Here is a 115,343-nt window from a genome sequence, read left to right as displayed (position 1 = left end):
TCACCACTCGGGCAACTGGGGCGGCCTGATTGCCAATCCGGCCGTTATTCTCGCAAATGCCATCGCGAGCCTGATCTCCGAGACCGGGCGCATCGGGGTGCGAAAGATCCTTCCCCGTGCCGTCCCGCCGAGTGTCAGCGCGGCTCTCACCAAGATCGTGATCGAGACGGGCGCCGAGGGGCCCGAGCTTGATCCTTGGTGGGGCGAGCCCGGTCTTACGCCATCCGAGCGCGTCTTCGGCTGGACTGCGCTCGAGGTCCTGGCGATGACGGCGGGGACACCGCAACTTCCGATCAACGCGATCCCGCCGCGAGCATCCGCCCGGCTCCAAATCCGTTACACGGTCGATACCGATCCCAACACCTTCATGCCCGCGATCCGTGAATATCTTGACGAGAACGGATTTGCGAATGTCCAGGTTGTGCCAAAGGCTGTTGAATCGGATTGGGGGGCAACGCGCCTCGATCCCGATCACCCGTTGATGCAATGGGCCGCGGCATCGGTGACGAACACGACGGGAGTGACGCCGACAATCCTGCCGAATGCCGGCGGTTCGCTGCCCAACGACTGCTTTGCCGATCTCCTCGGGATCCCAACGATCTGGGTCCCCCATTCTTACTCGGGATGCTCACAGCACGCGCCGAACGAGCATCTGTTGCGGCCGCTCGTTTCTGAGGGCCTCGCGATCATGACAGGATTGTTCTGGGACCTTGGGACAGAGGCTCGGCCGGAAACCAGACTCGCTTGAACGCAAATTCAAAAAACGCGAATTCAAAAAACGTGGAGGGAACAATGAAAATCATCGGAATGGGTCGCTTGCTGGCGACGATATCGGTCGGTCTTATTCTCGGCGGTTCGGCCGTTGCTCAAGAGAAGCTACCCGAATTGCGCATCGGTACCGATGGCGGGTATCTCCCGTGGACGGGTACGACGCCGACCGGAGACCTGATCGGTTTCGAGATCGACCTCGCCAAACTGGTCTGCGAGCGCATGCAGCGGACCTGCCGCTTCACGTCCCAGCCCTGGGAAGGTCTGATCCCAGCTCTTGAGCAGGGCAAGTATGATATTTTGGTGAACGGCATCTCGATCACGCCCGAACGCGAAAAGCGCCTCGCCTTCACCCAAAGCTACGCGAACCTTCCGATCAATTTCGCAGCCAAAAGAACCGCCGGCCTGAATGGTAAGACAAGCTGGCCCGAGCTGAAGGAAGCGCTGAGTGGAAAGATCCTCGGGGTTCAGTCCGGCACGCAGAGCCAGAAGTTCATGGACAACGAGCTGAAGGGCAAGGTTACGCTGCGCCTCTATGACAACCAGGACAGCTTGAACCTCGATCTTCTGTCCGGCCGCATTGATGCAGCATTGGCCGGTCGGTCTCCTTGGATTGCGTTGACCCGTTCTAGCCAGGGACAACCGATCGAGATCCTTTCTCCAAACCTCGATTTCCAGCAGTTCAACTATCTCGGTGTCGGCGCGGGTGGATTGATGCGGAAGGACCAGGGCGATTTGAAAGCCAAGTGGGACCGCCAGCTGTGCGCGCTCAAGGCTGAGGGCGAAGTCAAACGCATCTCCGAAAAGTGGTTTGGCTTCGATGTATCCACTCCCGCTGATCCGAAGATTTGCGGGGCCTGAACCCGATGCCGGCGACAACCCTTGCGGATTTGTTTACCTGGGGTAGCGAAGGCTGGTCGAAGGCTCTGCTTCTGGGGCTGGCAGTAACGCTGGCCTGCGCGTCGATCGGGTATGCCCTTGGCATTGTCTTCGGCTTCTGTGTCGCCCTGGCAAAACTCGGACGGAGCGCCATCCTCCGGGCGCTCGCCAGCGTGTACACCACTCTGCTTCGCGGGGTGCCGCCGTTGCTCGTCATTTTTCTCTTGTTCTTCGGGACCAACGGCGCGCTCATGTGGATTGCGCGCGGCTTTGGATACACCGGCTACATAGAGGTGGATGCGTTCACCGTCGGCGTTCTCGCCGTCTGCCTGGTGACGGCCGCATACAGTTCCGAGGTGTTCCGCAGTGCCTACGAGGCGGTGCCGAAAGGCCAGTTTGAAGCATTTGCTGCACTCGGGCTGCGACCGGTTCCGGGATTGTGGACGGTGGTTCTGCCGCAGATGCTCCGACTGGCTTTCCCTGGTCTCGGCAATGTCTGGATCATGGCCATCAAGGAAACGACTCTTCTGTCCGTGATTTCGCTGGCGGAACTGATGCGTGTCGTCGGGCTCGCCGGACGCACGACCGGGCAGCCTTTCGTCTTCTATGGGGTGGCTGCGCTTCTCTATTTTCTTCTTGTGGGTGCTTCGTCGCGGTTGCTGCGCACGCTGGAAGCGCGGATGCGTTGGGCTTGAAACCATGGATCTTGAATCGGCACTCCACGTCTTCACCGAACTCGCGAGTGCCCTATGGATGACATTGGCGTTGGCGGCGGCGACTTTGCCGCTCGGGTTCGTGATGGCCGGCTTGGCAACGTGGGCCCGTCGATCGCGCCATGCCTTGGTGCGAAGACCGGCAGATTTCTACGTCTTGGCGTTCCGATCGACGCCGTTATTGGTGCAAATCTTTATCTTGTACTACGGCCTGAGCCAGTTTTCCTGGTTGCGCGACAGCTATGCCTGGTTCGTTTTGCGAGATCCGTTTGCTTGCGCGGTGATCGCCATGAGCCTTTGCACGGGAGCCTATACCGCTGAGGTGATGCGCGGCGGTTTGGCAGCCGTACCGTCGGGCGTCGTCGAAGCCGCGCGCGCCTTGGGGTTTTCTCCAATGAAGACCTTCTTCCTCGTCACGGCGCCCATCGCGGTGCGCCGTGCGCTCCCCACTTACGGCAACGAGGCCGTCGTAACGCTGAAGGCAACTTCGCTTGCATGTACCATCACGGTGATGGAGCTGACCGGTGTCGCCAAGGATTTGATGGGTCAATCATTCGCGGTCATTGAAATTTTCTGCATGGTCGCTTCGATTTATCTCGCAATCAACATGATCCTGATGATCGGTTTCAAGAGGTTCGAGCTATTTTTGACGCCGCAGTATGAGCGCACGGAGCGCAAGATGTCCCTATGACCCCGATCGGGAGGCCTCGGTATCGAGGCCGACCAATTCCGACGCAAATTGAGCCCAACTCCGTGGAAAAGCGAAATCATGTCGACGCAAAGTGCCGTTGTGTTCCCGAATCCTGGATCCGTTCCGCTCCCAACCGCGAACGCGGTAGAGATAGAGGAGATGAACAAATGGTACGGTGAGTTCCATGTGCTGCGGGACATCAACCTCAATGTCCGGCGCGGCGAGCGCATCGTGATCTGTGGACCTTCGGGTTCCGGCAAATCGACCATGATCCGCTGCATCAACCGTCTGGAAGAACACCAGAAGGGCCGCATCATCGTGGACGGCACCGAACTGACCAACGACCTCAAGCGCATCGACGAGGTGCGCCGCGATGTCGGCATGGTGTTCCAGCACTTCAACCTGTTCCCGCATCTCACCATTCTCGAGAACTGCACGCTCGCGCCGATCTGGGTGAAGAAGATGCCCAAGAAGGAAGCGGAAGAGGTGGCGATGAAATACCTGACCCGGGTCAAGATCCCGGAGCAGGCGAACAAGTATCCGGGCCAGCTTTCCGGCGGCCAGCAGCAGCGCGTGGCGATTGCGCGCTCCCTGTGCATGAACCCCAAGATCATGCTGTTCGATGAGCCGACCTCGGCGCTCGATCCGGAAATGGTCAAAGAGGTGCTCGACACGATGGTCGGCCTCGCGGAAGAAGGCATGACCATGCTGTGCGTGACGCACGAGATGGGCTTCGCCCGTAAGGTCGCGGACCGGGTGATCTTCATGGATTATGGGCAGATCGTGGAAATGAACACGCCCGACGAGTTCTTCAAGAACCCGCAGCACGAGCGCACCCGGCTCTTCCTCAGTCAGATCCTGCACTAGGCTTACCAATTCTCGCGTGACCGGGAGGTGGCCGCAGGGAGCCATCGGTGAGAGATGAAACCGGCCCGGCATCTTCACCGTCCCGTATCGTTGCTTCCCTCACATTCTCCTGTTCCCAAAGGCGACGCTCTCATGCCAAGCTGAAGCAAAAAGGGGAGGGAAGTCACAACATGCCGAAGCTCGATGTTTCGCGTGAGTCCGATGGCGCGGGAGTTTCCGGATCCTGGCCGAAGGCGGATCTGGTCCTGTGCAATGGTTCAATTTGGTGCGGGCGTGACAAGGGTGTCGTCGAAGCGATCGCTGTCTGGCAAGGCCGCATTCTCGCAACGGGCCGCAGCGATGACATCGCCTCCCTAATCGGGCCCGGTACGCGTGTCATTGATCTCGAGGGTCGGTTCGCCACGCCCGGGTTAAACGATTCGCACCTTCACCTCATCTCTCTCGGCTTCACGATGGATTGGGTCGATGCGACACCGGGGGCGGCGCCGAGTCTCGATGCTCTGCTGGCCGCCATCGGATCGCGTGCGGCGAAATTGCCGACTGGCGCGTGGGTTCTCGCGCGCGGGTACGACCAAACAAAACTCGATGTGAAACGCCATCCACTGCGCGAGGAGCTTGATCGCGTGTCACCGGACAACCCGGTCATGCTCATTCGCACCTGCGGCCACATTTCGGTTTCCAACTCGCTGGCGCTCAAGCTCGCTGGTATCGATGAGACGTCGCCCACGCCCCCTGGAGGCTTGATAGAACAGCGGGATGGCCGCTTGACAGGTCTCCTGGCCGAGAATGCGCGTGCACCTCTTTGGGCTGTCATCCCTTCACCGAACGAAGACGATCTCGTCGCTGCCATCGAACGTGGCGGCAAGTATCTTCTTTCGTACGGCATTACGAGCTGCATGGATGCGGCGGTCGGCCAGCGCGGCGGGTTCGGCGAGATAGCCGCATATCATCGCGCCAAGCGTGAGAGGCGGCTTCCAGTTCGCACGTGGCTTGCGCTGCTCGGTGACCCTGAGCGTAGCATCGTTTCAAAATGCTATGAGGCGGGCCTCGTCTCCGGCACAGGCGATGACATGCTGATGATTGGTGGCGTCAAGTATTTCCTCGACGGATCGGCTGGAGGCCGCACCGCCTGGATGACCCAGCCTTATCTCGGCGATGACGAGACCACCGGCGTGCAGATGCTGCCGGACGATGAACTCAATGACCTCGTGATGGACGCGCATGCGAAGGGCTATCAACTGATCTGCCACGCGATCGGCGATGCGGCCATCGAGCAGCTGATCACAGCCTATGAGCGCGCCCTTGCGGCCATCCCCGATCCCGATCGGCGGCATCGCATCGAGCATTGCGGCTTCTCTACCGCGGCGCAGCATGAACGCATGATCAAGGCTGGCATCTATCCGTGTCCGCAGCAGGTCTTCATCTACGATTTCGGGGATGCCTACGTCTCGGTGCTCGGCGAGGAAAGAGGTTTGAGCAGCTATCCCTTCAAGACCTGGATGGATCTTGGATTCAAGCCCGCCACGGGAAGCGACTCGCCCGTGTGCTCGCCGAACCCGTTCCCGAACCTCTATTCGATGCTCACGCGCAAGACGTGGAAGGGCACGGTGATGGATGCGCGTCAGCGCGTGTCGATCGAGGAGGCATTGCAGGCCTATACCGAATTTGGCGCATTCTCCCAAAAGATGGAGAAGGTGAAGGGCAAGCTCATTCCAGGTCAGCTCGCGGACATTGCTGTCTTTTCGCGTAACCTACTCAACGCGACGCCGGAAGAAATTCTTGACAGCACTCAGTGTGATCTTACGATCCTCGGAGGTGATATCGTCTACGATCGTCTTGGCGTGATCTAAAACATCAAGAGGGAGCACGCTTCGACGCACCAGGCCTCACGCAATCCCTCGTGGGGTCGCAAGAACGCGAGCCTGCCGCTCTGGGCATGTCCGCAAAGAGGGAAAATCGAGGAGGACTCTAAGTGCTGAAGAAACTCGCTCTCGCCTCAGCTATTTCAGCTCTGGCGCTTTCAATCAGCGGCGGCGCCGAAGCTCAGACCCCACGGGTGGGCGGCACGATACGCTTTACTGCGCCTTATGGTTCGAGCTTTGCGAATCTCGATATTCACACGTCAAACCGCGCGCAGGACGAGATCTACGCCAAGGCGATCCATCGCTCGCTCTACAACTGGGATTCGGAAGGAAACAAGCCGGTTCTCGACCTCGCGAAGTCCGTCGATATCTCGGCGGACGGACTGGTCTATACTTACAAGTTGCGCGATGACGCGTTCTTCCATCACGGACGCAAACTCAACGCGGATGACATCATCTGGACTTTCACGCGTCTCATGGACGGCGCGAAGGCGTATCCAGGCGCGCGCTCGGTTCGCCTGATCAAGGGCGCCGTCGAAGTCGAAAAGGGTCAAGCGAAAACGATTTCGGGTCTGAAGAAGATCGACGATTCCACCCTGGCGATCACCTTCACAGAGAAGGCCGAGCCGGGATACTTCTTCATGAACGCGATTACATCGATCTATCCGGCGGATGAGGCGGTGAAGGAGTCCTTCCTCACCAAGCCGATTGGTCTCGGCCCGTTCAAGTTCGTCGAATACGTGCCCGGTTCACGCATCGTGGCAGAGCGTTTTGATAAGTTTTACAAGCCCGGCAAGCCCTATGCCGACAAGGTCGTCGTCCTGATCATGGGCGAAGCTTCGGCCCGCGACGTTGCCTTCCGCAACAAGGAAATCGACGTTTCGATCCTCGGTCCCGCGCAATATATGGCCTACAAGGCCGACCCGGAACTGTCGAAGGGCATTCTTGAAGTAGCCGAGGTTTACACCCGCCTCGGGGGCTTCAACCTCAACTTCAAACCCTTCACCGACAAGCGGGTTCGCCAGGCGATCAACCACGCCATCGATTCCGATCTGATCATCAAGCGGCTGTCCAAGGACAAAGCATACCGCGCCACTGGCTACCTGCCGCTGACATCGCCAGCCTACGACAAGTCGATGAAGGCCTTTGCCTATGATCCCGAGAAGGCGAAGAAGCTTCTCGCCGAGGCGGGTTATCCGGACGGGTTCGAATTCGAATGGACCGCCACCGCGAATGAAAGCTGGGGCATTCAGATCGTCGAGGCGGTGATCCCGATGCTGGAAAAGGTCGGTATCAAGGCCAAGATCAAGCCGGTAGAAGGTACCGTGCTTGGCGAGGTTGTGCGTAAGGGCGATTTCCAAGCCTTCGCGTGGTCTCTGTCCTCGGGGCCGGATCCGCAGCAGGCACTCAAGTGCTTCCATTCATCGACGCCGGTCTCTGCCTGCAACTACTATGGCTTCAAGAATGCGGAAGTGGACAAGCTTCTCGATGAGGCCGGCAAAGCGGACGATCCGGCAAAGAAGATAGACTCCCTGAAGAAGGTCAACGCCATCGTCTATGACGAAGCGCCGATGTGGTTCTTCAACTACAACAAGGCGGTCATGGCCTATCAGCCCTGGATCAAGGGGCTTCAGGCAAACGCGACCGAGCTCGCGATCCAGAACTACGAGGACATGTGGGTCGAAGCGTCGTCGCCGGCTGCGAAGTAGCCCGATAGACGAGCTCCAGTTCGATACCGGTGACATCCCGACGTTCGTGCCATTTGCGCGGGCGTCGGGATTGGGGGATCTGAATGCTCTCTTATCTTGTGCGGCGTATCCTGCAGACGGTGCCGATCATCCTGGCCGTCGCTTTTCTCGTCTTCGTCATGTTCAGCGTCATCCCGGGCACCTTCGCTGCGAGCCTGAGCGATGATGGTCGCGCTATTGTCGACGTCACCGTGGTCGAACGGATGAACAAGGAATTCGGGCTCAACGATCCGTTGTATGTCCGTTTCGGCAAATATGTTGGCCAGCTGGCTCAATTCGATCTCGGCATGTCCTTCCGAACCCGTCAGCCGGTCACCAAGGTGCTGGCGGATCGCATGTGGCCGACTCTGCAATTGTCGTTTGCCGCCATGCTGTTCGCGATCGCCATCGGCGTGCCGCTGGGCTTCATCGCCGCAATGCGGTCGGGTAGTTTCGTCGACACGATCTCCATGGTGGTCGCAGTGTCGGGATTGTCTTTGCCGAAATTCTGGCTTGGGCTTCTCCTGATGTATCTCTTCGCGCTGGTGCTCGGCTGGCTTCCGAGTTTTGGCTATGGCGACGGCAGCCTGCGCTATCTCATCCTGCCCTCGATCGCACTCGGCGTAGCGCCGATGGCGCTTCTCGCACGTACGACCCGCGCCGCTGTGCTCGATATCATGAATGCGGATTTCGTGCGCACTGCGCGGGCGAAGGGCATGAGCGAGAGCCGCGTCGTACGCTGGCACCTGACCCGAAACGCGCTGGTCCTCATCCTAACGACCGTCGGCCTACAGTTCGGGACGGTGATCGGTCAGGCCGTGGTGGTGGAAAAGCTCTTTTCGTGGCCGGGCATCGGCTCTCTTCTCGTGGACAGTGTCACCCTGCGCGACATCCCGGTCGTCCAGGGCGCAATCCTGGCCATCGTTCTCTTCTTTCTCTTCGTCAATACGCTCGTCGACGTCCTCTGCGCGGTCATCGATCCGCGGATCAAATACACCTGAGGCGATCCCATGAAATTCGGAACCAATCTCATGCTTGGAGGCGCGCTGTTCGCCATGGTGATCATCGCGGGCATCTTCGCCCCGTGGCTGGCGCATACCGACCCCGTCATGGCTGCGGACCTTATGTATGCCGAGGAGCCGCCGGGCAGCGCATTCTGGTTTGGCACAGATGCGCAGGGTCGCGACATCTATAGTCGCGTGCTTTACGGCGCCCGCATCTCGCTCACCGTCGGCATCGTCTCGCAGCTCATCAACACCGTGATCGGCGTCTGCCTCGGGCTCTCGGCCGGCTATTGGGGCGGTTGGTGGGATGATTTCGTCAACGGCCTGACCAATCTCATGCTGGCCGTCCCTTCGCTCATCTTCGCTCTGGCGATCATGGCGATCCTCAACCCTGGCCTGACGAGCCTGCTCATCGCCCTCGGGCTCACCAATTGGTCCTTCACGTGCCGTATCGCGCGCGCTTCCGCCTTGTCCCTCAAGAGCCAGGGCTATGTGCAGGCGGCGAAGGTGCTGGGCTACGGCGATCTGCGTATCATGCTGACCCAACTTCTGCCCAACATGCTGGGGCCGATCATCGTCATCGGCACCCTTGGCATGGGTGGCGCGGTGCTCGCTGAGGCTACCCTGTCCTTCCTGGGGCTCGGCATCCGGCCGCCTTTCCCGAGCTGGGGGAGCATGCTCTCCGACGCCCGCGAACAAATCACCACCGCGCCGTGGATCTCTATCTTCCCAGGGCTCGCGATCTTCGTCACCGTGCTCGGATTGAACCTCCTCGGCGACGGCTTGCGGGATATTCTGGACCCACACTCCCGGTCCCGACGCGCATGACGACGAAGCCCCTTCTGGAAGTCGAGCACCTGAGGATCGACCTGGCGATCGGCGATGCCCGCTTCGCCGCCGTGCAGGATGTTTCCTTCACCATCATGCGCGGCGAGACATTGGGTCTGGTCGGGGAGTCGGGTTGCGGCAAAAGCATCACCGCCCTTTCCTTGATTGGCCTGTTGCGTCCACCGTTGAACCTTAGCGGCGGCGCCGTTCGATTTGACGGTCAGGAGATCCAGAACCTGCCTGCCGATGAGATGCGCAAATTGCGCGGTAACCGCATCGCCATGATTTTCCAGGAACCGATGACGGCTCTCAATCCGCTCTCGACGGTCGGCCGGCAGATCGCCGAGATGTTCGTTCTGCACAAGGGAAAGAGTTGGGCAGAGGCGGAGCGCTTGGCCATTGAGGCGCTCGTCAGCGTGAGAGTGCCCGCGCCGGAGCGCAGGGTGAAGGACTACCCGCACCAGCTCTCGGGCGGCATGCGCCAGCGCGTAATGATCGCCATTGCTCTGGCTTGCGACCCGGATCTGCTCCTCGCGGACGAGCCGACCACAGCGCTCGACGTGACTGTGCAGGCGGAAATCCTCGATCTCATCAAGGATCTCTGCGCCGCGCGTGGAACGGCTGTTCTCATGATCAGCCACGACCTCGGTCTCATCGCCAACATGTGCCAGAGGGTCGGTGTGATGTATGCCGGGCGCATTGTCGAGGAACGCGCCGCCGAGGAGATCTTTCAAGCGCCACGTCATCCCTACACGAACGGCCTCATCGCTTCGCTGCCGTTGCTCGGCGCGCGCGCAAGGCATGGCCGCCAGCGGCTGAAGGAGATCGCCGGCGTGGTGCCGCCCGTGGCAGCCTTTCCGCAAGGTTGTCGCTTTCATCCCCGCTGTTACGCGGCAAGCGAGACTTGTCGCGCGGTCGATCCGGTTGAAACGCACCTGCCTCAAGGCGGATTTGTAAGGTGCCATCACCATGTCTGAAGCTCCGAACGCGCTCCTGAAGCTTGAAGATCTCGCGGTGCACTTCCCCGTCGGCGGCGGCCTGTTGGGTGGGCCGCGCGGCGTTGTGCACGCGGTGGATGGGATCGATCTCGAGCTGAAGCACGGCGAGTGCCTTGGACTCGTGGGCGAATCCGGTTGCGGTAAATCTACGCTCGCCCTCTCGATTCTGGGTTTGCAGGCTCCGACACGTGGCCGAGTGCTCCTCGACGGCAAAGCCGTCGACGGGGCCGCCGGAGACCGCATGGCGCGCGCCCGTACCGTCCAGATGGTGTTTCAGGATCCCTTTTCCTCTCTCAATCCGCGCCAGACGGTGCGCCGGACCCTTGAGACCCCATTGCGCCTGCATGGCGTGAAAGCCAAGAGCGAGGTCGAGGACCGAATCGCCGAGATTTTGGGTCATGTGGGTCTGCGGCCCGAGCATGCCGAACGTTATCCGCACGAATTCTCCGGCGGCCAGCGCCAACGCATAGGCATTGCTCGCGCGCTGATCCTCAAGCCGAAGATCATCCTCCTGGACGAGCCGGTCTCCGCTCTCGACGTCTCCATCCGAGCGCAGATCATCAACCTCCTGCTGGAACTGAAGGAAACGCTCGGTCTGTCCTATCTCATGATCAGCCACGATCTCGGCGTGGTGGAACACATGAGTGACCGCGTTGCCGTGATGTATCTCGGCCGCATCGTCGAAACGGGTGACTGGAAGAGCATCTTCACCAATCCGCGGCATCCCTATACGAAGGCCCTGATTGCGGCCATTCCCGATCCGTTCGGACGCGCCCAGGGGGCGAAGATCTTCGGCGAAATTCCAAACCCGCTCGATCCCCCGACAGGGTGCGGCTTTCATCCCCGTTGTCCCGAAGCGCGCGACATCTGCCGCAGACCGCCCATCCCCGACCTTGAGGATCTGGGGCAGGGGCATAGCGTCCGTTGCCGCCGTGTCCGTGAACTCGCAGCCTGACCGAGGCTCCCGACCCGGTCAGAGGCTTCTCATCCTCAGTCCAAAGGAAAGATCGTATGACCCGCGTACCGACAATCCGTGTCCGCGTCCCGCCCGAAGGCGACGCTCCGCATCGTGGTACATTGAGCATCGGCGAGTGGAGTATTCCTTGCACGATTGGAGCCGGAGGGCTGGTTCAGGCCTCGTTAAAGCGTGAGGGTGACAAGCGGTCGCCAATCGGCGTCTTCCCTTTGCGTTATGGCTTTTTCGATTCCACGGCGTTTCCGGATATGCCGCGCGACCTGCGCTTCCCGTTCGTGCCGCTTTCGTCGGACATGATCTGGGAAGAGGAGGGCGGGCACTACAATCGGCTTGTCTTCGCCGAGGGCACCGAGCGTGCGGATGAAAGACTGCAGCGCACGCGCCGGGAGCGCCTGTTCGACGTCATCATTCCGATTGGCTTCAACGATTCCGTCGTCGAGAGCGGCAGAGGCAGTGCTCTGTTCATTCACGCCGCCAGTTCGGATGGAAGTGGCACTGCCGGATGTGTCGGCATTCCCCGCGAACACCTCGTCGAGTTCTTGCGACGGCTCGAGCCCGGGATGCTGATCGATATCGGCTCTGCCCAGCCGGATGAGCCGGTGCGAGTCAATGAGGAAGACGGTCCGCTTGAGAGCGTCCGCTTTTCCGGCCTCCGCTCGGGGCCGAAATTGATCGTCATCGGGGCCGTGCACGGCAACGAACCTTGCGGCCCGAACGCCATTCTGCGCGCGATTTCCGACTGCCGAGCGGGAAGCCTGTCCATACGCCGTGGAGAAGTGACTTTCGTGCCCGTGGCGAACCTCAAGGCCTATCGTCAGCGCACGCGTGAAGGCGACAGGAACCTGAACCGCGACTTACGCGAGCGGACGCTTGCCGAGGTCTATGAGGACAGGATCGGCAACAGGATCTGCTCCTTGTTGCGCGAGCATGACGTGCTGCTCGACCTGCACTCGTTCAAATCGCGCGGTGAACCGTTCGTGTTCGCGGGACCGTCTGACAATAGCGGCGACGTGGAGCCCTTCAGACACGCGCAGGCAGAGGCGGCCTTCGCGGCTCGGCTTGGCGTCCCGGTCGTCATGCATGGCTGGCTCAACGTCTATGATCGCTTCGTCAAGGAGAAGGCCAGGCTGGGCTTCAAGAGCGTCATCTCCGAGGGGGTAGGCACCACCGAGTTCATGCGCTTCTCAGGTGGTTACGGCGTCACCCTGGAATGCGGTGAGCATGACGATCCCCACGCGGCCGAGGTGGGATACAACGCCATCGTGAACGCGCTCGCGCATCTCGGCCTGATCGAGGCCCCCGCACCGCAAGCGAGTGTGAAGCGGGCCATCCAGATCGTCGACTATTTCCTCTGCGAGAACGACGGCGATCGCCTGGAAGGCCCTTGGAACACAGGAGCCGCGATCTCCGCCGGAGAGATCATCGTCCGTCGTGCCAATGGAAAGACGGTGGTAGCTCCCGAGGCCGGCTTCATCGTGTTCCCGAATACGAACGCCAAACCCGGCGACGGACTTTGCTACTTTGGCGTCGAGAGCCCCAGAGCCTTCGGAGCGGAATGACCCGCTGTGAGGTGTCGCGAGCCGCTGCAGGGGTAAGAGCAGCGGCTCGACAGTTGGTTGCTAGATATCGTCCAGCGGCCAGATAGGCCGGCGGACGTTGCGGTAGGGGCGGTTCTTGAAGTCCTTGGTCGACAAGGCGCCGGTATCGACCTCCACGACTTCGCGGGATATCGGCTCGAAAGCGGCGCGGAAGTGCTGCATCGATTTGACGACGATTGTGGATTTGCGCGTCGGGTCGACGCCGAGCGATGTGAACTGAGCCAGGTCTGTCGCCTGTCCGTTGTTGGTGATGAGGATGATTTCGACACCGCCGACCCGGAGCAGCGCGCTCAGGCCATAGTTCCGCCGCGCGCCGCCACCCATCGGGCCATAGGCGATGAACCGGCCGTCAGTGATTGCTGCGACATCGGCGGTGATCTCAAGCGGGGCCCCGCCCATGCTCGGATCAACCTTTCCACCGAGCCTCAGGGTCACTTTGTTTCCGACACCGGCGGCCTGCGCTTCGAGAACGGCCTCCGGATCGCGGATCGCGTAGAAGCCGACATTCTCCAGTTTTGCATCGAGAATGGCTTTCAAAAGCGCGGTCGCGTCGCCGTAGGCGCCGGAGCCCGGATTATCTGAATAATCGGCGATGATCAGCGGCTTGGAAGCCCCCTGACCCGCATGTGCCTTTTCGATTGCCTCGGGAACTGGCGTGAAATGGATCGAGGAGTAAAAGCGTTGCTCCCAGGCATAATCCATCAGTTCTTCGGCGATGCGTTGCGCCTCCGCACGATCATCGGCCGCGACAACGATAGACGGTCCGATATCCTGTACGTCCGCGGAGGAGAAACCGGCCTGGATGCTGACCACATGCGCTCTGCCCGCGGCCTCGATCTCATCCGCGCGGCGGAGAAGTTCGACCATCGGCGGCGATGTCGTGCGCCCACCGTCGAGCGCATAGAGGATGGGCCGGCGAGCGAGTGCTACCTTTGGCGCGACCTCACGGCGCAGAGCCCGGTCAAGCAATTGCGCCGCCTGCCACGTCCGCTCATATTGATCGACATGTGGGTAGGTGCGGTAGGAAATCAGAGCGTTGGCGTGATCAGCCATCTCCTGTGTCACCGTCGCATGAAGATCGAGAACGACGATGATCGGAACATCGGACCCGATCCGAGACCGGATTCGTGCCAGGAGTTCACCTTCACCATCGTCGTGGCTTGTCGTCGACATGGAGCCATGGAGATGGAGCAGGATTCCATCAACGCCGTCGCTCGCCTCCACGATCATCTGTGCGAGTTTATCGAAACAGGCATCGACCACGCGACCAGAGGGATTGGCGCCGGCTACCAATGGATGGACCAACTGCCAGTCATACTTCTCAGCGGCCTCGAACGCCGCTCCGAGAGAGGTGCGGGTGCCCTTGAACGCGACTGGCACCGTGTTTCCGAGATAGTACGAGCAATTGATGAAGGCTTCTTCATCCGTCTTCTGCACACTGAACGTGTTCGTTTCGTGCATGAATTCGGCAACAAGGACGCGTCTTTTCATCTCTCTCCCCGGCACACGCCTCCTCATGACGAGAGAGGCTTTCTGTTCTTGTGCGTGATGACTTCAGCGAAGCCGGAGGCATGGTGACAAACCCTAGGGAACTTTTCCAACTGTTTGTTCGAACTGGCCGAGTTCGACGATTGAGGCGCCCTGGCGGATCATGCCCGGGAGACCTTCACCGAGCCGGAGCTAGGACGCCCGTCACGAACCGCGCGGCGGTCGATCTCGGAGGGATCGAGCTTCGGAAATATCTGCTCGTAGCGGGCGTCAATGTTTGACATGGGGCCCCAATTCTGAGCGATAGAAAGCGGAACAGCGGTCAGCCATCGGCTACCGACTGCGGCTCCAAAGCCAAGCCCGGAGCCAATTAGTTCCTTATCAAGGCGTCAGAACGAGCGCTGTCGGCGCTGCGCTCACCCGCAAGGGATCGTACACATCTCAATTCAGGCGCTTGCCGTCGTCCGCGAAGACATGAATCGAATTCACGTGGCCTTTCACGGAGAGGGTCGTTCCGGGTGACATCTCACTTGCGCGCGGGAGTTCGACGGTGAGGAGGCGATCTCCTCCAACATCGAGATAGGCAAAGGTTTGCCCTCCGAGCCGTTCGACAACGACGATCTCGCCCGTGAACCACGCATCGCTTGCGTCGCAGACGCTCATGTCTTCCGGCCGTATTCCGATAGTTACGGAGGAGGCGCTGCTCAACTGTTGAGTTGCCTGGATCTCGATCGGCTTAGCCTGAAGCCGGACCCCGATGGTGCCTGACGCTCCGGGTTCAGTTGATACATTGAAGGTATTCATTGTGGGGCTGCCGATGAAGCGAGCGACAAAAAGGGTCTGGGGCCGATGGTATAAATCGAGAGGCCGTCCGACTTGCTCGACTTGCCCCGCATTCATGACAACCATCCTGTCGGCAAGGGTCATCGCCTCGACTTGATCATGGGTCACATAGACGGTCGTCGCCTGCATCCTCCGATGCAGCTTTGCCATTTCGAGGCGCATCTCGACTCGAAGGGCGGCATCGAGGTTCGAGAGAGGCTCGTCGAACAGGAAGGCTTCAGGTTCGCGCACGATCGCTCGTCCCATCGCGACACGCTGACGTTGGCCGCCGGAGAGTTGGCCGGGCAGGCGCTCCAATAACGAAGTAATCTTAAGGGTTTCCGCGGCCTTCGTGACGCGTTGCTTGATCTCCGCCGCTGGCGCGTTTCGCATCTTGAGGCCGAAAGCCATGTTTTCGGCGACGCTCATATGCGGGTAGAGTGCATAATCCTGGAACACCATCGCGATATTGCGATCCGCAGGCGGTAACGCGTTTACGGCGGCATCGCCGATGCGAAGGGTGCCCGACGTGATCTCCTCGAGGCCAGCGATCATCCGCAGAAGAGTTGATTTTCCGCATCCGGATGGGCCGACCAGGACGACAAACTCACCGTCGTCGATCGTGAGGTCGATCCCGTGGACAACTTCGAAGTCTCCGTAGCTCTTCCTGAGTCGATCGAGCCTGATCTGCGCCATCGGACGTTCCTAACCCTTCGCGGGGCGGTTTATGGGCCCCATTGATTATCAATAATGATAATGATAATGGTCGGAGTGTGCAACAGTCGGACCAACGACACATGTCGGAGCTTAATCTGCAGCGCCCGAGGCGCGACCTCACCCTCCGCCCTGCGCGATCGGGGGAGGTTTTTGAGGCCTTGAAGCGGGACATCATGCTCGGGCAGCTCTCATCAGGCGAGCCGCTGGTGGAGCTTGAGCTTGCCGCCCGCTTCGGGTGCAGCCAGGGGCCGGTCCGCGAGGCCCTCCTGCAACTGCAGGAGGAAGGGCTAGTCATTCGGCAAGGGCATCGTGGTACGCGCGTTTCCGAGTGCACAGCCGACGAGGCGGTGGAGATGTTCCGACTGCGGCAGTCGATCGAGTGCCGTAGCGTTGTCCGGGTGCTCCAGCATCCAAGCCGGACCCTCGTCTCCGAACTCAGGCAGCTCGTCCACGCCATGGAGGATGCAGCCCGCTCCGGCGATGAGTACCAGTTGGCGGAGCTAGACCGTGATTTTCATAGAAGGCTGCTGAAAGACGCGAATCTGCCGGCGCTGGAGCCGATCCTGCACCGGTGCCTGGTGCACAATCATCGCTTCAAGATTTCCCAATCGGACGCGCCGCGCGATCTCGTGGCGACCGCCCGCCGTCACATCTCGATCGTCGATGCCATTGAGCGCGGAGACACGCCTACCGCGTCACAAGCGCTGGCCCATCACATTGCGACCATCGTCGATCTCGGTCCGAAGGTCTTTATGATGGGGGACCAGTGATGCTCGAAAGCCCTCACGATCTCTGCAACAGGCTGGCGCCGGAGATGGCGGCGCTCTTGGAGCAGATGGCCGGGGAGGGGGCTCAGGCGGATCCGACGCTGTTGCCTGCCGCCGAGGGACGGGCCCTTGCAGCACAGGGTAATGCGCGCTGGAATGTCGATCTTCCGGCCATGGCGCGAATACACGAATACGTTGTGCCAGCCAATTCAAGCCTCGGCTCGGCAGAGTGCCCCGCGAGGATATTGGTTCCCGCGAACAGCGAGCCGGGCGCGCTGTTGTTCGTGCATGGCGGCGGTTTCGCATTCTGCAGCCCGGAGACGCATGAGCGGTGCGCTCGGGTCCTTGCCGTCGAGACCTGCCTGCCGGTCATCGTGGCTGACTACAGGCTGGCCCCGGAACACCCGTATCCCGCCGGACTTCAGGATACTGTGGCCTGTCTGCGTGCCTTGCGATCCGACCCGGTGGCATTAGGACTTGAGGCCGGTCCCCTGTTGATTTCCGGCGACTCCGCGGGAGCAAATCTGGCTTTGGCGGCCATGATCCATGAGCAGCGGCTGGGGCACGCGCTCCCTGACGGCGGCCTGTTCTTCTACGGGGTCTATTCGGCCGATCATGGTTCACCATCGCACCGGCGGTTCGCCGACGGGCCGGGGCTGACGTCAGGCAAGATGAGCCGCTACTGGGACTGGTATGTGCCGGATGCGGCTGTCCGGTCGGACCCTCTGGCCGCCCCTCTTGAAGCCTCCGATTCCGAGTTGCTGGCATTGCCGCCTCTATGGCTCTTGGCCGCCGGGATCGACCCGCTTTTGTCCGATACTCTGGCTCTGGCACGACGCCTTGAGGCGTTGGGGCGTAACGACCCTGTCGTGGTTGTGCCCGGCGTCGTGCACGGGTTCCTGCAAATGACCGTGTCCCTTGAAGCGGCACGGAAGGCCTTGGCCGAGGCTGGAGCAGCGGCCCGGAGGTTGGCACAGACCAACCGTTGAAAGCGGAGGAAGCGATGAAACGTCTGGTGAAAAAATTTCTAACGGCCTGCAGTTTAGCGGCAGGATTGGCCGTAGCGGGCGGAGCGCAAGCCGAGACGGTGCGCTTCTGGTATCACTTCGACAATCCGGACAATCCGATGTCGAAGCTCGTCGAGAAGTTTCAGGCCAAGAATCCCGGCATCAAGATCGAAGCCGAGAATATTCCCTGGAACAGCTACTACGACAATCTCTACACATCTATCGTCGGCGGCAATGCACCGGACGCGGCGATGGTCAAACTCTTCGCTCAACCGCGCCTTGTCGAGATGGGCGCACTCGAGCCGGTCGGGAAGCAGATCGATGCGTGGCCGGGCAAAGCCGACCTCCTCGACAATCTTCTAGAGCTCAACAAGGGTCCGAACGGACAGCAATACTACCTGCCCATCCAATACGTGGTGCTCTATCTCTATTACCGGCCGGATCTCTTCAAAGCTGCGGGCCTTGAGCCCCCGAAAACCTGTGACGACTTCCTGACTGCAGCAAAAGCCCTGACCAAAGCACCCGACATTTACGGGTTTGGCTTCCGCGGCGGGAAGGGAGGCTGGGATCAGTGGGGCACCTTTGTACTTTCGGGTGGGGCGAAGTTCGAAAAGGGTGGTCTCACGACGTCTCAAGCCATCAAAGCCAATCAATGGCTGATCGACCTCTATCGGGTCCAAAAGGTGTTTCCGCCATCCGCCCCTAACGACGGGTTCCAGGAAATCCTTGGCGCCTTCAAGAGCGGCAAGACGGCTATGACCATTCACCACATCGGCTCGTCGGCCGATATCGTGAAGGCGCTCGGCGACAAGGTCTCTGCCGCGCCGGTTCCCCGTTGCGGCGACCGCGCCTGGACGTCTTATGGCGACGAGTCGCTTGCCATCTTCTCGTCTTCGAAAGCGAAAGATGCGGCATGGAAGTGGATCTCGTTCCTCGCGGAGGGCGAGAACAACGTGCTCTTCAATCAAGCGACAGGGCAGCTGACCGTCACGAAGAGCGGTTCCAAGGACTGGAAGCTCCACGAGCAGCGTTTCGTGGATGCGACCGTCGCCTCGCTTCCGTTCGCAGCCGTGCTGCCCCAGACGTCGGCCACGGCCGATTTCGTCAACACGGTGTGGCCGACCAGCATGCAGCGGGCCCTCACGGGCCAGATCACCTCCGAGCAGATGATGAAAGAGATCGAGGCGCTCCTCGCCTCGCAGTAATCGCACCGACTGCGCCCGAAAGGGCGCAGTCTCTCCCGTTCCGACGAAAGATCTGGCGCGATGACGCTATCCGTGGCCTTGCCGAACCAAGCCGCCCCGGCTCACTCGTGGCGCAACCGCTTGTTGCCGTATGCTTTGCTGACGCCGGCGGTCGTGGTGACCATCATCATCGTGTTCCTGCCGATGATCGAGGCTGTGGTAACGAGCCTCTACGAATTCGTATTGTTTCGGCCGAATGCCGCTCGCTTCGTCGGCCTCGGCAACTACATCAAGCTCGTCCAAGACCCCGTCTTCTGGATAACCCTCGGCCATACGGCCATCTGGATCGGGCTGACGGTGCCCTTGCAGATGGGGCTCGGTCTCGTCGCCGCGCTGGTCCTCAATCGGGAGTTCCCCTGGCGCGGCTTGGCACGGGCTCTGGTCATCATTCCATGGGCTCTCCCGAGCGTCGTCATTGCGCTCATGTGGCGCTGGATCTACGACGCCAATACCGGCGTACTGAATGAAATCCTGCTCCGGCTCGCGATGATCCAATCAGCGGTGCCTTGGCTCGCGGATCCGGACAAAGCCCTCTACGCCGTCATCGCCACGCTGACCTGGCAGGGCTTCCCTTTCTTTGCCGTGATGATCTTGGCCGGATTACAGGGCATTCCCAAAAGCCGGTACGAGGCAGCGTCAATCGACGGCGCTAGCGCCTGGAGACAGTTTCGTCACGTCACCCTGCCGGGGATCGCCGGGGTTCTCGCCACCGCCGGTCTCCTGCGCATCATCTGGGTCGCCAACTCAATTGACGTGATCTTTGTCATGACGGGAGGCGGGCCTGGTTATGCCACCCAAACGCTGCCTCTCTACGCATTCGTCAAAGCGCGCCAGAACCTCGACTTCGGCTACGGGACGACGATCGCGGTCATGTTCACACTGCTCCTTGCCGGTGTTGTGGCGGTTTACATTGCGCGAACCTCAGGGGAGGCCGAGCGATGATCGGGAAGCCGACACTGTCGAGACGGATACTGACGACTGACTTGCCGGCTCTTGGGATCGTGCTTCTTGCGATTGGTCCCTTCGCGTGGATGGTCCTGACATCCGTTACGCCGCAAGAGAGGCTGGCGGCCTTGGGTGTTTCCATTGTCCCGAGCGATTGGTCGCTTGAGAACTATGTCCGCCTTGTCTCCCGCACGTCGTTCCTTGGCAATATGGGCCATAGCCTGATCGTGGCGACCGGGACGATGGTGCTGGGTCTCGTCGTCTCCGTGACCGCTGCCTACGCGTTCTCGCGTTTCCGGTTCCCCGGCCGGCGGCTGCTGATGCTGCAGTTCCTGCTTGTGAACATGTTTCCTGTGGTCCTGCTCATTCTGCCGCTGTTCGTGCTGATGAGGCGCATCGGGCTTCTTGATACGCATGCTGCCCTGATCATCGCCAACGCGACTGTCGCGATCCCATTCTCGGTCTGGATGCTGACGAGCTACATCAACGCGATCCCCAAAAGCCTTGATGAAGCGGCAATGACCGATGGCTGTACGCGTCTGCAGGCTCTTCGGCGCGTGATCCTGCCGCTGGCGATGCCCGGGATCGTTTCGACCGGGATCTATATCTTCATCACGGCTTGGAACGAGTACCTTTATGCCCTGACTCTGGGTGGTCGCAACGTGCGCACGGTCACCGTCGCCGTTCAGACCCTGATCGGCGAGTACCAGATCGAGTGGGGCTTGCTCTCGGCCGGTGGCGTCGTCGGTGCCCTGCCGGCGACCATCCTCTTTCTTATCGCTCAGCGCCGTCTCATCGGCGGGCTCACCCAGGGCGCCGTCAAGGGATGACCGGGCGCCAAGTATTCAAAACAAGGACGAACATGAATCCGGTTGGCCTAATCTCGATGCAGTATGCACGTCCGTTCACGGCCGAGCACTTTCCTCTCTTCGGCCGCATGAAGTCGCTGGGTTTCGACTTCGTCGAGCTCCTCGTGCCTGAGCCCGCCGAGATCGATCTTGCTGCCGCCCGTCGCGCACTTGATGACGCGGGCGTGGAGGTGGTGCTCGCAGCCCGGGTCAACTTGCAGCGGAACCTGGCGAGTGGCGATCCGACGGCCCATCAAGCCGGTGTTGACTACTTGCGTTATGCTGCTGACTGCGCGGCAGCGCTGGGCGCTAAAATTGTCGGCGGCCCACTGACTGGTAATCCGCTCGTTTTCGCGGGTCGTCCACCGGCGCCGGTGGACGAGGCTGAAAGGTTAGCTCGTAAGGAACGGTGCGTGTCTGGCCTGAGGCAAGCCGGGGATCACGCTGGCGCCGTTGGAATAAAGCTGGCCGTCGAGCCGCTCAACCGCTTCGAAAGCGATGTTCTTTGCACGACCGCACAAGCGATCGAGCTGCTGGATGCCGTCGACCACCCGTCGGTCGGGCTCATGCTCGACACCTTCCACATGCATATGGAGGAGGCGTCGATCCCCGAGGCTATTCGCCTCGCTGGTTCCCGCACGATTCACTTTCAAGCGAACGAAAACCATCGCGGCTTCCTCGGGACCGGCGCGACCAACTGGGTCGAGGTGTGTCGCGCGCTCCATGACGTCGATTATCACGGGCCGATCTCACTGGAGCCTTTCCGCCGAGACGACGACCGCTTCGGCGTGCCATTCGCACAGTGGCGCCCGCCCCACGAAGACGAGAGCGAGCGTCTCGCCGCGAGCGTCTCATTCCTGAAATCCCACCTCACCCTCACGAGATATCGGCGATGACTCTTAAGATCGGCTGGATTGGCTGCGGCACGCATGCCACCCAGATGTTGCTCCCTCAACTCCTTCGGCACGACGTGGAGATCGCGGCTTTGTGCGACGTCGATGGAACACGACTGGCTCAGGCGGGCCGCCAGTTCGGTGTGAGCAAGCTCACATCGGATGCGAGGGAACTCATCGACTCCCGCGGCATCGACGTGGTCGGTATGGCAGTTGGACCGGATCAGCACCTGGTCTTCGGCAAGGCTGCATTGGAGCGTGGACTTCCTGTCTTCATGGAAAAGCCACCTGCGGCGACCGCAGAGGGCGCTCGTGAACTCCTAAGAGCATCGGAGCGGGCCAACAAGCCGTTGGTGCTGGGCTTCATGAAGCGATACTCTATCGGCAATAGGATCGCTCACAACATTATCGCCTCTGGTCGCTTTGGGCGCGTTCTTGGGCTGACTGGCTATTACATGACGGCCCCGACCTACTTTGCGGGGAACGTGGATTACACAGGTTTCTTTCTGCACCACTGTGTCCACTACATGGATCTGGTCTCATTCCTCGTCTCGCCGGTCCGCTCGATGAGCGCCCGCAAGGTCGAGGCGGCCCCCGGACGCATCCTCTTTCATGTCAACTTCGACTTCGAATGCGGTGCGATCGGTACCATCGCGATGGGTACAGTCCAGTCACGCGGGGCTCCCGTGGAGCGCGTCGAGCTGATGGGGGATCACCAGCGGCTCGAAGTCGATGACGTCATTGAGGTGCGCTGGAACCGGAATCCGCCCTTCAAGACCGATGATCTTGGGGCGACGTTGGCCGAAGATGTCGACACGCTGACGTGGAAACCCAACTTCACTGCGGCAGCGAACGAGGATCACAAGGGCTACCACGCCTTGTTGACCGACGGGATAAAGCTCTTCAAGGGAGAGGCGTCTGCCGCACCGACGATTGCTGACGGTGTTCCAGCCATGGAGCGCTTAGAGAAGCTCCGGCAGTTGCTTGACCTCTGATCGGTTCATTCTCTGGCGCGCAACTTGGATCCTGCTCGGGGAGCGGAGCTCTTTGGAGTGCGCCCCTGAGGGTGGACACTGGCCAGGCTGCCGTTTTGCCAGTCTGCCGGATGTGATGATCCTCGAACTGCCGGGGGTGAGATACCCAGCTCCGAATGAAGCCTGCGTTTGTTGTAGACCTCCTCAATGAGTGAAGACTAATTTGGGCCTCGTTGGAACCGCCGAATCTGGGCGGCGTTTACGACGCGCAACCCGCGTCATGTTCCGCGGGGCTTAGAACCCGCGCAGCCAAACTTAATGCTCCGGGCGACGTACGCGCTGGCGATACTCAGCCGCAGGACGCTGAGGCCAGGGCTTCGCCCCATCAACCGCGTCAGTAAAACTGAAAAGGAGCATGAATATGCCAGTTCCACGGTCCGACGCGTCGTCAAGAACAGTAAAGGCGGTGAGTGTCGCCGATTACATCGTCGATCGACTGGCTACAGAAGGGATCGAACACTGCTTTGGCGTTGCCGGCGATTATGCGTTTCCGATCTGTAACGCGGTTGACAGTAGTGCAAAAATCAAATGGATCGGTTGTGCCAACGAATTGAATGCATCTTACGCCGCCGACGGCTACGCGCGCATCCGGGGCGCAGCGATGTTGGTGACGACCTATGGCGTCGGCGAACTCTCGGCCATAAACGGCGTAATGGGCGCGAAGGCGGAACGATCACTGGTTTTTCACGTCGTCGGAATGCCATCCTATCAAAATCAGCGCGTACACAAGATCGCCCATCATACGCTCGGTGACGGCGTGTTCGGCAATTTCGTTGCGCTGTCCGCCGACGCAGCGTGCTGTCACGCGGTCATCAATCCGGAAAACTGCGTCGTCGAAATGGAGCGCGTCATCGCGGAGGCGCGCCGCAACAATCAGCCGGCCTATATCGCCGTGCCGTCGGACTACGCGCTATCCCCCGTCGTGCCGGTTGACGTGAAGCCGATCGTGCCACGATCAAACGAGGCAGCGTTACAAAAGGCGATGGCGATTATCGCTGAGCGCGTCGACAAAGCAAAATCCGTCGTCGCGTTTCCGGCCTCCACAGTTTCGCGGCTTGGCTTGCAAAAGCAGGCACAGAAGGCGATCGAAGCGTTGGGCTGTCCTTTTGTCACAACGCTCATGGAAAAATGCTCGATCGACGAGGGGCATCCGCAGTTTGCCGGCATATATGCCGGCGCGGTGTCAGAGCTGGACACGCGGCATATCGTCGAAAGCGCCGATATCGTCCTCGATCTGGGCGGCGTTAATTTGAACGACATCACCACGGCTGCCTATTCCAGCCACCTCGATCTGTCCCGGTTTATTACCGTCGGCCTCGACGACGTCAGGATCGGCGACCAAGTTATCGCCAATGTCCGGCTTGCGGACGTTCTGTCTGAGCTGGCCAAGTTCAAACGATCATCGGCGCCATACCGGGCAAAACCGCAGGCGCTTGCGCCGGTAAACGGCAACCCATCCGACAAGATCACGATGGCGGCGCTTTATCCGCGCTACGCGGCATTCCTGCGCGCCGGGGACACGGTCGTTCTCGAGACCGGGAGTTCAAGCCTCGGTATGACGCCAACGATCCTTCCGGACGGTGTGCGGGTGGAAGCGCAAGTTCTGTGGGGTTCGATCGGGTGGGCGACCCCGGCCGCCCTCGGTGTCGCGCTTGCCGATCCGAGTCGGCGCACAATTCTGATCACGGGCGAAGGCTCGCATCAACTGACTGCGAACGACATCGGCGCAATGGGACGGTTCGGAGCAAACGTTATTGTCTTCGTACTCAACAATGGTGGTTATCTTGTCGAGCGGGCGTTGGAGGAAAATCCGAACTGGACCTACAACGACCTCGCGCCTTGGAATTACGCCGAATTACCCAAGACGCTTGGTTGCGCCGACTGGTTCACCGCTCGTGTGACCACGCTCGGCGAACTCGATGAAGCGATGAAGTCGGCGCGCGCCAGCAAATCCGGCGCCTATATCGAAATCATGGGCGGCAAGATGGATATGCCGCCGGCTCTCGCCTTCGCCCATGGCCAGCTGAAGGCCATGTACGGCGACACGCCAGTGCGGGCCGGTGACTCCGTCGGGAGATGACGTGGCCGGCGCGAGGCCGACCACGGGGCGTTCTTAGCGGAGTTTTGCCTTCGCCTTCTCGATGCCGGCATTTGCGCATTCTTCATCGAGGTGGCCCCCAGGCGCTCCGCCAACGCCGACCGCGCCGATCACCTCATCGCCGACCTTCACCGGAACGCCGCCGCCAAGCAGCAGGAAACCCTCGATCGAGGCGAGGTGACGAGCTGCGGGGTTCTTCTCGGCGTTTTCCATGATGGCAGTGGTGTTGTTGCGCGCGGAAGCCGCGGTGTAGGCTTTGGCGCGGCTCGCCTCGATGGTGTGCGGTCCCGCTTTGTCGGTGAGCAGTACGGCACGGACGAGGCCGGCGCGGTCCACGACCGTGGCTGTCACGCTGAAGTTCTTGGCGGCGCACGCCTCGACGGCGCCCTCGGCGATTTCCTGCGCGATGCTGAGCGGCAGGTTACGCTCCTGCAGAACTTGGGCACTGGCGGCCGCGGGGATCAGGGCGAGCGCGGCGATGGTGGCGAGGCGGAATTTCGACATGGACCTTCTCCGATGAGGCTTCACACAAGCGAGCCGTTTTGTTCGACGGGGAGAAGTTAACGCGCCATCGCGGAGCGGGTTATCGGGACGCCGCCGGAGCGGGCTCCGTAAATCTACGGAGGCGCGCCTCGCTCGGGATCCGCCAGCACCATGCGCACCAATTCGGCGATGGAATTCGTGCCAAGCTTCTCCGCGAGATTCGCCCGGTGGGTTTCGACCGTCCGGGGAGAGAGATCGAGCGCCCGCGCGATTTCCTTCGTCGCCCAGCCGCGCGCGACCATATCGAGCACCTCGCGCTCGCGCGGCGTCAGGCGCGCGAGGAGGGCGCTTAGCTCGCCCCGTTCCGCCTGCTGACGGGTGCGCTCGTGGAGGCGGGCGAAGCCCACGCCCACCGCCTCGATCAGCACCTGCTCGTCCACGGGTTTCGCCAGAAAATCGACCGCGCCGCCTTTGAAGGCGCGACGGCAGGCATTCACGTCGCCGTGGCCCGTGATGACGACCAGGGGCATCCGGTCACCCTCGGCTGTGAGGCGCTCCAGCAGTTGCAGGCCCGATAGCCCCGGCATGCGAATATCGGCCACGATGCAGCCAAGCTTCTCGCGGTTCGGGCGTTCGAGAAAGGCGAGGGCGTTCGGAAACGCCTCGACGGAAAAGCCGACAGTGCGCAGGAGAAGACCGAGGGCGTCCCTGACATCCTCGTCGTCGTCGATCAGGAAGACCGTTTGCTGCGAGGGCTTCATTCGGCGGCGGCTCCCAAGGTCCCGGAAAGCGCGGGAAGGTAGATCGTGAAAGCCGCGCCCTGAATCGCGCCGTTCTCAGCTGTGATCCGCCCGCCGAAAGCCTCGACGAGACGCTCGCACAGGGACAGGCCGAGGCCCATCCCATCCGCTTTGGTCGTGAAGAAGGGTTCGAACAGACGCGGCAGGTTCGCGGCCGGTATGCCGGGGCCTGCATCGGACACCACGATGACAGCGTCCGTGCCCTCCCAGGCAGTGGCGAGCGTGATGATGCGCCGCTCCTCCGGCACGGGTTCAACCGCATCGGCGGCATTGCGGATGAGGTTGAGAACGACCTGCTCGATGGACACGCGGTCAATCGCGCTCAGGGGAGAGTTGGGGCCGATTTCGAGTCGGAGCGTGATGCCGCGGCTCTCAAGATCGTGCCGGGACAAGGCGGCGACGTTCCGGACCAGCAGGTTGAGATCCGTGGCCTCGACGGCGGGGCCTTTGTTGGACACATAGGCCCTGAGCCGCGCCAGAATGTCGCCGGCGCGTTTCGCATGCCGCACATTGGCTTCAAGAACGCCGATGATCTGCGCAGGCTCCTCCGACGCGTGGGCCAGGCGAAGCCCGGCCTGGCTCTGGCTAAGGATCGCGGTGAGTGGTTGCGTGAGCTCATGGGCGATGCCGGACGCCATTTCGCCGACCGTATTCACCCGCATGGCATGGGCAAGCCGCGCCTCATGCTCGCGCAGGCGCTCCCGCGCGGAGGCTTCCTTCGCAACGCGCCGCTCCCGAAGGACGAAGGCGAGAAGGACGACGCCGAGGCCGGCGGCAATCGCCAGGATTGCGAGAGCGGCAGGCGGCAGCAGGTCTTCCATCGCGGGTTGCTGTTGCAACCGCAGGACGAGCGGTTGGGAGCGGCTGCCGAGGGCTTTCTCGAAGACGAAGGCTGGAACGATTCCGCTGGAATGCGGTGGTTCATCGGTTTGCAGAACGACCCTTCCGGACGGATCGAGCAGGATCAGGAAAGTGCTCGGCGATAACCCGCCCTCGGGCTCCACCAGCCGTCTGGCGTCAATGGTCATCGCGACCGCGCCGACGGAGGCAAGCCCCGGGGGAAGCCGCTTGACCAGTTCGTAGGCCGCGTTGCGGTGATCCCCCGACACCACAACGGCCTGTCCTGGCGATAGCGCGCGGGCTTGGGCCGCCAAAACACCTGCATCCACGCCCGGGTTCAGCTCGCGGGTGGTGAACGTGATCGCCGGCGTGGGATCCAGGCTCAGAACGTCGATGGCTGCGATGCGCGGGTAGAATCGCAGCACCGCTTCGGCGACCGCGCGCAGGGTCGAAAAGGACGGATCGGCGTTCGACAGGACCGCCGCAATGCTGGTCAGGTGCGCATCGTGCTGGTCCACGCGCTGCGATATGACCCGGTACAGCGCACTCGCATCAGTATCGAAGGCGTCGCGCAGGCGCGCATAGCTCGTGAGAGCCACCAGCGTCGCGATGGTGAATACCAATGCCAACCAGAGGCCGACGAGCCCGAGAATGCGCCTGTTCATGTTTCAAGATCAGCGACAACCATGCTGGTCAGGGTACCCGGTTCATGCGTTGACGTCGATGTTCCTGCTGGCGCCGACGGACGTGACCGTACGGATGCGTCACCAAGTCTTGTCCAATTTCGGTTGCGGAGAGCGGAACCCACCGAGGGCCGCCTCCGGCTTGAACCGCCCGAATGGTTGGCCGCTTCCACAACACACGCGTGTCGAACTTTCCGGGAACTTTTCTGACGAAGCTCCATCCAATCGAATGTGCCGGGCATTCGCCGGGTCAAGAGAGAGGATGACGTTATGTTTCTCCGCTTCGTTGCCGCTGCTGCCATCGCGGCGTTCACCATGCCGGCTCTCGCTGCCGATCAGGTCGAAAAGGCCCCGCCGACAGGCTCCTATAAAAAAGTGAGCGAGCTTGTGAAGCTGCCGGACTTCCTGCCTGGACTCGGTCAGCTCTATGTCGATCCCAAAACCCTGCCGGCCGGCCCGTTCCTGGCCTACGACCGCGACGGCCGCCTCGTCAGCACGGTCTACATGCTCCCCATCGAGGATCTCGCGAACAAGGACAAACGCTTCGACAACCTCGCCGCACCCGGCGGCAAAGTTGACCACGTCGATGTCTATTACAATGCCGGCCATCCTGGCGTCGAGAAGCCTCACGCTCATGTGGTGTTGTGGCATGTTTCGAAGACGGATGAAGCGCGGGTGGCGGCAAAATGATGTTATCCAGGCGCCATATTCTAGGGATCGGCGGGGTTCTCCTCGCCTCTCCCCTGTACGGCAGAGCCGCCGCACAGGGTGCGAGCCCCCAAATCGAGATCCGGATGCAAGGAAACGCCGATGGCTCTCAGGTCTGGTTCGATCCCATCGGGATCCGCATTCGGCCTGGCCAGACCATTCGGTGGATCAATCTCGATCCCGGAAACGCCCACACATCCACGGCCTACCATCCGCAGAACGACGCGCACTCGCTTCGCATCCCCGAGCGAGCCGCTCCGTGGAACTCGGACTACCTGCTTCCGCAGGAAAGCTTTTCTGTCACCTTCACCTTAGAGGGAATCTACGATTACTTCTGCCTCCCCCATGAACATGCTGGAATGGTGGGGCGGATCGTTGTGGGGCAGCCGAGTGGGCCGCCGGCAAAAGGCGTGGCGTCGCCCGCGCAACCAGGCACCGAACCAATACCCGAGGCGGCGGTGCGTGCATTCCCGTCCGTCGATGAGATCATGCAGCGCGGCATCGTTCGTCGAACCTGAGCCGACCCCATGGGGTTGGAATCTTAAGGCCCTATATTCTCATCGCCGGACATGGAGCTTGACCATGCAATCTGGAGCCGCCGCAGCCTCACGGCTGGACGATTTGAGTGATATGGCGCTGGTCGAACGGGCGCGGGGTCGGGATGGCGCGGCCTTCGGTCTGATCATGCAGAGATACAACCGCCGCCTGTACCGCGTCGCGCGCAGCGTCCTTCGCGACGATACCGAGGCCGAGGACGTGGTCCAGGAAACCTACCTGCGCGCGTTCACCCACCTCGGAGGGTTCCGGGGCGACGCAACCCTGTCGACCTGGCTGACGCGCATCGCTCTCAATGAGGCACTCGGTCGGCTCCGGCATCAGCGCCCGGCTGTCGAGTTGAAGCACCTCGATACCATCAATGAGCAAGGAGAAGCCCGCGTGATCGTTCTCCCGACGGGCCGCCACCACAGCGACCCGGAAGTCGCGGCGGCCCGATCCGAAATCCGCCGCTTGCTCGAACGGGCCGTGGATCAATTGCCGGATCCGTTCCGCGTCGTGTTCGTGCTGCGGGATATCGAGGAGATGAGCATCGAGGAGACTGCCTCGCAGCTCGGCCTGAAACCCGAGACGGTGAAGACGAGACTCCATCGCGCCCGGCACATCCTCCGGCGGGCTCTCAACGAGACGCTCTCATCGGCGCTCGTTGACGTGTTTCCGTTTGCAGGTGCCCGCTGCGGGCGGATCACTCGGGCCGTCCTGGAGCGGCTCGGCATTCCAGATCCGCCAAAGAAATGATCGGCTCAGCGCCGCGACGATCGGGCCAATGCACGTCTCATGCGGCGACGCACTCCACCTTTGCCGGCTTGCCGAGCGCGGCGCGTCTCGCAGCGCCGATGTCGCCTGCGACCCAGTGGGGGCGGCAGACCGAGACGTAGCGGCTGTCGCCGCCGATTTCGACGACCTCTCCGGTCTTCACCGCGTTGCCATCCAGGTCGTAGCGCAGAATCATCGTGGCCTTGCGTCCGCAATGGCAGAGCTGTTTGATTTCCTTGATGTCCTCCGCCAGCGCCAGAAGGGTGCAGATCGCAGGGCTGAACAATTCGCCGAAAACGTTGTTCTTCAGGCCGTAGGTCATCACCGGGATCTTCAACTCGTCGACGATCCGCGCGGCCTGCCAGATGTGCTCAGACGTCATGAATTGCACTTCGTCAATCAGAACCACCGTCACCGGGGTCTTTGCATGAACCTCTCCGACGATGGCCGCCAGATCATCGCTGTGCCGAAGCGGAATGGCGTCCGCGGAAAGTCCGATCCGCGATGACACCCTGCCAACGCCCGCGCGGTCGTCCAGAGCGCTCGTGAACAGCATGACCAGGCCACCATTCTCGATGTAATTGTACCGGACTTGCAGCAGCTGGGTCGTCTTGCCGGCGTTCATCACCGAGAAGTGAAAGTGCAGTTTGGCCATGAATGCGCCCTTCGGGCTTCGAATCTGAAAATTGGCCGCCAGAGTCCCTTACCGGGCCCCCTGACTCAAGGCCTCGGCCGACCACGCCGGGCCAATCCCCACAGGACAATCGTCCCGGCGAACGCGATCTGCCTCGGATTTCGCCGTTCCGAAATGCGTGGTGTGTCCCAGAACACTCTAGCATGGAATGGCTCGGTGTTGACTTAAGGGAAGGTTGGGGTGGTGTTTCGTCAGAGGAGGAGCTCTTTGGCAATATTGAATAAAAGCAATGCCTCCGCCGCAAAATTAGGGGTGGCGTCACAATTTTTCATGCCCTATTGCGAGTATAACTCCCTTGTTCGTCCGCGAAACTACTTCGAGCATCAGCATGCGCGCCCTTGATCCGGCTACGCTCGGAGCTTCCTCCGTCATGCTTTGCGCATTGATGGGCGGTCTGTTGCTTTTTTCCTGGGCACAGAATCGGAAGATTCGCGCTTTGGGATGGTGGGGGGCGAGTTCCCTCCTGGGTTCAATCGGCGTGGCTTTCATCGGCTTACAGAACTTCTCCTCCCCCGAGCCGAACCGCGCGATCCTGATCGGCAACGCACTCGTCGCCATCAGCATGGGGCTGCTCTATTGCGGGTGTCGGGTTTTCAACGGACGCCCGTTAGAGCCGTTCCGCGGGCTGATCGGATTGGTCGCGTGGCTCACCGCCTGGCCGTTCGTTGAAAGCATCTTCAGCCAACGGCTGGCCCTGATGGCGGCGATCTCCGGCTCCTATCTCGCCTTGTCCGCTTGGGAGTTATTGAAACATGCCCCTCAACGCCTGATGTCGCAACGGGCCGCTGTCGTGGTGTTTTTCACGGCCGCGATTTTTTGTGCCTTGCGCGGGCTCGTCGGCCCCTTTCTCAACGCGGGTCCGTGGATCGATGTTCTGGCCAGCCGCTGGTCCTCGGAATTGGCGTTGCTGAACATGTTCTACGTTCCAACGAGTGCCGTGCTGCTCCTCTCGATGGCCAAGGAGCGGCTCGAATACGAATCCCGGCAGGCGGCTCTCCTCGACCCATTGACCCTGATCCCAAACCGGCGGGCCTTCTTTCTCGATGCGGAAAAGTTGGCCTCCCGCTACGGCGATGCGCCTTTGAGCTGCCTGGTGTTCGACCTCGATAACTTCAAGCAGATCAATGACGCGCACGGGCATCCCACGGGCGATGCGGTTCTTCAGACATTCGCGCGAGTTCTCGCCGAGCAACTCCCGGTTTGCGCTTTCGGACGGCTTGGAGGCGAGGAATTCGCCGCGATTATCCAGGCGGAGGCAGCAGAGGCGCAACGGGTCGGGGAACAGGTGAGGGTGGTTTTCGCACAGGACCGCCTCGATGAGGTGCAATCACGGATTCATGCCACCGTCAGCGTCGGTCATGCGACCGCCACCGGAATATCCCCGCAGGAGCTGCTCTCTCGGGCCGACGCGGCGCTCTATCAGGCCAAGGCTCGCGGCCGCAACAGGGTGGCGAGCCTTGAACATGAGGGTTCCGGCTCGGTCCGCCGGCTTCATCGGGATCCCGGCTTTCAGACGTAAACCGAACTCTTCAGATATACCCTCTCTGCAATAAAGGCCTTTGCCGGCAAATAAGTGGAGCTTCCTGATTTTGGGGGATTTCTTTCGCCAACTTCATTATTAGCCGGCAATCAGATTGCCGGGCCGCGCCAGGAGGATTAAGCAGATAGGTTCATCTTATCTGCTGTCTTGAGGAATGAATGTCCGCGACCTCCGTCCTGATCCACCTTCTCGGTGAGATTGCCCTGCTCTTGTGGGGCATCAACATGGTCAATAGCGGGGTTCAGCGCGCTTTTGGCAGCGATCTCCGGTGGATCCTCGGGGTAGGTCTGCGCACGCGCCTGCGCGCATTCCTGGCAGGGGTGGGCGTCACGACTGTTCTGCAGAGCAGCACGGCGACGGCGCTGATGGTGGCGTCCTTCACGGCCGGGGGCGCGGTCGATCTCGTGCCGGCGCTGGCCGTGATGCTCGGCGCGAATGTTGGCACGACCCTGATCGTTCAGGTCCTGTCCTTCGACATCAGCCTGATTTTCCCGGTGCTCATTTTCGGCGGATTTATCGCCTTCCGCCGCGGAACGTCGAGCCGCGCCCGGGATCTGGGGCGCGTCACCATCGGGCTTGGCCTGATGCTGCTTTCCCTCCACTTGCTGAGCGAAACGATTCGACCGATCGAGTCCTCTGTCGCTCTCAAGAGCCTCCTCGCCGCCATTGCGCCGGATACGCTGATCCTCGTGCTTCTCGCGGCCGCCTTCGCCTGGGCGGCCCATTCCAGCGTCGCGGCGATGCTGTTCATCATGTCCCTGGCCAGTGCCGGGGTTATCGATGCGCATGCGGCGCTCGCCATGGTTCTGGGGGCTAATCTCGGCAGTGCGCTCAATCCGCTGCTCGAAGGAACTGGTGGAGACCCGGTCAAGCGTCGCGTCCCTGCGGGAAATCTGGCCATCCGGGTCGTCGGCTGCGTCGTGGCGTTGCCTTTGCTCGATCCGATGTTGAAGTACATGACTATGTTCGACCCCAACCCATCGCGGTTGGCAGCGAACTTCCACACGCTGTTCAATGTGGTGCTGGCGGCGATCTTCATCTTGCCGCTGCCCTGGATCGCGAAACTGCTGCTGCAGTTCTTCCCCGAGAAGCTGCGAGCGTCCGATCCCAGCGTGCCGCAATATCTCGACACGGACGCGCTTGATACGCCCTCCGTCGCGTTGTCGAACGCCGCCCGCGAGGTGTTGCGCATGGCCGATACGGTCGAGACCATGTTGCGCGGCTCGCAGGACCTCTTCCACGAGGACGATATCAGCCGGGTCGATGTGGTCAGCCGCACCGACGACGTGGTCGATCACCTCTACAGCGCGATCCGGCGCTATCTGAGTTCCATCAACCACGAGGCCTTGAGCGATGCGGAAGCCAAGCGTCTGTCCGACATCCTGGCCTTCGCCATCAACCTGGAACATGTGGGCGATATCATCGACAAGAATCTGATGGAGCTTGCCTCGAAGCGCATCAAGAATCACCTGCGCTTGCCGAAGGACAGCCTGGCCGACATCAACAGCATGCACGCGAAGTTGCTGGAGCATCTGCAACTCGCGGCCTCGGTCCTGATGTTCCAGGACATCGGCTCGGCGCGAAAGCTCGTCGCCGAAAAGGAACGCTTCCGCGATCTGGAGCGCGCGATCACCCAACGAAATCTCGAACAGCTCCGTTCGGGCAATACCATGGGCGACACGAGCGCGCTGCAGCTCGATATCGTCCGCGATCTGAAGCGTATCGAGGCTCACATCGCGGCGACGGGACACTCCCTTCTGGAGGAGAGCGGCGACCTCAAGCCGAGCCGCTTGACGTCGTAACGGAGCTAGAACCAGCCATTCCGTCTCAATGTGGTCAATGCGTGCCAGTCGACGTACCGGACTCGTTCCGGTAGGCCGATGTCTCGCCTTTCATGGTCGGAGAGATCGCTCGGGTCGAGAAACGGGCCCTTGTGATGCCGTGGGGCAGGGCTTAACCACAGTTTCAAACGGCAGCAGATGCTCTCCACGCCGTGCAAGCGATGGACCTGTTCGTATCTCATGACGATCACCGATTTCGTTCTGTCCAAAGGCTCCCAAGCCCTCTGGAATGCCCCGACAAGGTGCGCCTGAAGAACCCATCTTGACAAAGCGAAAGGGGGAGGTCTGCCATAAGGACGCCTTATGGATCATTCATGCCTAGACTTCCTCCCATGAGCGCCGTGCGCGTTTTCGAAGCGGCGGCGCGACACCAAAGTTTCACGCGAGCTGCCGAGGAACTCGGCATGACGCAAGCCGCCGTCAGCTATCAGATCAAGATGCTGGAGGACCGGGTCGGCGCGCCTTTATTCATTCGTAAGCCGCGCCAAGTCGTGCTGACAGCGAAAGGACGCCAGCTTGCGCCTGCGGTCACGGAGGCGTTCGAGGCGCTTCGAACCGCTTTCGCAGAGGTGGATGAGAGCGTTCAATCTGTCTTGTCGATCGCGACGTTCACCACCTTCGCCTCAAGCTGGCTCGTTCCGCGTCTCGGGCATTTCCAAGAGATCCATCCGAGCATCGCCGTTCAGATCGCGGTGTCGGCTCAGATCCTCGATCTCAACCAGGACGAGTTCGATGTCGCCATCCGGACGGGCAAGGGCGATTGGCCCGGGATGGAATCACAGTTTCTTTTCCCGAGCCTGTTTACGCCCGTTTGCAGCCCGAAGCTGCTGTGTCAGGTCGATCTGCGGGAGCCTGCGGACTTGCTGAAGCTGCCCATCATCAGTCCGGGCGATCCATGGTGGCGGGATTGGCTTGCCGCTGCGGGAGTCGAGAACGTCGACCTGTCTGATCGCCCTGATCATTCCCTGGGCGCACAGCAATTTGAAGGTATGGCCGCCATGGCCGGGCAGGGTGTGGCGATGATAAACCCCGGCTTCTTCAGGGCCGATTTGGCTGCCGGTCGCCTCATCCAACCCTTCGATCTCATCCTCGAGGCAGACCGGAGCTATTGGCTTGTCTTCCCCAAAGCACGCCGGCGCTCCCCTAAGGTTCAGGCCTTCCGCGACTGGCTGTTGAGCGAGGTTGCGAGCGATACGGAAATGGCTGTCCCGGAGCCTGCTCCGAACAGGTGAGAGCCTCCAATAGGGCTATTCCGCGGCCTTCACCCCTGCAGTCGGTGCCTTCTTCAAATGCACGAGCCTGTCGAGGAGAGCCCGGTCATGCAGAAGGACCATACGCTCCTTTGGGTGAAGCCAGGCGATGGCGTCGTCAATGGTTTCGGCATCGACGAGCTTGGCCTCCGCGAGGGCGCGTTCGGTTTCGATGACGCCGCGCTTGCGGAGCGTCGCCGGGGGCAGCATGTCGGCGTGCCGCTGACGGAGCGCATCGTCTTCGAACAGGGCCTTCAGGCCGTCCTCATCGTCAAAGCCGAAGGCGGCGTTCCGAACCTGCAACTCATTGGCGCGCGTCGCGATGCTCGGGGGCGCATGCTCCTCCGGCGTCATGAGGAGCCCGATCTTCTTCAGCGCCAAGCCCGCCCCCAGCTGGCCGCTGAGCCAGGACAGGGGAATAGCAAGCAAAAGGCCAAGGATCGTCGGCGACATCCACAGGAACAAGGACGTCGCGATCATGAAAGCGGACAGGCCGGCGAGAACTCCGAGCACCGTGTGCGAACGATGGCGACGGATGATGTCCTTGAGCGGGATCGAGCCGTCGTCGCGGCGCTGCGGCTGCCAGCCGGTGTCGCGGCCAAGCAGGATCTGAAACACCGAGCCTGATTGAATCAGCATCAGGATTGGCGCGAGGAGGGCCGACAAAGTGATCTCTATGACCGAGGACACGACGAGACGGATCGCGCCACCGGAGGCCCGGCGATCCTTGCCGCGGAGCAACATCAGGATCAGGCCGAAGATCTTGGGCGCGAGCAGAATGCCCATTGTCAGCGCGAACAGCGCGAGAGCGCGCTCGGGGTCGAATCGCGGCCAGACCGGGTAGAGGCGGAAGTCGCGGGCGAAATATTCCGGGCGGATGTAGGTCGTCTGCAGCACCAGCGCGATACCGACGATCAACTGGAACAGCCAGAACGGCGAGGCCAGATAGGACATGATGCCGGTGGCGAAATGCTGTCGCGTCGGCAGCTTCAGCCCCTTGGCCCCGATCACCCGCGAATGCTGCAGGTTGCCCTGGCACCAGCGGCGGTCGCGCGCCGAGAGGTCGATGAGGGAGGGCGGGCTTTCCTCATATGAGCCCACGAGGTCGGGCAGCATATAGACGGACCAGCCCGCGCGGCGCAGGAAGGCCGCCTCGACGAAGTCGTGGCTCAGGATATGCCCGCCCAGCGGCGGCTTGCCCTTGAGATCCGGCAATCCGCCATGATCGGCGAAAGCCTTGGTGCGGATGATCGCGTTGTGGCCCCAATAGTTGCCGTCGCGGCCCATCCAGACGGCGAGCCCGGTCGCAATGACGGGGCCCGTCACCCGCGCTGCGAATTGCTGCAAGCGGGCGAAAAGCGTGTTGCGATTGATGATGAGCGGCAGCGACTGAATGATGCCGGAATCGGGATCGGCCTCCATCGCCGCAGCGAGGCGGGTGATGCACTCGCCCGTCATCAGGCTGTCGGCGTCGAGGACGAGCATGTGCTCGTAATGACCGCCCCAACGCGTAACAAAATCCGCGATATTTCCGGCCTTGCGATGGTAGTTTTTCGCTCGGTGACGGTAGTAGAATCGGGCATGCGGTCCGAGCCGCTCGCGTAGCGCAAGGAACGCGCGCTCCTCCGCGATCCAGGCATCCGGCTGCGTGGTGTCGGAGAGAATGAAATAATCGAAATGCGCGCCGAGCCCCGTCGCTTCGACCGATTCGAAAATGGCCTCCAAAGCCGCATAGGTGCGCGACGTCTGCTCGTTATAGACCGGCATGACGATCGCGGTGCGGTGCGACAGCGAGGAGGGCGGTCCGGCTGGGGTCTTGGGCTGCCGGAGCAGGGCAAAGAAGCCGAGAAGCGCGCTCGTGAAGGCAACCGCGATCCAGGAAAAATTAACGGTGAAGAGCGCGACCAGCACCCACTGCAGGATCGTGGTGCGGCTAACCGACACCACCTGATACATTTCGTAGGTGCCGTATCCCGTCAGCAGAAGACCGCCGCCGAACACGAAAAGACGCGCAAGCCAAGTCCCCATGCGGGGATGCTTCACAATGGCTTTCCGCTCCTGCGAAGCCGACCAGTGCCGCAGCGACTGGGTTGGCATCTCCAGACGGCTTTCGGGCGGCATCACGGAATCGGGCCGCTGAAGGGCCTCCACGTTCGAATCGGGACCTATGGTGTCCAACGATAAAGCCATGTCTCGCTAATCGGTTTCCCGCCTGCCTCAAGAATGAGACGCATCTCACACGCGTTTTCGTTGCCCGGGTCAAGCTCGAAAGCAACGCGCACCGTCTTCCGCTCTGGGTAAGGCCAGAGTTTGACGTTCTGAACGGTTCCCGGGCCGACGGTCAGCACCGGTTTCAGGTCTGCCGGCAAAGTGTCACCCAACATATCACCGGAGAAGTCCACTGCGAAGCGCCGTCTGCGGCCACCGGACCCGCGACCGACCCGGGTTGTTGCGACCGTTGCGAGAGGCGGACGCTCAGGGGGGCTCCAGCACCAATATTGCCGGTACGCGAAGGGCACTTCTGATCCGGCAGCCATCGGCGCCTTGGGCCGCCAATAGGTCAGAATGTTCTGGTTGATTTCAGCGTCTGTCGGAATTTCAAGAAGCTGCACGCTCCCCTGTGCCCAGTCGCCCAAGGGCTCGACCCAGAGGCTCGGGCGGCGTTCGAGACGCCGGTCGTCATCCTGAAACGCTTCATATGACCGTTCGCGCTGGAGCAGGCCGAAGCCCCGCGGCGCATTGTCCACGAAAGCGGAAATCTGCAGGGTCTCGGGATTATGAAGAGGGCGCCAAAGCCATTCCCCCTTGCCGTTCAGCATTTGCAAGCCGGACGATTCATAGACGGCGGGACGCATATCGTCAGCGTTGCGGCGGTCGTTGGGCCCGTAGAAATAGGTCGAGCCGATGCCGCCAAGGCCCACATGCTCCAGGTTTACGCGGGGGAAGAGAGTCGTTTCCACGTCGATGATGGTCATGTCGCCCGGTCGGAACGTCATGCGCACCGCGCCCGTGGTCGATTCGGAATCGAGCACGGCGTGGATCGTGATACCATTGCTTCCCACTGCCGGACGCTCGAGCCAGAAAGCCCGGAAGGCTGGGAATTCCTCGCCCTTGGCCTCTGCCGGTTTCAGGGTCAGCGCGCGCGCGGTGGCCCCAAATGTCTGGCCCTTCGCAATCGCGCGGAAGAAGGTTGCTCCCTGCACGATAGCGAAATCGAAGGGCGGTCCCTCGCTCGGCGTCGCGATCAGCTTAAAGCCGGAGAAACCGATATCTCCGAGCTTCTCCGGCGGCGTCAGGCGGCCATAGTCGAACTTTGAGGGGTCGAACCCGATCCGACGGACGGTGCCGTCCTCGACGAGGTAGAGATCGACCGCGTTATTGAACACGAAACCGCGATGGAGCGGCTCCACGGCGATGCCGCGCCCCTCCGTTCCCCATATCGGGGTACGAAGCGACTTAATGGAGACATACTGATCGAAATTCAGGTTCGAGAAGAAATCCGGCAGGTCATTCGGCTGTGGCACGAAGGGTTTGCGCGCAAGCTGCCGCGCAATATCCGTTACATTGGCCGGATCGAAAGACTGATTGTCGCCCATTCGCGCGGAAATGACCGCTTGAGGGGTCTGAGCCCGAGCAGCAGGCGCGAAAGCGAGCCCGACGGCGGAAACGCCGATATAGGCGAGCATATCACGCCGGCGAGGATGGAAGGGGGACGAAAACCCCGGCGGAACCGGCACGGCGATACTCTTGTCTGTACGAGGCTTCTCAGCCAGTAAAAGGGAATCTCCATACATATCGTCAATCGTGAGCGTGAAGTAAACGAGTTGGTGACGCAAACGGCCTCATGTCCCATGGAATGATTGCCGAATTCCCCACTCTGAGTTAGCTCCACTGCAAACCCCTACCGGAATGCAATTTTATGACATCATCTGCTTCTCCGACGACGGCCTCCTCCCGCACTTGCCTCGCCATCGTGCTGGCGGCTGGCGAGGGTACGCGGATGAGATCCGACAGACCCAAGGTTCTTCACGAGGTGGCCAACCGCTCGATGCTGGGCCACGTCCTGGCGACCGTGAAGGCCGCGGGCGCGACCGACATCGCCGTCGTCATCGGACCGGACCGAGAGGACGTCGCCGAGGAGGCACGCAAGGTTCTCTCGGGGGCGAGGATTTACGTTCAACGGGAGCGGCTGGGCACCGGTCATGCGGTCCTCAGCGCCCGCGAGGCCCTGGAGCAAAAGCCAGACGACGTCATTGTTGCCTATGCGGATACCCCGCTCGTCAGCACCGAGACCTTCGCCAAGCTGCGCGCGCCGCTCGCTAATGGCGCGGGTGTGGTCGGGCTCGGCTTCGATGCCAAGGACCCGACGGGCTATGGCCGCTTTCTCATGTCGGGCGATCAGTTGCTCGACATTCGCGAACACAAGGATGCCACCGAGGCGGAGCGGGCCATTACGCTCTGCAATGCCGGATTGATGGCATTTCGCGGCGAGGTCGGGCTGCCCGTCCTGGACAAGGTCGACAACAAGAATGCCAAGGGCGAATACTACCTGACGGATATTGTTGCTATCGCGCGCCAGCTTGGACATCCCACCGCTGTCGTTACGGTTGCGGAGGAAGAGGTTCACGGCGTTAACGATCGCGCGCAGCTTGCCGCGGCCGAGCGCATGCTTCAGGACCGCTTGCGCCAGCAGGCCATGTTGGCCGGCGTGACCCTTGTGGCCCCGGAGACTGTCTTCTTCAGCCACGACACCAAGCTGGGGCGCGACGTGGTGGTCGAGCCGCATGTGGTCTTCGGGCCGGGCGTCGTCGTCGAGGATCGCGCTGTCATTCACAGCTTCAGCCATCTTGAGGGCGCTCGCATCGCGTCGGGCGCGGGAATCGGCCCATTCGCGCGTCTGCGGCCAGGCGCGTCCATCGGGTCGAAGGCCAAGGTCGGGAATTTCGTCGAGATCAAGAACGTGGAACTCGGCGCGGGCGCGAAGGTCGGCCACCTGACCTATCTCGGCGATGCAAACGTGGGCGCGAACGTGAATATCGGCGCAGGCACCATCACCTGCAATTATGACGGGTTCAGCAAATACCGCACCGAGATCGGGGAGGGCGCCTTCGTGGGCTCCAATTCCTCGCTCGTCGCCCCAGTTACCATAGGGAAGGGCGCGTTCGTGGGGTCGGGATCCGTCATCACCGAGAGCATTCCCGACAACGCCCTCGGTCTCGGTCGCGGCCGCCAGATCGTCAAGGAAGGATGGGTCACCGCCTTCCGTGAGAAGGTCAGCGCGAACAAGAAAAAATGATACCGCGTGTCACAATCGGTCACGCAAGTTGATTTGAGTAGAAGCGGCAGCCTCGGTAGCAGAGCTGCAAGCTTAACCGTTAAAAAGCGATCAGAGGACGATCTAAAGCATGTGCGGAATCGTTGGAATTGTCGGTAAAACGCCCGTCGCTCCTCAGATCGTCGAGGCGCTGCGGCGGCTTGAGTATCGAGGTTACGACTCTGCCGGCGTCGCTACACTGGAAGGTGGAAAGCTTGATCGCCGCAGAGCGGAGGGAAAGCTTCGCAATCTTGAAACGAAGCTGTCTCAGGCCCCTCTTGGGGGCATTATCGGAATCGGCCATACCCGTTGGGCAACCCACGGCAAGCCGAACGAGACGAATGCCCATCCCCATGCGACCGACAAGCTTGCTGTTGTCCATAACGGCATCATCGAAAATTTCCGCGAGTTGAAGACCGGACTTGAGGCCAAGGGCATCATTTTCGAGACGGAGACCGACACGGAGGTCGTGGCCCAGCTCGTAACCTACGAAATGCGCCAGGGCCGCCCGCCGATTGAAGCCGTCGCCGTGACGCTGCCCCGTCTGCGGGGCGCCTTCGCGCTCGGGTTTTTGTTCTCCGGTGAGGATGATCTCATGATCGGAGCGCGCCACGGTGCGCCGCTCGCCGTCGGGTACGGTGAGGGTGAGATGTATCTCGGCTCCGACGCGCTGGCTCTCGCGCCCTTTACCGACGAGGTCGCCTATCTCGACGATGGCGATTGGGCGATCCTCAGCCGAGGCGGCGCGGATATCCGCGACGAGGCGGGGCGAATGGTTCAACGCACCCGCCATAAGATCCAAAGCGGTTCGTTCATCGCCGATAAGGGCAACTATCGCCACTTCATGGCGAAGGAAATTCACGAGCAGCCGGAGGTCGTCGGCCGCACGCTCGCCCACTACGTGAACTTCTCCGCCGGACGGGTCGAGCTGCCCTTCGAGCTTCCGTTCGATTTCAAGGATCTGAAGCGCATTTCGATTTCGGCCTGCGGCACCGCCTACCTCGCGGGCCTCGTCTCGAAATATTGGTTCGAGCGGCTCGCGCGCATCCCGGTCGAGATCGATGTGGCATCTGAATTCCGCTACCGCGAAGCGCCGCTGGAGCCCGGGAGCCTCGCGCTCTTCGTCTCCCAGTCCGGCGAAACCGCCGACACGCTGGCATCCCTGCGTTACGCCACTGCCGAGAAGCAGCACACGGTGTCTGTGGTGAACGTCCCCACCTCCACCATGGCTCGGGAAAGCGGTGTGATCGCTCAGACGCTTGCGGGCGTGGAAGTCGGCGTCGCTTCGACGAAGGCATTTACGTGCCAGTTGACGGTTCTTCTCACTCTCGCCATTGCCGCCGGTCGGGCGCGCGGCACTTTGAGCGCCGAGCACGAGAAGGAACTGGTGGATGCGCTGATCGGCGTGCCAGGCCTGATGAGCGAGGCGATGAAGCGCGAGCACCAGGTCGAGATCCTGGCGCGCGAACTCTCCAAGGCGAAGGATGTGCTCTATCTCGGACGCGGCACGTCCTATCCGCTCGCGCTCGAAGGTGCGCTGAAGCTCAAGGAAATCTCGTACATCCACGCCGAGGGCTATGCGGCAGGCGAGTTGAAGCACGGCCCCATCGCGCTCATCGACGAAACCATGCCGGTCATCGTCATTGCGCCGCATGACAATGTGTTCGAGAAGACCGTTTCCAACATGCAGGAAGTCGCAGCGCGTGGCGGGCGGATCATCCTGATCACGGATGAGAAGGGCGCTTTGGAAGCCGGCCTCGACACCATGGCGACGATCGTGATGCCGTCCGCGCATCCCATCGTCGCGCCGATCTTGCATTCGGTGCCGATCCAGTTGCTGGCCTATCACACGGCCGTCTTCATGGGCAAAGACGTCGACCAGCCGCGCAATCTCGCGAAGTCGGTGACGGTGGAATAAGCCGTCATTCCGGGTTCGCGTAGCGGGGCCCTGAACCCATAACACTGACATTATCCGGATGAGAAGCGACAGCTATCGTTGCGCTCTGTCCGCAAGCGTTAGCGTGGCTCTCGCCTTCGCTCGTCCCTGAATGACGCGGGAGGGTGTCATTCCAGGGTCGCGACGAAAAACGCTGCCTCTACCCCGCCCGCAACAGGCGGATCGCGGAATCCCGCTCGAACAGGTAGAGCAGGACGCGCAAGGCGCGTCCGCGCTCGCTGGTCAGCTCGGGATCTCGCTCGACGATCAGGCGCGCATCGTCACGCGCGGCGGAAAGAAGCTCACCGTCCACCTCCAGGCGTGCGAGCTTGAACCCGGGCAAGCCTGACTGGCGAGTGCCCAGAACCTCGCCTTCGCCGCGCAGGCGTAAATCTTCCTCCGCGATGCGGAAGCCATCCTCTGTCTCGCGCATCATTTCGAGCCGCGCCTGGGCGGTCTGTCCGAGCGGTCCCTTATAGACAAGCAGGCAGGTCGAGGCGCGCGAGCCGCGTCCAATACGGCCGCGCAACTGGTGCAATTGCGCGAGGCCGAACCGCTCCGCGTGTTCAATGACCATGATCGTGGCCTGCGGCACGTCCACGCCGACCTCGATGACGGTCGTCGAGACAAGGATCTTGGTTTCGCCGCGGGCGAACCGCTCCATGGCGGCGTCCTTGTCCTTGCCCGCAAGCTTGCCGTGTACGAGGCCGACCTGATCGCCGAAGATGCTCTTGAGCTGCTCATGGCGCTCCTCGGCGGCCGCGAGGTCGACCGTCTCGGATTCTCCCACGAGCGGGCAGACCCAATAGACCTGATCGCCGTTCTCTAGCGCCCGCCCCATGGCGCCGATCACTTCGTCCAGCCGCTCGATGGAGATCAGCTTGGTCGCGATGGGTTTGCGGCCCGCCGGTTTCTCGCTCAGCACCGACACGTCCATGTCGCCGAAATAGGTGAGCGCCAAGGTGCGCGGGATCGGCGTCGCGGTCATGACGAGAATGTCGACGGCCTCACCCTTTGACCCGAGCGCGAGCCGCTGATGCACGCCGAAGCGATGCTGCTCATCAACGACCGCAAGTCCCAGATCATGGAAGGCGACGCCTTCCTGAAACAAAGCATGGGTCCCGACGATGATCTGGATGCTGCCATCCGCGAGCCCCGCCAGAACGGCTTTGCGCTCCGCGCCTTTATCGCGCCCCGTGAGGAGCGCGATAGTCAGGCCCACATCGCGGGCAAGGGGCGCAATCCGCTCGAAATGCTGGCGCGCAAGGATTTCGGTCGGGGCCATGAGAGCCGCCTGACGTCCGGCCTCGATGGCGCTCGCCATGGAAAGAAGCCCGACCACGGTTTTGCCTGAGCCCACATCGCCCTGGAGGAGGCGCAGCATGCGCTTGTCCGCGACGAGATCGTGGCGGATGTCCTCGATGGCTTGAGCTTGGGATCCCGTCAGGCCGAAGGGCAGGGCACGCTTTAGTTTCCCGACCAGATGCCCGTCGCCTGCATTCACGCGCCCCGGCAGACGGCGCATGCGGCTTCTGACCAGGGCAAGCGCGAGTTGCGAGGCCAGCAATTCGTCATACGCGAGGCGTCGGCGCTGGGCCGATTTGGCAAGCGCTTCCTCGGAGACCTGCGCAGCGCTTCCCGGCTTGTGAAGGGCGAGGAGCGCAGCGCCGAAATCAGGCAAGGCGTTTCGCTCCAGCCACGCGGCGTCCTGCCATTCGGGCAGACGCGGCACCTTGTCCAAGGCGGCCCCGATATAGCGTCCGACCATGCGGGAAGAGATTCCCTCTGTCAGGCCGTAGATCGCCTCGACCGGTGGCAGATCCGCGATCCCGCGCTCGTCCAAGATCCGGTCCGGGTGGACCATCTGACGGGTGGTATCCCACAGCTCGATCTTGCCCGAGACATAGCGCCGCTCGCCAACCGGCAGCAGCTTTTCAAGCCGGGCCTTGTGGCCGTTGAAGAACACCAGAACCACATCGCCGGTCTCATCCTCAACGAGAATGCGATAGGGGGCGCGGCGGCCGGGAGGCGGGGGGCGGTGCGCGACGACGGTCACGGCTAGCGTCACTGGCTCGCCGATGGGTGCATCGGCGATGGAGCCCTTCATCTCCCGGGTAATACCCCCGGTCGGGATATGGAACAGAAGGTCCATGACCCGCGCCGGGCGGCCGGGCTCGCCCAGCAGGCGGTCCAGCAGGGGCGCGATTTTGGGTCCGACGCCGGGGAGCGTGGTGGCCGGAGCAAAAAGCGGGTCGAGGATGGAGGGGCGCAATGACATTCAAACGGGTAGTAAGTCAGGTTGAGATGTTTATATAGCGGCGAAGCCGCCTTGTGGCGACGCCATCCTCAACCCATTAGGAGCATCTTCATGAGCGGGACCACACGGACCAGCGCCGAGCTCGATGTCCGGCGTCGACAGATTCTCTTTCGCGCCTGGCACCGGGGCATGCGGGAGATGGACCTGATCATGGGCCGCTTCGCCGATGCGGAGATCTCGAACCTGTCCGAAGAGGATTTGGCCGAGTTCGAGCGGCTGATCGAGGTTCTTGATCGCGATCTGCTCGGTTGGATCACCGGGGAGGCGCAGACGCCGGAAAACTACGACACGCCCCTTTTCCACCGCCTGAAAGCCTTTCATTCGCACACCTCGCCGATCCACGTCTGACCTTCCCAGAGACCCGACTATCCGCCATGAAGTCTGCTTTGATCCGCGCCCTGGAAGCCCTCAAGAAGGGCGAGAGTCTAACGCTGTCCAGCGTTCCGGACGGCTTCGATGCGCTCGCCATCGGCGATCTGGCGCGGGGCTTGTCGGGTCATGTCGAGGGGCCGGCCGTACTGGTCCACGTCGCCCGCGATGGGCAGAGGCAGCAGAATTTCGCCAACAGCCTCGGCTTCATCGCGCCTGAGATCGAGATTCTGCCGTTCCCGGGCTGGGATTGCCAACCCTATGACCGGGTGTCGCCCAACGCCGCCGTGACGGCACAACGCATGACGACACTGGCACGGCTGGCGCGCTCCAAGACCTCCGAGGATCGCCCGCGCATTCTCTCGACGACAGTGAACGCCCTGGTCCAGCGCGTGCCGCCTCGCGCCCGCATCGCGGCGGAGACGTTTTCAGCTGCGCCCGGCAATGTGGTCGACACCACGCTTCTGGTGAGCTGGCTCGAAACCAACGGCTTCCTACGCACCGGCACCGTCCGCGATACCGGCGAATACGCGGTTCGCGGCGGCATCATCGATCTCTACCCGGCAGGTCTTCCCAATCCCGTCCGCCTCGATTTCTTCGGCGACGCGCTGGAATCGATCCGCGCCTTCGACCCGGAGACGCAGCGTACGGTCGGCACGCTGCGCTCGCTCGATCTCGTTCCCATGAGCGAGGTGCAACTCACCACCGAGAGCATCAAGCGCTTCCGTCAGGCTTATATCGCGGCTTTCGGAGCACCGACCCGCGACGACCGGCTCTATGAGGCGATCAGTGAGGGGCGGCGCTATCCCGGTCTGGAGCATTGGCTCCCCCTGTTCCATGACCGCCTCGATACGCTGCTCGATTATGTGCCCGGCATTCCGGTGATTTTCGATGCCTTGGCCGATGATGCTGCCGCTGAACGGTTGTCTCAGGTCAAGGATTACTACGATGCACGGCGCGAGGGCATGGGCCAGAACCAGCCCGGCGTCGCGCCTTATCGGCCGCTCGCACCGGATGCGCTCTATTTCAAGCCCGAGGAATGGGCCGGGCGGACGGCCGGTCTTCCCCTCGCGCGCCTGACCCCATTCGCCGTTCCAGCCGGCGAGGGGCGCAACGTTATCGATTGCGACGCGCGCCGAGGCCGCAACTTCATCGCCGAGCGGGCGGACGAAAACGCGAATGTATTCGAGGCCGTCATCGGCCATATCCGCGACCTGCAAAAGGCGGGTAAACGCGTAATCCTGGGTGCGTGGTCAGATGGCTCGCGCGAGCGTCTCACCCACGTGCTGCAGGATCACGACTTAAGGCAAACCAGACCCATCGCGCGCTTTTCCGACGCCATGGCCTATCCGCGAAACGAAATTCCGGTTGGTGTCTGGAGCCTCGAATCCGGCTTCGAGGCCGGCGATCTCGCCGTCATCAGCGAGCAGGATATTCTGGGCGACCGCCTCGTGCGCCAAAAGCGCAAGGCGAAGCGTCCGCAGGATTTTCTCACCGAGGTCGCGGCGCTCACCCCCGGCGATCTTGTGGTGCATGTGGATCACGGCATCGGGCGCTTCGAGGGACTGAAGACCATCGAGGCAGCGGGCGCGCCACATGATTGCCTCGAGCTTCACTATGCGGGCGGCGACCGCCTGTTCCTGCCCGTCGAAAACATCGAACTCCTGACCCGCTATGGGTCGGAGGAGATGGAGGTCCAGCTCGACAAGCTCGGCGGCGGAGCCTGGCAGGCGCGCAAGGCGCGCCTCAAGAAGCGCATCCGCGAGATGGCCGGTGCGCTGATGAAGATCGCCGCCGCGCGCATCCTGAAGGAAGCGCCGCGCCTGACGCCGCCGGAAGGGCTCTATGACGAGTTCTCTGCCCGCTTCCCTTATGAGGAAACCGAGGACCAGCTCAACGCCATCGACGCGGTTCTTGATGACATGGCCTCGGGCCGCCCGATGGATCGCCTCGTCTGCGGCGATGTGGGTTTCGGCAAGACCGAGGTTGCCTTGCGCGCCGCTTTCGTCGCGGCGATGAACGGCAAACAGGTCGCCATCGTCGTGCCGACGACGCTCCTGGCGCGCCAGCACCATAAGACCTTTTCCGAGCGCTTCCGTGGCCTGCCGCTCACCGTTGCTCAGGCTTCCCGCTTTGTGCCCGCCGCTGAGATGAAGAAGGTGAAGCAGGGCCTTGCGGATGGCTCTGTCGACATCATCGTGGGAACCCACGCCCTGCTCGCGAAGTCCATTGAATTCAAGGACCTCGGCCTCATCATCGTCGACGAGGAGCAGCATTTCGGCGTGACCCACAAGGAGCGCCTGAAGGAATTGCGCGCCGAGGTGCACGTGTTGACCCTCTCGGCGACGCCGATCCCGCGCACGCTGCAACTGGCGCTGACCGGGGTGCGCGAGCTTTCGCTCATCACGACGCCGCCGGTCGATCGTCTGGCGGTGCGCACCTTCATCACACCCTTCGATCCGTTGCTGATCCGCGAGGCGCTTTTGCGCGAACGCTATCGCGGAGGGCAGGCGTTCTATGTGGTGCCGCGTCTCGATGACCTCGGCGATGTCAAAGCCTTCCTCGACAAGGAAGTACCGGAGGCGAAGGTCGCGGTCGCGCACGGCCAGATGGCGGCGGGTCAGCTCGAAGATGTCATGACCGCGTTCTATGAGGGCAAATACGACATCCTGCTCTCGACGACGATCGTGGAATCCGGCCTCGATATTCCGACCGCGAACACGCTCATCGTCCACCGGGCGGATATGTTTGGCTTGGCGCAGCTCTATCAGCTCCGTGGCCGCGTCGGGCGCTCGAAGACGCGCGCCTATGCGCTGTTCTCCGTGCCCGCGAACAAGCCGATGACGGTTCAGGCCGAGCGCCGTCTGAAGGTTCTGCAAACCCTCGATACCCTGGGCGCAGGCTTCCAGCTCGCGACGCACGATCTCGACATTCGCGGCGCAGGCAATCTCCTGGGCGAGGAGCAGTCGGGCCATATCAAGGAGGTCGGTTACGAGCTCTATCAGCAGATGCTGGAGGAGGCCGTGGCCCAATTGAAGGCGGGCATCGAGGAGCCGGCCGAGGATCAATGGTCGCCGACGATTTCGGTCGGTTCGCCGGTGATGATTCCGGAAAGCTACGTGCAGGATCTGCAACTGCGCCTCGGGCTCTACCGCCGCCTGTCGACCCTGGAGACGGATGCGGAGATCGATTCCTTCGGCGCGGAGCTTATCGACCGGTTCGGGCCTTTGCCGTCCGAGGTCGATCAGCTTCTCAAGATCATGGCGATCAAGGTGCTCTGCCGCCGCGCCAATGTGGAGAAGGTCGATGGCGGCCCGAAGGGCATCATTGTCTCCTTCCGCGACAATTCCTTCGCCAACCCCAACGGGCTCGTGGCCTATGTCGCCGAGCAAGCCTCTTTCGCCAAGGTGCGGCCCGACATGAAGATCGTCTTCATCCGCGATGTCGAAACGCCGGATGAGCGGATCAAAGCCTCAACCACGATTCTGCGCAGCCTCGTGCGCATCGCGGAGAAGAAAGCCGCCTGACGATGATCGAAGCCTTTCCGGGCCCCATCCCCGATGGGCCCTGGGCGGTTCCAGGTTACGGTTGCCGTCTATCAGGCGCGGGCACAGTCGCGGACATTCGGCCTATTTCGTGACCGACGAAACCCCGACTGTCATCGAAAATGCGGCCTTCGGACTGCTCTCCAGATGAATTAAAGGCCGACGGCGTGGGCCCCGAGCTCGTTCTGAAGGACCGAGGCGATGCCGGTCATTCCGGCGGTCAGAATGACCGGCACGCCGCTCGACGACAGCGTTTTACGGAGGCGGCGGGCCAGATCCTGGAAACGCTGACGTTCAGACAAATCAGCGCGGCGCGGCATCTGCAGCAGAACGGCGACTGGGCTCGGCATGGTGGCAAGAACCTCGTCCGCCGCTTCGAGAGGCGTGGTTACGCTTGCAAATCCCAACTCGGCGAGTTCCACGGACAGAGCGCCTTCGCAAGCGCGCTCGCCGTTATCGACGACCAGAATTTTCTGCAATCCGTTCATAGCGATACCCTGCGGCGACACGTGATGGCAAAGATGGACGGCGTGTCCTTTAACGCCTCACAGGGATCCTTGTTTCACTCCCAGCCTGAACGCAAGCTCAACGGTTTGCGTGCTTTTGTTTCATAATCCGGCGCGCTGCGGCTAACGCCACCAGAAATCGATGTTTGTTCCGAAAAGTGGTGTCTGCGGCGGGTGCTTGAGGTTGCTATCATAGGCAAGCCATTGATCCCCGATGTAAAATAGCGGCACCACATAGAAACCGGACAGCAAAATCCGATCGAGCGCGCGCGCCGCCGACACGAAATCCCCGCGGCTCTTTGCCTCCAGAATCGCATCGATCATGGCGTCTATCGCCGGATTGGTTGCTCCCGAATAGTTCGCCGAGCCGCTCCTCTTGGCTGCGGATGAACTCCAGCGGTTGCGCTGTTCGTTCCCCGGCGATGCTGTGACCGGCCAGACCCATTGGATCATGTCGAAATCGAACTGCGCCAATCGACGCCAATATTGGACATCGTCGACAAGGCGCACGCGGGCCTCGATACCCAGCCGCATCAGGGTTTGAGCGAAATTGAGCGCGAGCCGTTCCTGCGGGCGGGAATTGACCAGCATTTCGAATACGAATGGCTCGCCGGTCCCTTTCTTGCGGAGGACGTTATTGTCCAGGGTCCAGCCTGCTTCGCCGAGGAGGGCAAGCGCGCGGCGCGCGGCCTCGCGATCGCGACCCGATCCGTTGGACGAGAAGGGCGACCATTTGCCTTCGAGAATTTCTTTTGTGACGGTGCCCGGAAACCGCTCCAGAAGCGTGCGCTCTCGCTCATTCGCGGGCCGCCCGGCCGAAGACAGGTCGGATCCCGCGAAGTAGCTGTCGGATCGCGTCAGCAGGCCGAAGAACAGGTTGCGGTTCACCCAATCGAAATCAAAGACGTAGCCAAGGGCTTCGCGGATTCGAGGATCATTGAAATGCGCGCGGCGCGTATTGAAGACGAAGCCGTTCATACCCTTCGGCAGCCGGATCGGCACGGTTTCTCGGACGACACGGCCGCTTGTCACTGCCGGGATGTCGTAACCCGTGGCCCAGCGACCGGGGTCGCCTTCGATCCGAAAATCATAAAGTCCTGCCTTAAAAGCCTCGAATAAAGTATTGGCATCGCGATAAAAATCGTACCGAATCTCTTCGAAATTATAGAGCCCGCGCGTGACCGGCAGATCTTCACCCCAATAGTCGTGCCGGCGGGTCAGCACGACTCTCTCGCCCGGCTTGACCTCCGTGATCGCGTAAGGCCCCGAACCGATCGCCGGCGTCAGGGTGGTTTTCGCGAAGGTCTCCGGGTTCGTCGCATGGGCCGGGAAGATGGGCATGGTTGCGATGATGAGCGGCAATTCCCGGTCATTCGAACCGGAGAGGTCGAAGCGGATACGCTGCGGATTCTCGACCTGAACGGCCTTCACCTGAGCAAAGCTCGACCGGTGGAAGGGTTTGCCGTCCTTCTTCAACAGCTCAAAGGTGAAGCGCACATCCTCCGCCGTGAGCGGCTTGCCATCGGAGAAGCGGGCCCTCGGGTCGAGATTGAAGGTCACGGAACTACGGTCGTCCGGCATCTCCGCCGAGCGGGCGACAAGCCCATACACAGTAAAGGGCTCATCGAGCGAGCGCAGCATCATGCTTTGCAGCACGTATCGCGGCACCACGTCCGGGGCGACGCCCAGGACGATCAGCGGATTGAGGCTGTCGTAGGAACCTTGCAGCGCGAGAGTGATTCGGCCACCTTTCGGCGCGTCCGGATTGGTGTAGGGGAGGTGGTCGAACCCCGAAGCAAGAGCCGGCTCCCCATGCATGGCGATGCCGTGCCGCAGCGTATCCGCCTTCGGCGCGGAACCTAGCCCGAGGCCAGCCACGGCAATAACTGTGAATATCCCAAATACGCGACGAAGATGGAAGCCCATGGCGCTCCTGGCCTTAAACGGCGATTTATCAGGCTGGATATTATAAAGAAAGTTGGCCCGAGCGACTGGAAACATAGCCCATGAAAGGTTAAAGGAGCCCCACACGTCATGTCTTCGCCCTAATCGGCAAAGATTCACCGTTCCATTGAAGGTTACGAACCGCGCCGAGCCATACGGCCCATTCGAGAGCCGTCCTTCCGACTGAAGAGGATCTACGACATGTCATTCGCGTCCCGCCTCGCGAGCTTCGGGGGCACCCGTGGCCTGGCGACCGCCATGGCCCTTCTCGTGAGCGCACCCGTTCTGGCGCAGACCGCGCCGCGCCCGGCTGCACCTGCCGCCGCTCCCGCCGCCCAACCGAAGCCCGCTGTGCCCGCTCCGGCGCAGCCCGGCCAGCCCCCGCAGGGTAACGGCCCGATGGTCGTTCAGGTCAAGGCAGAGCCTTCGCAGCCGGAATGGACGAAAGTCTGCGGCAAGGACCAGGGTACGAACTCCGAGATCTGCTACACCACCCGCGACTTCGTGTCGGATCAGGGCCAGCCCGTCCTCGCCGTGGCCCTCTACGACGTGAAGGGCCAGCAGGCGCAGAAGATCGTGCGCTTCCTGATGCCGCTCGGTCTGCTCCTGCAGCCCGGCATCCGCTTCGCGGTTGACCAGGGCCAGCCGACCGACGGCAAATACGCGGTCTGCTTCCCCAACGGCTGCTTTGCTGAAGCTCCGGTGAAGGACGACTTCATCGCCGCCCTCAAGAAGGGCTCTTCCTTGAACGTCAGCGTGCAGAATCAGGCTGGCCGCCTGGTAACCTTCGCGGTTCCCGCCGCCGGCTTCGGCAAGGCTTTCGACGGCCCGGCGATCGACCCGAAGGTGCTCGAAGAGCAGCAGAAGAAGCTTCAGGAAGAACTCGAGAAGAAGAGCGAGGAACTCCGTAAGCAGCTCGGAAATTCTGCCGCTCCGGCGGGCGCAGCTCCGGCCGCTCCGAAGCCCTGAGCTCGACTTCCAGATCAGATGACAAACGCCGGGCTCAACGCCCGGCGTTTTCGTTTTCAAGAGCGCGTTCTCACGCAGAACCGGTTCCCGCTTGCGCGGAAGATGCTCTAGTTCGTAAGGATCGGCTTGGCGCGGTACAGGCCGCTTTGATCCAAGGTGAACATTTCTCCGATCAAGGGATTGCGCAGCGGCTCGCTCGAGTGATCGAGAAGAAGGTTTTGCTCGGAAACGTAGGCGATATACTCGGTTTCGGCATTCTCGGCGAAGAGATGATAGAACGGCTGCTCCTTGGGAGGCCGAATCTCTTCGGGGATCGCGAGCCACCACTCCTCCGTGTTGTCGAATTCGGGGTCGACATCGAAAATCAGCCCCCGGAATTCAAATAACCGGTGCCTGACCACTTGGCCGATCGAGAATTTGGCTGAACTCGCTTTCATGGGGATGCACTCCTAAACCCGCATATAGCGATCGGGGCCGCCATCTCCAAATGACACCACGTCACAATCGAGAGATCGCGGGGAAGCGGCGGATTTCGCTGAAGGAGTGTTGCGTTTTCGGACTAGGAGGCTCCCGACAGGCGGGATTGTCCCATCGTGGGAAGCTTGGCAGAAGAGCTTGCCCCCGTTTTCCGCGTCCTCGGAGCCCGCGATGTCCGACCTGATCGGGCTTTTCAATCTGCTCGCCCCCTTTTTCGGCCTCATCGGCCTCGGCTTTTTCTGCGGCAAGATGGTCAAACAACCCGAATCCGGGCTCGCCTGGATGCAGTTCTTCCTCATCTACGTGGCTCTGCCGTGCCTGTTCTTCCGGCTCATTGCCGACAAGCCGCTCGATCAACTGACGAACTGGTCATTCGTCGCCGCCACGACGCTCTCGACATTCTGCGCGTTTGTGCTCTCGTTTTCTGCCGGATGGCGGCACACCAGGGATCTTCCGCAATCCGTCATGCAGGGCGTGGCCGGGTCTTATTCCAATATCGGTTATATGGGGCCGCCGCTGATCCTGGCGGCGCTCGGTCAGGCGGCTAGCGCGCCCGTCGTACTGATCTTCGTGTTCGACAATCTGCTGCTGTTTTCCCTGGTGCCGCTTCTCATGTCCGTCGCCGGGGTCGAGAAACTCAGCCTCGGTGCGACGATCCGGCGGATTATCTGGAGGGTTGTGACGCACCCCTTCAACGTCGCGTCGGCGTTGGGCGTCTCCGCGAGCTATCTGCACCTCGAATTGCCGGTGGCGCTCAACCAGATGGTCACTTGGCTGTCAGGGGCGGCGGCTCCCTGTGCCCTGTTCATCCTTGGCGTGACGGTTGCGATGCGGCCCTTGCTCCGCATCCCCGGCGAAGTTCCGGCGCTCGTCTTCATCAAGTTGATTCTGCACCCGCTCTTCGTGTGGGTGCTGCTGTCGGCCGTCGGCGATTTCGGACCGACCTGGACCTATGCGGCGATCACGATGGCGGCGCTTCCGCCCGCCTTGAACATCTTCGTCATCTCGACCCAGTACAATGTCGGGGTCGAGCGTGCCTCGGCCTGCGTGCTGATCGGAACGCTTGTTTCGATGGCGACCCTGACCGTGCTTCTCTACGTGATCAGCATTGGCGCGTTGCCCTACGACCTGTTCCCCTAGATCGCATTCAGGCAGCGACGCCCTGCATCAGACGGGGCGCCCCCACATGCGGAAGGACGCCTTCCTTCATGACGACCCGCCGCAGCGGGCCGATATTGCTGATCGCCAGAAGTCCCGCTCCTCGCAGGAAGTCGGCCGGGATCATGCCTGAGAGGAGCGTGCGGTTCAGGCCGTCAACGGCGGCTGACCGCAGGCGCACGTCGAGATCGCGGCCGCGTTGGTATTGGCGCAACGTCTCATCGACTCCGGGCTCGTGGCCGTTGTCGTGCGCATCCACGACCGCATCGCGGAGGGAGGCGACGTCGCGAAAACCGAGATTCAGGCCTTGCGCCCCGATGGGTGGGAAGACATGGGCCGCCTCGCCGACGAGGGCCATGCGGGGCGACTGGAAGCGGCTGACGGATAGACCGCTCATGGGCACGAGACCGCGCGGACCATCGATACGCATGGCGCCAAGAAGCGACTGCGCCTGCCGCTCGATGGCGCGGGCGAGGGCGGTGTCGTCGAGAGCGGCGAGACGCTGAGCGTCCTCCGAACTGGTCACCCAGACGAGGCTCGATCTGCGCCCCGGCAGCGGGACGAGGGTGAAGGGGCCGTGACGGGTGTGAAATTCGGTCGAGGTCTCGCGGTGATCCCGCTCATGGGCCAAAATCGCCGTCACCGCCGATTGCGGATAGGACCATGTCTTGACCTCGATCCCAGCGATCTCGCGCAGTTTCGAGTTCCGCCCATCGGCCGCGACGACGAGGTGGGCCTTGAGTGTCTCGCCGGTCACCAACGTGATGGAGGCTGCAGCCTCATCGACCTCGAAGCCCGTCGCCTGCTGGGCGAGGAGCGTCAGACAATCGTAATCCTTCGCCGCGGCCGTGAGCTTTTCGACGAGCGTGGCGTTTTCGATATTCCAGCCGAAGGCATCGAGGCCGATTTCGCGGGACGTGAAGGCGACCGGAGGCGGCCGGAAGAGGCTTCCCGTATCGTCGATGATCCGCATGGTTTCGAGGGGGGCCGCCTCGGCGCTGATCGCGGGCCAGACGTCGAGTGCTTCGAGAAATCGGACTGATCCGTTGAGAAGGGCGACCGTTCGGCCGTCCCGTCGCGCATCGAGGCCTCCAACGAGGACCGTCTTGAAGCCGTCGCGGGCGAAGGCGAGGGCGGCGCTGATGCCGACCGCTCCCGCCCCGACGATGGCGATGTCATAAATGTCTTCAGTCACCGGCTTCTCTCACGACCAAGCTGTGGACGGATTGCAGACTCACAATAAACCATGCATTCGCCATTGCCGACCTACGTGGCAAATCCCTATGATTGGTCCACTCGGTAATGTCGATCCTGGGCGGTTTTTATTCGAGACCACCCGGTCGATCATCCAAGATTCTTATGTCTTTAGCCGTCCTCAACCCTTCAAGTTAGAGCGTAGTGCGTGCAGGCAGACGTTTCACCCTCGGGACCGCCCCTCGTCGAACTTAAGGGAATCAGCAAGCGCTACGGCGATCTTCTGGCCAATGACGGCATCAACCTTGCCATTCAACCCGGTGAAATTCACGCTCTCTTGGGCGAAAACGGGGCGGGCAAGTCGACGCTGGTGAAAATACTTTACGGTGTCATCGAGCCCACCGCCGGTGAGATCCTGTGGGAGGGCCGTCCGGTCTTCCTGTCGTCCCCGGTCGAGGCGAGGGCTCTTGGTCTTGGGATGGTCTTCCAGCACTTTTCCCTGTTCGACGAGCTGACCGTTGCGGAAAACATCGCCGTCGCCCTTTCCGACGATTGGAGCCTCGCCACCGTCCGCAGCAAGTTGGGCGACATCAGCCAGGCTTACGGGCTGGCTCTGGAACCGGACCGCGCCGTGTGGACCCTTTCGGCGGGTGAGCGGCAGCGCATCGAGATCATCCGCTGCCTGCTTCAGAACCCTCGACTGCTGATCCTCGATGAGCCGACCTCCGTTCTGACCCCGCAGGAGGCCGAACATCTCTTCGTCACCCTGGACAAGCTCTCGGCGGATGGCTGTGCGATCCTCTATATTTCCCACAAGTTGGAAGAGGTGCGCCGTCTCTGCCGCAGCGCGACGATTCTTCGGGGAGGGCGATTCGTCGCCTCGATCGACCCGCGCGAGCGCAGCGCAAGGGATATCGCGGCGCTGATGGTCGGCAACGAGGTCGGAGAAGTCCGCACCGGCACGCCTCATGTGCCGAAAGGTGAAATGCTGACGGTGAGGCATCTTTCCATGCCGTCAGGCGGCCTGCACGGGCAGGCGCTGGACGACATCAACCTGATCGCCAAGGCGGGCGAAATCGTCGGCATCGCGGGCATCGCGGGCAATGGTCAAAGCGAGCTGTTCGCGGCTTTGTCCGGCGAGCGGCTGGCCGATAAGGCCGAGGCCGTGGTCATCGCGGGCAAGAGCTGTGGCGGGGTCGATATCGACAGCCGCCGCCGTCTCGGCGCTGCCTTTGTGCCCGAGGAGCGCTTGGGGCACGCGGCCGCGCCGACGCATCGCTTGAGCGAGAATACGCTCATTTCCCATGCAGCGGCGGAAGTCAGCCGCTCAGGTTTCATCCTGCTCAATGCCGCCAAGCGGCTCGCCCGCGCGATCATCAAAACCTTCGATGTCCGCGCGCCGGACGGTGACCCTCAGGCGCGCAAGCTGTCCGGCGGCAACTTGCAAAAATTCGTCATCGGCCGGGAAATCATCCGCCATCCAAAACTCCTCGTCGTCGATCAACCGACCTGGGGCGTCGATGCGGGCGCGGCACGGCTGATCCGTCAGGCGCTGGTCGATCTTGCGGGCGAAGGCAGCGCGGTGGTGGTCATCAGCCAGGACCTCGATGAGTTGTTCGAGGTCGCGGACCGGATGGCGGTTATTCACCAAGGCCGCTTGAGCGCGCTTAAACCGATCAACGAATGGACCAAGGAAGCGGTCGGCCTCGAAATGCTTGGCGTCGCGCAATCTCAAGGGGCGGCCCATGCGGTTTGAGCTGACGCCCCGCCCCACGATCTCGCCTGTCATGAGGACGCTCGCGCCGGTCGCGGCCTTCGTCACGGCCTTCCTGATTGCCGGCCTCGTCATTTGGCTCATGGGCCGTTCGCCGATCGCGGCGTTCCAGGTCTACGTCAGCCAACCCTTGAGCGATCCGTGGGCGCTGCAAGAGCTTCTGGTGAAAGCGACGCCGCTCGCGTTAATCGCCATTGGCCTGTCCTATTGCTTCCGGGCCAATTTCTGGAACATCGGCGCGGAAGGCCAGTATGTCATGGGAGCGATCCTCGGCAGCTGGCTGGCGCTCAAGACCCATGGAACGGACGCCGGCTTCTGGGTGATGCCGGCGATGCTCGTTCTCGGCATTATGGGCGGGGCTCTTTACGGCCTCATCCCGGCCTTCCTGAAAACCCGGTTCGGCGTCAATGAGATCCTGACCAGCCTTATGCTTGTCTATGTGGCGCAGCTTGTTCTCGATTATCTGGTGCGCGGGCCCTGGCGTGACCCGAAGGGTTTCAACTTCCCGCAATCGGTGACGTTCGACCCGGCCGCGACCTTGCCTCTGCTGGGCGAGGGAAGCCGCGTCCATTACGGGACGATCTTCGCCCTGGTCGCAGTCCTCGTGACTGCCATCGTGCTCGGCCGAACCCTCTTCGGCTATCGCCTCAAACTCACGGGGGATGCGCCCCGCGCGGCCCGTTTTGCCGGGTTCAACGCCAAGCGCACGACGATGGCCGTGTTTGCGATTTCAGGCGGTCTCGCGGGCCTCGCGGGCATCAGCGAGGTTTCTGGCCAGATCGGGCAGTTGCAGCCATCGATCTCGCCCGGATACGGATTTACGGCGATCACCGTCGCCTTCCTCGGACGGCTCAACCCCATCGGCATTCTTGTCGCATCGCTTGTTGTCGCTTTGACCTTCATCGGCGGAGAGAGCGCGCAGATCCTGCTCAAACTGCCGCTCGATCTCACGCAGGCCTTCCAAGGCATTCTCTTGCTCTGCGTGCTTTCGGCGGATGCCCTGGTGAGCCACCGCATTCGGTTCGTGACACGGGGAGGGCGCAAGTGACCACTTTCGAAGCCATTCTGCTGACCATCGTCACCGCCTCCACGCCGCTGCTCATCGCCGCTCTCGGCGAATTGGTGACGGAACGGTCCGGCGTCCTCAATCTCGGCGTCGAGGGCATGATGGCGATGGGCGCGGCCTGCAGCTTCGCCGCCGCCGTCACGTTCGATTCCACCCTCCTCGGTGTCGGTGCAGGCATCCTCGCGGGCGCATTGATGTCAGCCCTCTTCGCGCTCGTGGTGCTCGGATTCGCCGCCAATCAGGTGGGCTCAGGCCTCGCCTTGACGATCCTTGGCCTTGGGCTTTCCGGCCTCATCGGCGCGCCGTTCGTGGGTGCGCGCCGCGATCCAGTGGCACCCATCTCCATTCCCGGCTTGAGCGATCTGCCCATCGTCGGTCGCCTCTTTTTCGGGCAGGATCTCTTCGTCTACGTTTCCATCGCGCTCACCGTCGCCGTCGCGTATTACCTCACGAAGACCCGTTCCGGACTGACGCTGCGCTCCATCGGCGAGAACCACGCTTCGGCCCATGCGCTTGGGTTGCCGGTGTGGCGGATGCGGTTTCTGGCGATCCTGTTCGGTGGGGCCTGCTCCGGCTTGGCCGGGGCTTATCTGTCGCTCGTCTATACGCGCTTCTGGTCCCCGAACATGACCGCTGGTCGCGGATGGATCGCGCTGGCGCTGGTGGTCTTCGCAGCTTGGCGGCCGGGTTGGGCCCTGATCGGCGCGTATATTTTCGGTGCGGCGACAGTCCTGCAACTTCATGCCCAGGCGGCCCAGTTCGGCGTGCCGTCCCAACTTCTGTCGGCGGTGCCGTATCTGGCGACGATTCTGGCCCTTCTGCTCCTGTCGCTTCGTCACGGCAGAGCTGTTGGGGCCCCCGGTTCGCTGGGTGCGCCTTTCGTGCCTGACCGATAATCAAAGCGGTGATAATGTGGGCATCAGGGCAGTTGCCAGGAGTGCCCGGACCTGCAACGGATGACCGGAATCTAAACCTGAGGGGAGCGACTATGTTTTCACGGAGTCTCATCGGCGCTTTGGCGGGAGCTACGGCTCTGGCGCTGTCGGCGGGCGGCGCAGCCGCTCAGCAGAAGCTGAAAGTCGGCTTCATCTATGTGGGCCCTGTCGGCGATTACGGCTGGAGCCATCAGCACGATGTCGGCCGCAAAGCCATCGAGAAGGCCTTCGGCGACAAGGTCGAGACGACCTATGTGGAGAGCGTTCCGGAGGCCGATTCCGAGCGCGCCATCGAGCAGCTCGCCCGCACCGGCCACGGCCTGGTCTTCACGACGTCTTTCGGCTTCATGGAGCCGACCCTGAAAGTCGCCAAGAAGTATCCCAACGTTAAGTTCGAGCACGCCACGGGCTTCAAGCGCGCGCCCAACGTCTCGACCTATGCGGCGAAGTTCCACGAGGGCCGCTATATCATCGGCCAGATCGCCGCCAAGATGTCGAAGTCAGGCACGATCGGCTATGTCGGCGCGTTCCCGATCCCGGAAGTCGTCGCGGGCATCAACTCGTATTTCCTCGGCGCCCAGTCGGTTAACCCGAACATCAAGATCAAGGTTGTGTGGGCAAATTCCTGGTACGACCCGGCGAAGGAAGCTGACGCGGCCAAGGCTCTGCTCGACCAGGGCGTGGATGTGGTCGCCCAGCACACCGACAGCCCGGCTCCGCTGCAGGCTGCCGAAGCGCGCGGCAAGTTTGGCTTCGGCCAAGCCTCCGACATGGCGCAGTTCGCGCCCAAGGCCCAGCTGACCGCCATCATCGACAACTGGTCCGACTATTACGTCGCCCGCACCAAGGCCGTTCTCGACGGCACCTGGAAGTCGGAAGACACCTGGGACGGCCTGGCTCAGCACGCGGTCGTGATGGCCCCCTACAAGAACATGCCCGACGACGTGAAGAAGATGGCCGAGGAGACCGAGGCCGCCATCAAGTCCGGCAAGCTCAACCCCTTCAAGTGCCCTGTTCTCAAGCAGGACGGCTCGCAGGTCGAGTGCAAGGGCAATGGTGCTCTGTCCGACGAGCAGGTGCTCGGCATGAATTTCTATGTGAAGGGCATCGACGACAAGCTGCCGCAATAAGCGACAGCGTTTTCACAACGAGGCAGCCGAGCGATCGGCTGCCTTTTTTCATGAGGGTGGCCTATGAATGCGCCGCTGAAGCCGACGGAAACCGACATCTTCATCGTCGTCGATGTCCAAAATGACTTTTTGCCCGGCGGCGCGCTCGCCGTGCCGGACGGCGACGCGGTCATCGCGCCCATCAACAAAATGGCGAAAGCCTTCCGCCATGTGGTGTTGACCCAGGACTGGCACCCGAAGGGACATGCCTCCTTCGCTTCCAGCCATGCGGGCAAAAAACCCTTTGAGATGATCGAATTGCCTTATGGCCCGCAGGTTCTGTGGCCCGATCACTGCGTCCAAGGCACGCGGGGAGCCGAGATTGCGCGCGAACTCGATATTCCGCATGCGCAACTCGTGATCCGCAAAGGGCACAACTCTCAGATTGACAGTTATTCCGGGTTCAAGGAGGCCGACCGCAAGACCGGCACCGGGCTTGCTGGATACCTGCGCGAGCGCGGGTTCAACCGTGTCTTCGTCGCGGGCCTCGCCACGGATTTCTGCGTCGCCTGGACGGCCCTCGACGCAAAGGCCGCCGGGTTCGACACCTATCTGATCGAGGATGCGTCCCGAGCTATCAACGCGAACGGATCGCTCGCGCGGGCTCTGGACGATCTGAAGACTGCGGGCGTTCACACCATCAACAGCGCTCAGATCGTCGGTTCTTAAGGCTTCTTAAATTGCCGTCCCGTGCAGGTCGTATTCATCCGACCGCTCGATCTTGACGTCCACGATTTCGCCCGCGCGCAGCGGTTTGGCTGAGGCGACGTAGACTGCGCCGTCGATCTCCGGCGCATCGTACTTGGTGCGCCCCTTGGCGACCGTCGGCCCGGCCTCGTCGATGATGACCGGCAAAGTCTTGCGGACCTTGGCCTTGAGGATCTTGGCGCTGACCTTCTGCTGCGTCTGCATGAAGCGGTGCCAGCGCTCTTCCTTGACCTCATCCGGCACGGCGTTGCCGATCTCGTTGGCGGGCGCGCCCTTCACGGGCTCGTATTGGAAGCAGCCGACCCGGTCGAGCTTGGCCTCTTTCATCCAGTCGAGCAGGAAAGCGACATCCTCTTCCGTCTCGCCGGGGAAGCCGACGATGAAGGTCGAGCGGATGGCGAGATCCGGGCAGATCTCGCGCCACTTGCGGATCCGGTCCAGGGTCTTTTCCTGATGGGCCGGGCGGCGCATGGCCTTCAGCACCGAAGGTGAAGCGTGCTGGAAGGGGATGTCGAGATACGGAAGAATCTTGCCCTCGGCCATCAGCGAAATGACCTCGTCCACGTGCGGGTAGGGGTAGACGTAGTGCATGCGGACCCACATGCCGAGGTCGCCCAGTTCCCGCGACAGGTCGAAGAAGCGCGTGCGCACCTCCCGGTCCTTCCAGATGCTCGGCTGATACTTGATATCGAGGCCGTAGGCGCTGGTGTCCTGGGAGATGACCAGGAGTTCCTTGACGCCGGCCTTCGCCAGCTTCTCGGCCTCACGCAGCACATCTCCGACCGGCCGGCTGACGAGATCGCCGCGCAGCTTGGGGATGATGCAGAAGGAGCAGCGGTTGCTGCAGCCTTCGGAAATCTTGAGATAGGCATAATGCCGGGGCGTGAGCTTGACGCCCTGGGGCGGCACGAGATCGACGAAGGGATCGTGCGCCGGGGGCACGGCCTTGTGGACCGCCGTGACGACGGTCTCGTATTGCTGCGGCCCGGTGATCGCCAGGACGTTCGGGAACTGGTCGCGGATCTGTTCGGGTTCGGCACCCATGCAGCCGGTCACGATGACCTTGCCGTTTTCCGCCATGGCCTCGCCGATGGCCTCGAGGGACTCGGCCTTGGCGCTGTCGAGAAAGCCGCAGGTGTTGACGATCACCACATCCGCGCCGACGTGCTTATTGGTCAGCTCGTAACCTTGAGCGCGGAGCTGGGTAATGATGCGCTCGGAATCGACCAGGGCCTTCGGGCAACCCAGGGACACGAACGAGACTTTGGGCGCGGGAGCATTCATCCGCCAAATCCACTTACTTCAAAGGTTTTCACTGACATCCAAAGGCGCCCGCCTAAGGCCGGATCGGCGCGAAATCATGGCGGAGAGGTAACGTCTCCGACCGTCGTCGCTAAACGCTGACAATTAAAGGGTTTTTCACGCTCGTCGGTTTGACCCCCGTAGCACCCTTTCGGAGCGCAGACAAGTATCCACGACGACCGCCCCGTCATCCGACCGGACGCCGCGGGGAGCGGGGTGTGATTTTGACGCCGGAAGTGCGCGGTCGTAGACTTGTCGTTGGATGGGTTACCCGGCTCCGGAACCGTGGACCGGAAGGGCGTCTCTATGAAGACGAACGCGACCTTCTCGACCTCGAGCCTCTCTCAAATTCCGCGCGGCATCTGGGCGCTCGGGCTGGTGAGCATGTTCATGGATATCTCCTCCGAGATGATCCATGCGCTCTTGCCGGTCTATCTCGTGACGGTCCTCGGGACTTCCACGCTCACTGTCGGGGTCATCGAGGGCATCGCGGAGGCGACGGCCAATGTCACGAAAGTCTTCTCCGGGGCTCTCTCGGACTGGCTCGGGAAGCGCAAACTCCTGGCGGTGATCGGGTACGGTCTCGCGGCCTTCACCAAGCCTGTTTTTCCGCTGGCGAGCACGGTTGCATGGCTGGTTGCGGCCCGGTTCCTCGACCGGGTGGGCAAGGGGATCCGCGACGCTCCCCGGGATGCCCTCGTCGCCGACATAGCGCCGGCTGATTTGCGCGGTGCGAGCTTCGGGCTGCGCCAGTCGCTCGACACGGTCGGGGCGTTCCTTGGCCCCCTGGCTGCAATCGGATTGATGTTGCTGACTTCGGACGACTTCCGCTTCGTGTTCTGGATCGCCGTTCCGCCCGCATTCATCGCGTTTGGCCTCATGGTGTTCGGCGTGGAGGAGCCCCTTCGCCATAAGGAGGAGACGAGGCCGCGCCTGCGTCTCTCCGACGTGAAGCGCCTGTCCGGTCCGTTCTGGGCCGTGGTCGCGGTGGCCGCGATCCTGACCCTCGCCCGCTTCAGCGAGGCCTTCCTGGTGCTCCGCTCCCGGAATGTGGGCCTGCCGCTGGCGTTGGTCCCGACCGTGATGGTGGTCATGAACATTGTCTACGCGCTCGCGGCCTATCCCGCCGGACTTCTCTCCGACAAGTTGGGGCGCGAGGGCGTGCTCGCGGTCGGAATTGGATTTCTCATCGTTGCCGATCTGATCCTGGCGCTCGGCCAAACAATTCCACTCGTCATGGTGGGGGTAGTATTCTGGGGCCTGCATATGGGGTTTACGCAAGGGTTGCTTGCCGCCCTCGTAGCCGACACTGCACCTCCGGAATTGCGAGGGACGGCGTTCGGGATCTTCAACCTGATCGCCGGATTGGTCCTGCTCGCGGCGAGTATGATCGCGGGTGCCCTATGGGACGTCTACGGTCCCATGGCCACCTTTCTGGCCGGTGCGGCTTTCACGGTGGTCGCGCTGACCGGTTTTCTTCTGTTGCACTTCGGTTCCACCGCAAAGCCGGAGCCGCCTTGAGCCGGCGTTACGAGGTGTTCCAATGCGCGTCGCCGTCTTCAGTACCAAGCCCTATGACCGTCGCTTTCTCGACGCCGCAAACACCGGCTTGGGACACGTTCTGTCGTATTACGATGCGCGCCTGTCTCCCGCGACCGAGGGACTCGCCGCTGGTGCGCAGGCGGTGTGCGTCTTCGTCAACGATGAGGTCGATGCGGATGTCCTCGCCCGCCTCTCGTCAAAAGGCATCAAGCTTGTCGCCCTACGCTCGGCGGGCTTCAACAATGTCGATCTGGAGGCCGCGCGTCGTGAGGGGGTCACGGTGGCGCGGGTGCCAGCCTATTCGCCTCACGCGGTTGCCGAGCACACGCTGGCGCTGATCCTGACCCTCAACCGGAAAACGCATCGGGCCTATAACCGGGTACGAGAGGGCAACTTCTCATTGGAAGGGCTCCTTGGCTTCGATCTCAATGGCAAGACCGTCGGGCTGGTGGGAACCGGCAAGATCGGGGAGGTCGTGGCGAAAATCCTTACCGGGTTCGGATGCAAGGTTCTCGCCCATGACCCTCGTTCGAACCCGAACTGCGAGGCCTTGGGCGTGCGCTATGGCTCGATGGAGGAGCTTCTATCGTCCTCCCACATCGTCTCCCTTCACTGTCCGCTCACTCCGGCGACACATCATCTCATCGGCTCCGACGCGTTGAAGCAGATGAAGCGCGGTATCATGCTGATCAACACCAGCCGCGGAGCCGTCATCGATACGCAGGCGGTCATCCGGGGGCTGAAGGAGGGGATCATCGGCAGCCTTGGGCTGGACGTTTACGAGGAGGAGGCGGACCTCTTCTTTGAGGATCTTTCCGATCGGTTTATCAGTGATGATGTCTTCGCCAGATTGCTGACCTTCCCCAATGTGCTCATCACCGGCCATCAGGCCTTCTTCACCAAGGAAGCCCTGACCGGCATTGCCGAGACGACGCTCGCCAACATCACCGCGTTCGAGAGGAGCGGCCGGGCGGTCCATGAAGTCTCCGTGGAGAAGCTCGCGCGGGACCCGCGCTGACCGGACATCACGCCTTGCGCCTCAAAGGCGCGCAACCGCGCCGAGCAGCATCATCACGTGGCCGTCTCCCCAGGTCGGAAGCAGAATGCGGGCGTACCCTGTGTTCAGGCCGGAGGTTTCAAAGCGGTAATGGGTCGGAGCACGTTGCGCGACAGTGGCGGTGCATTGCTGCGTAAAAGAGTCGAAGGGCGGCCGCTCCTCCACCTCATCGCTGAACTTGCCGGGCAAAGACACGCCATAATAGCGGAGAATATGCGTTCCCACGGTTTCGAACCGAAACCGCTCCGGATTTTCGAAGACGGTCACCAGCATCATCTGGTCTTCAAGCTCTGGAACCCTGGACGGATCGACGTCGTCAGAAAACGGTATGTCGTTCTCACCACGCCTCAACGATTGCCAGTATGATTGGACTCTCCCGAGTGCGGATTCCACCTTGTCCGGCATGGGAAAGGCATTCACGGCGGGCTTCATGTCATCCACGTCCTTGCAAGGGCGAATAGCCAAGAATCCTAGGGCGCACCGGTTAGATTTCGAATCCCGCCGGTGAGCCCCCACGAGGCAGCGAGCCTCGCCTTGAATATTGCCGTCGCGCGCCGATAATTTCCTTGCCCGGGCGGAGTGGCCGGAAACCACCTCGGACCTTCGCGCGGCCGCCCTGGAGAAATCGGGTTGCCTGAGATCGTAACGCTCACCATGAACCCGGCGCTTGATATTGCGACAAGCGCGGAGGCGGTCATCCCGACAGAGAAGATGCGCTGCGGGCCGCCCCGATATGATCCGGGAGGCGGGGGCATCAATGTCGCCAGAGTTGTGAAGATCCTGGGCGGTGAGGCATTCGCCGTCTTTCCCGCAGGCGGACCCGCTGGCCTTGCGCTCGAGGGGTTGCTGGAACGGGACGGCGTTCCTCACCAGCGTATCCCCATCAAGGGCGTGACACGAGAGAGCTTTACGGTCGATGAGCGTCGCAGCGGGCAGCAATATCGATTCGTGTTGCCGGGGCCGTCACTCTCCGGCGATGAGCAACGGGCCTGCCTTGAGAGCCTTGTTGAACACGTGGCCAATGCCCGGTTCATCGTCGCCAGCGGCAGCCTGCCGCCCGAGGTGAAGCCGGATTTCTTTCGCGGCGTCGCTGACCTGGCGAAGCGGTCGGGCGCCCGCTTTGTCCTCGATACCTCAGGTGAGGCACTCCGGCAGACGCGACAGGGAGTCTACCTTCTCAAGCCGAGCCTGCGGGAGCTTCGGGAATGCGTCGGCCGCGAGCTTCGCAGCGAGGCGGAACAAGTGGAGGCAGCGCAAGAGCTGATCGCGGACGGACGCAGCGAAGTGATCGTCATTTCGCTGGGAGCGCAGGGGGCGCTGCTTGTCACGGCACAGGGCTTCCAGAGACTTGCGCCCATCGACGTCCCGATCCGCAGTGCAGTCGGGGCAGGTGACAGCATGGTCGCAGCCATCACTCTCGGCCTGGTGCGTGGCCTGGATCTGGAACATGCCGTACGCTTCGGAATGGCCGCCGGCGCGGCGACCCTCATGACGCCGGGAACCGAATTGTGTCGGCGTGACGATGTGGAAAAATTGTATTCAAATCAGTTCATTCGTAAAGCCATTTGACGTGTAACATTAAATTTTGATTGCGTGCTGCCGAGCGTCGTATGCGGTGATGAAAGCGGCATAGCTCCAGGCCAGGTTCTTCGCGGAGGTTGGTTCGCCGGTCGATTGATCGAACTGCTCCGAGAGCTCACCGGAGGCGGGCGCATAATCCCGCACCGTCGCCATGAAGGCGTCGCCCCGTTCGAGAAGCACGGTCAGCGCCTCGTTCGGCAAGCTCATCCGGCCGTCGAGGATGCGAGCCAGGAACGACGCATTGTCATCGTTGCATGCGAGTCCATGGCCTCGCGCAAGGCAGCCCGCGAGACGGTAGTAGAATTCGGCCACAGCCAATGTGGTTATGTACCAGGCCCCACCGCTGACGTAGTGATCGCCCGCGTAGCGTCCCATCGCCGGGCCGCGCCCGGGGCGAAGTGCATTGTTGATGCGGTATTCGGCGATGAAGAGGTCTTCGAGCTTTTCAAGCGTGGCATGGACCCGCGGATCGAGCACGCTGTGCGCGCCGCCAGCGCGATCTGCATGCAGCACGGCGAGGATGACGGAGGCGTCCAGATCCTTTTGCGGATTGTCAGTGCCGCCTATGTGACTGCGATAAAAGCGCTGCGTCGGAGACCAATGGAGATCGAGGCTCTCGCGGAGAGCGTGTGCGGCGGCCCGGAAGCGGCCGGCTCCATCGTTATCACCTTCTTCGCTCATCCACTGTGCACCGTCTTCAAGCGCCGCCATTTGGACGAGGCGTGTGTAGTAGTGATGGCCGAACTCCTCCTCCCAGAGATCGTAGCATGGCTCACTCCAGTGCCGTTCGACGAAAGCGAGGTCGCCGCAAGCAAGGTCGTTGGCGGCTTGCCCTTGCGTGCCAAAGGAAGCGTATCGTAGGACGCTGAGTGCCCGCAGAGCCGGGCCGTCATTCTGAGGTCGCGACCACTTGATGATGTCGAGGGCGCCATCGGGGTTGAACCGTACTTCGCCCAGAAGCTTATCGCCAAGCACGCTCATCAGCTCGTCATCTGGTCGCACATATTTCAGCAAACCTGGCTCGACCCCCTGCCGAATATCTCCCTTTTTCAACAGAGCAGGCCCATCAAGGCGGCGCAGACCGAGGCTGAAAGCGACGAAATCCCCGAAGAGTCGAGGTGCGTCATCGAGCCTGCCGCGCTGGTGCAGGATTCTCAAGGCGTCCATGACGAGGGATGAATCCCTGAGCCAATGAAAAAAATAATCCGGATCGCCGCCTGACAGATCGGTCGCCGGCGCGGCGACAATTGAGCCGGGCTTCGGCACGATTCTTTGGCCGAAGGAAGCCCGGTTCATCACGAGGTCGGTCGCCGAGACGCTTTGAAGAATGGCGGCGGAGGCGAAACGCATCTCCGCCTCCATCCATTCGATGAGCGATTGATCGGCGTTTCCCATTTGCTCCTCGGTCAAGCCATATGAGGCGATTCAAAACCCAACCTGGCGAGACCGGATCGGACTTCAGGGCAGCTCATGAATAACCTCCACAGCAGCCCCGAACGGTAGTTCTCGATCATCACCACGATCGGTCCTTCATCGACGCCGATATAGTCGCGCGAATACCAGTCCTTGGTTTCGCTGAAGGCGGAGGTGAATCCACATTCGCCCCAGATCCGGTCGCGTAAGGGGCCGCAGAAATGCCTCAACGCGAGCATGGCGGCCTCAGGCGCATAGGGAAAGCTCGCAAGAGCCGCATCGGGCGCGATGAAACCGAGATCATTCGCGGGGTGAAGCGGGCGGTAGCCTTCGTCCGTGTCGTCGCTCGTCAGACCCCAGCAATCCGGGCCATAGCCTTTGAAATTGTGCGGGTTGCGGATGCAGTGTTCGCGGTTGATGAGGACGTGGTGCACATTCTGCCGCCAGTAATCGGCATAACGATCCTTCAATCCACGCGGGTCGAGGCCGAGAAAGGAGTAATGGGTAAAGCACAGCCCTCCGCCGTAATCGGGGCCAAGCGGCAGCTCGATGTCGTAGTATGTTCGCCCGTTTCTGAAATCCCGCCCTTGGGCCCATCCACCGTGATAGACTTTAGGATCGATGGCATGCTGCGGCGAGGAGGCCGCGAGAATATAGGCCATAAGGCACTCGTTCCAGCCTCGGATCTCATAGTCCATGCTCCAGTCGTGATTGGGACTCCAGTGCCAGTAGAGCATCTTGATCCCGCCACGTGTGTACCAATCCCATTCCACGTCGCCCCAGATCCGGTTGATCAGGCCTCGCAATTCGCGCTCGTCGGGCTCTTCCCGCTGGAAATATTGCCGCACGCAGAGCAACCCTTGAAGAAGAAAGGCGGTCTCGACGAGATCGCCTCCATCGTCCTTCCGGCTGAACGGCATCGTCGCGCCGGTCCGGCCGTCCATCCAATGGGGAAAAACCCCGTGGTACGACGGCGCGCGCTCAAGGAAACGCACCATCGTCAGGAGCCGTTTGAGCGCATCGTCCCGCGAGATCCACCCTCTCTCGGCGCCCGCGATGATCGCCATGACGCCCATGCCCGAGGCTCCGATTGCGACACAATCATCGAGGGGCTGGCCAATGGTGATCCTCTCGCGGGCAAGGCCGCTGACGGGGTGGCCGAATTCCCAGAAGAATCGAAGGGTTTGCCGTTGCACGACATCGAGGATCCGGGAGGAATCCCGCTCATGCCGCGAATGATGTGAGGAACCGGCAGAGGTGGTCATGCTGTGTTGCACTCACCGATTTGCCAAACCGTCACAATAGCATCTCAGGACCGACCTCGTCGAGTCGATGCTCCCTCGGCCGGCCTAGGGGCTGCTCGGCATAGGGGCCTTGTATAATTTGTGGGGCGATGCGCCGGATCTTTGCGGCTGGAGCCTGAGGTTCAGCGCCTCTCCGCGTTCACGGACAAGCTTCAGCGTACGCCCGTAGAACTGGTCGGCAGAGTGGCGGCGGCTTGTGCTGATCACGGTGGCGCCCGCGAGCTCGTGCTCGAAAATGGACAGGATGATGCGGCGGCGGTCATCATCGAGCGCGCTGATCGCCTCGTCAAAAATGACCCAGCGCGGCCGGTGAAGCGTCAACCGGGCGAAGGCAAGCCGCTGCTGTTCTTCAAGCGAAAGTGAACGGTCCCAGCGCGCCTCCTCATCGAGGTCTGGCTTGAGGTGACCGAGCCCGGTCCGATCGAGAGCAGCAATGAACGCCGCATTCTCGAAACCCTCCGGAGGCGCCGGATAGGCCAGAACGGACCGGAGCGACCCGGGCGGCAGGTAGGGGCGCTGCGGCATGAACATGATGCCCTGCCCGGGCGGAAGGAGAATTGACCCGCTCCCCCAGGGCCATAGGCCGGCCAGAGCCCTGAAAAGCGTGGTCTTGCCCGCGCTCGCCTCGCCGAGGATCAACACGCGCTCACCGGCCGCGATTTCGATATGCGGCTCGCTCAACTTCGCGCGACCATTGACGAGCGACACGCCGAGCTTGTCGAAAACGAGTTTGGCGTCCGGCCCGTCGCTGAACGCGATATGTTCCACATCAGCGCCCAGGGTTTCGAGCACGGTCAAAGCCTCGCGAAGAAGCATGACGCGCAGGAGCGCAGCCCGCCAATCCGCCAATTTCGGGAAATTATCCACGAACCATCTCAGGGCCTGTTGGACCTGCTGAAAGGCAGCCACCGTCATCATGAGGGTGCCGAAGCTGAGGTGCCCGGTGAAATAGCCGGGGGCCGCGACGATGAACGGAACGACGATGGCAAGCCAACCGTAGCCGGAGGTAATCCATGTCAGACGCGCCAATCCGTTCACCAATTGCCGCATGACGGCGATCACCCGGTCCAGCTCGATGTTGAGCATGCGGCGCTCATCGGCCTCGCCCTGAAACAGCGAAATCGCCTCGGCGGACTCGCTGACGCGAACGAGCGCGAAACGCAGGTCCGCGTCCCTTGCGGAGCGTTCCACATTGAGGTCGATGAGAGGGCGGCCGACATACCAGCTCAGCCACGAGCCGATGAGCGCATAGGCCAGAGCGCACCACACCATGTATCCCGGCACGGCCACCAGACTCGTCGAATCCGATCGCGCCATCTCGCCGGAGAGAACCCAGAGAACGCCGACGAAGCTGACGAGGAGGAGCGACGCCTGCAGCAGGCCGACCCCGAGGTCCGCGCAGAGCTCCGTCATATGCCGGATATCCTCATGAATGCGCTGGTCGGGATTGGTGCCGATTTCTCCCGCAAGCGGCAGGCGATAGACCCGTTTCGGCTTCAGCCATTCATGGATGAGATCCCGGGTCAGGGCCTCGCGGAGGCTCACCTTCAGAAATTCCTGCAACCAGGTTTGGATGACCCCGAGCACCAGCAGGCTCGATGCGATGAGGCCGAAGACCAGAAGCTGCTGAAGGAATTCCTTCAGCTCCTTCTGCGCTACCGCATCATAGAAGGGGCGATTCCAGGCGTTCAGCCGGATCTGGCCCATGGTATTGGCGCTGATGACGACAACGAGCCCCGCGCATATCCACAGTAATGTCCTTCGCTGGTCCGAGCGGGCGAGCGCACGGATCATCAACCGGACGTGGCTCCGCACGAAGGCATAGGGAGGCTTGAATCGTTCCGGCATCGGACGCTCCCGATCTAGCTTCTCTTAGGCCAATATCGTGTCGGCGGCCTCGCTGGGCGAGGGGGTGAGCGTTCCCTGGCGATCATGACGCCCTAATTCCTGAGCATTCGAGGCGCGGAGAGCGTCATGACTGAGGATAAGCCAAGGGTCGAAGCGCTGCTCCAGGCCATGACCCTGGAAGAGAAGATCGGCCAGCTCACGATGCTGGATGCCGGCGGCGTGACGACCGGATCGGGCAGGGCAAGCGACCTGAATACCTCGGTCCGGGCAGGTCGAGCCGGTAGTCTGCTCAACCTGGTCGATCCAGTGCAAATCCGCGCCATGCAACGCATCGCTATTCAGGAGAGCCGCCTGCGAATCCCGCTTCTCTTCGGGCTCGACGTGGTTCATGGCCATCACACGACCTTTCCGATTCCGCTTGCGGAGGCGGCGGCGTTCGATCCGGACCTATGGCGGCGAACGGCGGAGGCCGCTGCCGCGGAAGCGGCTGCCGACGGGATCAACCTCACTTTCGCGCCTATGCTCGACATCGCTCGTGACCCGCGCTGGGGCCGCATCGCGGAAAGTCCGGGCGAGGATGTGCTGGTCGCCCGGCGCTTCGCGCAGGCGAAGGTGAATGGCTTCCAGGGCCGTAATCCCGCGGCGCCTGGCTCGCTCGCCGCCACGGCGAAGCACCTTGCCGCCTACGGAGCGGTCGCGGCGGGCCGCGAATACGCACCCGTCGATATTTCGGAACGCCTGCTGCATGAGGTCTATTTGCCGCCCTTTCATGAAGCGGTCCGAGCGGGCGTCGCGGTCATCATGCCGGCCTTCACGGACCTTGCCGGCGTTCCCATGTCGGCGAATGTCACCGTGCTACGCGATCTCGTGCGGCAGCAATGGGGCTTCGATGGGGTTTTCGTCAGTGACTACAGCGCGATCCAGGAACTGATCAATCACGGCGTCGCAGAGGATCTTGCCGCGGCAGCAGCCCTGGCGCTGCGCGCAGGCATCGACATCGACATGATGGGCGGCGCTTATGAGCACGGTCTGTCGATCGCTCTGAAACGCGGCGCGGCGCGTATCGAGGATGTGGACGCCGCCGTGGGGCGCGTGCTTGCCCTCAAAGCAAGGCTCGGCCTCTTTCATGCGCCCGACAAGGGGGACACATTCAAAGCCACCGATCCGCATTTGCGCCAGATGAACAGATCGTTGGCGCGAGACGCCGCGCGGCGCTCGATCGTGCTCCTGAAGAACGAGCGCTCGCTTCTCCCGCTCGATCCGGAAATGAAGCGGATCGCGCTCATCGGCCCGCTGATCAATGCCCGCTCCGACATGCTGGGGCCGTGGTCGGCTCTCGGGGACCCGGAGCACGCGGCGACTGTCCTCGATGGATTGAGGAGCGCGCTTCCCATCGCCCAGATCACCGCCATCGAGGCCATGGACATCGAGGGGCAGGATCGTGAGGGCATTCGCGCCGCCGTGGACGCCGCTGCGGCGGCCGACGCCGTGGTACTCTGCCTCGGTGAGGACCGGTCGATGAGCGGGGAAGCGTCATCGCGCGCCCATATGGATCTGCCGGGACGTCAGCGCGATCTCGCGGAGGCGATCCTCGTTCTTCGCAAGCCGGTGATCGCTGTGATCATGAGCGGACGCCCGCTCGTGATCGGCTGGCTGGTGGAACGCGCGGATGCTGTGATCGCGGCCGGTTTCCTAGGCCATGAGGCCGGTCACGCCCTGGCCGACGTGATCACCGGGCATTGGAACCCGAGCGGCCGGCTGCCGGTATCCTGGCCGCACGCCGTCGGGCAGATTCCTATCTTCTATGCCCAGCGGCCCACCGGGCGCCCGCGCGATCCCGAGAACCACTTCACGAGCAAATATCTCGACATGCCGAACGATCCGCTGTTCCGGTTCGGAGACGGGCTGTCCTACACGTCTTTTGCTATTGCCGCTCTGCGCGCCAACGCAACGACGCTGGGGCCGAAGGACGAGATCGTTGTCGATGTCGAGGTGCGCAACGAAGGGTCTCGGGAGGGGGAGGAAACAATCTTCCTGTTCATCCACGATCCGGTCGCGTCGGTATCGCGGCCGATCCTGGAACTGAAGGATTTCGCCAAGATCGAACTCGCGGCGGGGGAAACCGGGACTGTGCGGCTCCGCGTTGCGGTCGAGGACCTGAAGCATCTCGATGCCGATCTCCGCCCGGTTCTCGAAGCGGGCGTTGTCGAAGTGTTGATCGGTCCAAGCGCCGACCGGGCGCGATTGCATCAAATCACCGTAGAGATCGTCGCCGAGGCGCCTATTTCGTAGCGGTGGCGAGTAGAGGAAAGCGCGCAGCCTCGGTGGCCCATCCATGGGCTTCGAAGATGAAGCGGTCCGGGGCGTTCGCGATTGACGTCAGCCCTAGGATTGCCGGTTCCGGGCGAGTGATGACGAAGGTTGGAATGCGCGTCATCACGGCCTCGAACGGTGACTTGCGCTCGAAGGCGCGTCGAAAGTCGCCGCGATCGAGAAGATCGATGACGCGCGGGAGGATGCCGCTGCCGAAGTAAACCCCGCCTGTCGCGTTGAAGATAAGCGCCAGATCACCCGCAAAGCGCCCCAGCAGCGACAGGAAGTGGCGAACAGCGTCAGATGCAGCCTCATCTTTACCGTAGGAAGCCGCCGCAATCACCTCAGCGGGCGTGAGGGAGGGGGGTACTTGCCCCCTGCGCTGCGCGGCAGCATGATGGAGCCGGGTGAGACCCGGCCCCGACAGCACGGTCTCGGCGGTGATGCGGCCTCCGACCCGGTCGATCAAGGGCCAGATGGCGAGTTCGTCTGCGTCACACGCCCCAAAATCCACATGTCCCGCTTCGGTCGGCTGCAGCCAATATCGGCCTCGCACGGGAATGCAGGCGGCGGCCCCGAGCCCCGTCCCCGGCCCGAGCGCGACCCGGTTCCCTTGTCCGCAAGGAATGGCCGGCCCGATCCGAGCAATCTCGACGGGCTGTCCGACTTCAAGCAAGGGCAGGGCGGCCGCGACCGGCACGTAATCGTTCACGAGCATCGCGCTCGACAATCCGAGATCCGCTCCGATCTCCGCCGCATCGATGGTCCATGAAGCATTTGTCAGGCGAACGGTAGGAGCGTCGACGCGGCCGGCGACACCGAGGAGCGCGGAACGCGGCGACGGGCCGCCTAATGCGTTGAGAGCGGATCGGATCGCCATACCCGGCGTTGTGTGCAGGGATGTCGCCATGGTGATCAGGCGCGAGAGCGGTTCGCCGGGAGCCGGCAAAACCGCAAAGCGGGCGTAAGTCCCACCGATATCTGCGATGAGAACCGGGAACTCAAACATGGCGCAGGCACCTACGCCACGCGCTTGCGGCCCAAAGATTGTTCGATTTCAAGGACATGCATCGTTGTCTTCAGAACGGTGTCGGGGTTGAGGCTGATCGAGTCGATGCCGAGGCGGACAAGATATTCGGCGATTTCGGGATAATCCGAGGGGGCCTGGCCGCATATACCTGAGTGACGGCCGTTGCGACGGGCCCCTTCCACGGCAAGTTCGATCAGCTTCAAGACGCCGGGGTCGCGCTCGTCAAAGTCGAATGCCACGATCTCGGAATCCCGGTCCACGCCTAGCGCCAGTTGCGTCAGATCGTTGGAGCCAATCGAGAAGCCATCGAAATGGCGGGCGAAAGCATCGATCAGAATGACGTTGTTGGGGATTTCGCACATGACATAGATCTTGAGCCCGTTCTCTCCGCGCGTCAGGCCGAATTCACTCATCTTCGCCACCACCCGCTCGGCTTCCTCCACGCGGCGACAGAATGGGACCATGGGGCGGATGTTCGTCAGCCCCAAGACCTCGCGGGCACGCTTCAGCGCCGCGCATTCGAGCGCGAACCCGGCTTCATAAGCCGAATGGGCATAGCGCGAGGCTCCACGAAAACCCAGCATCGGGTTGGCTTCCTCGGGCTCGAACGCCTTCCCGCCGAGGAGGCTCGCATATTCGTTGGTCTTGAAGTCCGAAAGCCGCACGATCACAGGCTTCGGAAAGAAAGCCGCAGCGATGGTCGCAACCCCTTCGGACAGGCGCTCGACAAAGAAATCGGCAGGCTTCGCATAGTGCCGTGTCAACCGCTCGATCTCGATCCTTTCCTTCGGGTCCAGTATCCGCTCGGGGTGAACAAGCGCCATCGGATGCACCTTGATGGCATTGGTGATGATGAACTCCATCCGTGCGAGGCCGACGCCGTCGTTGGGAAGGAAGCTCAAACCGAACGCGTTGTCGGGATCTCCGACATTCATCATGATCTGCGTGGCGGGGCGTGGAAGTGCCGAGAGGTCCGTGTGCTCGATCGTGAAGGGAATCTCGCCCTCATAGACGTGCCCGGTATTGCCCTCTGCGCAGGACACGGTGACCAGATCGCCAGTGCGGATCGCAAGGGTCGCCTTGTCAGTGCCGACAACAGCCGGGATGCCGAGTTCGCGGGCGACGATGGCGGCGTGACAGGTGCGTCCGCCTCGATTGGTGACGATGGCGCCTGCGGTCTTCATCACCGTTCCCCAATCCGGGGAGGTGGTGTCGGCGACCAAGATCTCGCCCGGCTGGAACGTGGATAGATCAGTCTGATGCGCGATCAGGCGAGCCTTGCCGGATGCGATCTTAGTGCCTACCGCTCTGCCTTCGGCCTTGAGCGGCCCCGTGCGCTCCAATCGGTATTCCTCGAGCTTCATGCGGTTGATGCGTGAGGAAACGGTCTCGGGCCGGGCCTGGACGATATAGAGCCTGCCGTCGAGGCCGTCCTTCGCCCATTCGATGTCCATGGGGCGGGTCTCTTTCGCCTTTGCGCTGTAATGCTCCTCAATCTTGATGGCGTAGTCGGCGAGAACAAGAACATCGTCGTCGGGGATGCAAAATCGGTCACGCTCCTTCTTGTCGGTCGGGATATTGCGCGTGTGCTGGCGCGCGCCTCCTTCCGCGTAGATCATCTTGACCTTCTTGGCTCCGAGGGAGCGGCGCAGAACCGCCCGGTTACCGCGCTTGAAAGTCGGTTTGAAGACATAGAACTCGTCGGGATCAACCGCCCCCTGCACGAGGTTTTCGCCCAGGCCATAGGAACCGGTGATGAAGACCACGTCCGGGAAGCCAGTTTCGGTATCGATCGTGAAGATGACGCCGGAAGAGGAGAGATCGGCGCGGACCATCTTCATGATGCCGACCGAGTTGAAGACCTTGAAGTGGTCGAACCCGTTGTCGATGCGGTAGCGAATGGCACGATCCGTAAACAGGCTGGCGAAACAGCGCCGCACGGAATCAAGCACTTGTGCCTCACCGGAGACGTTGAGATAGCTCTCGTGCTGCCCTGCAAAACTCGCGGTGGGAAGATCCTCAGCCGTGGCCGAGCTTCGCACCGCGACCGTCAATTGCGCACCGTATTCCGCGATCAGTTCACGATAAGCCCGCAGGATCTCACCGGCCAGATCCGCGGGGAGCGGGGCGCTATAGACGAGATCACGGGCCTGTCCTGCTCGCGCGGCGAGGTCCGCCACATCGCTCGGATCGACCCCACCCAGGATTTCATGAAGACGGGACCACCCTTGAGCGTGATCAAGGACATAGCGGTATGCTTCGGCCGTTATGGCGAAACCATTCGGCACAAGGAGGCCCTGAGGCATCAGCTCCCGATATAATTCGCCCAGAGACGCGTTCTTGCCTCCGACGAGGGGGACGTCTTTCAAACTGATTTCGCGGAAAAATCGAACAAACTGAAAGGTTTGAGCCATGGCTCTGTCCCGTTTTGGCGAAAGCGCCGTGGCCTGCAGAGCTAACCGGGCTCCGAAGCCGGGAAGGGCTCTTTCTTGATGGAAGCCTGGTCGAGGCCTGGGCCTTGATTGTTGATCCAGACCGATACCTCCTGGAGGGTATTGAACGCGCGCCCGCGGTCCGTGGCGCAGGGGCCAAAACCCGCTCTGATGATCCACTGGTGCGGACGGGAGCTGTGCGGGTCATCGACCTGAGCAATGACGGCTACCAGCCAGTCGCCCGCAAAGACAAGTCTGCCGTTTTCCCCGCCGCTCCGAACGGCGAGGTGTACGGGTTTGAAGCTGACCAAAGTCTCCATGAACCGCCTCCCGCTCATTCCCCTTACAAGACTGATGGGGCTTCGCGTCGAGGGCTTTGATCTTTCGCAAGAACGCGGGCGATGAGCGGTGTCTCATCGCCCGCGTTCTTGAAGGATGAGCCTCCCAAATCCTGGCTGATCAAGCCGATTTGAGGGACATGTTGATCTGCGGAGCCGCCGGGGGCTTCCGGCGCCAAATGCCGAAGAAGCCGAGCAGGCGCAGGGCGTTCAAGGTCACGAGAACCGTGCCACCTGTATCGGCGATGATCGCCATCCAGAGGCCCGTCGCGCCCGTGATGGTGGTCACGAGGAAGATCGCCTTCAATCCCAACGCGATGCCGATATTCTGGCGAATATTGGCCATCGTCGCTCGCGACAGGCGGATCATCGTGGCGACATCGGTGACGCGATTCCGCAGAAGGGCTGCATCCGCCGCCTCAAGGGCCACGTCTGTGCCGGACCCCATTGCCACGCCCACATGAGCCGCAGCCAAAGCCGGTGCGTCGTTGATGCCGTCGCCGACCATCAGGGTGTGGCGGCTTTCCGCCATCTTGCGAACCACGTCGGATTTGTCGCTCGGCATCATCTCCGCCCGCACGCCGACGTCCAAGGCGCGGCCGATGGCCTGACCCGTCCGGGCGTTGTCCCCCGTCAGCATGATGGTCTCGACACCGAGAGTCTTGAGATCGGACAGGCCTTGCTGAGCATCGGCCCGAGGTTCGTCGCGGAAGGCCATGATGCCGGCGACCGAGCTTCCGATCACGACGAGCGCAACGGTTTTGCCTTCCTCTTCAAGCGCTTCGAACTGGCGGATGAGCCGCGTGTCGAGAGCTGCCCGTTCGGCAGCGAAACGCGGAGCGCCGATGAAGACGGTCTGCGATCCGACCGTACCTTCCATGCCGCGTCCCGGGAGGGCGCGGACATTTGTGGCGGCGACCGGCGAGATCTCATCCTCCTCCGCCCGCGCGCCGACCGCTTGGGCGAGGGGATGGCTGGATTCCCGCTCGATTGCGAAAGCAAGGGAGAGAACCTCCTTCTTAGTCGTCGCTCCGACGGAGACGACATCCGTGACGAGGGGGCGCCCGAGCGTCAGCGTGCCCGTCTTGTCGAAAGCAACGACTTGAACCTTGGCGAGACTTTCAACGATTGCACCGCCCTTGACGAGAAGCCCATGACGGGCCGCCGTCGAGAGACTCGACGCAATGGCCGCAGGCACAGAGATGACCAGGGCGCAGGGGCAGCCGATCAGCAGCAGGGTCAAGCCGCGATAGATCCACGTTGCCCAATCCCCATCGAGAAATACGGGAGAGGTGAGGGCCACGAGCGCGGAGAGACCGACAATGAAGGGCATGTAGAACCGCGAAAAGCGGTCGATGAAACGCTCGGTCGGCGCTTTCGCCTCTTGCGCCTCTTCTACCAGGGCGATGATGCGCGCAATCATGTTGTCCTGCGCCGTGCGCTCGACCCGCACGCGGATCGCGGCGTCATGATTGATCGAACCTGAGAAGATCTCCGTGCCGGGCTCCTTCAGCTTGGGGATGGATTCGCCCGTGACGGGCGATTCATCGACGCTCGACGTACCATCTATCACCCTGCCGTCGGCGGGCACGCGGTCTCCCGGGCGTACCAGGACGACCTGGCCGATCCGCAATGTCTCCACCGACACCTCGCGCAACCGGCCGGCTTCGTCCACGATGGCCGTCTTCGGAACGAGCGCTCCCAGAGCCTTGATTCCCGCTCTCGCCTTGTTGGCGGCAACCCCTTCGAGCATTTCGCCGACCGCGAAGAGGAAGACGACGATCGCCGCTTCCTCGGCGGCTCCGATGAACAGGGCGCCAAAGGCCGCGATCGTGAGCAGCATTTGGATCGTGAAAAACGCTCCCGCCAAGGCGGCCATCAAGGCCCGCCGGGCAATAGGAGCTGCGGCGACGACCGTCGCAAGGATGAAGATCCAGTAGGAGGCCTGCGGCACCACAAGGCTTGCGGCATAGGCCGCGCCGACGAGCAGACCCGACGTTACGGCGATCTTGCCCTTATGGGTCGCCCACCAGGGAGGGGTGGGCTTTTCACTCGGTTTCGCCGGAGCAGCATTCACGGGAGCTGAGCGGCCGCGCATCAAGGTCGGCTGATAGCCGAGATTCCTAAGCTGGCTTTCGACGGCTGTGCCTTGCGTCTTGGCCTCGTCGAGCACGAGCGACAAGGTCTCGTTGGTGATGGAAACCTTGATTCCCGAAACGCCAGGCAGGCGCTCGAGAGCCGTGCTGATCGTGGCCGCGCAACTGCCGCAATCCATCCCCCCGACTTTCCAAATGTGCGCATCGGCAGATGGAGCTTCGACATGAGCATGAGCATGAGCGTGCGGGGTGTGATGATCGTGGCCGCAGCAGCTCCCATGCGCGTGATGGGAATGATGTTCCGTCTTGGGCGGGATTCGTGTCGGTTTGTATCCGAGCTTGGCCACGCGCTGTTCGATTTCGGATGCCTTGGTTTTCGCTTCGTCGAGAACGAGGGTCAAAGTCTCGTTTGTCGTGGAAAGCGCGATACCCGAGACGCCCGGCAGCCGTTCGAGAGCCGTACGGATGGTGGCAGAACAGCTGCCGCAATCCATACCCTCCACCTTCCACGTTGTCGAACCGGCCGCAGGTGCGGCGTTATCATGCGGATGACCGTGATGATCATGGTCGCAGCAAGCGTCGTTGAGAGGGGCGTTCATCCGATTCCTCAAGGGTGCGGTAAGTAGCGGGTTGACATCGGATGGGGAACCTAATTCCTCTAGTAACTCCAGGTTCAAGAGGAAATCTCATGCTGGAGCGAACTTTTTCGATTGGCCACGTCTCGGCGGTGACCGGATGCAAGGTCGAGACGATCCGCTTCTATGAGGGGATCGGCCTTCTTCCCGCGCCGGAGCGCACGGAAGGCAATCAACGCCGCTATCTGGCCAAACACGTGGAGCGGTTGCGATTCATCCTGCATGCCCGGGAACTCGGTCTCGCCGTCGAGGCGATCCGCCAGCTCATCGCCTTGAGCGAGAATCCGCTGGCTCCCTGCGAACAGGTCGATGAAATCGCCCGTCAGCAACTCCTGGCTGTTCGCGAAAAGATCGCCCGCCTCACGGGTCTGGCCGCCGAGTTGGAGCGTATCGTGGCAAGCTGTGACGGAAAGCGCGTCGCCGATTGCCGGGTCATCGAGGTGCTGGCGGACCACAGCGCCTGCGACCACGGGGACGGGCGAGACAAGACCCGATCCTGAGGGAGAATACAAAAAGGCTGCAGACGAGATGTCTGCAGCTAATGCTCGCGGCCCGAAGAAGGCCGCCATTAACGATTTCGTGCGCGGTTCCAGCCGCTCAGCTGAGGGCGGGGGCTGGGGTGTATCCGGCGAGGGTGATGATGCTGCTGATCTGAGCCAGATCGGAAGCCCCTTCGACCGATACGAGCTTGGCTTGGGGATCGGCCGTCACCTTCGCTCCCGGAATCGAGCTCTCGATGGCGCTCTTGATGGTGCCGGCGCAATGACCGCAAGTCATGTCATCGACGCGCACGGAAAGGCCCGCGCCTGTCGCAGCGGTGGAAGCCTGGTCATTGGAATGCTGGTGCTTGCTGCACATGGGAATGCTCCGTTTCAGGTGAGTGCCGCGACGGTGCAGCGTTCCAACGTGGTAAGGTCAAGCACCTTTTTCGAGGCCCCACGTGCTTCGTCTTCAAAGAGCCGACCGTCGCGAATTCAGAACGGACGAGTGTCCTGTCGATGTCTCGAAACTCGGCGAGGGTGTCGCTCCTCAGTCGTCATCTGAGAAGAGCTCGATGCATTTCCGGTCGACAGATGTCTCTACGACACTGTCAATGACCAGCGTGAAAGTTGATCGAGCCAGTTTGACATAATTCTAAATCTTTGATCAGCTGGTCAAATCAACGAGCTTGCCCCTTGAGAGGCGGGCCGAGGTGAACGGTTCGATAGCCTGGAAGCCCCGCCTTGAGCGGGCAGGAGGACTCATGACTTCAGCACCGGATATCCGTGCGGGGAGGCTTGGCTGCGGCGAGTATGCCGATGCCTTTTCCGATCTCCATGCACCGCTCGACAAGCATGAAGCGCGGGTTGCGGCGGAGCGTTGCCTTTTCTGTTACGATGCTCCCTGCGTCACGGCCTGCCCGACGAGTATCGACATTCCGCTTTTCATCAAGCAGATCGCGACGGGAAATGCGCAGGGTGCCGGTAAGACGATCCTCGATTCTAATATCCTCGGCGGCATGTGCGCCCGAGTCTGCCCCACCGAAACCCTCTGTGAGCAGGCCTGCGTGCGTAACGATGCTGAAGGCAAGCCGGTCATCATCGGCGAGTTGCAGCGTCACGCGACCGATGCCGTGATGGCCTCTGGGCGGCGGCTCTACAAGCAAGGCGCTCCGACAGGGAAACGCGTTGCGGTGGTCGGTGCCGGTCCGGCCGGTCTCTCCTGCGCGCACAAGCTTGCGACGCTCGGCTACGACGTGGTTGTTTTCGACGCGCGGCAAAAGCCCGGCGGGCTGAATGAGCATGGCATCGCGTCCTACAAATCCACGAATAACTTCGCTCAGGCCGAGGTGGACTGGATTCTCAGCGTCGGTGGCATCGAGTTGCGCTGCGGCCACGCGCTCGGCCGCGATTTCACACTGGCGGATCTTCGTCGCGATTTTGATGCAGTCTTTCTCGGCCTTGGTCTCCAGGCCGTCAACGCCCTTGGCGTCGACGACGGCGGGCTGCGCGGTGTCGAGGATGCGGTCGCCTTCATCGAGAACCTGCGTCAGTCGACTGATCTCTCCAAGTTGCCGATCGGACGGCGCGTCGTGGTGATCGGCGGCGGCATGACCGCAGTCGATGCCGCTGTGCAGGCGAAAAAGCTCGGGGCCGAGGAGGTGACGATCGTTTATCGCCGCAGCGCCGGTCAGATGGGTGCGAGCCGCTACGAGCAGGAGCTGGCACTGACCGAGGGGGTCGTGGTTCGGCACTGGGCGCGCCCGCTCTCGGTTCACGGTGAGAACGGCGCTCTACGCTCTGTCACCTTCGCCGCAACGGCCGAGAAGGACGGACGGCTTGTCGATACCGGTGAGACCTTCTCCCTCCCAGCCGATCAGCTCTTCAAGGCCATCGGTCAGCTCTTCGTGCCGCAGGATCTCGAAGGGTCGAGCGATACGCCCGACCTCGTCTCGGGACGCATTGCCGTGGACAGCGGACGACGGACCTCTCTTCCGGACGTCTGGGCCGGTGGCGACTGCGCGGCCGGCAGCCGGGATCTCACCGTGGTTGCCGTCGAAGACGGAAAACAGGCGGCTTTGTCCATCAATCATGCGCTCCGGGGCATCATGCCCATGGCAGCGGAATAAGGGAGGGCACCATGACCGATCTCAGCGTTAATTTCTGCGGCATCAAATCGCCGAACCCCTTCTGGCTCGCCTCCGCTCCTCCGACCGACAAGGCTTACAACATCGAGCGCGCCTTCCGCGCCGGATGGGGTGGTGTCGTGTGGAAAACCCTCGGCGAGGAGGGGCCGCCGGTCGTCAATGTCTCGGGCCCGCGTTACGGCGTGGTGCACGGACCCGACCGTCGGATCTCCGCCTTCAACAACATCGAACTCATCACCGACCGGCCTCTTGAAGTGAATCTTCAAGAGATCACCGAAATGAAGAAGCGTTGGCCGGATCGTGCCATCGTCGTGTCTCTGATGGTGCCCTGTGAGGAAGAGGCGTGGAAACGCATTCTCCCGCGCGTGGAGGCCACGGGAGCGGACGGCATCGAGCTCAACTTCGGCTGCCCACACGGCATGTCCGAGCGTGGCATGGGCGCCGCGGTCGGCCAGGTTCCGGAATATGTCGAGATGGTCACGCGCTGGTGCAAGACGCATTCGCGCATGCCGGTGATCGTCAAGCTCACGCCCAACATTTCCGACGTCCGCAAGCCTGCCGAGGCTGCGAAGCGGGGAGGGGCGGACGCGGTTTCCCTCATCAACACCATCAACTCGATTACCGGCGTCGATCTCGAGCGCATGATCCCGAGCCCGCACACGGACGGGAAGGCCACCCATGGCGGCATGTGCGGCCCGGCGGTGAAACCGATTGCCCTCAACATGGTGGCGGAAATCGCCCGCTCGCCTGCGACTCGCGGCTTGCCGATCTCCGGCATCGGCGGGATCGAGACCTGGCGCGACGCGGCGGAGTTCATCGCGCTGGGGTGCGGTACGGTGCAGGTCTGCACCGCCGCCATGGTTTACGGCTTCAAGATCGTTCAGGAGATGATCACGGGGCTCGAAGCGTTCATGGACGAGCGGGGCTACGCCAACATCTCCGACTTCGTCGGCGCGGCGGTTCCGAACGTCACCGACTGGCAGTATCTGAACCTCAATTACGCCGTGAAGGCGAAGATTGACCAGGATCTCTGCATCAAGTGCGGTCGCTGCCATGTGGCGTGTGAGGATACGTCACACCAGGCGATTACCCATCTCGTCAACGGCGTACGTCATTTTGAAGTGATCGACGAGGAATGCGTGGGCTGCAACCTCTGCGCCAGCGTCTGCCCCATCGAGAACTGCATCACCATGGAACCCCTGGTGAACGAAATCGACCGGCGGACGGGTCGCATGGTTGACGGCTCCTATCTCAATTGGACGCAGCACCCCAACAATCCGATGTCGGCGAAGCCTCTGCAGCCGGCCGAACCTGCTGAATGAGCTGTCTGACGGCGCCGGTCACCCGGCGCCGTTTCCATTTTTCGTCTTGATATGGATGATAGCCAGTATGATCGCTTCAAAGCTCTCGCGGCTCGTCTTCAGGCGGCAAGACGCCGTCGAGGATGATTCCCGACAGCATGGCGCGGGTCGTCTCGTAGAAGTCGTTCTCCTCGATACCCTTGCCCGTGAGCGCACGGATCTGGGTGCTGAAATCGGCATAGTGCTGCGTCGTCGCCCAGATCGCGAAGATGAGGTGCTTGGGATCGATGGGGCGCAATCGCCCCTCCCGGATCCACCCCTCGATGATGCGCGACTTGATCTCCACGAGTTCAAGCAAAGTTCCACCAAGAGCCGCCGTCAGATGCGGAGCGCCTTGCAGCATTTCCATTGCAAACAGACGCGAGGCAATTGGTTGGCTGCGGGAGTAGTCGAGCTTGCGGGCGATATAGGCGCTCAGCGCCACTCTGGGGTCGCTGAGCGCATCGAGCTCGCGAAGCGGCTCCAGCCACATGTCGAGGGTCCGTCGAAGGACTGCGGTATAGAGCTCTTCCTTCGTGCGGAAATAATACAGCAGGTTGGGCTTCGACAAACCGGCCGCCGCGGCGATCTGGTCGATGCGGGCCCCCTGGTATCCATAAGCTGCAAACACTTCGAGCGCGGCATCAAGGATGCGTTCCGCATTCGCTTCGCCTGTCCGGGTCGTCTTGCGCGCCGTCGTTTGCGCTCCCGACCCAACTTCATCAGCCACCGGACATCCCTTCATGCTGCTTTCGGCAGGGACCTTACGTCCCCGGGGATGGCTCCGGCAAGAGCAGCCCATCAACCACGCATTGCGACGCTGCCCAAGGCGTCCGCTTCAGGAGGATAGAACCATGAACGTCGTGCCAATGAGGCGCCCGATCCCCAATGATCTTGCCGCATTCTGGATGCCGTTCACGGCAAACCGGCAATTCAAGAAGACGCCGCGTCTGCTCGCGAGCGCTCAAGACATGCACTACTACACGGACGATGGCCGGGCGATCCTCGATGGCACCGCCGGCCTGTGGTGCGTGAATGCCGGTCACGGCCGCCCGAAGATCGTGGAGGCGGTGCAGCGCCAGGTCGCGGAGCTGGACTACGCGCCTGCGTTCCAGATGAGCCATCCGAAGGCTTTCGAGTTCGCCTCGCGCCTCGTGCAGATCTCTCCCGAGGGGCTGGATCACGTCTTCTTCACCAATTCCGGATCGGAATCGGTCGAGACTGCGTTGAAGATCGCGCTCGCCTACCAGCGCGTGAAGGGGCAGGGCTCCCGCACCCGGCTGATAGGCCGCGAGCGTGGCTACCACGGCGTGAATTTCGGCGGCATCTCGGTCGGCGGCATCGTGTCCAACCGCAAGATGTTCGGAACCCTGCTCTCCGGCGTCGACCATATCCGTCACACCCACGATCCCGCCCGCAACGCCTTCACCAAGGGCGAGCCGGAGCACGGTGTTGAACTGGCGGAGGATCTGGAGCGCGTCATCACGCTTCACGACGCTTCCACCATCGCGGCTGTCATCGTGGAGCCGGTTGCAGGTTCGACGGGCGTGCTCATTCCGCCGAAGGGCTATCTCAAGCGCTTGCGCGAGATCTGCGACAAGCACGGCATTCTCCTCATCTTCGACGAGGTCATCACGGGCTTCGGCCGTCTCGGAACACCTTTCGCCGCGGATTACTTCGGCGTCATCCCGGATATCATGATCACCGCCAAGGGCGTCACCAACGGCGTCGTTCCCATGGGCGCGGTCTTCGTGAAATCGGAGATTTACGAAGCGTTCATGACGGGCCCCGAGCACCTTATCGAGTTCTTCCACGGCTACACCTATTCGGCGCATCCTCTGGCCTGCGCCGCAGGTATCGGCACGCTCGACACTTATGCGGACGAGGGCCTCCTGACCCGAGGCGCGGAACTTGCGCCCTATTGGGAGCAGGCCCTTCACTCGCTCAAAGGCACGAAGCACGTGATCGATGTTCGCAATATCGGCCTCGTCGGCGCGATCGAGCTGGAGTCGATCGCTGGCGAGCCGACCAAGCGCGCCTTCTCCGTGTTCCTGGAATGTTTTGAGCGAGGGGTATTGATCCGCACGACCGGCGACATCATCGCGCTTTCGCCGCCGCTCATCGTCTCGAAAGAGCAGATCGACCAGATCGTCGGCACGATCGGTGATGTGCTGAAAGCGGCGGCATGATGCTCAGGGACCGAGCAAGGTTCCGGAGCGCCCGGCTTGGTTATTCGGCGAAAGTTCGCTGGCATGATCCTTGCGATGGGGAGTGAAACTGGTGCAGCTTAAGGGAGAGACCGTGCTGAAGCGCGTAGCGGAGGACTTCATGGGCGGAAGCGGAGTACCCTCTGGGCTCGCCTCGGGAACGAGGCCTGCATCCGAAGCACCACCCCATGCGCCTGTGGTCGACATCAAAGGCCTGTCTCTCACCTATGAGGCGGCTGACGGCCCGGTCTATGCGCTCTCGAACGTCGATCTGCAGATCACCGAGGGGGAGTTCGTCTCCTTCATCGGCCCCTCGGGCTGTGGGAAGACGACGCTGCTGCGGGTCATCGCTGACCTCGAGCAGCCGAATGGCGGCCACATCCATGTAAATGGCGTGAGCCCCAGCGAAGCCCGCGTGCGGCGCGACTATGGATTCATCTTCCAGGCACCCGCGCTCTATCCCTGGCGCACCATTCAGAAAAATGTCGAATTGCCGCTCGAAATTTTTGGTTTGTCCAAGGCTGAGCGGCAGGAGCGCTCCCAGCGGCAACTCGAACTCGTAAACCTCAAGGGCTTCGAGAAGAAGTTTCCCTGGCAGCTCTCTGGCGGCATGCAGCAGCGGGCCTCCATTGCCCGCGCGCTTTCCTTCGATCCGAAGCTCCTCCTCATGGACGAGCCGTTCGGGGCACTCGACGAGATCGTGCGCGATCACCTGAACGAGCAGCTTCTCAAGCTCTGGGACAAGACCCGCAAGACGGTGCTCTTCGTCACTCACTCCATTCCGGAGGCGGTGTTCCTGTCTTCCAAAATCGTGGTGATGTCGCCGCGCCCCGGGCGCATTATCGACGTGATCGATGCGAGCCACCTGGGTCGCGAGCGCAAGCTTGAAATTCGCGAGACGCCGGAATTCCTGAAGATCGCACACAGGGTCCGCGAGGGTCTGAGGGCTGGGCATTCCTATGACGACTAAGGCACTGAGCCTGCCCGTACGTCGGGCGTCCGGCAAAACCTCCCGCCTCGGGGAGGGGAACACGGGGCCTGTTCTCGTGGTCGTGCTGGCAATCCTGGCGTTCTGGTATGTCGCCGCCATTCTGATGAACTGGCAGGGGGTCGCGGATGCTTTCATTCGGGCGGGCGAGCAACGCTCCACGAGTGAGATCGTCCTCGCGACCATGGATCAGGAGCGGCCGATGCTGCCAGCTCCGCATCAAGTCCTCGTCGAACTGAAGAAAACCGTGATCGACACGGCAGTTACGTCCCGGCGAAGCCTCCTGTTTCATGCGTGGGTGACGCTTTCCTCGACGCTGCTCGGCTTTGCCCTCGGCGCGCTGCTTGGAAGTGTGCTCGCGGTGCTGATCGTCCATGTGAAGACGCTTGAGCGCAGCCTCATGCCCTGGATCATCTCCTCGCAGACGATCCCGATCCTCGCCATTGCGCCGATCATCATCGTCGTTCTGGGCTCGATCGGTATTACGGGTCTGTTCCCGAAGGCGATCATCTCCGCCTATCTCTGCTTCTTTCCGATCACGATCAGCATGGTGAAGGGGCTGACTTCGCCTGACCCCATGCAGCGCGACCTCATGCGCACCTACTCGGCGTCACTGGCGCAAACCTTCTGGAAGCTGCGGCTCCCGGCCTCGCTGCCCTATCTCTTCACGGGACTGAAGGTGGCGATCGCCATCAGCCTTGTCGGCGCCATTGTAGGCGAGTTGCCGACAGGGGCCCAGGCAGGTCTCGGCGCGCGGCTTCTCGCCGGGTCCTATTATGGCCAGACCATCCAGATCTGGGCCGCGCTCTTTGGCGCGGCAATCCTGGCCTCCCTGCTCGTCGCTATCGTCAGCATCGCGGAGCGCATCGTGAACCGCAGCATGGGAGCGCGCTCCGCATGAATGTCTCTCGTCGCGCCATCGTCCTGACGCCGCTCGCTCTGCTGGGCTGCGCCTACGCGCTCAATCTGGTGCATAGCCCCACCGTGGCGGGCCAGGCCGGTCTTGGTTTCTGGGCCTTTATCATCGTCCTGTGGCTCGCAGCGGCAGTTGCGTTGAGCGGGCTCTCAAATCTACGCCCCAAAAATCTCAATATGCGGCGTCTCGCGGGTCTCTGCGTGCCGATTCTCTTCGGTGCCTTCCTGTTCTTCCTGTGGGAAGTTATCGTCGTCGGCGCGGGCGTTCCATCCGTGCTCATGCCGGCTCCTTCAGCGATTGGCGGCCGCTTCGTCGCTTCGTTGCCTGTGCTGCTCGCCGATTTTCTACAGACCTTCGTGAAATCGGTGCTGTCCGGCTACGTGATCGGGTGTCTGGCGGGCTTTCTCGTCGCTATCATCGCCGACCGGATTCCGTTTTTGAGGCGGGGCCTTCTGCCGCTCGGCAATTTCGTCTCGGCGCTTCCCGTCATCGGCATCGCGCCAATCATGGTCATGTGGTTCGGCTTCGATTGGCCGTCCAAAGCGGCGGTCGTGGTGGTGATGACGTTCTTCCCCATGCTGGTGAATACAGTGGCGGGCTTGGCGGCGGCGGGTCGGCTCGAGCACGACCTCATGCATTCCTACGCGGCGGGCTACTGGACGACGCTCGTGAAGCTTCGGCTTCCCGTCGCTCTGCCGTTCATCTTCAACGCTCTGAAGATCAACTCGACGCTGGCCTTGATCGGCGCGATCGTCGCGGAATTTTTCGGCACACCGATCGTGGGCATGGGCTTCAGAATCTCAATCGAGGTCTCCCGCATGTCGCTCGACATGGTGTGGGCCGAAATCGCGCTCGCTGCCATTGCCGGATCGATTTTCTATGGCCTTGTCGCTCTCGTCGAGCGCGGCGCAACATTTTGGCATCCGTCGTACCGCACATAAGGGAACAGCGGACGGCGTAGGAGGAGAGAAGAATGATGAGAAGCGTTCTACTGGCCGGGGCAGTCGCTCTCGGCTTCACCACTACCGCCTTCGCTCAAGCCGACAAGGTGACGATCCAGTTGAAGTGGGTCACCCAAGCTCAGTTCGCGGGCTATTACGTCGCGAAGGACAAGGGCTTCTACAAGGAAGCTGGCCTTGATGTGACCGTCAAGCCGGGTGGCCCGGACATCGCACCGCCTCAGGTCATCGCCGGCGGCGGCGCTGACGTGGTGGTGGATTGGATGCCGTCTGCACTTGCCGCGCGCGAGAAGGGCGTCGCTCTCGTCAACATCGCTCAGCCGTTCAAGAGGTCGGGCATGATGCTGACCTGCCGCGCGGAGACCGGCATCAAATCCCCACAGGACCTGAAGGGTCGTACGCTCGGCGTCTGGTTCTCGGGCAATGAATATCCGTTCCTCGCCTGGATGGCGAAGCTCGGTTTCAAGACCGATGGATCGGCCGGTGGCGTGAAGGTCCTGAAGCAGGGCTTCAACGTCGATCCGCTCATCCAGAAGCAGGCCGACTGCATCTCCACCATGACCTACAACGAATATTGGCAGGTCATCGACGCGGGCTTCAAGCCCGAGCAACTCGTTGTCTTCAAGTATGAGGACCAGGGCGTCGCGACGTTGGAGGACGGCCTTTATGTCATGCAGGATAAGCTGAAAGACCCGGCCTTCGTCGCCAAAATGGCGAAGTTCGTCGCGGCCTCTCAGAAGGGCTGGGACTATGTGCGCCAGAACCCGGACGAGGCAGCCAAGATCATCCTCGACAATGACGCCTCGGGCGCTCAGACCGAGAAGCACCAGAAGCGCATGGCGGCCGAAATTGCCAAGCTTCTTGACACCGCAGGCAAGGGCAAACTCGATCCGGCCGACTATGACCGCACGATCGCGACCCTGCTCGCCTCCGGCGGCGACTCGCCGGTGATCACGAAGAAGCCCGAAGGCGCCTGGAGCCACGCTGTCGCCGACGCCATCAAGTAACTTTCATCAAAAACCCGATCCTTCTCCCTCTCTTGGGGAGAAGGACGCGCTCGGCCCGCGCGCCCCGAGCCTCTCCCCGACAAGGGGATGTCGATTTCAGAAACCTCACAAGAAACAATCAGAGGAGACATCCATCATGGCCCTACTCATTCGCGGCGGCACCGTCGTCAATGCTGATCTGAGCCGCCGCGCCGACGTCCTGGTGGACGGCGAACGGATCATCGCCGTCGGCGAGAACCTTGAAGCACCCGCCGGTGCCGAGATCGTCGATGCGGGCGGCGCTTTCGTCATGCCGGGCGGCATCGATCCGCATACGCACATGGAGCTCCTGTTTATGGGGACCGTGTCGGCGGATGATTTCGAGTGGGGCACGAAAGCGGCGTTGTCAGGAGGCACCACGACGATCGTGGATTTCTGCATTCCGGGTCAGAACCAGTCCCTTGTCGACGCTTATCGTGACTGGCGGAATAAGTCCGAGAAGGCAGCGGGCGACTATTCCTACCACCTCGCTGTCACCTCATGGTCCGATCAGGTGGAGCGCGACATGGGCGAGATCGTAAATACCCATGGGGTGAACACCTTCAAGCATTTCATGGCCTATAAGGGCGCGTTGATGGTGGATGACGACATCCTCTTCCGCTCCTTCAAGCGCTGCGCCGAACTCGGCGCCATCGCTCTCGTTCATGCCGAGAATGGCGATGTCGTCGCGCAGATGCAGGAAGACTTTATCGCGCAAGGCAAGACAGGTCCCGAGTTCCACGCCTATTCCCGCCCCCCGGCGGTCGAGGGTGAAGCCGCGCAACGGGCGATCGTGATCGCCGACATGGCGGGCTGCCCGCTTTACGTCGTCCACACTTCTTCGAAGCCGGCGCATGAGGCGATTGCCCGCGCCCGTGCGGAAGGCAAGCGCGTGTTCGGTGAGCCGCTGATCCAGCACCTCGTGCTCGACGAGACGGATTATCTCAACAAGAGCTGGGACCATGCCGCCCAGCGCGTGATGTCGCCGCCGTTCCGGCCGAAATCCCACCAGGACAGCCTCTGGGCCGGTCTCCAGGCGGGCTCGCTCCAAGTGGTCGCCACGGACCATTGCTCCTTCACCATGGAGCAGAAGCGCATCGGCAAGAACGATTTCCGCATGATCCCCAATGGGACCGGCGGGCTCGAGGACCGCATGCCCGTGCTCTGGAGCGCGGGTGTGAATTCCGGGCGGCTGACGCCGAACGAGTTCGTCGCAGCCACCTCCGCCAACGCAGCGCGCATTCTCAACATGTATCCCCAGAAGGGCGTCATCATGCCGGGAGCAGATGCGGACATCGTGATCTGGGATCCGAAGGCGACCAAGACCATTTCCGCGAAAACCCAGGTGAGCCGCATCGAATATAATGTGTTCGAGGGCTTCGAGCTCACCGGATTGCCCGTGAAGGTCTATCTGCGCGGCCGATTGGCGGCGGAAAACGGGCAGGTGAGGGCAGAGCGCGGCCAGGGCCGTTTCGTTTCCCGCCGCCCGCTGCCGGCCTTTGCGGAGGCGCAGCGCCGATTGAAAGCAAACACGGCGCCGAAGGCCGTGGCACGCTGAGACGAGATTAAAACATGCAAAATCTCACCATCAACCCTCAGCGTCTTTGGGACAGCCTGATGGAGACCGCCCGCATCGGGGGCACCGCGAAAGGCGGCATCTGTCGGCTCACCTTGACGGATCTCGACAAGGGGGTCCGTGACTGGTTCCGGGGGCAATGCGAGGCGCTGGGCTGCACGGTCACGGTCGATCAGGTCGGCAACATGTTCGCGTTCAAGCCGGGCAAGCGGAGCGACGTGGCGCCGATTGCGATGGGCAGTCATCTGGACACGCAGCCGACCGGCGGCAAGTTCGACGGCATCCTGGGCGTGCTCGGCGGCCTGGAGGTCATGCGCACGCTTCACGATCTCAGCTACGACACCAACGCGCCGCTGATGCTCGTGAACTGGACGAACGAGGAAGGCTCGCGTTTCGCACCCGCCATGCTTGGCTCGGGCGTCTACGCTGGCGTGTTCGACCGCGCCTTCGCGGATAGTCGGGAAGACCGGCAGGGCGTGCGCTTCGCGGATGCCATAGAGAGCATCGGCTATCGCGGCGAGGCTGCGCCGGGTTCGGTGAAGTTCGGCGCCATGTTCGAACTCCATATCGAGCAGGGGCCGATCCTCGAGGCCGAGCAGAAGGTGGTGGGCGTCGTCACCGGCGTGCAGGGCATGCGCTGGTATGAAGTCGAGTGCACCGGCCGAGAGGCGCATACGGGCTCTACCCCCATGAACCTGCGCGCCAATGCTCTTCTGGGGGCGGCGCGCGTCGTCGAGCGCGTGAACCAGATCGCTCTGGAACATGCGCCGTCCGCAGTCGGCACGGTTGGCCTCGTGGAGGTGAAGCCGAACTCCCGCAATGTGATTCCGGGCCACGTGTTCTTCACCGTCGATTTCCGGCATCCGGACGATGCCGTGCTCGATGTGATGGAGCGCAAGCTGATGGAGGCCATTCCCGCCATCGCGAAGGAGATCGGCCTCGAAGCGGTGGCGAAGAAGGTGTGGGATTCCCCCGCTGTGCGCTTCGATGCCGAATGCGTCGCTGCCGTGCGCGCAGGCACCGAGAAGGCAGGCTTCCCAACCCGCGACATGGTGTCGGGGGCGGGGCACGATGCCGCCTATATCGCGCGCGTGGCCCCCACCACGATGATCTTCGTTCCGTGCGAGGGCGGCTTGAGCCACAACGAAGCGGAGAGCACCACGCTCGAAGAATGTTCCTCCGGGGCTCAGGTTCTGTTGAACGCCGTGCTGGAATACGATCAACGGTTCGCTTGAACACCGTTTCCTTTCGAGCGGCGTCGGCTTCGTGCTGACGCCGCTCATGCCGATACTTCGTCGTGTCCAGCAGTTTCAATTTGCGTTTGATCATCGCGACCAAGGCGCTTCGTGTCGCCCATCTCGCGACGGCGAAAGAGCCACATGAGAGGCCGATATGAGAGCGAATACGACGTCACCACCGAACGCGGAGCGGAGCACGCCGTCACTTACCTCGAACCGCCTGTTCTCAGTCTTCTGTCTGGGCGGCTATCTGTTGTCGATCTCCTATGGCACGACCTTCCTGCTGGCGCTGCTGGTTGCCTCGCGTGGAGGCAATGAGGGCGATGCCGGATTGATCATCTCGACGGCGATCATCAGCACTATCGGGGCCGTGATCCTGTCGGGGCATTTCAGCGATGCCGTCGGAGCGCCACGGGCCATTGCAGTATCGGGTGTTGTGCTCTGCCTTAGCTGCCTTGGCTTTGCCACCGCTCCCGGTGTCGGGATTGGCATGCTGCTTTGCGGGTTTCTGCTCGGCTGTGGCTGGGGCGTATTCTACACGCTTGGTCCCATCGTGGTCGCGACGATCATCGAACCGGCCAGGCGCATCCGCTTCTTCGCCTTGCTCTCCGGCAGCATGATGAGTGGGATCGGAACGGGACCGATCCTGGGTCGGATTGCGAAGCTGCTCGACCTGCCGCTCGAAACGACCTATCTGGTCGCCGCCGCGACGAGTCTTGCGGGCGGCCTGATTTTCCTCGCTTTGCATGAACCGATCCGGCGTATCGCCGCCGCCAACGGGACGGCCAGCGTGAGTCGCTTGTCCCTCGCGAGCGTCAACCGCGTCTTGCGGTCTAAGGCCGTCTTTCCGATCGTCATGGTGGGGCTCGGCGGGGCGATCTTCGGCGGTTTGTCGAGCTTTCAAACCTCCTACGCCACGGCGAAGGGGCTCGACTTCTCGATCTTCTTCATTGGCTTCATGAGCGCCGCTATCGGCTGCCGGATGTTTCTGTCCGGTATCGTGACGCGGCAAAATCCTCATCTGATGGCGACGATCCTCACGTTCCTGATCGTCGTGTCGATCCTGATGTTCTGGTTCTTCGTCAGCGGATGGGCGACGTACCTGGTTGCCTCCGTTACGCTCGGCGTCGGTTACGGTCTCACCTATTCGGTGATCAACGGCCTTGCCGCCAACGAAGCGCCACCCGGTGAAACGCCGCAATCCCTGCTGCTCTTCAGCCTGGCATACTTCATCGGTGTTTTTGGTTATCCGCTTCTGGCAGGCAAGATCATCGTCGCGTCAGGCATCGCGGCTCTCCTGTTGGCTACGCTGTGCATTTCCCTTGCCAACTGGGGCATCGCCATCGGGCGACTTCTGCCGCGAATGAAGATTATGCGAGAGAGCATGCCATCGGCATGACCTGAAAGAGGCTCTGGAATATCTTATTCTCCGCATTTTCCGACGCGGAACCAGGCTGTAAAATTTGCTCTAAGGCTTCGGCACCTGTTTGAGCTGAGCGATGAGGCGCGAAAGATTCAGGTTGTCGGGTGCCAGTGTTCGCAATCGTTCCGCGTAGGCGAGAGCCTTTTGGACATCACGCTGGCGCAGGGCGTCCTGCATGAGCGCCGATAGAATGTCGGCGTCTGACGGATGGCGGTCGATCGCCTGTTCCAACACCTGCCGGGCTTCGTCTGATCGTCCGGCGGATTGCAGGGCGATCGCGTAGACATAGGCATAGCGCGCGTGTTCGGGCTCGAGTTCGGTAGCGCGGCGCAACTGATCCAAGGCCTCAGGTTGTCGTTTCAGGCGGATCAGCGTCAGGCCTAGCGCGTAGTGGGGGGCGGCCGCTTGTGGTGCGACGGAAATCGCAGATCGCAAGAGTTGCTCGGCCATCGGATCGCGGCCTTGCGTGCGGTAAAGATCGGCAAGATCCACCCGCGCAGGGACCGAGGCTGGGGCGAGCTTGATTGCCGCGAGATACTCGGCCTCCGCTTCCGCCATCTTGCCCTGACGCGCGAAGAAGCCGGCCAGATTATTCCGGCTCTCGGGACGATCTGCATTCAGGCGCTCGGCGGCAACGTATTCGTCGGCGGCGCGATCGAACGCCGCTCGGTCATTGGCGGGAATTGTCGCCGCCGGAACGTTCGCGAGCGTTGTCGCCGCTTCCATCCGGACCGCGCGGATTGGGTCGGAGAGGAGAGGGCTCGCCCGCCGCCAGCGCTGGTCCGGCGGTAGCCCACCGAGACCTCTTAGCGCCGCGATGCGGACCATCGGATCGGGATCGCTCAGGCTTTTCCCTCTGACGGCATCGACTTCCGCGGAGGCGCGGCCGTTCAGTTCGAGGAGCGCCGTCGCGCGGGCGATTGCAGGCGTGGCGCTGTCCTGCGCGACCTTGAGGAGGAGATCGCGCGCTTCCGGGAGTCCCTGCCGTGCGGCGTGGAAGGCGGTCGCGTAGGTCTGAAAGCCCTTCCGGTCGGGGCCGTGCCAACGCTCGACGGCGCTTGCGGCCCAGGCGGCGGGCTTGTCCTGATGGCAATCGTTGCACGCATTGGGCGTGCCGAGTTTAGCCGAGAGATCGGGGCGCGGAATGCGGAAGCTGTGATCGTGCCTTTTGTCCACGACCATGTAGGTGCGCGCGGGCATGTGGCAAGAAATGCAATCGGGCGCGGAGGGCCCCGCAGGATGGCCCGTATGCGCCACGGTCGCGAACTTCTCCGGCAGATGACATTGCGAACACACTTCGGCGCCTGCGGCCTTCAGCATGCCGCTATGCGGATCGTGGCAATCGGTGCAGACGACGCCCTTGGCATACATCTTGCTCTGCAGGAAGGACGCGTAGTTATAAACCTCGTCGTGCATCTGACCGTCGGCTTCGAAGAGATCCGCGGTCAGGAAGGCCGGAAGATGTGTGTCGGCAAGCGGGCGACCTGGACGCCAATCCTCGCTGAACTGTCCCCGGCGCGCATGGCAACGCGCGCACATCTCGACCTCTCCGCCATTGGCCTGAGGCACGGAGTATTCAGGGCTGCCTTTCTTCGGATCGGGAAACCACGTGACGGGTGCGCGTGGTGTCACGACGGATGCGAAGCCCCGATGCGCCACATCGGCGGCCTTTCCGCCGTTAGCCCATGCAAGATGACCTGACGCGGGTCCGTGACAGGATTCGCAGCCGAGAGAGACCTCCGAGAACGCCGTGTGAAAGGTGTTTTTCTCCGCGTCGTAATTCTTCTTCACCTCGGTCGAGTGGCACTCGGCGCACATGTAGTTCCAGTTCTGGTAGAGGCCGGTCCAGTGCAGCGAATCCGTCGAAGGCATCGGGGTGTCGGGGTAGAGATGAAGCCACCGCTGGCCGCCTTTTGCCTCAGGCCGTGTGTCCCAGGCGAAGGGGAGAGTCTGGATGCGTCCATCGGAGAATTCGACGAGATATTGCTGCAGCGGTTCGACGCCGAAGGTGTACTTCACCGGGAATTCCGTCGTCTTGCCGTCCTTGCCCTCGGTCTCGACGATGAAGCGGTTGTCCTTGCGGAAGAACCGCGCCTTGGAGCCATAATGCTCAGCGGTTGCGTCGTTGAAGTTGCCGGTAACCGTCTTCTCGTTTGCCTCCTGCATGGCGCGCGCGTGCTGGGATGTGCTCCAGGCGTTGGTTTCAGTGGCATGGCAGCCGGCGCAGGCGGCAGAACCGACATAGGCACTCGTCGCGCTCGTCGCGGGCGCGGCGCTAACCGGCGGGAGGCCCGTCTCCATCAAGAAGGCGATGCCGAGCAGGCCGATGGACGCCGCAAAGGCCTTGGCGATCAAGTGGTCGCGTTTGAACAGATCTCGCATGTCGCGGGTCAACGTTGCAGCCGAGCTTAACGTTCCCCCCGTACGGATGGCGAAACGGGCGACCCTTTCGGGCCGCCCGCTTTCTCATGTCGCGCGTGTCTCGTCGGCTAGTCGCTCGGATGATTGGTGCTCTTGAGCTGCGCCAATATCTGATCGAGGTTGTAGCTCTCCGGCGCTTGCAGCGGCGGGAACTGCTTGTAGGTCTCAAGGTGCTTGAACCACAATTGCTGGCCGATCGGGAGGAGGTTCCAGTCGTAGAGAAAGGCCGTGCTCGGCGCACCGAGCGCGCCGCCGATGCTCAGGGCGCTCTTCTGATCGATGCCGACGGCCTGCTCGAACGGATCGCGCTTGATGTTCTGGACCAACGTGAAGTGGAACGGAACGAGGGGCATGATCCAACCGGCGGGTCCCGGCTGCGACATGGTGTAGTACATCTTCCAGTTCTTGTAGCGCACCGCCGAGGGCGTTGCTCCCGAGTAGTAGAAGAAGAAGTCTCGCGCCGACTTCGTGGAGTTGGCTTCCAGGTAATCGCGCTGATCGACGCCATCGAGCGTCGTCTTCACGATTCCGGGATACCGGCCTGCTTCGATCTGGCTCTTGAGGCCGTCGCCCTTGGGGCCGCCGGCGATGTTTACGAGCGTGGGCAGCCAGTCGAGGGCCGCGAATAGCTGGTTCTTGACCGTGCCGGGTTTGATGTGCCCCGGCCAACGGACGACCAGCGGCGCGCGATAGCCGCCTTCCCAGGCCTCGCCCTTCTGGCCCTTGAACGGCGTGACGCCGCCGTCCGGGAAGCTGATCGCCTCCGCGCCGTTGTCGGTGGTGAAGACGACGATGGTATTGTCGGCCTGTCCCATGTCGTCGAGCTTCTTGAGCACGTAGCCGATGTTGTCATCCATCTGCTTCATGCCGGCTTCGTTGATGCCCCAATCCTTGCCGCCACGCTCGCCCAGCATGGCTTCATACTTTGGAGACAACACGGTTGTGACGTGCATGCGGGCCGGGTTGTACCAGACGAAGAAGGGCTTGTTGGTCTTCTTGGGGTCGTTGCGGTCGAGGAAGTCGATGACCTTGTCGGAGATCTCTTCGTCCACCGTCTTCGAACGCTCCAGCGTCAACGGTCCCTCGTCGCTGCAGCTTTGATTTTTCTCGGTGCCGTCAGAAGACTTGCACCACAGCACCGGACGTGGGGGCGTGAGACAAGTAGTGGTCTTGGGATCGACGGCTCCGGGGATGTCCGCAAGGCCCGGAATCGGCGTGTTTCGGCACGGCGGCGCGACCGTCTGCGTTAGCGGGTTCTTGTTGATGTCGGGGAAGCTCACCTGCTGCATCGCATCGAGATGATAGAGATAGCCCCAGTATTCCTGGAAGCCGTGGGCCGTGGGCAAGGCTTCGGTATGATCTCCCAGATGGTTCTTACCGAACTCGCCGGTGTTGTAGCCCAGATCGAACAAGAATTTCGCAACGGCCGGGGTGCCAGGGCGCAGCCAGGATGGGCTGCCCGGCAATTGCGGGGGGATCATGCCGGTGCGCAGAGGATACATCCCGGTGAAGAAGGCGTTCCGGCCGGAGGTGCAGCTCTGCATGGCGACATAGTCCATGAAGATCGCGCCTTCCTGCGCAATGCGATCGATGCTCGGCGTCTCCCCGACCATGACGCCGCGATGGTAGGCGCTCGGCTGCATCCAGCCGATATCGTCGCCCATGATGAACAGGATATTGGGTTTCTGCTGCGTCGGTTGCGCCGGCGGGGGCTGTTGAGCCTGCGCAGCCCCGACCGAAATGGTCAGAAGCACTCCGGCGGCCAAACCGCCGAGAGCCCGTAAGAGATTGACGTACGCCATGTGTCGTCTCCCTTGCTCGCATGAATTGGAATGGACGGCTGACACAGGCCGGGACGAGGCACTTGGGGCATCCGTCAGAACAAAGGCTGGGCAGGCGCGTCGAACGTCCGCTGCGAGCCGCAGACCACTCCGAATAAATTAGCATGGTCGTTTCCCGGCTGATTGATCGAACCGGCCTGCATTCTGACTATTCGGATATTTCCTCCCCCCTTTTAGGTATTGCCGGAATATGAGGCATGGAGCCGCCCAAGGCCCGGATCGGACGGACGTTCGAGGATTCCGCAATTCCGCGACCAATTCGTGGCCTGAGACGTTATGGCCGCAAGGGGGCTTGGTGAGAGGGGCTTGGAGAGGAGACTGAGATGGGACTTCTTGATCAAGTGCTCGGAGGCGTGACCGGATCGCAACCCAGCGGGTCGAGCTCGACATCGCCTATCGTCAAGGCAGTGCTTCTCTTGCTGGCAGCGAAAGCCGCCAAGAGTTACCTCAGCCCCTCGACCTCGCAGTCGGCCACCAATCCGGAGCAGGATGCCCGGGAGCCGGGTGCCGATACGACCGGCGGTCAGGACAAGATCACCAGCGGCATGTTGCGCGGTTTCCCGAGCCTGAGCGGTCTCGGATCACTGGTCGAGCGGCTCACCCAAGGCGGGCAGGGCGACACAGTCAAATCCTGGGTCGGGCCCGGCGAGAACAAATCCATTGCCCCCGATCAGTTGCACAACGCCCTTGGCCCCGAGTTGGTCGATCAGTTGCAACAGCAAACCGGGCTGCAGCGCGATCAACTCCTGAACGAACTCTCGCGGGTGCTGCCCCAGGTCGTCGACAAGCTGACGCCGGAGGGCCGCATGCCCACGGCACAAGAGGCAACCCGCTGGTAACTGAGCAGCGTCAGGACGGCAGACTTCTGCGGAAAATGCTCAAGCCGTCTGTCCTTGGGAAACTCGCTCCCAAGGACAGACGAGGAGTGCGCTAGGCGGGGCTCTTGGCCAGCGTCGCAAGATCGGCGCGCATCCCGTCGATCTGCTGCTTCAGGATGGGCGCCACGCCCGGGATCGCGAGAACCTTGGCGAACTGCTCGTTGAGCGCCGGGAGGCCAGATGCGACGATGGTGGCGAGAGCGGTTCGCCCATCCGCCGGGAGTTGGCCGACGAGACCGCGAACCTTCTCCATTTGCGCCTGCTCTTCCAGAAGCTTCGGGAGGGCGGCCTGGGCTGTCGCCGTGTCCGTGATCCCATTCAGCGAGGCTCTGAGTGCATCGAGGGTCGAGGTGGTTTGGTTCGCAATTTCGGTCCCGCCAGCGACGCTCTTGAGCGACGTCATGGCCTGGTCGACGCGGGCTCTGATCTGGTCGGCGGGGACAATCGCCCCAGTCGTTGCCGGGCCTCCTACCTGCTCCGTACTCGTTCGAGCCTGCTGCTCCGTGACCTGAGGCGTCATCCGGTTGCCAAACAGCCACCACGCCGCCGCCAAGGCGACGACGGCGGGGATCGCCCAATACTGCCAGCGCGCCGACGAGGCCATCGACGACGCTCCATGAGCCGCTCGTTGAGCCGAAGCGCTTGCGGCTTGCGCGGCTGTGGTCGTGGCCCGGGTGGCTTGGCCGGGTATGCCCTCGACATCGCTGAGCAGGCCAGATCCTCTCAAGATATCGGCAAATCCCGCCGGGAGCGCAGCCTGGATGTTGCCCCTCTGCGAACTCAGCAGCTGAGCCAAGCCGGGCGCGTCGAGCCTGCTCGTGCTTGTCTCCTTTGCGAGAGCCCCCGTCACCACGGATGCGAGAACCCCCAACAACGGCGAGGTCGAGCTCTGGTCAATTCCGGCAAATCTTGAAATAGCGCCGGTAAGAGCCTGAGTGGTCGATCCCCCGAGCAACGACGAGACGATACCCGAACCTCTCTCTGCCAGCATCTTTTGGCCTGGGCCACCGAGCGTTCCGGCCAAACTATCCAAAATGCCGGGGGGTTGCTGTGAGACCGTGTCATACAGCTTTCGCGCGCCATCGGGCGTGGCGGAGGCTTTCGTAAAGCCTCCAAAGAGCGCCGGCACCGCCGCTAGGACGGCCTTCTCCGTGGCAGTGCGGTCAAGGCCGAGAGCCATCGCGGCTCTGTTGATCAGGTCGGGGGTCAGGAATTGCATCACGAGCGAAATGAGGTTTGTGGGCATGATCATCCTCCTCCTAAGCAGGAGAGTGCCGAACCTCGGCGATCATGATTGCACGAAAATCGCCACGGTCGGCGCTTCTAAACAATTCATTGGGCTAGACAATTAACTTCCTCAACAGTCTATCAGTTCAGTGGTTATGCGGCTAGAAGGTGAGCACGCGGGTGTGACCAAAAGAACCCTTTCGGGAGCGTCGTCAGCGACCGGTCGTACCAGCTCTGACAGGCCTTTATCGCGTAGGGGTACCTCGTCAGAGTGAGAATACAGATTTCACGATCGCCCGTGACCAGCCCCGCTTCGGATCATGGCGGCGGCCTTTTCGCCGATCATGATTGCGGGCGCGTTTGTGTTGGCGCCGATGATCGTCGGCATGATGGAGCAATCGACAACCCGCAGGCCGCTCACGCCGCGAACCCGCAGCGAAGGATCGACGACCGAGGTCTCATCAGGCCCCATCCGGCATGTCCCGACCGGATGGTAGACCGTATCGACCCGCTCGCGCAGGATCGCGTGGATGTCGTCATCGCTGTGCACATTCGACGTGACCCAATCGAGCGTCCGCTGCGAGGCTAAAGCGGGGGCATCCATAAGACGGCGCGTGACCTTGAAGGCTTCAACCATCTGCTCGAAATCCGCTGGCTCGCCGAGGAAATTCGGGTCGATGGAAGGGGCTGCCATCGGATTGGCGCTCTGCAGCCTGACTGTTCCACGGCTGCGCGGACGAAGCAGGCAGACATGGCAGGAAAAGCCGTGCCCCCAATGCAGTGTACGCGCATGATCGTCGACCATCGCGACGACGAAATGGAGCTGGATGTCGGGAATGCTCAGCTCCGGGCGCGTCTTCAGGAAACCGCCTGCCTCGGCAAAATTCGTCGTCAACATGCCCCGGCGCTTCGTGATGTAACGCTTCGTCTCCCGCGCCAACCGACCGAACCCTCGGATTGAGAATCCGAGGAGGTCGAGGCTCCTGGACTTGTAGCCGAAGATGAAATCCGGGTGATCTTGAAGATTTTTGCCGATAGCGGGCAGGTGCGCGACGGTGCGGATCCCGAATTGTCTCAATTCATTCTCATCTCCGAGACCCGACAGCATAAGGATCTGCGGCGATTGCAGCGCTCCCGCGCTCAGGATGACCTCAGAGCGCGCGCGAAAGATGCGCCGATGACCTCCGTGCTCGAATTCGACGCCGGTCGCGCGCCTGCCCTCGTCGAACAGAATCCGGAGCACCCTGGCATTGCATTCCACATGTAAATTCGGCCGCGCACCGATATGCGGGTGGAGATAGGCTCGCGCGACGCTCCAGCGCTCGCCATTCTTCTGAGTGACCTGATACACCCCGAGGCCCTCCGGTTCAGGCACGTTGAAATCCTCGCAGAGAGGAAATTGCGCTTGCCGGGCCGCTTCGAGGAATATCGCGTGAAAGGGATTATCGGTTCTTGATTTTGAAACCGGAAGTGGACCGTCGCGACCATGCCAAGGTTCGCCGAATTCGTCGTTGCGCTCGGCTTTCTTGAAATAGGGCAATACCTCGTCGAAGCTCCAGCCTTCGTTGCCGAGAGAGGCCCAATGGTCGTAGTCCCACCGGTGGCCTCGCGTGTAGATCATCGCATTGATGGCGGAACTGCCACCAAGGACTTTCCCACGCGGCTGATAGCCTCGACGCCCATTCAGATTGGCTTGTTGCAGTGTTTCGAAAGCCCAGTTCTTGAGGGTCGAGGGCACCATGAGTACGCCCGCGGCCGGCAGTTTGACGACCCATCCGTTGCCGAACCCGCCTGCTTCGACAAGTGCGACCGTGACCTTGGGGTCCTCGCTCAGCCGGCTCGCTACGACACAACCGCTCGATCCGCCGCCAACGATCACGAAGTCGAACTCGTCCATCGACGGGCCTCCATCGAACCGGGAACGGGACCGCTACGCCGGAGATCGGGGCCTGCAATCATTTTCCCGCATGTCCGCACCCTGACCGCGCACTATAACCGTAGCGAGAGCCGCAGCCGTGGATGTTGAAAAATGTCAAACACTGAGCGCATGTCGGCGGTGGATACGACCTGGCTGCGCATGGACCAGCCCAACAATCTGATGCAGATCGTCGGTATCCTTGAACTCGAGCCTCCTGTCATCCTCGAGCGGATAGAGAATGCGCTGAGCGAGCGACTCCTGCGCTTCGACCGCTTCCGACAGCGGGTCGAGGACCGTTCCGGCATTCTCTGGTGGTCCGAAGATCTCCAATTCGACATCACACGCCATATCAAGCGGGTCCGTCTCCCGACGCCCGGAGGAAAGGGCGAATTGCAGCGGTATGTCGCCGAACTTGCGATGACGCCGCTCGATCCGAACCGCCCTCTTTGGCAGTTCCATGTGGTCGAGCACGACAGGGGTGGCGCGACGGTCGTCGCGCGCATCCATCACGCGATCGCCGACGGGATGGCGTTGCTGACCGTCATGCTGTCGCTGGTCGATGGGGAGCAGGTTGCCATGACGAACCGCAGGCCGCCTTCCCGGAGCCGGGAGGCTGGGCTGTTGGAGAGCATCTTGCGTCCCGTGTCGGAGGGTTTGCGCTTCTCGGGGGAAGTCTGGCGCAAGGGATTGGGCCTGGCGGGGGATCCCACGCAGACTCTCCGCCAAGGAACCAGCATTGCCGCCGAACTCGCGCATTTGGCGCTCATGCCGAGCGACAGCCAGACGCGTTTCAAAGGGCAGCTGTCAGGCAACAAACGCGTCGCCTGGACCGATCCCATCGCGCTCCCAGACGTGCTGGCGGTCAGCAACGCCCTCGGCTGCTCGATCAACGATATGCTGCTGGCCGCCGTGGCCGGCGCCCTGAATGGATACCTGGAAGATAATGGCGATGAGACCAAAGGTGTCGAAATACGGGCCCTCGTTCCCATCAACCTGCGTCCGCCCGGAATCGTACGGGAACTGGGGAACCGCTTTGGGGTCGTGGCCATCGAATTGCCTATCGGCCTCGCCAATCCTTTGGCTCGTCTCTACGAGGTCCATCGTCGGATGGAAGCGCTCAAGTCATCCTTCGAACCTCCGGTCACCCTAGGCTTGCTCGAAGCACTCGGCTATGCGCCGAAAATCGTGCAGGATCAGGTTTTCGAGCTCCTGCTCAGTCGCGCATCGGCCGTGATCACCAATGTGCCGGGGCCACGGGAGCCGCTTTATCTGGCCGGAAGCAAGATCCGGCAGATCATGTACTGGGTACCCCAGCCGGGCGAGATCGGCTTGGGAGTGTCGATCCTGTCCTACAATGGCCAAGTGCAGTTCGGCCTCATCACCGATGCAGCGCTCGTTCCGGATCCTGAAGCCATCGTCGCACGCTTCGAACCCGAGTTCGACCAGCTTCTTTATTTTGTGCTGCTCGGCCCCGGCGGCGAGGAATGGCCGGAAGAGCGGATTGAGAAGAAAGCGAAACCGGAACGGGAACTGAAGTCACGCAAGAGACGGCTCCCCCGCGCGGTCAGGGCCATGCCGAAGCAAGAACCGCGCTGATCAGCTCACCGGTTCCGCCTTTGCAAGCTCAACATCGAGGCTGTCCATCCCCCGGCTGCAGACGTTCCCAGCGCTTTTTGAGAGACCGGAACAATCGTGGCGTATGTCCGGCGATGGAAACCGTTTCCATCGCAGGTTCGTCATTCCGTCCTCCGCAGGACGGCACCGTCAGGAAGATGGGCTGAGGATTCGCGTGAAGGGCGCTTCGTCCTGCGGCGTAGACGACCTGCTCCTTCCAGACAGTTGTCCAGCTCGTCTAAGGTCTGTTCGAGCTTGGAGGTAGCCAGTTTCAATGCCTGTGGGCTCCGATCCTCCAGCCGCTTTCCCGAGGCGTTGAGCCTGCGGGTCGGATCGGTCAGGACGGACCTGTCGAGCTCGATGCCGTGCCGCGCGAGGATCGGGGCCAGTTCATCGAAGCGGTTCCTCAGGTCGGCCCGCGTGGCCTGATAGGCATGTTCCGAGAGGCGGCGGCGCTGCGCGTAGCTGAAGACATTCGTGAAGAACATCTCGGCATCGTCCCGGCGTGGCTCGAACAACAAGACGTCCGCGTTCGGGAATTCATGCCCATAACGGCCCATCGCAACCTGCATGCGGGAATAGATCATCGAGCGGAGGGTTTGCGACATCACGGCTGGCAGGCCTCCCGCGACGATGGACGTCCGCTTCTCGTGGACGCCACGCGCGGCGGTCTCGGAAATGAACGGGACGAGCGGGTTCACGCAGAAGAGAAGCTCCGCGCCCTGTTTCAACGCGACCGAGGCGTGCAACGTCTTCATCAGCACCCCGTCCACGAAGTAGCGATCATGGATCTTCACCGGAGGAAACAGGCCGGGCAGGGCGGCACTGGCCTGGATGGCACGAGAAATCGGCACGGTATCCCAGCCAGGTGTGCCGAAAGCCACCACTTCGTTCCTGTCCAGATCCGTCGCCACCAGAAAGAGTTGGCGGCGAAGCTTTCGAAAATCATTGGTGCGGTCGGTGTCGGACAAGATGCGCGCGAGGTAGTCGCTCATCGGAGAGCTATCGAAAATACCGGTCGGCAAGGCGCGCGACAATTCCTGAAACGTCTCGAAGAAACCTTTCGATGAAGGGGTTTCGAAATAGCGCTTGGCAGCGCTTGCGATGAGCCGTGGCAACGATCGCGCACGACTGACATATTCGCCGATGGCGGGACGAAGAAGAAGATCCGGCTCAAAAGGATCATCCCCTTCACTCTTGATGAAGATTTGATACATCCCGCGGGGCGTTATGCCGTTTGCCAATCCGGCAGCAATGAACGCACCGGAGCTGACCCCCACGAACATATCGCAATTGGCGAGATCGAGGCCGTTCAATGCCTCATCGAGGGCAACGAGAGAGCCAACCTCCCAGATGGCGCCCAAGGGACCGCCACCTGCCAGGGCGACACCGATCTTTCGGCGGGCCATCTCACGAGACCTTCTCTAATCTCATGCCGCCCGACGATGGGACCGGGTAGCCGCTACGCTCTTCTTCGCCGCGGTACGAGCCGGACGTGCCGTGGATCCTCCCACGGATTCCGACAGTTTCTTGGTGACGGCCGTGAGCTCGGAAACCCGCTTCGAGAGGCTGTCAATATCCTTCTTCGTGGGGACGTTGAGGCTGTGAAGGGCACGGTCAACGCGGCTTTCAAAGACTTTCTCGAGTTTGTCCCAGGTTCCGGTCGCCTTGGATCGTACGTCGGCCATTTGTTCGTTAGCGGCCTTCTTGGCGCGATTTTGAATCGTTTCGCCCTCCTTGACGAGGGCGTCGAACATCTTCGTGCCTTCCTTCTGGGCCTTGGCGAACGCTCCTAGCCCAGCGAGCCAGATCTGGTTTGCAGAGTCCCGAATGGCTGCGGAAAGTTGCCCATCCGAGCCGCCTCCCACGTGTTCTTTCAACTTGCCCGGCATCACGACGTCCTTTCTTGCACGGCTAAACCCGCACGGATCAGGCGGATAATATGAAGCCTAGGCTGGTCCGTGCGCATACACCTTGACGAATATCAATGCAGCTGCCGCTGAAGCTTCCAGTGTAAAAATTTCCAATCGATGGCGTGGTCCGCGCCGACCTCAAGAGGATGATCTAACGCCGAGGACTGAAAAGGATGATTTACTTCGTCACGGGGGCGAGCGGTTTCATCGGCAAAAGGCTCGTCCGCAAGCTCCTGTCACGACCCGAGGCGACGGTTTACTTCCTGGAGCGGGACGCTTCGGCGGAGAGCCTCGACGAGCTCCATCGCTTCTGGGGCGATGCGGCCGGCAGGACGGTCCCTGTCCAGGGGGACCTGACACAGGCCGGGCTGGGCCTCAAAAGCGAAGACCTGAATCGGCTCATGGGAAAAGTCGATCACGTCTTTCATCTGGCGGCGATCTACAATCTCGAGGCCGAGCCTGAAATTGTTTTGAGAACAAATATTAACGGTACCCGCGAGGTGGTCACGTTCGCGGGCAGGATCGGCGCGCGGAGATTTCACCACATCAGTTCCATCGCCGCGGCGGGCCTCTATGAAGGTATCTTTCGGGAGGACATGTTCAGCGAAGCCGAGCATCTCGATCACCCGTATTTCGCAAGCAAGCATGAATCTGAACGCGTGGTGCGCGAGGAGTGCCGGGTCCCGTGGCGGGTCTACCGGCCTGGCATCGTCGTTGGGGATTCCAGAACCGGCGAAATGGATAAGATCGATGGTCCTTATTACTTCTTCAAATTGATCCAGAAGATCCGCTGGCTCCAACCGGCATGGCTCCCAAGTCTCGGGATCGAGGGAGGGCGCATCAATCTCGTGCCGGTCGATTTCGTCGTTACGGCCCTCGACCATCTCTCGCATCTCGATGGGCATGACGGGTCCTGTTTCCATCTTACGGACCCGCGTCCCCACCGCGTCGGAGAGGTCTTGGACATCTTCGCGAGAGCCGCCCACGCACCACCCATGACCCTGCGGATCAATGCTTCATTGTTCGAGGTCATCCCTTCGAAGCTCCTGAAGGGTCTGATGGCGTTGCCTCCTTTCAGGCGCATCCGTGGGTCGATCATGAAGGATCTCGGCCTTCCTCAGGATATTCTCTCGGTCGTGAACTACCCGACGAAGTTCGACAACCGGCAGGCGGCGCAGCTTCTGACCCCGGCGGGAATCACGGTTCCGCCGATCGAGGATTATGCCTGGAAGCTCTGGGACTATTGGGAGCGCCATCTCGATCCGGACCTGTTCGTCGATCGCTCCCTGCGTGGCTGCGTCGCGGGACGAACCGTGCTGATCACCGGCGGCTCGTCGGGAATCGGCAAGGCCACCGCCTTCAAGGTGGCGGAAGCCGGTGCGACGACGATCATCGTCGCCCGGGATCCGGACAAGCTCGAGCGAACCCGCCGGGAAGCATCGGACCGCGGGTTGACCCTCATCACCTATTCGGCGGACCTGACCGATCAGCTGCAATGCGACGCCTTCATCGAGAAAGTGCGAGCCACACACGGCGCTGTCGATGTCCTGGTGAACAACGCGGGCCGCTCGATCCGCCGCGGAATTGAGGAATCCTTCGAGCGCATGCACGATTTCGAGCGTATGATGGCCATCAATTACTTCGGCTGCCTGCGGGTGACCCTCGGTCTCCTCCCTGAAATGGCCAAGCGTGGCAGCGGCCAGATCATCAATATCTCGTCCATTGGCGTGCTGGCGAACACGCCGCGCTTTTCCGCCTATGTCGCCTCCAAGGCTGCTCTCGAGGCATGGACCCGCTGCGCCGCAGCAGAGTTTCTCGACCGGGGCATTGAGTTCACAACGATCAACCTGCCGCTGGTCCGCACCCCCATGATCGCGCCGACCAAGGCGTATGACGATGTCGAGGCGCTGGCGCCCGAACAGGCTGCGGCCTTCGTTGTGCAGGCGATCATCCGCCGTCCTGTCCGCATCGCAACAAAGCTCGGGGTCTTCGGTGAAATCTTGCACGCGTTGTTGCCGCATGTCGCCCAGAACATCATGAATGCCGGCTACCGCATGTTCCCCGAAACGGCGGCGGGAGAGCCAGCGGGAACGGAAGCGTCGTCCGCGGAGCAGGTCGCGTTTACTCAACTGCTGCGCGGCATTCATTTCTGAGGGGCCGGCTGGAAGATCATCTGGAGAGAGCAGGGAGAGCGCAGCAGGGAGGATAATGACGATGGCGGAAACAACAGGTCATGATGCGGCTGCCGAGCCAAGGCAGCAAACCATAGGTGCCGGGGAGGGTCCTCGTGCGGCCCAGGGCATGGAGAGGATTTGGCTGAAGAGATACCCACCAGGAATCCCCGCCGAGATCGATTTGGAAGAATACCGTTCGCTTGGTGAACTCTTCGACATCAGCATCCGGAAATTCGGGCCGCTTCCAGCCTATGTCAGCTTTGGGACGGAGATCACCTACACGGAACTCGAGCGGCTCTCGCGCCAGTTCGGTGCCTATTTGCAAAACGTTGCGAGGCTCGATCCGGGAGCTCGTGTGGCCCTCATGATGCCGAACCTCCTGCAATATCCAGTCGCCATGTTCGGGGCGCTGCGGGCAGGCTACACGGTGGTGAATTGCAACCCTCTCTACAGCCCGAGAGAGCTGGAGCATCAGCTCAAAGATTCAGGCGCGGAGGCCATCGTGATCGTCGAGAACTTCGCTCATGTTCTCGAACAGGTAGTCGGCAAGACACAGGTCCGGCACGTCATCACGACTCAGATCGGAGACCTGCTACATTTCCCGAGAGGGCATATCGTCAATTTCATGGTGAAGTACGTGAAGAGGATGGTGCCCACCTGGAGTATTCCCAATGCCGTTCCGTTGCGGACCGCGTTAAAAAAGGGAGCCGGCGCGCCCTGGAGCCCGGCGAAGCTCGGCCCGGAGGACGTTGCTTTCCTCCAATATACGGGTGGCACGACGGGCGTTCCAAAAGGCGCGATGCTCACCCATCGCAACCTCATCGCCAATGTTCAGCAGGCCTACGCATGGCTCAAATCCTTCCTGCAGGAAGGAGAGGAAACCATCGTCACCGCATTGCCGCTCTACCACGTCTTCGCGCTGACCGCGAATTGCCTTGTCTTTTTCAAAATAGGCGCCCGCAACGTCCTGATCGCAAACCCGCGGGATGTTCCGGGTCTTGTTCAGGAACTTCGGAAGCATCAGTTCACGGTCATCACAGGGGTGAACACTCTTTTCGGCGCGCTTCTCAACCATCCGGATTTCGCCAAGATGGACTTTTCTCATCTCGAATTCTGCCTGGCAGGGGGGATGGCGGTGCAGCGTGCTGTCGCCGAGAGATGGAAGGAGGCGACCGGCAAGCCGTTGATCGAGGCTTACGGCCTGACGGAAACCTCTCCCGCCGTAACCATCAACCCGCTCGACCTCGTAGATTATAACGGCTCAGTTGGGCTTCCCGTCCCATCGACGGAGATCGCCATCCGAGACGACGATGGCCACGATCTGTCGATGGGCGAAGCCGGAGAACTATGCGTGCGCGGTCCGCAAGTGATGAAGGGCTATTGGAACCGCCCTGATGAAACCGCGAAGGTGATCATGGCCGATGGTTTTCTACGCACTGGCGATATTGCAACGGTGGACCAGCAAGGCTTCGTCCGCATCGTTGACCGCAAGAAGGACATGATCGTCGTCTCGGGCTTCAAGGTGTTTCCGAACGAGCTGGAAGGGGTGGTGATGCTCCATCCGGGAGTGCTGGAAGTGGGCGCTGTGGGGATCCCGGATCCGAATACCGGGGAGGCGGTCAAGATCGTCGTCGTGAAGCGCGATCCCAATCTGACCGCCGAGACGCTGATAGAACACTGCCGTAAGCACCTCACGCCTTACAAGGTTCCGAAACACGTGGAATTTCGAACCGAGTTGCCGAAGACTCCGGTCGGAAAGGTTCTTCGCCGAGCGCTTCAATAAGTACGATCAAACGCATCGGCGACGCTTACGCCGGTTTGATGCGCGGCAACCGCTTGATTGGTCACCGCACACGAAATAGCTATATTGCATGGTGGTCAAATTCAGCGGCCTGTTTCGACTAGAGGCATTCTAGGGGAGAAGATGCCCATACTTGTTCCATGGGACGAGTCTCGTGCGAGTGAGATCATCGTAGCGCATGTATCGCTAGAGGGTGCCGCGCTGCCGATCCTCCACGCCCTTCAGGAAGAGTTCGGATACATCCCCGAGGAGGCGGTGCCGCTTGTTGCATCGGCGCTCAATATCTCCCGCGCCGAGGTCCATGGGATCGTGACATTCTATCACGATTTTCGTCGCGAACCTGCCGGCAGGCATATCTTGAAGCTCTGTCGGGCAGAGGCGTGCCAATCCATGGGAGGCCCCCGCATGGCGCGCGATTTCCTCTCCCGTCTCGGCATTTCCTGGGGGGAAACGACGGCGGATCGGGCGCTCACAATTGAAAGCGTCTACTGCCTCGGCCTATGCGCCTGCGCTCCCTCGGCCATGTATGATGGCGAACCGCTGGGACGGCTCACCCCGGATAAGCTTGACGCGTTGGCGCGAGAGGCGCGGGAAACATGAGCAAGGTCTTCCTCTCACGCGATGCTGCATCGCTTGCGCTCGGTGCGTCTCGCATCGCACGCGAGATCGTCGAAGAGGCGGCGCGGCGCAACGTGGCATTGGATCTGGTCTCGACAGGCTCCCGCGGGCTATTCTGGCTCGAGCCTCTTGTCGAAGTGGAGACCCCGGAGGGGCGCATCGCCTACGGGCCGCTCGATGTGTCGGATATCGTCAGCCTCTTCGAGGCCGACTTCCTGAAGGGCGGAGCGCATGAATGCCGCATTGGCCACCTCGAAGAACATCCTTACCTGGCGAGCCAAACGCGCCTGACCTTCGCGCGATGCGGTCTCATCGATCCGCTTTCGATTGAGGATTATCGTTCCCACAGTGGATATGAGGGATTGGCTCGTGCGCTCTTGCTGGCGCCATCCGCGATTGTCGATGAAATAAGGCGCTCGGGCTTGCGCGGGCGCGGTGGCGCAGGGTTTCCCACCGGGATCAAGTGGGACACCGTCCTCAAGGCAAACGCCGAACAGAAATACGTGGTCTGCAACGCGGATGAAGGCGACAGCGGAACCTTTGCGGATCGCATGCTCATGGAAGGCGATCCGTTCTCATTGATCGAAGGCATGACCATCGCCGGGCTCGCCGTGGGGGCCACGAAGGGCTTCATCTATATCCGCTCGGAATATCCCCACGCCTATCGCACCCTGACCCGCGCTATCGAGATCGCCACCAAGGAGGGTTATCTCGGACCGTCCGTGCTGGGCTCGGGGCGCGCGTTCACGCTGGAAACGCGCTTGGGGGCGGGTGCCTACATCTGCGGCGAGGAGACCGCCCTCTTGGACAGCCTTGAGGGGAAACGCGGCATGGTAAGAGCGAAGCCACCCTTACCTGCGCTGAAGGGATTGTTCGGAAAACCGACTGTCGTCAACAACGTTCTCTCGTTGGCGACCGCGCCTTGGATCATGGTCCACGGCGCCAAGGCCTATGCGGATTTTGGCATGGGGCAATCGCGCGGCACGTTGCCGGTCCAATTGGCCGGGAATGTGAAACGCGGCGGCCTGATCGAACTGGCGTTCGGCGCGACGTTGCGCACGATCGTGGAGGAATTCGGCGGCGGTACAGCGACCGGAAGGCCCCTTCGAGCGGTTCAGGTCGGCGGCCCGCTTGGGGCCTATTTCCCTGAACACATGCTGGATCTTCCTTTGGACTACGAGGCTCTGGCTGCGGCAGAGGGGCTTCTCGGGCATGGCGGCGTTGTCGTCTTCGACGACAGCGTGGACATGGCACAGCAGGCCCGCGTCGCCTTTGAATTCTGCGCGGCGGAGAGCTGCGGAAAATGTACACCCTGTCGCATCGGCGCGGTACGGGGCGCTGAGGTCGTGGACCGGATCATTGCCGGGCTGGAGCGGGAGAAGAACTTCGCGCTCCTCGATGATCTCTGCCGCCTCATGACCGATGCTTCGCTCTGCGCCATGGGCGGCCTGACGCCGGTGCCGGTGCAGAGTGCACTGACCCATTTCCCTGACGATTTCGACAAAGCGCCGCAACTTCCCGCGGCAGCCGAGTGAGGCGCGCGACAATGGCCCTGATCGAGGAAATCGACTACGGCACGCCTATTCCGATAACCGATCAAAGGGTCGCTCTGACGATCGACGGCCAGTCGGTGAGCGTGCCCGCCGGCACGTCCGTCATGGCGGCGGCCATGATGCTGGGCACGAAGATCCCCAAGCTTTGCGCGAGCGACTCCCTGGAGGCTTTCGGCTCATGCCGTCTCTGTCTCGTCGAAATTGAGGGGCGACGCGGAACTCCCGCCTCCTGCACCACGCCAGTCGAGGCCGGCATGGTGGTTCATACGCAGAGTGATCGGCTTGCTGATCTACGACGCGGTGTCATGGAGCTCTACATCTCCGACCATCCGCTCGATTGTCTGACCTGTTCCGCCAACGGCGACTGCGAACTGCAAGACATGGCGGGCGATGTCGGTCTTCGGGAGGTCCGCTATGGATATGAGGGCGAAAGCCATCTTTCTGCACCTAACGACACTTCTAACCCGTACTTCACTTTCGAGGATTCCAAATGCATCGTCTGTTCGCGGTGCGTGCGGGCGTGCGAGGAGGTGCAGGGCACCTTCGCCCTGACGATCCAGGGGAGGGGCTTCGCCTCCCGCGTGTCGACAGGCGGCCTGGATTTCTTTAACTCCGAATGCGTCTCCTGCGGGGCTTGCGTTCAAGCTTGTCCGACCGCGACGCTGAACGAAAACAAGATCATCGCCCTGGGCCAACCGGAACACTCGGTCCTTACAACCTGCGCCTATTGCGGCGTCGGCTGCACGTTCAAGGCGGAGATGAAGGGCAATACGGTCGTACGCATGGTGCCCTACAAGGACGCGAAGGCGAATGAGGGCCATTCCTGCGTCAAAGGCCGCTTTGCCTGGGGTTACGCCACGCACAAAGACCGCATTATCAAGCCGATGATCAGGGAGAAGATCACCGATCCGTGGCGCGAGGTTTCCTGGGAGGAGGCGATCGGCCGTGCCGCCAGTGAGTTCAAGCGCATTCAGGCGCGATACGGCCGCGACTCCGTCGGTGGCATCACCTCGTCCCGCTGCACGAACGAGGAGACGTTCCTGGTTCAGAAGCTGGTGCGGGCAGGTTTCGGCAACAACAATGTCGATACCGTCGCCCGCGTCTGCCACTCGCCGACAGGCTACGGCCTGAAGGCGACCCTTGGAACATCGGCAGGCACGCAGGATTTCGCCTCCGTGGCGCATGCGGATGTCATTGTCGTTATTGGGGCGAACCCCACCGACGGGCACCCGGTTTTCGCGTCGCGCATGAAAAAGCGCCTGCGGGAGGGAGCGCGGCTCATCGTGGCCGATCCGCGTCGCATCGACCTGGTGAAGTCGCCTCATGTCAAGGCGGACTATTATCTGCCTCTGAAACCCGGAATGAATGTCGCGTTCATCAATGCCATCGCACATGTCGTCGTGACCGAGGGCCTGGTCAACCAAGACTATGTGCGCGAGCGTTGCGACCTGAACGACTTCGAGTCCTGGGCCCGTTTCATCGCTGATGAGCGCCACTCTCCCGAAGCCGTGGAGGAGCTGATCGGAGTTCCGGCTGCGGATGTGCGGGGTGCTGCGCGCCTTTACGCCACCGGCGGCAATGCGGCAATCTATTACGGCCTTGGCGTCACGGAGCACAGCCAGGGCTCGACCATGGTCATGGGCATGGCCAATCTTGCCATGGCCACCGGCAATATCGGCCGCGCCGGAGTCGGCATTAATCCTTTGCGGGGCCAGAACAATGTGCAGGGTTCCTGCGACATGGGCTCGTTTCCGCACGAATTCTCCGGCTACCGGCACGTATCCGACGAAGCGACGCGACAGATGTTCGAGGCTTTCTGGGGCGTGCCGTTGCAGAAGGAACCGGGGCTTCGCATTCCGAACATGTTGGATGAGGCTTGCGAGGGGACCTTCAAAGGGCTCTACATCCAGGGCGAAGATATCGCCCAATCCGATCCCGACACCCAGCATGTGATCGCCGGCCTGAAGGCCATGGAATGCGTCGTGATTCAGGACATCTTCCTGAACGAGACCGCCAAATACGCCCATGTGTTTCTACCGGGCTCCTCCTTCCTTGAGAAGGATGGCACCTTCACCAATGCCGAGCGGCGCATCAACCGCGTACGGAAGGTGATGCCACCGCTTGCGGGCAGGGCCGACTGGGAGGTGACCATAGCTCTCTCGAACGCTCTTGGTTTCTCGATGAACTATTCCCATCCCAGTGAGATCATGGCCGAAATCGCCCGCCTCACGCCGACCTTCGCCGGTGTTTCCTACGCGAAGCTGGATGCGCTCGGCTCGGTCCAATGGCCTTGCAATGAAGCAGCGCCTACAGGCACGCCGGTGATGCATGTGGACCATTTCGTACGGGGCAAGGGCCGATTCATGCTCACCGAGTTCGTGCCCACCCAGGAGCGCACCGGTCCACGCTTCCCTCTGATCCTTACGACGGGCCGCATCCTCACCCAGTACAATGTCGGAGTTCAGACACGGCGCACGCAGAACAGCCTTTGGCATGAGGAGGATATCCTCGAGATCCATCCGTTCGACGCAGAGAGCCGGGGTATCCGCGATGGAGACCTGGTCACTCTGGAGAGCCGTTCGGGCGCGATTACGCTTCGCGCCATCATCAGTGAGCGCATGCAACCCGGTGTGGTCTACACGACCTTCCATCACGCCAAGACCGGCGCGAACGTGGTCACGACGGACTATTCCGACTGGGCGACAAACTGCCCCGAATACAAGGTGACGGCGGTTCAGGTGCGACGGACGAACCATCCTTCCGACTGGCAGGAGAGATTTTTGGCGGAAGACCAATCCCTCAGGCGAATAGGAGCTGGCCTTGATGCCGCGAAGTGAGAGCAAGAGCGTTACTCCTGCGCGGCGGCCGGTTCGGCCTGGAGTTCCGATCTATGCGTTTGCCGGTGGTTCTGCCCAACCGAAAGGATCCGCAGACTGGAAATCGTCGCATGGGCACTGAGAAATTGATCCGCATGGCCAATCAGATCGCGGACTTCTTCCGGTCATACCCGGAAGAGGAAGCCATCGTCGGCATCCGCGACCACCTGGTGGCCTATTGGACGCCGGACATGCGGAATTCCATCGTGATCTATGCGGACAAAAGCGGCGGCGAGTTGGATCCGCTCGTAGTCAGGGCTTTGCGAGGTTTCCAGACAAAGCAAGGCGCAGCTGGCGGGGTAGTGCCATGAGCGGTCCTTCCACTTCGTGCCACAAACAGATGCCGCCTCATCGCTCGCTGTTGTCGACGCGCCCGATGTTGTGTTTTGAGATGTCGTCGGGCGGCCTTGAGCATCGCTTCGCGGTGGCCGAAGCATCTGAAGCCATGGTTGGGCCCTAACGAGCGATACCAGGCGAAGCTCCGCGGAAAAGGCCGTTTATGGGATAAGGACCTGTGGTTGCAGCCAGCGGACCGATGACCTACGCTTCGTCGTCGTTAGAGGCGAGGCCTGACAGACATGAAGAGCATTGTTAAAGGGCTGGTCGTCCTGAACGTGTTGGCCTTCGTCGTAACCGCAGCGACGGTTTGGTGCCTGGGAAAGAGCTCTGCAACCGACTTGCTTGATACCGCAAGCTACGTCGGGCTTGGGATGGGAGCTCTTGGGGCACTCATGTTCATGGGTTCCAGCTCTGGCACGAGCGCATCCACGGGAATCGCTGCAAGCGCAGCGGACCAGCCAAGCCAGATCATGAGCGCGCTTTGGATGGACCGGACCGCAGGCATTTCAGCCGGAGCCATGCTTGTCTTAGGTGGCATCACCTGGATCGGGCTTGCATGGCTCTTGGTCATGCTGGCCGGCCATGCTTGAGGCTGCGTGTGTTGCAACCACTTTGAAATGTCTCAGGTTTTTGCAATTTAGAAATGTCACAGGGTGCTACGGCGCCTCTGCCGGGG

The 115,343-nt window shown here is 61.8% G+C and carries 92 protein-coding genes (1 of these 92 running past the window's edge); 61 read left to right on the top strand and 31 right to left on the bottom strand.

Going from position 1 to position 115,343, the window contains the following annotated elements; translation table 11 throughout:
* The 12 genes from I2H38_RS14570 to I2H38_RS14515 form a co-directional block, all read left to right on the top strand.
* Positions 1–748, top strand: partial view of a M20 family metallopeptidase gene (locus I2H38_RS14570; protein WP_196272589.1) — the 3' portion only. Its footprint begins 653 nt before the window's first position; 748 of the gene's 1,401 nt are visible here — the last part of the coding sequence; the start codon falls outside the window, past its left edge; it ends in the stop codon at positions 746–748.
* Between the two features lie 44 nt (positions 749–792).
* On the top strand, positions 793–1,629 hold the full coding sequence (locus I2H38_RS14565; protein ID WP_196272588.1) for a transporter substrate-binding domain-containing protein: 837 nt from the start codon (positions 793–795) through the stop codon (positions 1,627–1,629).
* A gap of 5 nt (positions 1,630–1,634) precedes the next feature.
* The gene (locus tag I2H38_RS14560) at positions 1,635–2,342 is read left to right on the top strand and encodes an ABC transporter permease (RefSeq protein ID WP_196272587.1); all 708 of its coding nucleotides are present in this window, start codon (positions 1,635–1,637) and stop codon (positions 2,340–2,342) included.
* Between the two features lie 4 nt (positions 2,343–2,346).
* The gene (locus tag I2H38_RS14555) at positions 2,347–3,051 is read left to right on the top strand and encodes an ABC transporter permease (RefSeq protein ID WP_196272586.1); all 705 of its coding nucleotides are present in this window, start codon (positions 2,347–2,349) and stop codon (positions 3,049–3,051) included.
* 78 nt (positions 3,052–3,129) lie between these two features.
* Positions 3,130–3,918: an amino acid ABC transporter ATP-binding protein gene (locus I2H38_RS14550; protein ID WP_324617409.1), complete on the top strand. Its 789-nt coding sequence runs from the start codon at positions 3,130–3,132 to the stop codon at positions 3,916–3,918.
* A 170-nt stretch (positions 3,919–4,088) separates the two neighbouring features.
* Positions 4,089–5,768, top strand: coding sequence for an amidohydrolase (locus I2H38_RS14545; protein WP_196272585.1), 1,680 nt, complete (start codon positions 4,089–4,091; stop codon positions 5,766–5,768).
* 125 nt (positions 5,769–5,893) lie between these two features.
* Positions 5,894–7,489 (top strand): ABC transporter substrate-binding protein, encoded by a 1,596-nt coding sequence (locus tag I2H38_RS14540; RefSeq protein WP_196272697.1) that lies wholly within the window; start codon positions 5,894–5,896, stop codon positions 7,487–7,489.
* 83 nt (positions 7,490–7,572) lie between these two features.
* Positions 7,573–8,508 (top strand): ABC transporter permease, encoded by a 936-nt coding sequence (locus I2H38_RS14535; RefSeq protein ID WP_196272584.1) that lies wholly within the window; start codon positions 7,573–7,575, stop codon positions 8,506–8,508.
* A gap of 9 nt (positions 8,509–8,517) precedes the next feature.
* Positions 8,518–9,339, top strand: coding sequence for an ABC transporter permease (locus I2H38_RS14530; RefSeq protein WP_196272583.1), 822 nt, complete (start codon positions 8,518–8,520; stop codon positions 9,337–9,339).
* A complete protein-coding gene (locus I2H38_RS14525; protein ID WP_196272582.1) occupies positions 9,336–10,316 on the top strand; it encodes an ABC transporter ATP-binding protein in 981 nt (326 codons plus the stop codon). Before I2H38_RS14530 ends, I2H38_RS14525 begins: the two co-directional genes overlap by 4 nt.
* A complete protein-coding gene (locus I2H38_RS14520; RefSeq protein ID WP_196272581.1) occupies positions 10,309–11,292 on the top strand; it encodes an ABC transporter ATP-binding protein in 984 nt (327 codons plus the stop codon). Before I2H38_RS14525 ends, I2H38_RS14520 begins: the two co-directional genes overlap by 8 nt.
* 56 nt (positions 11,293–11,348) lie before the next feature.
* Positions 11,349–12,872 (top strand): L,D-transpeptidase family protein, encoded by a 1,524-nt coding sequence (locus I2H38_RS14515; protein WP_196272580.1) that lies wholly within the window; start codon positions 11,349–11,351, stop codon positions 12,870–12,872.
* A 60-nt stretch (positions 12,873–12,932) separates the two neighbouring features.
* Here I2H38_RS14515 and I2H38_RS14510 read toward each other — a convergent pair whose 3' ends face one another.
* From I2H38_RS14510 to I2H38_RS14505, 3 genes are all read right to left on the bottom strand, one after another.
* On the bottom strand, positions 12,933–14,402 hold the full coding sequence (locus I2H38_RS14510; protein ID WP_196272579.1) for a M81 family metallopeptidase: 1,470 nt from the start codon (positions 14,400–14,402) through the stop codon (positions 12,933–12,935).
* A gap of 158 nt (positions 14,403–14,560) precedes the next feature.
* Entirely contained in the window at positions 14,561–14,683 is a 123-nt protein-coding gene (locus I2H38_RS21270) for a hypothetical protein (protein ID WP_267875969.1), read from the bottom strand.
* 157 nt (positions 14,684–14,840) lie between these two features.
* Entirely contained in the window at positions 14,841–15,917 is a 1,077-nt protein-coding gene (locus I2H38_RS14505) for an ABC transporter ATP-binding protein (protein WP_196272578.1), read from the bottom strand.
* A gap of 101 nt (positions 15,918–16,018) precedes the next feature.
* Between I2H38_RS14505 and I2H38_RS14500 the strand changes: the two genes are divergently transcribed.
* From I2H38_RS14500 to I2H38_RS14465, 8 genes are all read left to right on the top strand, one after another.
* Complete coding sequence (locus tag I2H38_RS14500; RefSeq protein WP_196272577.1) at positions 16,019–16,708, top strand: GntR family transcriptional regulator; 690 nt, start codon at positions 16,019–16,021, stop codon at positions 16,706–16,708.
* Positions 16,708–17,694 (top strand): alpha/beta hydrolase, encoded by a 987-nt coding sequence (locus I2H38_RS14495; protein WP_196272576.1) that lies wholly within the window; start codon positions 16,708–16,710, stop codon positions 17,692–17,694. Before I2H38_RS14500 ends, I2H38_RS14495 begins: the two co-directional genes overlap by 1 nt.
* Positions 17,695–17,708: 14 nt before the next feature.
* The gene (locus tag I2H38_RS14490) at positions 17,709–18,917 is read left to right on the top strand and encodes an ABC transporter substrate-binding protein (protein ID WP_196272575.1); all 1,209 of its coding nucleotides are present in this window, start codon (positions 17,709–17,711) and stop codon (positions 18,915–18,917) included.
* Between the two features lie 60 nt (positions 18,918–18,977).
* Positions 18,978–19,898, top strand: coding sequence for a carbohydrate ABC transporter permease (locus tag I2H38_RS14485; RefSeq protein ID WP_196272574.1), 921 nt, complete (start codon positions 18,978–18,980; stop codon positions 19,896–19,898).
* Positions 19,895–20,731: a carbohydrate ABC transporter permease gene (locus I2H38_RS14480; protein WP_196272573.1), complete on the top strand. Its 837-nt coding sequence runs from the start codon at positions 19,895–19,897 to the stop codon at positions 20,729–20,731. The genes I2H38_RS14485 and I2H38_RS14480 overlap by 4 nt, the downstream gene beginning before the upstream one ends.
* 32 nt (positions 20,732–20,763) lie before the next feature.
* Complete coding sequence (locus I2H38_RS14475; protein ID WP_196272572.1) at positions 20,764–21,645, top strand: sugar phosphate isomerase/epimerase family protein; 882 nt, start codon at positions 20,764–20,766, stop codon at positions 21,643–21,645.
* Positions 21,642–22,637, top strand: a complete 996-nt coding sequence (locus I2H38_RS14470) for a Gfo/Idh/MocA family protein (protein ID WP_196272571.1) — start codon at positions 21,642–21,644, stop codon at positions 22,635–22,637. Before I2H38_RS14475 ends, I2H38_RS14470 begins: the two co-directional genes overlap by 4 nt.
* 445 nt (positions 22,638–23,082) lie before the next feature.
* Positions 23,083–24,756, top strand: a complete 1,674-nt coding sequence (locus I2H38_RS14465; RefSeq protein ID WP_210324815.1) for an alpha-keto acid decarboxylase family protein — start codon at positions 23,083–23,085, stop codon at positions 24,754–24,756.
* A gap of 33 nt (positions 24,757–24,789) precedes the next feature.
* On the opposite strand, the gene I2H38_RS14460 is transcribed toward I2H38_RS14465, so the two are convergent.
* The 3 genes from I2H38_RS14460 to I2H38_RS14450 all read right to left on the bottom strand — a co-directional run bounded on the left by I2H38_RS14460 (position 24,790) and on the right by I2H38_RS14450 (position 27,562).
* Positions 24,790–25,278, bottom strand: coding sequence for a GlcG/HbpS family heme-binding protein (locus I2H38_RS14460; RefSeq protein WP_196272569.1), 489 nt, complete (start codon positions 25,276–25,278; stop codon positions 24,790–24,792).
* A gap of 113 nt (positions 25,279–25,391) precedes the next feature.
* Entirely contained in the window at positions 25,392–26,018 is a 627-nt protein-coding gene (locus I2H38_RS14455) for a response regulator transcription factor (RefSeq protein ID WP_196272568.1), read from the bottom strand.
* Entirely contained in the window at positions 26,015–27,562 is a 1,548-nt protein-coding gene (locus tag I2H38_RS14450; RefSeq protein ID WP_196272567.1) for a sensor histidine kinase, read from the bottom strand. The genes I2H38_RS14455 and I2H38_RS14450 overlap by 4 nt, the downstream gene beginning before the upstream one ends.
* 288 nt (positions 27,563–27,850) lie before the next feature.
* Here I2H38_RS14450 and I2H38_RS14445 point away from each other — a divergent pair, with 288 nt between their 5' ends.
* The 3 genes from I2H38_RS14445 to I2H38_RS14435 all read left to right on the top strand — a co-directional run bounded on the left by I2H38_RS14445 (position 27,851) and on the right by I2H38_RS14435 (position 29,581).
* On the top strand, positions 27,851–28,270 hold the full coding sequence (locus tag I2H38_RS14445; RefSeq protein WP_196272566.1) for a DUF5602 domain-containing protein: 420 nt from the start codon (positions 27,851–27,853) through the stop codon (positions 28,268–28,270).
* Positions 28,267–28,806, top strand: a complete 540-nt coding sequence (locus I2H38_RS14440) for a plastocyanin/azurin family copper-binding protein (RefSeq protein ID WP_196272565.1) — start codon at positions 28,267–28,269, stop codon at positions 28,804–28,806. The genes I2H38_RS14445 and I2H38_RS14440 overlap by 4 nt, the downstream gene beginning before the upstream one ends.
* 64 nt (positions 28,807–28,870) lie before the next feature.
* Positions 28,871–29,581, top strand: a complete 711-nt coding sequence (locus tag I2H38_RS14435; RefSeq protein ID WP_196272564.1) for an RNA polymerase sigma factor — start codon at positions 28,871–28,873, stop codon at positions 29,579–29,581.
* 37 nt (positions 29,582–29,618) lie between these two features.
* Here the strand turns inward: I2H38_RS14435 and I2H38_RS14430 are convergent, their stop codons facing one another.
* Complete coding sequence (locus I2H38_RS14430) at positions 29,619–30,254, bottom strand: thymidine kinase (protein WP_196272563.1); 636 nt, start codon at positions 30,252–30,254, stop codon at positions 29,619–29,621.
* 517 nt (positions 30,255–30,771) lie between these two features.
* Between I2H38_RS14430 and I2H38_RS21415 the strand changes: the two genes are divergently transcribed.
* The 3 genes from I2H38_RS21415 to gcvA all read left to right on the top strand — a co-directional run bounded on the left by I2H38_RS21415 (position 30,772) and on the right by gcvA (position 34,906).
* On the top strand, positions 30,772–31,812 hold the full coding sequence (locus I2H38_RS21415; protein WP_196272562.1) for a GGDEF domain-containing protein: 1,041 nt from the start codon (positions 30,772–30,774) through the stop codon (positions 31,810–31,812).
* Positions 31,813–31,991: 179 nt separating this feature from the next.
* Positions 31,992–33,635: a Na/Pi cotransporter family protein gene (locus I2H38_RS14420; RefSeq protein ID WP_196272561.1), complete on the top strand. Its 1,644-nt coding sequence runs from the start codon at positions 31,992–31,994 to the stop codon at positions 33,633–33,635.
* 353 nt (positions 33,636–33,988) lie between these two features.
* Positions 33,989–34,906 carry a transcriptional regulator GcvA gene (gcvA, locus tag I2H38_RS14415; RefSeq protein ID WP_196272560.1) on the top strand — a complete coding sequence of 306 codons (918 nt, stop codon included), beginning with the start codon at positions 33,989–33,991 and terminating at the stop codon, positions 34,904–34,906.
* 15 nt (positions 34,907–34,921) lie between these two features.
* Here the strand turns inward: gcvA and mdoH are convergent, their stop codons facing one another.
* Together mdoH and I2H38_RS14405 are read right to left on the bottom strand one after the other, a co-directional pair.
* Positions 34,922–37,114 carry a glucans biosynthesis glucosyltransferase MdoH gene (mdoH, locus tag I2H38_RS14410; protein WP_196272559.1) on the bottom strand — a complete coding sequence of 731 codons (2,193 nt, stop codon included), beginning with the start codon at positions 37,112–37,114 and terminating at the stop codon, positions 34,922–34,924.
* The gene (locus I2H38_RS14405; RefSeq protein WP_324617408.1) at positions 37,090–38,661 is read right to left on the bottom strand and encodes a glucan biosynthesis protein; all 1,572 of its coding nucleotides are present in this window, start codon (positions 38,659–38,661) and stop codon (positions 37,090–37,092) included. Before I2H38_RS14405 ends, mdoH begins: the two co-directional genes overlap by 25 nt.
* Before the next feature lie 182 nt (positions 38,662–38,843).
* Between I2H38_RS14405 and glmU the strand changes: the two genes are divergently transcribed.
* Both glmU and glmS read left to right on the top strand, forming a co-directional pair.
* Positions 38,844–40,220, top strand: coding sequence for a bifunctional UDP-N-acetylglucosamine diphosphorylase/glucosamine-1-phosphate N-acetyltransferase GlmU (gene glmU, locus I2H38_RS14400; RefSeq protein WP_196272558.1), 1,377 nt, complete (start codon positions 38,844–38,846; stop codon positions 40,218–40,220).
* A 109-nt stretch (positions 40,221–40,329) separates the two neighbouring features.
* A complete protein-coding gene (glmS, locus tag I2H38_RS14395) occupies positions 40,330–42,156 on the top strand; it encodes a glutamine--fructose-6-phosphate transaminase (isomerizing) (RefSeq protein WP_196272557.1) in 1,827 nt (608 codons plus the stop codon).
* Between the two features lie 178 nt (positions 42,157–42,334).
* Here glmS and recG read toward each other — a convergent pair whose 3' ends face one another.
* Positions 42,335–44,452 (bottom strand): ATP-dependent DNA helicase RecG, encoded by a 2,118-nt coding sequence (gene recG, locus I2H38_RS14390; RefSeq protein WP_196272556.1) that lies wholly within the window; start codon positions 44,450–44,452, stop codon positions 42,335–42,337.
* A gap of 90 nt (positions 44,453–44,542) precedes the next feature.
* Here recG and I2H38_RS14385 point away from each other — a divergent pair, with 90 nt between their 5' ends.
* On the top strand, positions 44,543–44,839 hold the full coding sequence (locus tag I2H38_RS14385; protein ID WP_196272555.1) for an FAD assembly factor SdhE: 297 nt from the start codon (positions 44,543–44,545) through the stop codon (positions 44,837–44,839).
* 26 nt (positions 44,840–44,865) lie between these two features.
* A complete protein-coding gene (gene mfd / locus I2H38_RS14380; protein ID WP_196272554.1) occupies positions 44,866–48,387 on the top strand; it encodes a transcription-repair coupling factor in 3,522 nt (1,173 codons plus the stop codon).
* A gap of 170 nt (positions 48,388–48,557) precedes the next feature.
* Here the strand turns inward: mfd and I2H38_RS14375 are convergent, their stop codons facing one another.
* Complete coding sequence (locus I2H38_RS14375; protein WP_196272553.1) at positions 48,558–48,893, bottom strand: hypothetical protein; 336 nt, start codon at positions 48,891–48,893, stop codon at positions 48,558–48,560.
* A 141-nt stretch (positions 48,894–49,034) separates the two neighbouring features.
* Entirely contained in the window at positions 49,035–50,837 is a 1,803-nt protein-coding gene (locus I2H38_RS14370; protein ID WP_196272552.1) for an extracellular solute-binding protein, read from the bottom strand.
* Between the two features lie 219 nt (positions 50,838–51,056).
* Here I2H38_RS14370 and I2H38_RS14365 point away from each other — a divergent pair, with 219 nt between their 5' ends.
* Positions 51,057–51,824 carry an invasion associated locus B family protein gene (locus tag I2H38_RS14365; RefSeq protein WP_407664077.1) on the top strand — a complete coding sequence of 256 codons (768 nt, stop codon included), beginning with the start codon at positions 51,057–51,059 and terminating at the stop codon, positions 51,822–51,824.
* A gap of 107 nt (positions 51,825–51,931) precedes the next feature.
* Here the strand turns inward: I2H38_RS14365 and hspQ are convergent, their stop codons facing one another.
* Positions 51,932–52,261 carry a heat shock protein HspQ gene (hspQ, locus tag I2H38_RS14360; protein ID WP_196272551.1) on the bottom strand — a complete coding sequence of 110 codons (330 nt, stop codon included), beginning with the start codon at positions 52,259–52,261 and terminating at the stop codon, positions 51,932–51,934.
* Between the two features lie 211 nt (positions 52,262–52,472).
* Here hspQ and I2H38_RS14355 point away from each other — a divergent pair, with 211 nt between their 5' ends.
* A complete protein-coding gene (locus I2H38_RS14355) occupies positions 52,473–53,441 on the top strand; it encodes an AEC family transporter (RefSeq protein WP_196272550.1) in 969 nt (322 codons plus the stop codon).
* A gap of 7 nt (positions 53,442–53,448) precedes the next feature.
* Here I2H38_RS14355 and I2H38_RS14350 read toward each other — a convergent pair whose 3' ends face one another.
* Positions 53,449–54,654 carry a UbiH/UbiF family hydroxylase gene (locus I2H38_RS14350; RefSeq protein WP_196272549.1) on the bottom strand — a complete coding sequence of 402 codons (1,206 nt, stop codon included), beginning with the start codon at positions 54,652–54,654 and terminating at the stop codon, positions 53,449–53,451.
* Positions 54,655–54,861: 207 nt separating this feature from the next.
* Here I2H38_RS14350 and I2H38_RS14345 point away from each other — a divergent pair, with 207 nt between their 5' ends.
* From I2H38_RS14345 to pncA, 5 genes are all read left to right on the top strand, one after another.
* Positions 54,862–56,409 (top strand): ABC transporter ATP-binding protein, encoded by a 1,548-nt coding sequence (locus I2H38_RS14345; protein ID WP_196272548.1) that lies wholly within the window; start codon positions 54,862–54,864, stop codon positions 56,407–56,409.
* A complete protein-coding gene (locus I2H38_RS14340; RefSeq protein WP_196272547.1) occupies positions 56,399–57,475 on the top strand; it encodes an ABC transporter permease in 1,077 nt (358 codons plus the stop codon). The genes I2H38_RS14345 and I2H38_RS14340 overlap by 11 nt, the downstream gene beginning before the upstream one ends.
* Positions 57,472–58,389 (top strand): ABC transporter permease, encoded by a 918-nt coding sequence (locus I2H38_RS14335; RefSeq protein ID WP_196272546.1) that lies wholly within the window; start codon positions 57,472–57,474, stop codon positions 58,387–58,389. Before I2H38_RS14340 ends, I2H38_RS14335 begins: the two co-directional genes overlap by 4 nt.
* A gap of 92 nt (positions 58,390–58,481) precedes the next feature.
* The gene (locus I2H38_RS14330; RefSeq protein ID WP_196272545.1) at positions 58,482–59,558 is read left to right on the top strand and encodes a BMP family ABC transporter substrate-binding protein; all 1,077 of its coding nucleotides are present in this window, start codon (positions 58,482–58,484) and stop codon (positions 59,556–59,558) included.
* A 63-nt stretch (positions 59,559–59,621) separates the two neighbouring features.
* On the top strand, positions 59,622–60,266 hold the full coding sequence (gene pncA, locus I2H38_RS14325) for a bifunctional nicotinamidase/pyrazinamidase (RefSeq protein ID WP_196272544.1): 645 nt from the start codon (positions 59,622–59,624) through the stop codon (positions 60,264–60,266).
* A gap of 6 nt (positions 60,267–60,272) precedes the next feature.
* Here the strand turns inward: pncA and rimO are convergent, their stop codons facing one another.
* Positions 60,273–61,589, bottom strand: a complete 1,317-nt coding sequence (gene rimO, locus I2H38_RS14320) for a 30S ribosomal protein S12 methylthiotransferase RimO (RefSeq protein ID WP_196272543.1) — start codon at positions 61,587–61,589, stop codon at positions 60,273–60,275.
* A gap of 324 nt (positions 61,590–61,913) precedes the next feature.
* Here rimO and I2H38_RS14315 point away from each other — a divergent pair, with 324 nt between their 5' ends.
* Together I2H38_RS14315 and I2H38_RS14310 are read left to right on the top strand one after the other, a co-directional pair.
* Positions 61,914–63,128, top strand: coding sequence for an MFS transporter (locus tag I2H38_RS14315; protein ID WP_196272542.1), 1,215 nt, complete (start codon positions 61,914–61,916; stop codon positions 63,126–63,128).
* A gap of 22 nt (positions 63,129–63,150) precedes the next feature.
* Positions 63,151–64,167: a 2-hydroxyacid dehydrogenase gene (locus I2H38_RS14310; protein WP_196272541.1), complete on the top strand. Its 1,017-nt coding sequence runs from the start codon at positions 63,151–63,153 to the stop codon at positions 64,165–64,167.
* Positions 64,168–64,188: 21 nt separating this feature from the next.
* Here the strand turns inward: I2H38_RS14310 and I2H38_RS14305 are convergent, their stop codons facing one another.
* On the bottom strand, positions 64,189–64,638 hold the full coding sequence (locus tag I2H38_RS14305) for a PAS domain-containing protein (RefSeq protein ID WP_196272540.1): 450 nt from the start codon (positions 64,636–64,638) through the stop codon (positions 64,189–64,191).
* A gap of 198 nt (positions 64,639–64,836) precedes the next feature.
* On the opposite strand from I2H38_RS14305, the gene I2H38_RS14300 reads away from it, so the two are divergent.
* Positions 64,837–65,775: a 1-phosphofructokinase family hexose kinase gene (locus I2H38_RS14300; RefSeq protein WP_210324814.1), complete on the top strand. Its 939-nt coding sequence runs from the start codon at positions 64,837–64,839 to the stop codon at positions 65,773–65,775.
* Positions 65,776–65,784: 9 nt separating this feature from the next.
* On the opposite strand, the gene I2H38_RS14295 is transcribed toward I2H38_RS14300, so the two are convergent.
* The 3 genes from I2H38_RS14295 to I2H38_RS14285 form a co-directional block, all read right to left on the bottom strand.
* Positions 65,785–67,182: a glycoside hydrolase family 15 protein gene (locus tag I2H38_RS14295; protein WP_196272539.1), complete on the bottom strand. Its 1,398-nt coding sequence runs from the start codon at positions 67,180–67,182 to the stop codon at positions 65,785–65,787.
* 11 nt (positions 67,183–67,193) lie between these two features.
* Positions 67,194–68,465, bottom strand: coding sequence for a glucoamylase family protein (locus I2H38_RS14290; RefSeq protein WP_196272538.1), 1,272 nt, complete (start codon positions 68,463–68,465; stop codon positions 67,194–67,196).
* Between the two features lie 84 nt (positions 68,466–68,549).
* A complete protein-coding gene (locus tag I2H38_RS14285; protein ID WP_196272537.1) occupies positions 68,550–70,352 on the bottom strand; it encodes an ABC transporter ATP-binding protein/permease in 1,803 nt (600 codons plus the stop codon).
* Positions 70,353–70,478: 126 nt separating this feature from the next.
* Here I2H38_RS14285 and I2H38_RS14280 point away from each other — a divergent pair, with 126 nt between their 5' ends.
* Positions 70,479–72,644 carry a glycoside hydrolase family 3 N-terminal domain-containing protein gene (locus I2H38_RS14280; protein WP_196272536.1) on the top strand — a complete coding sequence of 722 codons (2,166 nt, stop codon included), beginning with the start codon at positions 70,479–70,481 and terminating at the stop codon, positions 72,642–72,644.
* Here the strand turns inward: I2H38_RS14280 and I2H38_RS14275 are convergent.
* From I2H38_RS14275 to I2H38_RS14260, 4 genes are all read right to left on the bottom strand, one after another.
* Positions 72,634–73,614 (bottom strand): glucokinase, encoded by a 981-nt coding sequence (locus tag I2H38_RS14275; protein WP_407664082.1) that lies wholly within the window; start codon positions 73,612–73,614, stop codon positions 72,634–72,636. The genes I2H38_RS14280 and I2H38_RS14275 overlap by 11 nt on opposite strands.
* Positions 73,615–73,685: 71 nt before the next feature.
* On the bottom strand, positions 73,686–76,109 hold the full coding sequence (gene ppsA / locus I2H38_RS14270; RefSeq protein ID WP_196272534.1) for a phosphoenolpyruvate synthase: 2,424 nt from the start codon (positions 76,107–76,109) through the stop codon (positions 73,686–73,688).
* A gap of 41 nt (positions 76,110–76,150) precedes the next feature.
* Positions 76,151–76,447: a hypothetical protein gene (locus I2H38_RS14265; RefSeq protein ID WP_196272533.1), complete on the bottom strand. Its 297-nt coding sequence runs from the start codon at positions 76,445–76,447 to the stop codon at positions 76,151–76,153.
* Between the two features lie 139 nt (positions 76,448–76,586).
* Positions 76,587–79,160, bottom strand: a complete 2,574-nt coding sequence (locus tag I2H38_RS14260) for a heavy metal translocating P-type ATPase (protein ID WP_196272532.1) — start codon at positions 79,158–79,160, stop codon at positions 76,587–76,589.
* An 89-nt stretch (positions 79,161–79,249) separates the two neighbouring features.
* Between I2H38_RS14260 and I2H38_RS14255 the strand changes: the two genes are divergently transcribed.
* A complete protein-coding gene (locus tag I2H38_RS14255) occupies positions 79,250–79,696 on the top strand; it encodes a MerR family transcriptional regulator (RefSeq protein ID WP_196272531.1) in 447 nt (148 codons plus the stop codon).
* A 97-nt stretch (positions 79,697–79,793) separates the two neighbouring features.
* Here the strand turns inward: I2H38_RS14255 and I2H38_RS14250 are convergent, their stop codons facing one another.
* Positions 79,794–80,054 carry a heavy-metal-associated domain-containing protein gene (locus tag I2H38_RS14250; RefSeq protein ID WP_196272530.1) on the bottom strand — a complete coding sequence of 87 codons (261 nt, stop codon included), beginning with the start codon at positions 80,052–80,054 and terminating at the stop codon, positions 79,794–79,796.
* Positions 80,055–80,439: 385 nt separating this feature from the next.
* Between I2H38_RS14250 and I2H38_RS14245 the strand changes: the two genes are divergently transcribed.
* A complete protein-coding gene (locus I2H38_RS14245; protein WP_196272529.1) occupies positions 80,440–81,804 on the top strand; it encodes an NAD(P)-dependent oxidoreductase in 1,365 nt (454 codons plus the stop codon).
* An 11-nt stretch (positions 81,805–81,815) separates the two neighbouring features.
* Entirely contained in the window at positions 81,816–83,144 is a 1,329-nt protein-coding gene (gene preA, locus I2H38_RS14240; RefSeq protein ID WP_196272528.1) for an NAD-dependent dihydropyrimidine dehydrogenase subunit PreA, read from the top strand.
* A gap of 76 nt (positions 83,145–83,220) precedes the next feature.
* On the opposite strand, the gene rutR is transcribed toward preA, so the two are convergent.
* Positions 83,221–83,892: an HTH-type transcriptional regulator RutR gene (rutR, locus tag I2H38_RS14235; protein WP_324617407.1), complete on the bottom strand. Its 672-nt coding sequence runs from the start codon at positions 83,890–83,892 to the stop codon at positions 83,221–83,223.
* Between the two features lie 124 nt (positions 83,893–84,016).
* On the opposite strand from rutR, the gene I2H38_RS14230 reads away from it, so the two are divergent.
* The 8 genes from I2H38_RS14230 (at position 84,017) to I2H38_RS14195 (ending at position 93,470) form a co-directional block, all read left to right on the top strand.
* The gene (locus I2H38_RS14230) at positions 84,017–85,351 is read left to right on the top strand and encodes an aspartate aminotransferase family protein (protein ID WP_229426716.1); all 1,335 of its coding nucleotides are present in this window, start codon (positions 84,017–84,019) and stop codon (positions 85,349–85,351) included.
* Positions 85,352–85,490: 139 nt separating this feature from the next.
* Positions 85,491–86,339, top strand: a complete 849-nt coding sequence (locus I2H38_RS14225) for an ABC transporter ATP-binding protein (protein WP_196272692.1) — start codon at positions 85,491–85,493, stop codon at positions 86,337–86,339.
* Positions 86,329–87,258, top strand: a complete 930-nt coding sequence (locus tag I2H38_RS14220; protein WP_196272526.1) for an ABC transporter permease — start codon at positions 86,329–86,331, stop codon at positions 87,256–87,258. The genes I2H38_RS14225 and I2H38_RS14220 overlap by 11 nt, the downstream gene beginning before the upstream one ends.
* A complete protein-coding gene (locus tag I2H38_RS14215; RefSeq protein ID WP_196272525.1) occupies positions 87,255–88,214 on the top strand; it encodes an ABC transporter permease in 960 nt (319 codons plus the stop codon). Before I2H38_RS14220 ends, I2H38_RS14215 begins: the two co-directional genes overlap by 4 nt.
* A gap of 35 nt (positions 88,215–88,249) precedes the next feature.
* A complete protein-coding gene (locus tag I2H38_RS14210; protein WP_196272691.1) occupies positions 88,250–89,239 on the top strand; it encodes an ABC transporter substrate-binding protein in 990 nt (329 codons plus the stop codon).
* A gap of 136 nt (positions 89,240–89,375) precedes the next feature.
* On the top strand, positions 89,376–90,815 hold the full coding sequence (gene hydA, locus I2H38_RS14205) for a dihydropyrimidinase (RefSeq protein WP_196272524.1): 1,440 nt from the start codon (positions 89,376–89,378) through the stop codon (positions 90,813–90,815).
* A 14-nt stretch (positions 90,816–90,829) separates the two neighbouring features.
* Positions 90,830–92,068 carry a Zn-dependent hydrolase gene (locus I2H38_RS14200; RefSeq protein WP_196272523.1) on the top strand — a complete coding sequence of 413 codons (1,239 nt, stop codon included), beginning with the start codon at positions 90,830–90,832 and terminating at the stop codon, positions 92,066–92,068.
* Positions 92,069–92,225: 157 nt separating this feature from the next.
* Positions 92,226–93,470 (top strand): MFS transporter, encoded by a 1,245-nt coding sequence (locus tag I2H38_RS14195; RefSeq protein WP_196272522.1) that lies wholly within the window; start codon positions 92,226–92,228, stop codon positions 93,468–93,470.
* A gap of 69 nt (positions 93,471–93,539) precedes the next feature.
* On the opposite strand, the gene I2H38_RS14190 is transcribed toward I2H38_RS14195, so the two are convergent.
* Both I2H38_RS14190 and I2H38_RS14185 read right to left on the bottom strand, forming a co-directional pair.
* On the bottom strand, positions 93,540–95,876 hold the full coding sequence (locus I2H38_RS14190) for a tetratricopeptide repeat protein (RefSeq protein WP_229426715.1): 2,337 nt from the start codon (positions 95,874–95,876) through the stop codon (positions 93,540–93,542).
* Between the two features lie 107 nt (positions 95,877–95,983).
* Positions 95,984–97,717, bottom strand: coding sequence for an arylsulfatase (locus tag I2H38_RS14185; RefSeq protein ID WP_196272521.1), 1,734 nt, complete (start codon positions 97,715–97,717; stop codon positions 95,984–95,986).
* 362 nt (positions 97,718–98,079) lie between these two features.
* On the opposite strand from I2H38_RS14185, the gene I2H38_RS14180 reads away from it, so the two are divergent.
* Positions 98,080–98,595 carry a YidB family protein gene (locus I2H38_RS14180; protein ID WP_196272520.1) on the top strand — a complete coding sequence of 172 codons (516 nt, stop codon included), beginning with the start codon at positions 98,080–98,082 and terminating at the stop codon, positions 98,593–98,595.
* A 91-nt stretch (positions 98,596–98,686) separates the two neighbouring features.
* Here the strand turns inward: I2H38_RS14180 and I2H38_RS14175 are convergent, their stop codons facing one another.
* Both I2H38_RS14175 and I2H38_RS14170 read right to left on the bottom strand, forming a co-directional pair.
* Complete coding sequence (locus I2H38_RS14175; protein ID WP_196272519.1) at positions 98,687–99,880, bottom strand: DUF937 domain-containing protein; 1,194 nt, start codon at positions 99,878–99,880, stop codon at positions 98,687–98,689.
* 267 nt (positions 99,881–100,147) lie between these two features.
* A complete protein-coding gene (locus I2H38_RS14170; protein WP_196272518.1) occupies positions 100,148–101,758 on the bottom strand; it encodes a GMC family oxidoreductase in 1,611 nt (536 codons plus the stop codon).
* A 132-nt stretch (positions 101,759–101,890) separates the two neighbouring features.
* Between I2H38_RS14170 and I2H38_RS14165 the strand changes: the two genes are divergently transcribed.
* On the top strand, positions 101,891–103,375 hold the full coding sequence (locus I2H38_RS14165; RefSeq protein WP_196272517.1) for a WS/DGAT/MGAT family O-acyltransferase: 1,485 nt from the start codon (positions 101,891–101,893) through the stop codon (positions 103,373–103,375).
* A gap of 140 nt (positions 103,376–103,515) precedes the next feature.
* Here the strand turns inward: I2H38_RS14165 and I2H38_RS14160 are convergent, their stop codons facing one another.
* Positions 103,516–104,802, bottom strand: coding sequence for a patatin-like phospholipase family protein (locus tag I2H38_RS14160; protein WP_196272516.1), 1,287 nt, complete (start codon positions 104,800–104,802; stop codon positions 103,516–103,518).
* A gap of 21 nt (positions 104,803–104,823) precedes the next feature.
* Entirely contained in the window at positions 104,824–105,285 is a 462-nt protein-coding gene (locus I2H38_RS14155) for a phasin family protein (RefSeq protein WP_196272515.1), read from the bottom strand.
* A gap of 194 nt (positions 105,286–105,479) precedes the next feature.
* Here I2H38_RS14155 and I2H38_RS14150 point away from each other — a divergent pair, with 194 nt between their 5' ends.
* The 7 genes from I2H38_RS14150 to I2H38_RS14120 all read left to right on the top strand — a co-directional run bounded on the left by I2H38_RS14150 (position 105,480) and on the right by I2H38_RS14120 (position 115,257).
* Positions 105,480–107,459, top strand: coding sequence for an SDR family oxidoreductase (locus tag I2H38_RS14150; RefSeq protein ID WP_196272514.1), 1,980 nt, complete (start codon positions 105,480–105,482; stop codon positions 107,457–107,459).
* Positions 107,460–107,607: 148 nt separating this feature from the next.
* Positions 107,608–109,263 (top strand): AMP-binding protein, encoded by a 1,656-nt coding sequence (locus I2H38_RS14145; protein WP_196272689.1) that lies wholly within the window; start codon positions 107,608–107,610, stop codon positions 109,261–109,263.
* A 141-nt stretch (positions 109,264–109,404) separates the two neighbouring features.
* Entirely contained in the window at positions 109,405–109,881 is a 477-nt protein-coding gene (locus tag I2H38_RS14140; RefSeq protein WP_196272513.1) for a formate dehydrogenase subunit gamma, read from the top strand.
* Positions 109,878–111,434: a formate dehydrogenase beta subunit gene (locus tag I2H38_RS14135; RefSeq protein WP_196272512.1), complete on the top strand. Its 1,557-nt coding sequence runs from the start codon at positions 109,878–109,880 to the stop codon at positions 111,432–111,434. The genes I2H38_RS14140 and I2H38_RS14135 overlap by 4 nt, the downstream gene beginning before the upstream one ends.
* A gap of 11 nt (positions 111,435–111,445) precedes the next feature.
* Positions 111,446–114,289: a formate dehydrogenase subunit alpha gene (gene fdhF / locus I2H38_RS14130; RefSeq protein WP_196272511.1), complete on the top strand. Its 2,844-nt coding sequence runs from the start codon at positions 111,446–111,448 to the stop codon at positions 114,287–114,289.
* Positions 114,290–114,399: 110 nt separating this feature from the next.
* Positions 114,400–114,639: a formate dehydrogenase subunit delta gene (locus I2H38_RS14125; RefSeq protein WP_196272510.1), complete on the top strand. Its 240-nt coding sequence runs from the start codon at positions 114,400–114,402 to the stop codon at positions 114,637–114,639.
* A 267-nt stretch (positions 114,640–114,906) separates the two neighbouring features.
* Positions 114,907–115,257 carry a hypothetical protein gene (locus I2H38_RS14120; protein ID WP_196272509.1) on the top strand — a complete coding sequence of 117 codons (351 nt, stop codon included), beginning with the start codon at positions 114,907–114,909 and terminating at the stop codon, positions 115,255–115,257.
* The last annotated feature ends 86 nt before the right edge of the window (positions 115,258–115,343 follow it).

It is taken from the genome of Microvirga alba (assembly GCF_015694465.1).
Lineage (GTDB): Bacteria > Pseudomonadota > Alphaproteobacteria > Rhizobiales > Beijerinckiaceae > Microvirga > Microvirga alba.
This window is presented reverse-complemented; position numbering and strand designations above follow the sequence as displayed.

Coding starts and splice junctions, on each gene's coding strand:
- I2H38_RS14170 (WP_196272518.1), bottom strand. CDS start 101,758: ATGGACGAGTTCGACTTCGTGATCGTTGGCGGCGGATCGAGCGGTTGT.
- I2H38_RS14430 (WP_196272563.1), bottom strand. CDS start 30,254: ATGGCCAAACTGCACTTTCACTTCTCGGTGATGAACGCCGGCAAGACG.
- I2H38_RS14220 (WP_196272526.1), top strand. CDS start 86,329: ATGACGACTAAGGCACTGAGCCTGCCCGTACGTCGGGCGTCCGGCAAA.
- I2H38_RS14515 (WP_196272580.1), top strand. CDS start 11,349: ATGACCCGCGTACCGACAATCCGTGTCCGCGTCCCGCCCGAAGGCGAC.
- I2H38_RS14215 (WP_196272525.1), top strand. CDS start 87,255: ATGAATGTCTCTCGTCGCGCCATCGTCCTGACGCCGCTCGCTCTGCTG.
- I2H38_RS14450 (WP_196272567.1), bottom strand. CDS start 27,562: ATGAACAGGCGCATTCTCGGGCTCGTCGGCCTCTGGTTGGCATTGGTA.
- I2H38_RS14125 (WP_196272510.1), top strand. CDS start 114,400: ATGGGCACTGAGAAATTGATCCGCATGGCCAATCAGATCGCGGACTTC.
- rimO (WP_196272543.1), bottom strand. CDS start 61,589: ATGAATGCTCCCGCGCCCAAAGTCTCGTTCGTGTCCCTGGGTTGCCCG.
- I2H38_RS14120 (WP_196272509.1), top strand. CDS start 114,907: ATGAAGAGCATTGTTAAAGGGCTGGTCGTCCTGAACGTGTTGGCCTTC.
- I2H38_RS14195 (WP_196272522.1), top strand. CDS start 92,226: ATGAGAGCGAATACGACGTCACCACCGAACGCGGAGCGGAGCACGCCG.
- I2H38_RS14230 (WP_229426716.1), top strand. CDS start 84,017: ATGAACGTCGTGCCAATGAGGCGCCCGATCCCCAATGATCTTGCCGCA.
- I2H38_RS14455 (WP_196272568.1), bottom strand. CDS start 26,018: ATGAAGCCCTCGCAGCAAACGGTCTTCCTGATCGACGACGACGAGGAT.
- pncA (WP_196272544.1), top strand. CDS start 59,622: ATGAATGCGCCGCTGAAGCCGACGGAAACCGACATCTTCATCGTCGTC.
- I2H38_RS14545 (WP_196272585.1), top strand. CDS start 4,089: ATGCCGAAGCTCGATGTTTCGCGTGAGTCCGATGGCGCGGGAGTTTCC.
- I2H38_RS14330 (WP_196272545.1), top strand. CDS start 58,482: ATGTTTTCACGGAGTCTCATCGGCGCTTTGGCGGGAGCTACGGCTCTG.
- I2H38_RS14265 (WP_196272533.1), bottom strand. CDS start 76,447: ATGGAGACTTTGGTCAGCTTCAAACCCGTACACCTCGCCGTTCGGAGC.
- I2H38_RS14140 (WP_196272513.1), top strand. CDS start 109,405: ATGCCCATACTTGTTCCATGGGACGAGTCTCGTGCGAGTGAGATCATC.
- I2H38_RS14180 (WP_196272520.1), top strand. CDS start 98,080: ATGGGACTTCTTGATCAAGTGCTCGGAGGCGTGACCGGATCGCAACCC.
- I2H38_RS14280 (WP_196272536.1), top strand. CDS start 70,479: ATGACTGAGGATAAGCCAAGGGTCGAAGCGCTGCTCCAGGCCATGACC.
- I2H38_RS14310 (WP_196272541.1), top strand. CDS start 63,151: ATGCGCGTCGCCGTCTTCAGTACCAAGCCCTATGACCGTCGCTTTCTC.
- I2H38_RS14520 (WP_196272581.1), top strand. CDS start 10,309: ATGTCTGAAGCTCCGAACGCGCTCCTGAAGCTTGAAGATCTCGCGGTG.
- I2H38_RS14355 (WP_196272550.1), top strand. CDS start 52,473: ATGTCCGACCTGATCGGGCTTTTCAATCTGCTCGCCCCCTTTTTCGGC.
- I2H38_RS14555 (WP_196272586.1), top strand. CDS start 2,347: ATGGATCTTGAATCGGCACTCCACGTCTTCACCGAACTCGCGAGTGCC.
- hspQ (WP_196272551.1), bottom strand. CDS start 52,261: ATGAAAGCGAGTTCAGCCAAATTCTCGATCGGCCAAGTGGTCAGGCAC.
- I2H38_RS14495 (WP_196272576.1), top strand. CDS start 16,708: ATGCTCGAAAGCCCTCACGATCTCTGCAACAGGCTGGCGCCGGAGATG.
- I2H38_RS14500 (WP_196272577.1), top strand. CDS start 16,019: ATGTCGGAGCTTAATCTGCAGCGCCCGAGGCGCGACCTCACCCTCCGC.
- I2H38_RS14535 (WP_196272584.1), top strand. CDS start 7,573: ATGCTCTCTTATCTTGTGCGGCGTATCCTGCAGACGGTGCCGATCATC.
- fdhF (WP_196272511.1), top strand. CDS start 111,446: ATGGCCCTGATCGAGGAAATCGACTACGGCACGCCTATTCCGATAACC.
- I2H38_RS14145 (WP_196272689.1), top strand. CDS start 107,608: ATGGAGAGGATTTGGCTGAAGAGATACCCACCAGGAATCCCCGCCGAG.
- glmU (WP_196272558.1), top strand. CDS start 38,844: ATGACATCATCTGCTTCTCCGACGACGGCCTCCTCCCGCACTTGCCTC.
- I2H38_RS14285 (WP_196272537.1), bottom strand. CDS start 70,352: ATGCCGGAACGATTCAAGCCTCCCTATGCCTTCGTGCGGAGCCACGTC.
- mfd (WP_196272554.1), top strand. CDS start 44,866: ATGAAGTCTGCTTTGATCCGCGCCCTGGAAGCCCTCAAGAAGGGCGAG.
- gcvA (WP_196272560.1), top strand. CDS start 33,989: ATGCCTAGACTTCCTCCCATGAGCGCCGTGCGCGTTTTCGAAGCGGCG.
- I2H38_RS14445 (WP_196272566.1), top strand. CDS start 27,851: ATGTTTCTCCGCTTCGTTGCCGCTGCTGCCATCGCGGCGTTCACCATG.
- I2H38_RS14470 (WP_196272571.1), top strand. CDS start 21,642: ATGACTCTTAAGATCGGCTGGATTGGCTGCGGCACGCATGCCACCCAG.
- mdoH (WP_196272559.1), bottom strand. CDS start 37,114: ATGGCTTTATCGTTGGACACCATAGGTCCCGATTCGAACGTGGAGGCC.
- I2H38_RS14250 (WP_196272530.1), bottom strand. CDS start 80,054: ATGTGCAGCAAGCACCAGCATTCCAATGACCAGGCTTCCACCGCTGCG.
- I2H38_RS14185 (WP_196272521.1), bottom strand. CDS start 97,717: ATGGCGTACGTCAATCTCTTACGGGCTCTCGGCGGTTTGGCCGCCGGA.
- ppsA (WP_196272534.1), bottom strand. CDS start 76,109: ATGGCTCAAACCTTTCAGTTTGTTCGATTTTTCCGCGAAATCAGTTTG.
- I2H38_RS14565 (WP_196272588.1), top strand. CDS start 793: ATGAAAATCATCGGAATGGGTCGCTTGCTGGCGACGATATCGGTCGGT.
- I2H38_RS14190 (WP_229426715.1), bottom strand. CDS start 95,876: ATGCGAGATCTGTTCAAACGCGACCACTTGATCGCCAAGGCCTTTGCG.
- I2H38_RS14155 (WP_196272515.1), bottom strand. CDS start 105,285: ATGCCGGGCAAGTTGAAAGAACACGTGGGAGGCGGCTCGGATGGGCAA.
- I2H38_RS14560 (WP_196272587.1), top strand. CDS start 1,635: ATGCCGGCGACAACCCTTGCGGATTTGTTTACCTGGGGTAGCGAAGGC.
- I2H38_RS21270 (WP_267875969.1), bottom strand. CDS start 14,683: ATGTCAAACATTGACGCCCGCTACGAGCAGATATTTCCGAAGCTCGAT.
- I2H38_RS14315 (WP_196272542.1), top strand. CDS start 61,914: ATGAAGACGAACGCGACCTTCTCGACCTCGAGCCTCTCTCAAATTCCG.
- I2H38_RS14365 (WP_407664077.1), top strand. CDS start 51,057: ATGTCATTCGCGTCCCGCCTCGCGAGCTTCGGGGGCACCCGTGGCCTG.
- I2H38_RS14420 (WP_196272561.1), top strand. CDS start 31,992: ATGTCCGCGACCTCCGTCCTGATCCACCTTCTCGGTGAGATTGCCCTG.
- recG (WP_196272556.1), bottom strand. CDS start 44,452: ATGTCATTGCGCCCCTCCATCCTCGACCCGCTTTTTGCTCCGGCCACC.
- I2H38_RS14135 (WP_196272512.1), top strand. CDS start 109,878: ATGAGCAAGGTCTTCCTCTCACGCGATGCTGCATCGCTTGCGCTCGGT.
- I2H38_RS14245 (WP_196272529.1), top strand. CDS start 80,440: ATGACTTCAGCACCGGATATCCGTGCGGGGAGGCTTGGCTGCGGCGAG.
- preA (WP_196272528.1), top strand. CDS start 81,816: ATGACCGATCTCAGCGTTAATTTCTGCGGCATCAAATCGCCGAACCCC.
- I2H38_RS14375 (WP_196272553.1), bottom strand. CDS start 48,893: ATGAACGGATTGCAGAAAATTCTGGTCGTCGATAACGGCGAGCGCGCT.
- I2H38_RS14260 (WP_196272532.1), bottom strand. CDS start 79,160: ATGAACGCCCCTCTCAACGACGCTTGCTGCGACCATGATCATCACGGT.
- I2H38_RS14510 (WP_196272579.1), bottom strand. CDS start 14,402: ATGAAAAGACGCGTCCTTGTTGCCGAATTCATGCACGAAACGAACACG.
- I2H38_RS14460 (WP_196272569.1), bottom strand. CDS start 25,278: ATGTCGAAATTCCGCCTCGCCACCATCGCCGCGCTCGCCCTGATCCCC.
- I2H38_RS14530 (WP_196272583.1), top strand. CDS start 8,518: ATGAAATTCGGAACCAATCTCATGCTTGGAGGCGCGCTGTTCGCCATG.
- I2H38_RS14480 (WP_196272573.1), top strand. CDS start 19,895: ATGATCGGGAAGCCGACACTGTCGAGACGGATACTGACGACTGACTTG.
- I2H38_RS14160 (WP_196272516.1), bottom strand. CDS start 104,802: ATGGCCCGCCGAAAGATCGGTGTCGCCCTGGCAGGTGGCGGTCCCTTG.
- I2H38_RS14490 (WP_196272575.1), top strand. CDS start 17,709: ATGAAACGTCTGGTGAAAAAATTTCTAACGGCCTGCAGTTTAGCGGCA.
- I2H38_RS14175 (WP_196272519.1), bottom strand. CDS start 99,880: ATGCCCACAAACCTCATTTCGCTCGTGATGCAATTCCTGACCCCCGAC.
- I2H38_RS14505 (WP_196272578.1), bottom strand. CDS start 15,917: ATGGCGCAGATCAGGCTCGATCGACTCAGGAAGAGCTACGGAGACTTC.
- I2H38_RS14305 (WP_196272540.1), bottom strand. CDS start 64,638: ATGAAGCCCGCCGTGAATGCCTTTCCCATGCCGGACAAGGTGGAATCC.
- I2H38_RS14370 (WP_196272552.1), bottom strand. CDS start 50,837: ATGGGCTTCCATCTTCGTCGCGTATTTGGGATATTCACAGTTATTGCC.
- I2H38_RS14225 (WP_196272692.1), top strand. CDS start 85,491: ATGGGCGGAAGCGGAGTACCCTCTGGGCTCGCCTCGGGAACGAGGCCT.
- I2H38_RS14485 (WP_196272574.1), top strand. CDS start 18,978: ATGACGCTATCCGTGGCCTTGCCGAACCAAGCCGCCCCGGCTCACTCG.
- I2H38_RS14435 (WP_196272564.1), top strand. CDS start 28,871: ATGCAATCTGGAGCCGCCGCAGCCTCACGGCTGGACGATTTGAGTGAT.
- I2H38_RS14200 (WP_196272523.1), top strand. CDS start 90,830: ATGCAAAATCTCACCATCAACCCTCAGCGTCTTTGGGACAGCCTGATG.
- I2H38_RS14295 (WP_196272539.1), bottom strand. CDS start 67,182: ATGGGAAACGCCGATCAATCGCTCATCGAATGGATGGAGGCGGAGATG.
- I2H38_RS14150 (WP_196272514.1), top strand. CDS start 105,480: ATGATTTACTTCGTCACGGGGGCGAGCGGTTTCATCGGCAAAAGGCTC.
- hydA (WP_196272524.1), top strand. CDS start 89,376: ATGGCCCTACTCATTCGCGGCGGCACCGTCGTCAATGCTGATCTGAGC.
- I2H38_RS14550 (WP_324617409.1), top strand. CDS start 3,130: ATGTCGACGCAAAGTGCCGTTGTGTTCCCGAATCCTGGATCCGTTCCG.
- I2H38_RS14210 (WP_196272691.1), top strand. CDS start 88,250: ATGAGAAGCGTTCTACTGGCCGGGGCAGTCGCTCTCGGCTTCACCACT.
- I2H38_RS14165 (WP_196272517.1), top strand. CDS start 101,891: ATGTCAAACACTGAGCGCATGTCGGCGGTGGATACGACCTGGCTGCGC.
- I2H38_RS14525 (WP_196272582.1), top strand. CDS start 9,336: ATGACGACGAAGCCCCTTCTGGAAGTCGAGCACCTGAGGATCGACCTG.
- I2H38_RS14340 (WP_196272547.1), top strand. CDS start 56,399: ATGCGGTTTGAGCTGACGCCCCGCCCCACGATCTCGCCTGTCATGAGG.
- I2H38_RS14475 (WP_196272572.1), top strand. CDS start 20,764: ATGAATCCGGTTGGCCTAATCTCGATGCAGTATGCACGTCCGTTCACG.
- I2H38_RS14290 (WP_196272538.1), bottom strand. CDS start 68,465: ATGACCACCTCTGCCGGTTCCTCACATCATTCGCGGCATGAGCGGGAT.
- I2H38_RS14440 (WP_196272565.1), top strand. CDS start 28,267: ATGATGTTATCCAGGCGCCATATTCTAGGGATCGGCGGGGTTCTCCTC.
- glmS (WP_196272557.1), top strand. CDS start 40,330: ATGTGCGGAATCGTTGGAATTGTCGGTAAAACGCCCGTCGCTCCTCAG.
- I2H38_RS14385 (WP_196272555.1), top strand. CDS start 44,543: ATGAGCGGGACCACACGGACCAGCGCCGAGCTCGATGTCCGGCGTCGA.
- I2H38_RS14255 (WP_196272531.1), top strand. CDS start 79,250: ATGCTGGAGCGAACTTTTTCGATTGGCCACGTCTCGGCGGTGACCGGA.